Origin of the sequence: Bacillus sp. EB600 (assembly GCF_024494385.1) — a bacterium.
In the GTDB taxonomy this organism is placed as follows: domain Bacteria; phylum Bacillota; class Bacilli; order Bacillales; family Cytobacillaceae; genus JAEVLT01.
The window spans coordinates 230,686-346,028 of record NZ_JAEVLT010000001.1; the positions used below are offsets into that span (position 1 = coordinate 230,686).

Below are 115,343 nucleotides of genomic sequence, written 5' to 3' on the forward strand. Positions count from 1 at the left end.
ACTTAACGATGAAGCGCTGAAGCAAGAATTATTTTATTAAAATGAAGGAGATGTTCAGTTTGGAAGCAAAAATTATTGAATTAGATGTTCGTGAAGACTTAAAAAATAAAATTGAGCCTTTTCAAAAAATAATGGAGGCAATTGGCAGTTTAAAAGCAGCGGATACCTTTATCCTCCATGCACCATTCAAGCCGGTTCCCTTATTTGCAGTCATGAAAGCAAAAGGGTTCACACATGAAGTTGAAGAAATTGAAAAAAAGCATTGGCAAGTTACTTTTGTTAAGAAAGGCTAACCATATTTGTAAACAGGATTCCTTCCATTCAAATAAGCACAAGCAGGAGGAGAGTAAAAATGATTTTAGATAATCGCGGTTTAGAACCTCCACAGCCAATGATGCGAACATTGGCTGCATTAGAAACAGTCGGTGAAAATGAAACATTAACGATTATTAACGATCGAAGACCCATGTTTCTTTACGAACAATTGGAGGAATTAGGGTATAAGCAGCGTACAGAACAACAAAAAGACGGAAGTTTTAAGATTGAAATCTTCCGATAAGAGGGTGAAATAGTTGTTTCAACAAAATTTAGGAAGTGAAACAAATATTAAGCTTCCCTTTTCATTTATCTTTTTTAGCCTGCTTGCCCTTGTCATGTCCCAAATTTTACTCATTACAAATGGGCAGCTGATGGCAGTTGGCAGTTTTAGAATACCAGCCATTTGGTCGGCAGCACATCTATTAATTTTAGGATGGGCGCTTATGACCGCGATGGGTGCGATGTATCAACTTGTACCAGTTACCTTTTTAACAAAAATATGGAGTGATAAGTTTGGTTTCATCCAATTTGTGGTTACTGCAATCGGAATTGTTTCCTTTGCAGGTATGCTTTATTGGTCTCCACAAAATGCGATCCTTCCAGGAATCCTGACCTTTTTAGGAATTCTCATGTTCATATTTCAAATGGTGATGACATTGAAGAACCAATCAAAGCCAACAATCCTTACCGCTTTCGTTGGTACTTCCTTAGTTTGCTTGTTTCTTACAATTGCATTGGGAATAACATTGATTTATTGCTTGAAAACAGGTTTCGGTGCTGCTTCTTATCAAGCGCTGTTTAGAACACATCTTTTAATGGGAGTAACTGGATGGTTTACGTGTTTAATTTTCGGCTTTTCTTATAAAATGGTGCCAATGTTCTCATTATCGCATGGCTTTCCAATGATTCAGGCCAGATATGTATTCGGGTTTTATTTATCGGGACTTATTGTATCGTCCCTTTCTTTCTTTATGGAAAGCTCCTGGTTGATAAAACTCGGATTTTTCCTATTGCTGATTGGTTTTTCTATCTTTAGTTATCATATCAGCATTATTATCAAAAAAAGATTGAAAAAAAAGCTGGATAAACCCTTTTTCTTTGCCTTACTCGCTATTTTGTTTGCAAATATCATCCACCTGGCTGCCTTTGTCCTATTATGGACCCGCAGTTTTAATGATCTAATCGGGCCGATGGTTTATAGCTATCTTTTACTATGGATTGTCCTTAGCATTCTTGGCTACTTATATAAAATTGTTCCATTCCTGTGGTGGACCCACAAATATAGTAAGGAAATGGGGAAGCACTCTGTCCCAACACTGAAAGAGATGATGAATGAAAAAATAGCTGTTCCCTTATTCATTCTTTTTATCGTTTCAGCAATTATGGTTTTCTTTGCACTTGCATTGAAAGTCTCCATACTCTTTACGATCGGGCAGTTTGTTCTATCCATCGTTTTTATCATGATGGCAATAAGTATTTTAAGTGTAATTAAAAAATAATGAGGTGTTATAAATGAATTTAGTAGAAAAAGTCCGTAATGAATTAAAAAGTGTTTACGATCCAGAATTAAATATTAATGTTGTCGATCTTGGGTTAATTTATAATATTGAGGTAACAGATGAGGGTGATGTTAAAGTAACGATGACATTAACAACTCCCGGATGCCCATTGCATAGCAGCATTGAAAGAGGAGTACGTTACTCTCTCGAGGGATTAGAAGAAGTAAGAAATGTTGAGGTTGACCTTGTCTGGGAGCCTGCTTGGACTCCAGACAAGATGACTCCAGAAGGAATGAAAATATTACATGGATAAAACTGGACCTGGCTGTTAGCCAGGTCCTTTTTATATTATTAGGATTTATCTAAAGTAGATTCTTTTGGTATTACCGGAAGAACTTGTTTAATACTGGTTAGTAATTTTTGATCAATGTCATCAGCTAATAAAATATGAACGCTGCCTTTATCCGCTTCACTTCTGATCAATCGGCCAATTCCTTGGCGCAATCTTAGGATCATATAAGGCAGGTCTACCTCCGCAAATGGGTCTAAGGAACCCTCCCGTTTCGCTGTAAATACCGGATCATTTGGCGGAAACGGCAGTGAAAAGATGATGACATTTTCTAACGAACGTCCAGGAATATCTAGTCCTTCCCATAAGCTCATCGAACATAGAACAGCATGCTCATCATTTTGAAATTCTGAGACAAGCGTACTAATTTCTGCATCACCTTCAAAATAAACGGGATATTTCAATTTGCCCGTCAATTTTTGCTTCAATTCGTTTAACTCTTGCTTATTTGCAGCTAAAACAAGCGCTCTTCCTTCCGTTTTATCGATTTGCTCAACGAGATACTGAATCTTCCCTTCAGTGTCAGCTTTAGGAAATGCAGGTAAGTAAACCTCCATCATTGTCTCATAGTCAAAAGGTGATGCAACGGAAAATGATAAATAATCACTAATACCAAGGCTTTTCGTTATATATTCAAATGAACCTTGGTTTGATAATGTTGCCGATGAAAAAATAAATGGTTTCTTTTGCGAAAATACTTCTTCTCTCATTACCTCTTCTACCATTCGCGGCATGATAACAAGTGTACGTTCCCCTTGTTGTTCTTCAAACCAGATAATTCCATTGACTGTCTGGAGAAAAAGCCGTAACGAGTGGGTAATTTGATCTAGGTATTCCTCAACAATTTTTAAATCATAATCACTGATTACGTAAAGTTCACTCTCAAAAACAAGTTCCTCTTCAAGTTTCATCAATTGATCCAATAGCTCTCTTCCTTGCTTTAGTAACAATGAATGCTTTTTAATAAATTGTTTCTCAGAACCCCGAACGGAATAGGCAAACTGGGAAATTAATGAGAAAAATTTTTCATTTTCCAGGAGAACCTCTTCTATCGTGTAAAGTGTTTCAGTCCGGACATTGTTTTCCATTAAACGGACTAACAATGATTCAAGTGTTTGTTCCGTAATCCGATAACTTAACGCCTTTTGGCAGGCATATTCCAATAAATGACCTTCATCAAAAATAACTGCAGAATGCTCAGGCAAAAGCGGCAGTTGTCCTTCCCGTTTTCTTGACTCCTTTGTCCAAACATGTTCCATATAAAAATCATGGGAACAAATAATTAAATCTCGTGAATGGCGGTAATAGTCACGATGCAAGGTCAACCCGCACCGATGTCTTTTGTCGCAAGAAAAACAATCCTGAAGTGCATCCCAGTTTACCTTTGCCCATCTTTCATCTGATAGATCAGGGTATTCACTGCGATCTCCATACTTTTCAAAAGACTGCATTGAGCCATTGGAATGAACAAATTCAGGAAGCTGGTCATAAATTTGATCGATGTCCTCAACATCATCCGAAAACCGTTCTTTGTCCAATTTTTGTAAGCATAAATATTGATTTCTTGATTTTGCTAACCGGACATCAATGTTTAATGCTAAAATCTTTTCGAGTTTAGCAATGTCGCCTTCTTTTTTTACTAATTGTTCAATAAGGGTTTCATCTGCACAAGCTATGACAGCAGGCTGGTTCATATACCGGGCATATGCAATGGTATAAAGGAGGTAGGCAATGGTTTTCCCAGTTCCAACCCCTGCTTCTGCCATCATAATCTTCTTTTCTTTAAAAGCCTTTTCGAGCTGAAAGGCCATATAGATTTGTTCATCTCTTAGCTCAAATCCCGCTTCCGGCAAAATATCGTAAAATAAATCACCAATCCACTCGGATAATTTATCATAAAATGATTCTGTATTTTCTATTGTAAATGGTATGCGGTTATCCATCTAATCCCCCTATTTAAATTCCTTATCTACCGAACGAGGCGGCTTTTTCCCCCAATATTGGTAAAGATCAGTACGGATAAAGCCGTTAAAAAGTTTTCGTCTTTTTGTTGCTGGTTTCCCATATATTTGCTCAAAATTTTCATTTGAAGTTAAAATATAGATCGACCAAGTATCTAAACTAGCAAACGCTTGACCCATTTCCCGGTACATATGCTCAATTTCGTTCTTCTCCCCTAATCTTTCCCCATAAGGAGGATTGCCAACAATTACACCGTATTCTTTCTTTGTTGTCAAATCCTTTACTTGCATTTGTTTAAATTGAATTATATCACCAAAACCAGCTTCAAATGCATTTTCTTGTGCTATTTTTACCATACGGTGATCAATATCAGATCCAGTAATATCAAGTGGTTGATCGTATTTTGCCAGATCTTCTGCCTCATTCCGGGCATCTTTCCAAACACTAGCCGGAATCCACCCCCACCCTTCTGATACAAATTCACGATTAAAGCCTGGAGCAATATTTTGGCCAATTAAAGCAGCTTCAATCGGAATGGTGCCAGATCCACAAAACGGGTCCCAAAATGGACGATTAGGGTGCCAGTTGGTCAACATGACTAGAGCTGCAGCAAGCGTTTCCTTCAGCGGCGCAACCCCTTGGTCAGCCCTGTAGCCCCGTTTGTGCAAACCGATACCGCTGGCATCAATGGTGATAGTTGCAATGTCCTTTAATAAGGCAACTTCAATTCGATGTAAGGCCCCAGTTTCTTCAAACCAGCTTGTCCGCTTATAGTGCGACTTCAATTTTTCCACTACTGCTTTTTTTACAATCGCCTGGCAATCAGAAATACTGAACAACTTTGATTTTACCGACTTGCCGATAACCGGAAATTCGGCATCCTCGGGCAAATACTGTTCCCAAGGCAGTTTTTTTGTTTTTTCAAAAAGCTCATCAAAAGTAAGTGCTTTAAATTCGCCTACGATTACTTTAATTCGATCTGCTGTTCGCAGCCATAAATTACAGCGGGCGATCGCAGATTCGTCTCCTTCAAAAATTACCTTCCCGTTTTCCACTTGACATTCATAGCCGAGAGCTCGAACTTCTTTTGCTACAAGTGCTTCGAGCCCCATCGCTGCTGTCGCGATCAATTGATATTTTCCCATAATTCCACCCTAACCTATTTACTCAATTATGTATGATTATTCGTTTGAACATCTTTATTATAGACTATTGGTAAGAAAGAACAAAAGCGCAAGCGCCTGTTTAGCGACGTATGGACTGAGCACACCGGCTGAGATAAGGCGAACCTTCAATCAGCGAATGCTTTTCTCGCTGATTGTTAGTTGAGCCAACCGGGTTTTTACGGGCAGTTGAGAATCTACTGCCCGTTAATACACGGCAAAGGAAACACGAAGAGCGGAGGCGATTCGACGTTGACTTATCGTAGGGAAGTGGGCGAAGTACACGAGTCGTTAGGCGCTGGCCGACTAAGAGCGCCGCCGTCCTGGCGGCAACGTCGGCACTAGCACTTCCTGTGCGTCGAAGCTGGACGAAGATTAAACTTCATTCAAAGTTATCAACAGAGTAATCTTTTATAATTTCTTTAACAATTAAAAAAGCCCCCCGTTTAGGAGAGCCCTATACTTTACTAAATTAATAGTAACATTAAAAACGTTCTGTAAGCCATGTTCTGTTCCAATGTACTGCAAACGACAAAAGTCTCGTACAAAGGTGGTAATCATCTATCTACAGATTTGAAAAATCTGTCCCTCTCCTCGTTCAATTCCTCAGAGAAGGTGCCCCTACCATTATTTGGGTTTCTCGCTCGTGGGGTTTACCTCGTTCCATCCTTTTCATTTCTAAAAAGGCTGCGTCACTGTGGCACTTTTAGAGGTAGTCATACCATATCCAAAGGACTTAGGTATTTTCCCGGCCGTCAGCCCAATTCAAGGCTGCCCTAGCTTATGGTTTCACTAGGCACGAACACTACGAGCATCTCAGCTCGTGCGAGCATGGACTTTCCTCTGCCGCATAAATGCAACAGCGATTACCCGAACGTAATTAATGAGTACATGTTTTATTATATGTAATATCCAAAGTATACGCAATGTATACTTTTTGGAAATTTTGGCACGAAATGTCAATCGTACAATTTATTGCCAAATACATGCTTTTCAAGGTTTGATAAACGCTTTAAAATATCAAAATTTGTTGTTCCTGCAGGCTGGGCGGCCGGCTGTCTTCTAGAAGACTCCTCTAGTTGCTTTCTTAAACGAAGGTTTTCTTGATTAAGGTCTTCAATTTCTTGGTGGAACGTTTCATAATCCTTAATCACTAAATCTAAAAATTTATCCACATCTTCTTGCTTATACCCGCGTACACCTGTTTTAAATTCTTTTTCTAAAATATCCTTTGCGGTTAATTTCACTTTGTCCGACAGCATTTAAATCACCTCAGTATATCACCAATCATTACCTCTTATTTTTTCAAAAATAAGCGTTTTTGTCAATTTTTCTTTTGGCGTTATTTTGATAGTTAACACTTAGCAGATTTGTTAAAAATCAGTATGACTCTGTTCTTCTTCTTCCACAACCGTTTGTAAGTCATAGAACGTTATTAATTGGATCGGATAGGAATGATTATTTTGGTACTGGATAGCCATTTCATATAAATATTTAGGACTTCCCTCTTTTTCATGATCATACAAAAGAAGAAGGGAATCACTTTTTTCTATGAAAAATTGGTTCTTTAATCGAAATTGCCATGGCTTTTCATATGGTTTCCTTGAAACAGAATCGATAAAATCTGCCCCTGCAAGCACAGACTCGTACCATTCCCGGTTCTGTTCATTCCATTTCTCTTCCTGATTTAAAAAAGGAGTAATAACAGCAAGCTTTAGTTCAGGATATGCCAGTTGCAAATCAAAAATGACTTCAGCAGCCCATAATTCTGCCCCTAATTGCCCGCTGATTAACACCCATTCTAAACCATCCTCAATCATAGGAACTAATTCTTTCATTATCGCTTTTTTTATATAGGTAACCGAAGGATGGTCTTTTTGAAAGATTCCCAATTCGAATGCTTTATAACCCGAAATTGCCAGTATTTTACTCAAAAACCTTCCTCCCATTTAACTATTTTAGTGAAAAGGACAAACCTTTTTTCATAAAGTTCATATTATATTAGTAAAAGAAATAGAAAAACAAGGGCAAAAGCGCCCTTGTAATGTTCATTATCCCCAATATGGACCTGCTCCATAACCAGGTCCTGCCGGTCCTGGCATCATACCCGGTGCACAGCAATTGAAATGCTGACTACATTCTTCACAGCAGCATGATTCAGAGTGCGTACAATAATGTTTATGCTGGTACATATGATGGTTAATTGTTGTGGTATGCGACGGATGAATATGCGGCACCACCGTCGTTGAGAATGTGTGATTTACATTGTATACGGTCGGATGAACGATTGGCGGCGTAACATTAGTTCCAAGATACATTTTGAGCTCCCCTTTCATTTATTCTGTTTACATTAACAGCCTATGTCGAAAGGGGTAATCTTGTACTAAGGAAAATACCTATTTTTAGCAATTCATAAATTTATATTTATAAATTCTGATCGCTCACAATTGCAACACGCAATTTGAAAAGCTGTGTTCTTCAGTGAAAGGAGTCTCTCCCATCGATCTTAAGCTTGCCAATCTGGAAGTGTTCATTAAAGAATCGCATAAAAGCTATCTTTTAAGCTTGTAAACATAACTGCTGTCAGACAAACAACAACAAAAAATAAAAAGAAAATTGCTTTGTACATCTTACCCTCTCCATCATCATTTCATAGTCATTTTTATTAAACACAGTTATAAATTTTACTATCTTCGACTATGATAAACAACATGGATTTTCCTTTTTTTCGGAACTTTTTTATGAATTTTTTGTTACAAATTATCATATTTCGTCGTAAGATGATTATTCCGATGAAAATTATGATTATCTGGAGTAGTTTCTGCTTTCCTTTCCAATCGTTCCAATCTTTTCTCAAGCTGCTGAAAGGTCACTTGCTTTGTTTGAATGATTGCTGACTTATTCACCAATTCGATTGCTTTCATACAATAATCAGTTGCTAGATTAATATTTTTTTGTTTGTGTTCTAATATTTTTGAAGCCTCAATACAAGCTTCACTACTTAATTCATCTATGCCTATATCTGCCACTTTCATAAATAAATCCAAAGCCAGATCCCAAGCTTGGGATTTTTTCCATTGATACGCCAACGCCAATTTAGCACGATAGGATGTTAAGTCGGTTCCGTCAGCCAGTGTATTCAATACCTTTTTCGCTTCATTATGTTCTCCTAAAGAAGCAAACCAGCGACCTACTTCATATGTTTCCTTACGCGTTTGCGATTGGTCCTTGCCACACAATTGAAAGCTAATATGGGTATACAAGGTGATCAAAGATAGAATATCCACTTCATTATGCTTTAGGATTCCAATCATTCCATCAGGTTGTTTAGTTTCAATAAAATCAAAATAAATCATTGGTGCTAAATACCCTGGTATATCATCTACTCTTTCAATTCCTAAAACTTCCTTCTCAACAACTGCCAATTTCAATCTGTCCAGCTTATGCTTCCATAGTCTTCTGGCAGCATGATATAAATCGAAATGACCAAAAGAAGGCAATTTCGGTACATGGTCCCTAACTAGGGTGTGCCTCGTTTTCACTTGCGGCCAATCAAAGGATTTGCCGTTGTAAGTCACCAATGTTTTATAATCTACTTTTTCTAAAAAGCTTTGATATAAAGGTACTTCCGCCCCTGGGTTTGGAAGGATATGCTGTCTTAAGATAAGTTTGTCACCTGAAACACTTGCATAGCCAAGTAAAAAAATCGTGTTCCCTACCCCGCCTCCAAGTCCAGTTGTTTCAGTATCAAAGAAAAATAACTCCTCCGGTTTAAATCCAGCGGCCGACAATGGGTGGCTAACCATATCACAATTCCAAATATTGACAGCATCTACAAAATCTGCAAATCGATAAAGACCATGCTGATTAGAAAGGGGATAGCTGACTTCCCGAATTAAGCAGTAATCTTCATCAAAGTAAAATGGATAAACATTTTCATTTTTCCAGCGTTCCCGATATGGTATCTCAATTGACTTTTGTTCTTGAATGGTACTTATTTTTGAAATGTCCATCGCTAGATGAGGTCTCAGCCGGGATAACTTATCTTTTAATGACATCGCTTCACACCCTTAACCTCTTTCTATTTTTCAAAAAAGACTCAATAACTTTTAATGTATCATTTTTTGCAGCATCACCAATTGTTTCTGCTCCAATACAGGAAGGGCATCCGTGTTCACAATTACATCCCGCCACCATTTTTTTTGCATCTTCCAATACCTCAGCCATTTCCCCGTAAAGCTTTTCGCTTAATCCAATTCCCCCGGGGTAGCGATCATAAAAGAAAATAGTTGGTTTTTCATTGTGATCTGCTTTCACTTGAGGAACCACATGAATATCTTGCGGATCTGACATAACAAATAATGGTGCGATAGATTTTAGGGCATGTGCCGCCCCAACTAGACCTTGCTCCAGCCGTTCATTACCCATTTCCGCCAATGATTTGTTTAAAGAAATCCATGCCGCGTTCGAATGAAGCTCTTCTTCAGGAAGATGAATGGGTCCCGAACCGATATTTTCATGTGTTTCAAATTTTATTTTTTTAAAAATCGTTGCCATTGCTCGGACACTGACATCACCATAGCCTATTTCTATGTCCTCATTTTGCACTAGTTTATCGACTTCCAATACCTTTAATTGTACTGCCAAGTTCGCATCAGTATAGTAATCAACTGCCACTTCGCGGACAAATGCTTTTTTTTCTTCCCAATCCAACTTTTCAACCTGGAATTGTGTTCCTTGATGTAAATAAATTGCTTCTTCATGCAGCAGGGTCATCGCGGAAAAACGATCCATTTCACCGATTACTTTTATTTTAGCGATATCTGTTTGATCAATAATCACAATATTTTCCTGAGAGGCCGACCTTAGGCTGATATTATGAGCGGGAAAGGAATCATTCATCCAATACCATTTGTCACCGTTTTGATAGAGGACTCGTTCCTCTGTTAAATACTCCAGAAGCTCTTCTGTTTCCATCTTTCCAAATGGCTCACCTTTTTTAAACGGAAGTTCATAAGCTGCACACTTCATATGGTCGATTAAGATGATCAGATTATCAGGGTTGATCCGAGCTGTTTCAGGGCTCTTATTAAAAAAATACTCCGGGTTTTGGATCACATATTGATCAAGCGGGCTGGAACTTGCCACCATAATAACAAGCGCTTCACCGTGCCTCCTGCCGGCTCTGCCTGCCTGCTGCCAGGCACTTGAAATGGTTCCTGGGTAACCAGTCATAATACAGACCTGCAGTTGACCGATATCAACACCGAGTTCAAGTGCGTTCGTACTAACAACACCGTAAATTTCTCCGGAGCGGAGTCCCCTTTCAATCTTTCGTCTCTCAGTGGGCAGATAACCACCACGGTAGCCCATAATCGATTTTCTCCCCAATTGGTTTTTCACCAATTCCTGAAGGTAGGTTAAAATAATTTCAACCCTTACCCTGCTTCTAGCAAACACAATCGTCTGGATTTTATTTTTTAAAAGTTCACCCGCCAGTTTCCTAACTTCGAGCGTTGCACTTCTTCTTATATTTAAAGGCTTGTTTACAACCGGTGGATTATAAAATAGAAAATGCTTTCGGCCGCTGGGAGCACCATTATTATCAACCAAATACATCGGTTCTTCCGTTAGAGCTTCAGCATGTTCAAGCGGATTGGCAATGGTAGCAGATGTACAAATAAAAACTGGACTGCTCCCGTAGTAATGACAAATCCGTTTTAACCGTCGAATCACATTGGCAACATGGCTTCCGAATACCCCTCGATACGTATGAAGCTCATCAATAACAACAAATTTGAGATTTTCAAACAGAGAAACCCATTTAGTGTGATGGGGAAGAATCGCAGAGTGAAGCATATCTGGATTGGTTATCACAACATGACCAGCTTTTCTAACCTTTTGCCGGATATTTGCCGGGGTGTCTCCGTCATATGTGTAGCTATTTATGTTCATTCCTGCTGATTGGATCATTTCATTAATTTCACTTTTTTGATCCTGTGCAAGCGCCTTTGTCGGGAATATATACAGTGCTCTTGCTTCCGGATTTATTAGAATCCTTTGCATAACAGGCAAATTATAACAAAGCGTTTTCCCAGAGGCCGTAGGAGTGACTGCGACTATGCTTTTTCCCTCCGTAACCTTTTCAAATGCATTTTTTTGATGGGTATAAAGCTCGCCAATTCCTTTTTGTTTTAAGCTTTTTCGTAAAAGTGGATGTAAATTCTCTGGAAGAGGAACAGTCTGTGCTGCTTTTTCCTCAATTGTTCTCCAGCAAACAATATTTTCATTGAATTCATTATTTATTTTTAAATCAGCTAGTATAGCTTGTAAGCTTTTTTTTCCAATCATCTTTACTCACCTCAATACATTCATTTTATCGAATAAATGTTCGCAATAAAAGAATAAAGTGATATTTTCGGGTAATTTTATACGAAATTTTGGTGATTTACATTTCATACCAACAAATTAATTTTAAAAATAATTTATTTGAGTGTTTTCTCTGATAAAATAGAAAGAGATTCTTTATCGTGATATATGAGGTGATGTAACCATGAAAATAGAAGAAATAAAGAAGGTTTTAAGTGAATTTTCCCTCTTTCGGGTCCTAAATGATAGTGAATTAAGCAAAGTTGCAGATATTGCCATTACCCGAGAATGGAAGAAGCATAGCCATGTTTTTCTGCAAGGCGACCCGCTTGAAAATGTTTATTTTATTTATGCTGGCAAACTTAAGATCTATAAAACCGATATGAACGGAAAAGAACAAATTGTTTCCATTCTGAAAAAGGGGGAAATGTTCCCGCATGTTGGCTTTTTTAGGAAAGGCGACTACCCAGCTTTTGCAGAGGTGTTAGAAGCCTCTACCCTGATAACTGTTCCAATTTCACAGTTTGAAAATGTTCTAATTGAAAACCCGGAACTATGTATAAAGGTCTTTAACGTGCTCGGTGAAAAAATTGTTGACTTACAAAATAGACTAGAGGAACAAATTTTAAATAATACATATGAACAAATCATTAAACTGCTCATCAGGCTTGCCCAAAACCATGGTAAGGAGCTCAAAAATGGTACAATCCTATTAAAAGGGGAATTTACTAACAAGGATTTAGCCAATATGATTGGCACAACAAGAGAAACGATTAGCCGTACCCTGACAAAAATGAAAAAAGATGAATTAATTAGCGAAGATAAAGACGGAAATTTGATTCTAGATCCAACCACACTCTTAAACGAAATCATATAGAAAAGCGGAAGTGCCCGTTTAGCGATGTATGGACTAGAGCACATCGACTGAGATAAAGGAAACACGAAGAGCGTTAGCGCATTCGTGCTTGACTTATCGTAGGAAGATGGGCGAAGTACATTAGTCGTTGGGTGCTGGAGCTAGACAGTTATTAAAGTTCAAAGAATAAATTCTGATGTCAAAGAAAAACCGCAGACCTAAAGTCTGCGGTTTTCTTATAGGATAACGTATATACTTTGAAAACCGTCTAGATCCCGCGCTTTTCTCTATTAGACTGAGAGCATTTCCTTCATGTCCTCTTGTGCTGTGCTAATTAATTTTAGATTAAATGTGTCTTGGAGGACATTTAATACTCCCTCAGAAATAAATTCAGGTGCTTTTGGTCCAATCCTGATATCCTTGATCCCTAAGCTGAAAAGACCTAATAGAATCGCAACTGCTTTTTGCTCAAACCAAGAAAGTACAATACTTACTGGAAGTTCATTGATTTCACATTCAAAAGCTTCAGCAAGAGCTTTTGCAATTTTAACGGTAGACCCTGAGTTATTGCATTGTCCTAAATCGATATACCGTGGGATTTCCGTTCCAGGTACAGTACCATAATCAACGTCGTTAAAACGGAATTTTCCGCAGGATGTTGTCAGTATAACTGTTTCCGGAGGAAGTGATGTTGCCAGTTCCCTGTAGTACTCGCCGCCTTTACCAGGTGCATCACAGCCGGCAATAACAAAAAATCTTTTTATCTGTCCAGCTTTTACGGCTGCAATGACTTCAGGTGCTAAACCAAGAACTGTTTCATGATGGAAACCAGTTAATAATGTTTCTTCGGAGTCAATATTGGCTTCAGGAAGCTCCAAAGCTCTTTCAATTAATGGTCCAAAATCATCATTAACAATTTTTTGGACATTTTCTAAACCAGCTACTTCATAGCTGAACATCCGATCTGCATATGTGCCCTTAATCGGCATGACGCAGTTGGTTGTAGCTAATATAGCACCAGGGAAATTCTCAAACAGACGGCGCTGGTCATACCAAGCTTTTCCAATATTTCCTTTAAGATGTGAATACTTCTTCAATGCTGGATAGCCGTGTGCAGGCAGCATTTCAGAATGTGTATAAATATTGATTCCTTTTCCTTCAGTCTGCTTTAATAGTTCCTCTAAAGCAAAAAGATTGTGACCTGTTACAACAATACATTTGCCTTCGATTTTATTCTGACTTACACGAATAGGCTGAGGAATTCCAAGCCTTGTTGTATGGGCCTCGTCAAGCATTTCCATTACACGAACTGCTGATTGTCCGACTTTCATTGCCATTTCGATGTGTTCTTGGAGGTTAAAGTTTGAATTGGTAAGTGTCATATATAAGGCTTCATGAGTAGTTGAATCCACGAATGGGTCAGTGTAACCTAGTTGGTTAGCGTGAGTACGATAAGCCGCAATTCCTTTTAAACCAAAAATAATCGTATCCTGCAAGCTTGCGATTGTTTCATCTTTTCCACAAACACCAATTACTTGGCATCCGCCGGATGGCGTTTGTTCACATTGATGACAGAACATTTTATTTCCCCGCTTTCCTGTAATTTACTTTTATAGCATACAAATAAGATCACAGGAATAGAGTGATTTAGATCACTATCTTGTCAATCTTCACAATTCGTTCAAAAATTTATTACAATAATTTGAACCTTCTAGAAACTTACTACATATGATACTGTGTGAATTTTTGCTAAGAGAGGGGTATAACTTATGTCAACGATGCTTCCTAGTGATCCAAACCATAACAACAAAAATAAGCCGGAGCCTTTTGGGGAGCTAATAAAATCGATGCACGGCTTCTTTAATGAGAAACCAATTAAAGGATTTTTACAATCAATCGATGATTTTTTTAAAAATCCTTTTCCGGCTGGATTCAGCTTTCCCGTCGAAACAGTTGACAATGGTAAGGAATATATTGTTTCTGCTGAACTACCAGGTATAAAAAGAGAGCAAATTCAGTTAAACATCCAAGGGCATCTTTTAACGATTTCAGTTGATAATCACCAGGTTGAATTAGAAGAAGATGAAATCAACCTGGTTTTTAAGCAAAAAAAAATTCGACAATTATCTTCTAGAACCATTGCCCTTCCTCAAGTTATAAATGAGAAAAAAATTAAAGCATCTTATCGAGATGGACTTCTACAAATTGTAATCCCTCAAGAAAGAGGAAAAATAATTACCATTGAGGATACCAAATAGCTCTCCTCCTCGTCATTTAGGATGGATGTCCCCCACCCACCAAATACATCCTATATGCAGAACAAAAGACGGCGGTTAGCCGTCTTTTTTATTTTCCAGCTGCATACTAAGCTTTAAATACCCCGCCCAGGCCTTTTACGAGCGATGTAACTTGGTTTACGGCGTTCATCATTTGTCCCGCTGTATTCACCATTTTGTTAAAATCAACTGAGCCATCTTGCGATTTAAACGAATTAATTAATGAATGCATTCCACCAGGTTGTTTTGGCATTAAATTTTGTTTAGGATATGGGTTAATATAACCGTTCATTGGTGGTTGTTGATTTTGGTAAGGAAACATTTCTTCCTGCGGCTGTAAGGGATTTTGGAAAAGATATTGCGAATCCTTTTGTATAGAAGCCTGAGTTTGATAGGATGGCTGTTGAATATAGGGTTGATAGGTTTGGGCTTGATAGGGTTGATAAGCTTGGTTTAATGGCTGATATTGGCCAGGATAGTATGGATTCTGTGACTGAAACGATTGCCAATTTGCATTTTGAAATGGTGGTTGATACTGATATGGATTTGAATAACTTCTTATAAATCCTTTGTTCCATTGCTGCTCCAACGGATTCCCGTGCATCATTTGCCCCGAGTTTCCATAATTGAAATGCTGACTCCTGCTTTCAAACATGGGCAAACATCTCCTCCGCTATTCATCATTATACTTTATGTATTTAGCGGTAAAAGGTGATTATTTAAGTAAGGTGAAAGCGGCCAGTATGTTGTTTTCTTACTATAATAGAATATAAAAAAACGTGTCAATTAATGACACAAAGTGTCGGAAGTCTCAATTTTTGAAAAACTAAAAGAAGGAGTCTTTTCATGGTATGATAGAGAAAATGGTGAAGGAGGAGATCCATCATGAACATTAGCGAATTAAAAAGCAGGTTTATTAAATGTAAGGAATATTCTACTGATAATGTTAATCAATTATTGGATTTTGCCAAGAAAGCATATATTCACAACGAGATTAACATTAAAGAGTACAGCCTTCTTATCCGCGACCTGGAAGCAAACGGTGCAATGACTCCAGATAGTGAAAATGACAACTCCCTCATCACGCATATTATTTGAAACAACGAATTAAAGGGGAATGAAATCTAATGGATTGCTGTTATATCAGCAATCCATTTTTTTTACTTCTTTTACTACTTCTGATAGAAAATATTCAATTGACCGCTGAGAATGTAAGAATCTTGACTTGCTTGTTTCCGGGTAAAAGGCTTGAACAGACAACTGTTCAATTAGTCCGCAGGTGGAAGTGACCTGATTAATGTTCATATGCTTTGAATTAGATGTCTTTAACCATTTACATAAGTACATACTCCAATCATCCATCACCTTTTTTACTTCATCAGCAAAAGGTTTTACCACTTGGTAAAAGTCCTTCCTTTCTGTTTGAAGCCTAGCCTCTTCAAAATAGTGTAGAAATAAACGGTTATAGTTTAAAAGCACTTCTGTTAAGTGGATGATCTCCTCATTCATATCTAAAATTCCCCCAAAAAAATAAAAAGTAGCTATGGATTTCAAAGCTACTTGCTATCACCATTAATCATATTGTAACGTTTTTTTAAAACCTAATTCAAACTTCAATCCTACAGATTGGTTTTTTCCTATAGGATAATTGGTCAATTCCTCATTATTTTCTATTTCGCTTTTTATATATCTCTGTTCAAGAATAGCAATTCTTTTATCGGGTACAGCTAATCTCGTTACCTCTTCACGTACTATTTCTTTACGAAGGTCTGAAAACGAAGTCCTTAAGACAGATTCCAAATCGGCTAATTGTTCATTCATTTCAGAAAACATGATGAATAGTTGTTCTTTTTCGGTTGTTGGCTCATTCATTCGATAGACCTCCTTAGGGTATCTGTATAGGTAAAATTCTCTCTCTTTTTCTGTCTTCCTTCTCCCTTGACAAAACTAGAAGTGATTCGCCAAAGAAAGTGTCAAACTTGCATAAGGACATGATTATTTCGACACAATTCAAAATTCGCATGAAACTATTTAAATCAGTGCAAGCTATCCATGGAGGTGTTTACGATGCCAAAAAAGAATCCGCAAAACAAAAGGCCAGTACAAACCGAACAAGAAAAAAAGACAGGCTATGGCGATAAAAAACTTGAAGGTGAAAATCGCCCAGCGGAATAAGAAAAGCGGAAGTGCCCGTTTAGCGATGTATGGACTGGAGCGCTCCGATTGAGATAAAGGAAATACCGAGAGCGCTAGCGCATTCGTGCTTGACTTATCGTAATGAGGAGAACGAAGTACACTAGTCGCTGGGCGCTGGAGTTAGACAATAGAAAGCGGAAGCGCCCGTTTAGCGAGCGTTCATATCGAATTGAAAAGCAAGGGATTCTCTCCTTGCTTTTTTTATATTCTTTTTAGATGTAAGATTTTTTTTAGCTGGAGCATTAAATGAAGCTGTTCTTTTTTTGATATATACCAATCTGTGAGGTGGATTGTATGACGATGCCTAACTGGAGAATATATCCATGCTGGAGAAACAAACCTTGATAAACTCCAATCATTATATTCGTGAATATGGTGTTCCATCACAGGAAATGTCGTTCTTAAAAAAGGGGTATCCCTATTCGTTGACCTTAGAGTTATAAAATACTGTTCATAATCGTATCTTGAACCTGTATGAGGAGTCGTTTCTGCAAACTCGTAAAAATAAGGAAACAACCTTTGGTCAAAAAGAATCTTAGCAAGCCGTTTTCCTAAGTTAATCCTTTTTGAAAGAGACCGGAAGCCATTGGCACTTGCACCATAAAGCTCACCCCCACAAGTTGGAAACAGTACACAGCTAAAATGGAGCCAATCCTGAAAAGAAAAGATCATGGAATGAAATACCTTGCTTTTATATACAGGATGTTCAATAATGGGTGTTTGAATCACATTTTGCTCATTAATAATTAGAGCTGTCATTAGTCTGTATTGATCATTATCTTTCCAATACCTGATCCACTCCTTTTGGATAAAAGCAGATACCTTAAAATAAGGAAGTAAATGAAACATCGGACGTTTCATTTCCAACGAATATTGATAAACCAATAGCTGAGGAAATACATCATGAAATATGAGCCAGTTGGCTCGCTCATAGGTTAAGAAAAGCTGTTTCCTTGTTTTTGATTCTAACAGTTGGGGAAAGATAGACCCTTCTAGATCACACATATTCCATCCCCCATTCCTAGATACCATGCTTGCTAGAAATGACCAGATGATATCCGGGTTTTTTTTAAAATAAGCAAAATAGGCAGCTGTCCTTGAAATATTATCGATATTATTCCTATTGGTTTCAATCTGAATTTGACTAATAATTTTTTGATCCCCGATTGGAAGATGACTCATTTTTATCATCCCTAAATAGATAATTCGCCGTCAATCTTGCTATCCTAAAATTCACCTATTTATTAAAATGTATCAATTCCTTATTTTTATTCCTGCTAAGTTTACGCAAATTTGATATGATAGGTAGTAGTTTGTGAGGTGGTTTACATGAATTTCCACTACCCGAATGGAAAACAATACATTCCCTTGGAAAGTAATTCAAGGTCCAGTGTTATGAAAAAAACGAACGAATCCTTTAGCAACAGGGGAATGACTCTTGAGGAGGATTTAAACGAAACAAATGCTTTTTATCTTGAAAGGGAAATTGCTGTTATCCATAAAAAGCCAACACCCGTTCAAATCGTTCAAGTGGACTATCCACGGCGAAGTGCGGCAGTTATTAAAGAAGCCTATTTTAAACAAGCATCAACCACGGATTATAATGGGATTTATAAAGGAAAATACATCGACTTCGAGGCAAAAGAAACGCAGAACCCAACCTCATTTCCTTTAAAAAATTTCCATGAGCATCAAATCCGCCATATGGAGGCTGTCTTGAAACAAGGTGGAATCTGTTTCGTTATTCTTCGGTTTACGATTTATGAACAAGTTTACTTGCTGGAGGCTGAGCATTTGTTAACCTTTTGGAACAGGATGAACAATGGTGGAAGAAAGTCAATTACAAAGGCAGAAATAGACCAAAAGGCTCATTACATACCGCTTGGTTTTCAGCCGAGAATTGACTATATTAGAATAATAGAAAAACTTTATGATTTAGCGGAATGTAATATTTGCGAAGGTTTAGAAAGGAATGAACTTGATAATGGCGGAACAATATAAATCACGAGAGGAGCGCCGCAAACAACTCAATGCCAATAGCAGTAAAAATAACAAAGGTAAGAAAAAATCAGGCAGCTTAGTTAAAAAGATTTTTCTAACCATCATTGCACTTGGAATCGTTGGGATGTTGGGCGGTGTAGCAACTTTTGCATATTTAGTAAAAGATGCACCAAAACTCGACCCAAAATTATTAAAAGACCCAATCGCCTCAAAGATTTTAGATAAAGACGGCAAATTGATTACTGAAGTTGGCGCTGCTAACAGGGAATATGTTGAATACAAAGATATACCAAAGGTTGTCGAAGACGCCTTCTTAGCAACAGAGGATTATCGTTTTTACCAGCATCATGGTATTGACCCTATTCGTTTAGGCGGAGCACTCTTAGCAAATTTTCAGCACGGCTTTGGCAGTGAGGGTGCAAGTACGATTACACAGCAGGTTGTTAAAAATTCCTTTTTATCACCGCAAAAGACATTAAGAAGAAAAGTCGAAGAAGCTTGGTTAGCCTATCAGCTTGAACAAAAATATACAAAACATCAAATTTTTGAAATGTACGTGAACAAAATTTTCTTCTCAGAAAATAGTAATGGAGTTGCAACTGCGGCAAAATCCTATTATAACAAAAGTTTAAAAGACGTGACATTGTCTGAAGCTGCAATGCTTGCTGGACTGCCGCAAAGCCCTAATAATTATAATCCCTTTAACCATCCTGATTTGGCGGAAAAAAGGCGGAATATTGTCCTTAGCTTAATGAATCAACATGGCTACATTACCAAGACGGAAATGGAAAATGCTATGAAGGTTCCTGTTCAGTCGACGCTAGTGAAAGATGATCAGCGTAAATTGGATGAAAAACCTTATGATTCATTTGTTGACGCTGTTATTGATGAAGTTAAACAATCTGGAGACTTTGATATATTTTCCGATGGTTTAACCATTTATACAACTCTAGACAAAAATGCTCAATTATATGTAGATAAAATTATGAATACGAATGACGTCATTAAATATCCTGATGATCAATTTCAGGCTGGAATTACCGTATTGGATACGAAAACAGGCGAAATTCGGGCGATTGGCGGAGCGAGGAATCAACAGGTTAAACGCGGCTTTAACTACGCAATCGATACCAAGCGTCAACCAGGGTCTACGATTAAGCCTATTCTTGATTACGGACCGGCCATTGAATACCTCAATTGGGGAACCTATCAAATGATTGAGGACAAACCGGTTAAGTATTCAACAGGTGCAGAGTTCGGCAACTGGGATAACCGGTATATGGGCCCGATGACGATCCGCACAGCCCTCCAGTTGTCCCGTAATACGCCTGCTGTACAAACTTTACAACAGGTAGGATTAGAAAAAGCGAAAGACTTTGCAATCAATCTTGGGATTCCATTAAAAGAAATTTATGAATCATATGCAATTGGTGGTTTAGGCGGAAAGACCATTGGGGTTTCCCCGCTTGAAATGGCTGGTGCCTATAGTGCATTTGGTAACAAGGGGCTTTACACAAAACCCCACTCCATCAAAAAAATTAAACTGCGGGATGGAACAGAAATTGATACAACACCAGAAACAAAGGTTGTCATGAAAGATTCCACGGCCTTCATGATTACCGATATGCTCAAAAGTGTGCTTAAATCACCGGGCACCGGTGTAGCTGCCAATATCCCTGGCCTTCCTATTGCAGGTAAAACAGGTACGACAAACTATTCGGATGAAGACTTGCGCAAGTTTCATATCAGCTCTAGTAAATCGGTCCCAGATGCTTGGTTTACAGGCTACTCAACCAATTTTACTATATCCGTTTGGACCGGCTACAAGGATCAAAGAACGCCGATTCCACCTGGGGATAATCAAAAGATTGCTCAATATATTTTTAAAAATTTAATGTCCTATGTATCGAAGGGTGTGAGCACTCCCGATTTCACTGTCCCATCAAGCGTTCAAAAGGTTAGAATTGAAAAAGGCACTATGCCGCCTGTTTTGGCCAGTTCCTATACACCTGACAGTCAAGTAACCTATGAGTATGCGGTAAAAGGCCATGCACCAAAAAATGTTTCTACTAAATACATTAAGCTTTCGGCACCAACAAATGCAGCTGCAAAATACGATCAAGAAGCAAAGCAAATTGTGCTTTCTTGGAATTACAATAATACATCTGGTAAGAATGTGCAGTATGATGTAAGTGCTTCAGTAAACGGCGGCACGTCCCAGAAGCTTTCAACAACTTCCGAGATGGGGTTGAAGATTGCTAATCCAACTGCCGGAGGAAAATACACTTTTACGATCATTGCGGTCGGCAGCGGGCAAAGCAGTGATCCTGTAACAGTTTCCGTCGATATCCCTAATCCTGAGGTGCAAAACAACCAAGGGAATACTAGTGGAAACCAGGATAACCAGCAAGGAAATACTAGTGGAAACCAGGATAACCAGCAAGGGAATAACAACGGGACTCCTCCACCTCCTACAAATCCCACTGAAGGGAATGGCACTGGTGGAACCACCGGAACCGGTCAGACAGGTTCCACCGGCACAGGCGGTAGCAGCACTACTACTACAGGTCCTGCAGGGGGGAATGGTCCAGGAGGCAATGTTAATAGTGGCAATGGAACGGGAACAACCACTACTCCGGGTAAGACCCAATAATTGCTAAAAAAAAGCGTCTAGCTTCGGCTGGACGCTTTTTTTATCGTAATTTTTTTTGCAAACAGCTTTTCTTGTTCAATCATTAATTCACAGAGCTGAACATAGGCATGATGTATGCCAGGTCTAGCAATAATAAATGCTGCCCTCTCCTCCAAGTTAACTGGCTTCATACTCAAGTCAGGAAAAGCTGGGAGCTCCTTCAAACAAACTGGTTTCTCATTACTCCAAAATAAATATTGCAGAAATAGTCCTGTTCCGTTCTTCATCTTTTCGATGACCCCATTCTTTTTCCGTTGATGATGAAGTTCTTCAATCCCTATTTTTAGCCTGTTCCATTCATCAAGTATTTGAGGCAGAAATTCAACAGGATTTGTCCATGGCTTATTAGCAACTATCCCATTATAAAATAAAATTTCATAGCGGAAATTATCCCCTGTCCATAAAGATTTATCAGCTAAATCTAGACTCATTTCTTTTTCAGAAAAAAAGAATGGGTGGTAAAGTTCTAATGGAATGGGCAGCTTTTTCATGTTTTCAGCCATTTGAACTCACCTTTCCTTTCAGTCTCTTCTTCCCTTCCCGACATAGATCAAGCAACGGGCAACTAGTACACTGTGGGTTTTGCGCTTTACAATGATATCGCCCGAAAAAAATCATCCGATGGTGGGTAATTGACCATTCAGCTCTTGGAACCTTCTTCATAAGTGTTTTTTCAACCTCTAGGACAGAGTCTTTCCAGCGGCATATTGCAAGGCGTTTACTCACTCTTTCAACATGGGTATCGACAGCAATGGCCGGCTCGCCAAAAGCGACTGAAACAACGACATTTGCTGTCTTACGGCCGACTCCAGGAAGATTGATTAGCTCATCCCTGTCACGAGGAATTTGACCCTTATATTTTTCTAAAACCAGCCTGCACAGGCTTTGAATATTTTTGGCTTTATTCCGGTAAAGACCGATCGAGCGAATATCATTTTGCAGCTCTTCAAGCGGCACTTCAAGATAATCCGCCGGTGTTTTATATTTTGTAAATAAATCTTTTGTCACCTTGTTAACCAGTGCATCCGTGCATTGAGCAGAAAGCGAAACAGCAATCACTAATTCAAACGGATTTGAATGATTTAATTCACAGTGTGCCTCGGGAAACATTTCCCCCATTTTATCAAGACAAAAACGAATTTGTGTGTTATTTAACATGAACATCACCCGCAATTAGATAAGTAGAAACACCCGTTAGAGAAATTCACTCGGCTGGCAGACTAAAAGCGCCACTGCCTTCTTGCAGTAACCAGCACGTTCTCTGCGATGGTGCTAGACAATTATTGTAGTTCAAAGGAATGCTTTTCTAACAGGTTAGAAAAACGAGAGAAAAGTTCTCTCGTTTTGACCGACTATTGTTCCAACCAATTATAGAAAGGAATAGCTGCCGGCTTTTGTACTTCATTATGAGTTTTTCGATTCTGCAATTGTTTTTGTCGAAATTTTCGTCCTTGATTTTTTGCTTGTTCAATTGTTTTAATACCATTTTTCTTCCATTCAAATAATATCCTATCAATATAACGAAAATTCAACTTTCCTGACATAACCGCTTCTTTGAGAGCCGCTTTTATGATCACCGGGTCGTGATGGTCATCATCCATCCACATTGCAAGGGATTCACATTCAAACGGTGATAATGGTCTTCCAAATTCTTTTTCAAAGCATGTATATAAGTCAGTTTCTTCTACCTGCTTACTTAACTGTTGACTGCTCTTTTGACTTGCCAAAAATTGATCAACTAATCTTTCCCATAGTGGCTCTAATGAATATTTTTCATATCTGATTCCTTCAGTTGAATACCCTTCAATAATTTCGATAAATCCACGCTGTATAAGTTTTCTCAGCATTTCTGCACATTCAGAATTTGTGGTCGTCATCCGTTCTGAAAGCTCTTCAGGAGTAGGAAATTCTTTACCTTTTTGGATAAACGTGAGTAAGTGTATGATTAGAATAAGTTCATATTCATTTATATTTAAATTTCGATACTCAGAAAATAAAACTGCAGGAATGGTAATATTTCCTTCCTGTAGCCAAGATAACAAGCTTGCTTTCATCATTACAACACCTCCTTTTAAGTATATCATGAACCATACATTTCAGTTAAGGTGAAATAATACCAGTAAAGATGCCAACTAAAAAAGCCTGCTAAAGCAGACTTTTTCTAGGTAATAAAATTTATTTTTTTGAAGTAACGAATTGGCGCATTCTTTCTACTGCTGCTTCTAAAAGCTCTAAAGACGTTGCATAAGAAAGGCGGATATTATCAGGAGTACCAAATCCCGATCCCGGAACAACTGCAACTCCTGCTTCAACCAGCAATGCCTCAACAAACTCGTCTACATTTCTGTACCCTGTCATTGTTGCGGCCTCTTTGACATTCGGGAACAAGTAAAAGGCACCTTGTGGCTTTACGCAGGTAAAACCAGGAATCGAGACAAGCTTATCAAAGATAGCCACTAATCGTTTTTCAAAGGCCTGACGCATCTCTTCAACAGGCTCTTGTGATCCCGTGTAAGCAGCAATCGCACCGTATTGAGCAGATGTTGTCGGGTTTGAAGTACTGTGGCTAGCAAGATTCGACATCGCTTTAATGATTTTTTCATTTCCCGCAGCATAGCCAATTCTCCATCCAGTCATGGAGTGAGACTTTGAAACGCCATTGATAATGATTGTTAGTTCCTTTAATTCAGTTGATAATTGGGCAATGGAAATATGCACGCTATCCCCATAAATTAATTTTTCATATATTTCGTCAGAGACAATAAGTATGTTCTTTTCAAGACAAACTTTCCCTAATTCTTCTAACTCTTCTTTGGTATATAGTACACCTGTTGGGTTGCTAGGCGAGTTAAGAATGAGTGCTCTTGTTTTTTCTGTAATGGCTTCTCTTAATTGCTGGGCAGTGATTTTAAATTGGTTGCTTTCTAAACCTTCCACATAAACGGGCTTTCCACCGGCCAGTTTAACCTGTTCAGGATAACTTACCCAATATGGTGAAGGAATAATAACCTCGTCCCCATCATTTAGGATAACTTGAAATAACGAATATAGCACATGCTTCGCACCGTTTCCTACTATTATTTCACCCGGCTTGTATTCAATACCCTGATCTGCTTGGAATTTTTGAATAATTGCCTTTTTAAGTGCGGGTAGTCCTGAAGATGGTGTATATTTTGTATGGCCTTCGTTCATTGATTTATATGCTGCATCAATAATAAATTGAGGAGTATTAAAATCCGGTTCTCCTGCTCCTAAACCGATTACGTCTACCCCTTGCTCTTTTAATTCTTTAGCTTTTGCTGTAATTGCCAAAGTTGTAGATGGGGTCAATGACAACACCCTGTTAGCTAATTTTACTTCCATTTTATTTCCTCCATTCTCCTGAAAAGCTATAAATTTTCAATCTTTTTAAGCCACTCACCAGTTTGAAAATGTATATAATAATAATTCATTAAATTATTATCAGAGAGGTAGTAGATTTCCCAAAACGGGATCTTCTTTTCCATTCCTAAGCGAACAGAAACAATCTTTTTCGGATTTTTCGATTCTTCTAGTTTTTGGATAGCCTGCTGCTTGGATAAGCCGCTGTTTGCTTTTTTTACAATCACTTGCTTGTTTTTTTCAGGGATCCAAACAATTATTTTTTCACCCTTTTTATTCTTTCCTTCAATAACATAAACAGTTTCAATTCCGTTGTATATGTGGAAATCCTCTACATGACTAAAATGAACCTTTTTGTCAGCTAACGCAACTGCTTTTTTCTCAGCTGCCTTGACAGGTTCAAATGCCTGTATATAAACCTTCACTAGAATACCTGACATAATTAATATGAGCACAACTAATGACACAATCCATTTTTTCACTTTTTTCACTTCACTATGTACGATAAATCGTAAAAATTGCTTTATTCTGGTCCTCGTTATCTAGGGCTAGCCCAAACATTAAATCCTTTTCTTTTAATGTTCGGTTTAGTGTGTCAACAGTTTTATATAAATCCGCGTTGTTCTGGATTTTAACTGTTGAAAGAACTTCAATTTTGGTCTCCATTAAAAATTTCCTCCTTTATCCTTATTTCTTATTCATGTTGGCTCCATTTCACCAAGTAAATAGGATATGATTGCAAAAATAAAGGAATCCACTAACTCATTATAACAGCTTAAACCAATTTAGCTACCTAAAGAAATATATTTAGCAAACTTTTTGTTCGGTTATTCACAGATCATGGTTGATTGTCAAGATCATCCATTTATTGCAAAATAAATGGTGAATCGGGCTATATATTTTTTCATAACCATTGGTGAATAAAGTCAATGAGTTCATCAATTGATCCGTTTCTTACACGAATCTCAGGGACCGACTTTAAGAAGGCCTTTCCATATGTTGTTGAAATAATCCTTTTATCAAAAACAACGATGATGCCTCGATCCTGTTCTGTTCTGATTAATCTTCCAAATCCTTGTTTAAACCGTAAAACAGCTTCTGGTAATGAATAATCCGAAAAAGCGTTTCCCCCCTGTTCTTTCACATAATCGCATTTCGCTGCTGTAAAGGGATCATCCGGGGGGCTAAACGGAAGCCGTACGATAACAAGACAGGTTAAATCCTCTCCCGGGATGTCTACACCCTCCCAGAAGCTGCTTGTACCAAGTAGGATTGCCTTTTCATAGCGCTGGAAATTTCTTGTCAGTCTTGTTTGGCTTCCGCTCGTAATTCCTTGGGCAATAATGGCAAAGTCACTAAGAAATCCGCTTTCTTTAATCAATTCATAAGTCTTTTTCAGCATCTCATGGGATGTAAACAGGAGTAGCATTCTTCCCTTAGTGGCTTCGGCAATTGTAATAATATGCTCCGTTATTGCCACCACGTAATCATCAACTGAAACTGATTTTATTTCTGGAAGGTCCTCTGGAATCAGAAGCTCAACCTGATTTTTATAGTTGAATGGTGAAGGAATTACTATTTCATTAACAGGTAAATCTGTTAATCCTAATTCCTTCCTAATAAATTGATACGAGTGATTGATTGTTAATGTTGCTGAAGTAATGATAACACTCTTTTTCTTTAGAAAAAAATCGCTCGTAAGATAATCGGCAACCGAAGCAGGCTGTTGCGTAATGTTTGTCACGTTTTGTGGTGCGCGAAGATCTGTTTCAACCCATTTTACGTACTGAGAGTCTGCTAAGATAAGTGCTTTAACACTTTCTCTTACCTCGTCGATTTCAGTTAGGACTGAATGGATCTCCTCAATCATACTCATTTGTTCGTTCGTTAGCCGGTCTGATACACCTTTGAGGATATTCAATCTGGTGGTAAGTGCATCGTGTACATCCCGCAGTAAAAAAACAAACCTTTCTGCACTAGTAAGTAGTGCAGCTAATTCTCTGCTTTTATATTGATGTGTCAATCTCACCTTTAAACGATAATTATTTTTCTTTTGATTTGAATTTCTCTGAGTGTAAAAAACTGAAAGCTTAAAAAATTGATCCATTTCATAGGATAGATCGCCAATTAATTGATTCAATTCAAATGTATGCAGGATCTCTGCCTTTTTACCTTGGACTGCTTCTACGAGTTTTTCCAGCTGATAAAAAAGCTGTTTTTGTTCATAATTACCAAGTTGACCTAGTAGTAAGCGGACGGTCAAATAATCGAGAGACCGTCCCAAGAATTGTGCAGCCGCCTTTTCAAAGTGATGCCCTTCGTCAAGGATTACATAATCAGAATCCGGTAATAGCGAATGTTTAGACTTTAAATCACATAATAACATTGAATGGTTCGTTATAACTATATCGGCTATTTCAGCCTTGCTTTTTGCCCGAATATAAAAATCCTTTTCTTTCCAAGAATCCTTCTGCCCAAAAGCTGTTTGTTCATTTTTGATTTTATTCCAAAAAATCTGACCGCCGCTCGATAGATTTAATTCATCTTTATCACCGGTTTCTGTTTCCAAAAGCCAGATAAGAATCTGCATTTTCGTTAAGGTTGTATCGTAATTATCATTTTCGTCCAACAATGTTTGACTAAACTTTTCCAAACTCAAATAATGATCCTTTCCTTTCAAAAGGACAATTTTCACGGAAAAGGGCACTAGCTTTGTGAGCAGGGGGACTTCCTTTCGAATTAGCTGCTCCTGAAGCTGTATCGTGTAGGTACTAACGATAATTTTCTGACCAGTTTGCTTTGAGAAATAGGCAGCGGGAAGTAAGTAGCCGATTGATTTACCAACACCTGTTCCTGCTTCAATTAGATAATGGTGTGCTGTTTGAAATGCATTATATACTCCATCCATCATTGCAAACTGTCCTGTTCGTTTTTCATAGGAAGGAAGCACATTTTTTAGTATTTGTGTTTTTTCTTGATCATTTGCAGGAAACATGTGTTCTTTTGTTGATATAACTTCATGTGCTTCAGGGTGACACGTTCTGATTGCAATCCCATTAAAAATTTCGATGGACTCCGGTAATTTCTCGGTTGTTTTATCTTTTTCTATTAACAGTTCTTCGAACAATTGGTGTAAATCGCTTTTTAACCCTCCCGAAAGTTGGATAAGCTGCTTAAGAGTTTTATGGGGAAGCTTTGCAGCTTTTTCTAAAAAAAGCAAGAGCAACTCTGCTGTTACCTGTGCATCACTGTCAGCTTGATGTGGTCGATCATGCTTTAGTTTCGCTTGTTCCGCCAAATCAGTTAGTTTGTAACCATCCGCAGTTGGGTAAAGAATCCGTGCAAGTTCAACTGTATCAACAATCGATCCATAAAAGCCCTCATAGCCAGCTTCAATTAATTCTTCTTGAAGGAAGGATAAATCAAACAAAACATTATGGGCGACAAAATAGGCATCCTCTAATAATGACATTACTCTAGGAGCTATTTCAGAGAAGTCGGGGGCATCTTTTACCATCACATCATGTAAGCCCGTTAATTCTTCTATAAAAATTGGTATAGGCTGATTTGGATTAAGGAGTGACGAAAACGTGTCAGTGATTTTTCCGTTTTCAATCACTACCGCAGCAAATTGAATGATTTTATCGCCTTTTTTCGGAGAATTCCCTGTTGTTTCCAAATCAACCACAACAAATTTATTTAACATTCGATAAACACCTAACCTTTATATAAACCAACTTTCGTTTCACACAACCATCTACGATGGAATTAGATTCTAAGATCCATCCTTGCCAATAAAGACGGTGTGAACCCTGAGCTAGGCTTCACTACTTTCAAGTTGAAAAATGTGTATTGTCCCATTGCCATGGATATACTTATTCACTTTTGAAGCGCTCCGCCCCTTTTCCATATGAAAAAGGTATCATAAATAGGGTAAAAGCGAAAGATTACAGCAAAATTTGTTCTATCCTACTTTTACCTATTTAAAAATAAAAATCCCCATTAAAGGGGATTAAAGGATCGTATGAGCAGGTTCTGCATGTATCAATTCTTTTATACCATTGTTTTCATCCATAATCGCAACCCTTGGTTTATGGTCTGCGATTTTTTCCTCGGGAACCATTGCATAAGAAATAATAATGACAATATCACCTTCTTGAACAAGACGGGCGGCCGCTCCATTTAAACAAATCACACCACTGCCTCTTTCACCAGGAATGATATACGTTTCAAGTCGGGCCCCATTATTATTATTCACAATTGCTACTTTTTCATTAGCAACCATACCAACAGCATCAAGGATATTCTCATCAATTGTAATGCTGCCAACATAGTTTAGATTAGCTTCAGTGACGGTAGCCCGGTGTATTTTTCCATTCATCATTGTACGAAACATTGCTTTTTCTCTCCCCTTAACCTTCAGCTATTTTTAAAATCAAATTATCGATTAATCGTACAGCAGAAAATTTGACTGCCAGTGCAATTATGACCGTGCCAGTTAATTTATCCAATGGTTTTAACTGTGGATAACTGTATACTTCAACATAATCAATCTGACTATCTGTTTCCGTTTGAATTTGTTGAGAAATTAGCCCGATTATTTTTTCCGGATCTCTTTCACCGTTTTCAACTGCTGCCTTTGCTGTTTGCAAACTTTTGTATAAAACAGGGGCCTGGATCCGTTCGTTTGGCAGAAGATTTACATTTCGTGAGCTTTTAGCTAAGCCATCCTGCTCACGAATAATATCCACCGGGATAAGCTTTATCGAAAAATTAAAATCCTTGATAAGTCCATCTACGACCGCAACCTGCTGAGCATCTTTTTTCCCAAAATAAGCCCGTTCCGGCATGACAATGTTAAACAGCTTAGTTAAAACCGTGGCAACACCGTCGAAATGTCCTGGACGGGATTTCCCGCATAATACATCCGTACGGTCCACAACTTTAACCTGGATTGACCGGGAAGAAGGGTACATTTCGTCGACAGAAGGATAAAACAGATAATCAACTTGTTCTCCTGCTGTCAGCGCCCGGTCTCTTTCAAAGTCGCGCGGATAAGAATCATAATCCTCGTCCGGACCAAATTGTAATGGATTGACAAAAATGCTTACCACCACGATATCATTTTCTTGTCTTGCCTTTTTTATCAGGGTTAAATGTCCTTCATGTAAAAAACCCATTGTTGGAACAAAACCGATAGATTTTGATTGTGCTTTTTGCCTGATCATTTCAAGCTGCATCTCTTGAATCGTTGTCATTACCTTCATTTATTTTAAACCTCCGTACAGTCCCTTTAATTCTTCTTCCTTCATTGTGAATGAGTGCTGATCATCCGGAAATTGCTTATTTTTAACCTCGGCCGCATAGGACTGAATCGATTCCAAAATGAATGGATTTAAAGAATGGTACTGTTTCACGAATTTGGGCACCCTGTCTACTCCATAACCGAGAATGTCATGATATACGAGAACTTGTCCATCAACTTCAACTCCGGCACCAATGCCAATGACTGGAATGGATAATGACTTAGCCACTTCTTCAGCGAGCTGTTTAGGAACGCATTCAAGCACAATCATAAATGCGCCTGCTTCCTCACATTTTTTGGCATCATCAATGAGTTTTTTGGCAGCTCTTGCATCCTTGCCTTGTACTTTATATCCTCCTAGCACACCGACCGATTGCGGAGTTAAGCCTAAATGAGAGCAGACCGGAATGCCTGCTTTGGTAATCGCAGCTATTTTTTCAACTACCTCATCTGCACCTTCAAGTTTGACGGCGTGCGCACCTGCGTCCTGCATGATCCTTCCAGCATTTTTAAGAGTTTCGGATATCGACAAATGGTATGTTAAAAATGGCATATCAGTGACAATAAATGTATCCTTTGCTCCGCGTTTTACCGCTTTTGTATGGTGAATCATTTCCTCCAGTGTTACAGACACAGTTGAATCATAGCCCAGAACCACCATTCCCAATGAGTCGCCTACTAAAATAACATCTACCTTTCCTTCTTCTGCAAGTTTAGCTGCTGGATAATCATAGGCCGTCAGCATGACAATCTTTTCATTATTTTGTTTCATCTTAATAAAATCAGTTGTTTGCTTCATTCTTTTCCCTCCTTATTTAGAAAGAGGAAATAAAAAGATTCAAGGAGAATTTGCTTTAAATGCAAACAAAAAGATCCTACTGCAGGCAGAGGATCCCATTACTCCATTACATCTTTCATCCCTCTGTCCCGGTCCGCATCCACGGATCTAGGCAGAAACCTGTTTAAATTTCGATTAAAACTAGGTGCAGCTCGGATAGGATACTGCCCAAAAGAATTATAACAAAGAATGTAGAGGTTTGGCTATCAGAAAATTCTAAAAGGCACTAAATTTCTATATCTGCGGAATAGACATGATGAATCTTTCCAAATTTATCTTCAATTTGTAATACTCCCTCTTCTGTTATACCAAGCGCTTTCCCTTCAATGACAGTTGTTAATGTTCGTGCCTTTATATGCTTACCAATGCTGACCGCATAGCTTTCCCAAAGAAGCTTGATCGGGAGAAAGCCTTCATCCAAGTAAGACATATACAAGTTTTCGAATTTAGTAAAAATACTCCTGATTAAACTAGCACGCGAAATTTTCCCTCCCGTTTCAATCGATAAGGATGTTGCAATTGGATGAAGTTCACTTGGAAAATCTTGAAGCTGCTGATTCACATTTATACCAATCCCGATAATAACCGAATGGATTTGATCCGCTTCCGCTTGCAGCTCAGTCAAAATACCAGTCAGCTTTTTACCATTTATCAAAATGTCATTTGGCCATTTAATTTCAGCTGCCAATCCAGTCAGATCCTCGATTGCTTGAACGACTGCAACAGCAGTTAATAAAGTTAATTGTGGTGCTTTCGGAAGCGGAATGTTCGGCCGAAGAATTAGACTCATCCAAATTCCCGTATATTTAGGTGAATGCCATTGCCGGCCCAATCTGCCTTTTCCAGAAAGCTGTTCTTCTGCAATCACCACGGTTCCTTCTGGAACATTTTCATTAGCCAAGCGCTGCGCAACTTTTTGAGTGGATTCAACGGCTTCCTCATATTGAATGTTTTGTCCGATAAATTTTGTATGTAGACCAAGCCGAATTTCATCAGCAGTAATTGCTTCGGGGGTGCTTACTATTCGATATCCTTTTCTTCTGACGGCTTCTAATTGAAAGCCATCCTTACGTAATTCTTCCATGTGTTTCCATACGGCTGTCCGTGAGCAACCAATTAAATCGGCCAAAAATTGACCCGATAAGTATGTATCATCGGCATTTGTAAAGGCATCAAGCAATTGCTTTCTTATTTCTGTTTGCACTTTAACAGCCACTCCTTTATTTTTAGTTTTTCATTTTCAACCAGACCTTCTAAAACAGCATGCTCAATTTGTAAAAGGATCTCATGGATCCATGGACCGCCTTTTCTGTTATTCCAAGCAAGTATATCACTTCCGGTTATATTCAGATCAGTCCGTTCTTTAATTGGCATACCATTATACATTTCAACTAAGGCTTGGACAGACCTTTCGCTTCTACTCCCGTTAATAACATGATATAGTTTTTCGACTGAAATTGAAGCAATTAACTGTGCTGAATAGAGTTGATAAGTCGTCCATTCCTGTTCAAGCCTAGTTGCCAGAAAACTCAAAACTAGTTGAATTTCCTTTATTTGTTTAACCGGAAGACGCCACTCACGTAAAAACTGCTCGGCATCTTTCCCTGATAGCCTAAAGCAGTAGCAAAGCAACGACCACATTTCATTGGTATTTAGTCCCTCGCAGTGATAAGAAAGCAATTTTGTTAGTTCTGCTTTTCGATTTTCAAAGCATGGCAGATAAGCATAAAGTTTTGTTTCGAGCGTAATTTCAAACGCTTTTCTGCGGTTTTCACCCGCGATTAACTTTTCAAATTCTGACCTCTTCCTCTCTATTGCAATTTTATCTAGTAGATATCCAAGCTCTGCTAATGCCTTCAATGTTTTAGATTCGATTTCAAAGCTTAGTTGACTCACAAACCGTACAGCTCTCATTATCCGTAGTGCATCTTCCTGGAAACGTTCTTCTGCTTTCCCAACCGTTTTTATTTCTCTCGCTTTAATGCTTGCTTGACCAGCAAACGGATCGTGTATACTTCCATTTATATCCATTGCTATCGCATTTATTGTAAAATCTCTGCGCTCTAAGTCTTTTCTTAGGGAACGAATAAAGGCCACTTCCTTTGGCCTGCGAAAATCGAGGTATTCTGATTCAGCTCTAAATGTAGTAATTTCATAGGAATTACTTCGATAAAGGACCAATATTGTTCCATGTTCAATGCCAATGTCAACTGTTTTTGGAAAAATTCGCTTGATTTCCATAGGGGTTGCAGATGTAGCAATATCAACATCATGAATCGGCTTTTGCAATAAAAAGTCCCGTACTGCCCCACCGACGAAATAGGCCTCAAAACCAGCATTCTCGATTTGCTTAAGGACTTCTCGAGCAGTTAAAAAGGGCTCAATCATAAACCTCACCTTTATCAATCAGCTTAAAATATAGCTGTTCGTATTGTTTGACGATTTCCTCGGCACAAAATTTGCTTTTTACTGTTTCCAACGCCTTATCCGAGAATTTTTTGTGCAGATTCTTTTCCTTTAACAGAAAAATTGATTTAGCCGCCATCTCATCGATATCCCCTAATTCACATAGAAAACCTGATTGACCATCTACAATGACCTCCGGAATTCCGCCGACATTTGTCCCAATACAGGGGACACCACATGCCATTGCCTCAAGGAGGACAAGTCCAAAGCTTTCCTTTTCAGATAAGAGCAGCATTAAATCACTTATTGAATATAATTCCTCGAGATTTTCCTGTTTTCCTAGAAAAAGGACCAGATTGTTTAACCCAAGCTTATTGACTAATTTACTTACTCTGCTTACTTCAGGACCATCCCCGACCAATAATAATTTTGCAGGCATTGCTTCAGCAATTTTTGCGAAGGTTTTCACGACATCCTCGACTCGTTTGACAGGGCGAAAATTCGATACATGGATAATTACCTTTTCCTCTGGCTTGATCTCGTATTCTTCTTTTAAGTGTGAAGCATCACTTTTTTGGTAGATCCGTTCATCAATGAAATTATAGACAGTTTCGATTGATTTATCCGGATTGATTAAATCATAGGTTTCTTCAACTAATGAGTCAGATACTGCTGTAACTATATCTGATTTTTCAATACCAAATTTAATAGCATCTGTTAAAGTGGAATCATAACCCAGTACCGTTATATCTGTTCCATGAAGAGTTGTAACAATTTTTAAATCCCGATTACACATTTGCTTTGCTAGAATTGCACAAACAGCATGCGGAATTGCATAATGGACATGAAGGATATCTAAATTTTCCCGATTTACAACCTCTGCCATTTTACTAGCTAAAGCAATATCATATGGAGGAAATTGGAAAACAGAATATTGATTTACTTCCACCTGATGATAATAAATATTATGGTACATTCTTTTCAGTCGAAAAGGGAGACTCGATGATATAAAGTGAATCTCGTGTCCTCTTTCCGCAAGCATCTTGCCTAGCTCTGTTGCAACAACACCTGACCCCCCGACTGTAGGGTAACAAGTAATCCCAATCTTTAACTTTCTCATTCTAATTCTCCTAACAAATCTCTGTTCAAAAGGATAGGAAATTTGGTTTTGAAGCCTTCTGCATAATTGACCCCCACCTGCTTACCAAACATCCTCTCCCGAGCTTCAATTGTTTCAATATATCCATTTACAAGGGGCGTATCAACACTTTGGACAGTTTTCTCAAATTGACTCCTATAGGTATTTAATGCCTCCATTTTTACGGTAAACTGCGTTGATATATCAACGACAAAATCAGGCTTATGAAAGCCGTTAATCATATAAAAGTAAACATTTTTCACTCGATGTGGTGCTTCTTGTTGGCCTGTCTGATACTTTTTAATTCCTGCAGAAAAAACCGCCTCCTCGACAAGGCGGGCACAATTTCCATGATCAGGGTGACGATCGTTAAAATAAGGAGCAAACACAACCTGAGGACGGTATCTTCTAATCACAGCAGCAATTTCTTTTATGTATTCTTCCTTTAAAAATAAGCCCCTATCAGGTAAACCAAGCGAGCAGCGCACAACCGCTCCAAGAATCTCTGCTGCCTTTTTTGCCTCAACATCACGTCGTTCAACTGTTCCGTTAGAAGATAACTCAGCGGCAGTTAAATCACAAATACCTGTTTCTTTTCCTTCAGCTGCATATTTTGCAATTGTTCCTCCCATCCCAATTTCAACATCATCAGGATGGGCACCAAAGGCGAGAATATGCAATTTCTTAGTTTCCATTCGTTTCACCGCTGCTCTCTTTAACAATGTTTCTCCATTCAAGCATGCCTTCTTCCAGTCCCCTTATCAATAATTCAGCAGTTCCCATATTAGTGGCTAATGGGATGGAATAAACATCACATAAGCGTACCAGGGCGGTGACATCTGGTTCGTGTGGCTGAGCGGTAAGCGGATCTCGGAAAAAAAATACTGTATCCATTTTATTTTGGGCGATCATCGCACCTATTTGCTGATCTCCTCCAAGCGGTCCTGACTGAAAGCGATGAATATCTAAGCCAGTAGCCTCACTAATCCTTAAGCCGGTTGTACCTGTTGCAAATAATGTATGTTTGGCAAAAATTGTTTTATAAGCTGTAGCAAATTGTACTAGATTATCTTTTTTCTTATCATGGGCAATCAAGGCAATGTTCATAGTAAAAAAACTCCTATTCTAAAATATTTTCAAGTCCATATACGAACGAGTTTATTTTCATAACCGTGTCTACTGCAACCTTTACGCCTGACATAAACGAACTGCGGTTGTATGAATCATGGCGAATCGTTAATGTTTGTCCATCTGAACCTAACAATACTTGCTGGTGGGCGATTAAGCCTGGCAGGCGGACCGAGTGAATATGCATACCATCATAATCTGCTCCTCGTGCGCCAGTAATCGTTTCCCTTTCATTTGGGTGCCCTTGCTTTTTCGCGGCCCGAACGGCAGAAATCATTTCAGCCGTTTTTACAGCTGTTCCTGATGGGGCATCAAGCTTTTGATCATGATGCATTTCAATAATTTCGATATCCTCAAAGTATTTTGCGGCCATTTGCGAAAATTTCATCATTAATACTGCCCCAATTGCAAAGTTAGGAGCAATAATGCACCCTAGTTGTTTTTCATGACAAATGGTCTCTAACTCTTCTAAATCATTTTTTGAAAACCCAGTCGTTCCGACAACCGGACGAACGTTATATTCCAACGCAGTTTTCGTATGCTTCATCCCAACCTCGGGGGTAGTTAAATCAATTAATACGTCTACACTAGTATGTTGCAGGCATTTTTCAAGATCTGTATAAATTGGTACATCTAAAGGAGGAAATCCATCTAACTCACTTAATTTCATCCCTTCATTCTTATGGTCAACAACAGCAATAAGTTCGAAATGCTCAGTTGAGTTTACGAGATTAACGGCCTCCCTGCCCATCCTCCCGCGTGGACCAGCAATGATAATAGTAACTTTTTCCATTTCATTCACCCTTGCTATTAGGATTAATTCTTGTCCAACGATCTTTATCCCTCGTTGCAAATTTGTTCATAACGATGTCATGAGCTTTTTCTAAATCAATATTTAAAGAGTTTGCAAAGCAAATAATAACAAATAAAAGATCACCAAGCTCCTCTTCAATTGTTTTTTCAACTTCATCCGTTTTTTTTGGCTTTTCGCCGTAGTAATGGTTAACCTCTCTTGCCAATTCGCCTAATTCTTCAGTCATTCTGGCCACCATTGCTAATGGACTAAAATAACCTTCCTTAAATTGGCTAATGTATGTATTTACTTCTGCTTGGAGGTCTTGAATTGTTTTGCCATCTGCCAAAGATCTCACCTCAATTTCATTCTGCTAAAAAAAATACCACCTCTTTCATGTTAGCTAAATTATCAGCGTTTTACAAATGTTTTCCCTAAGTTAATTTCAATGATTGCTCCACCAAAAGTTTTCTTATATAATAAAACAGCTTATCGGAAGGAAAATATAGTAAAGGAGGAAGAATATGATTTTACATATGAAACTAAAGAATATTGTATTTATCATTATCGGGGCCGCTATCATGTCATTTGGATTGGTCAATTTTAATATGCAAAACAAATTAGCAGAAGGCGGTTTTACAGGAATTACCTTACTTTTTTATTTTTTGTTCAAATGGGATCCTTCTTACTCCAATTTAATACTAAATATCCCTCTCTTCTTTATTGGCTGGAAGTTACTTGGTCGGAATACCTTTTTCTATACCATTATTGGAACTGTCAGCGTTTCGATTTTTTTATGGATCTTTCAAAGAATCGTAATCGATATGCCATTAAGAAACGATTTAACCTTAGCTGCCTTATTTGCAGGAGTATTCACAGGAATTGGTCTAGGTATTATTTTCCGCTATGGTGGTACAACAGGCGGTGTAGACATTATCGCTCGGCTTGTTAACAAATATGCAGGCTGGACCATGGGCAAAACAATGTTTATGTTCGATGCTTGTGTCATTGCCTTGTCATTGATCACATATCTTAACTATAAACAAGCGATGTATACTCTTGTTGCGGTCTTTGTCGGTGCAAGGGTAATTGATTTTATGCAGGAAGGCGCCTATTCTGCTAGAGGGGCAATGATTATCTCGGAAAAAAACGAGGAAATAGGCACACAAATTATGGAAGAATTAGACAGAGGTGTAACAATTTTAAAAGGATACGGTTTTTATACCAGAAGTGAACGGGAAGTCATTTATTGTGTAGTTGCCAAAAATGAACTAGTCCGTTTGAAAAGTTTGATCAGCAATATTGATCCCCATGCTTTTGTCTCCATATCGGTGGTTCATGACGTTCATGGCGAAGGCTTTACCCTTGACGAAAACAAAAAGCCAATTGAGCCGTGAAATGGAAAAATTAAGACAGCAAAAGGACCTGCCACCATGTTACGGTTATCAGGCCCCTGTTATTAGTTATCAATTTTTTTAATCATCATTTCGATTCATTCCTGTGAAAATCAAAACAAGTCTTACCAATTCCAAAACGGCTACTGCAGCAGCTGCAACATAAGTAAGGGCTGCAGCATTTAAGACCTTCCTTGTTTCCCTTTCTTCATTATTTCGAATGAGTCCAAGCGAAACAACCTGATTTATAGCCCGATTAGAGGCATTAAATTCAACTGGAAGTGTAACGATCTGAAAAACCACCGCTGCTGCCATGAAAACAATCCCAAGTAACAGCATCCCACTTAGATGTGCAAAAATTCCAATCATAATAAGGACCCAAGAAAAATTCGAGCCAATATTAGCAACAGGGACTAGCGCGTGGCGAAAACGTAAAAAAGCATATCCTTCAGCATCTTGGATGGCATGTCCGCATTCATGCGAAGCTACCGCCGCCGCCGCAATAGACTGACCATGATATATTTCAGGTGATAACCGAACTGTTTTCGTTCTAGGATCATAATGGTCGCTTAAAAACCCGTTCCCTAATTCGATCCCAACATGATATAAACCATTTGCATTTAATACTTCTCTGGCAACTTCTGCCCCTGTCCTATATGTGGATGAAGCCACTCGTGAATACTTAGCAAATGTACCTTTAACCTTAAGCTGAGCCCATATTGGAATTAGGATAATGATGGCAAAATAAACTAAATAAAGCATGTTTGAACCTCCCATTCAGCTCCTAATGCCTTTATTGTATTCAAGCTGAATGTATGTGTCAATCTTTATACTCCCTTGAGTGGTCCTGGTGAATATCCTTGTCACCTTTATATTTTCTCCAACCAACATAGGATAATGTCATAATAATAATACTGCCAGTTGAGATGATTACCCACCACAACGAAGGGTCGGCTTGATCTTCATCCATATCGGTAAAAAGCTTCTTCAAATCTGTTTCCAAGCTATCGAGTTCCTTTAAACTCTTTGGATTCGAAACAATCTGGGAACGATAGACATCGATAAAGTTAATCCTTGCATCTAATTTTTGAATATTTTCGACGGGAACATCTATTTTCAAACTGGGATAGATCACGTTGTAAAGTGAAAGAAAGGAATTGAAGCTTGTGTTAAACTTACTTGTATTGCCATTGTAAGCGGCTTCTTTTACCTGGAGAAAGGTGGTCATAATCTGGTCTTCCATTTCCGTCCATAATGGTCTGTGGCTCGAGGAAATGGCGTCAATGACAAGACGAAACTTAGTTAATCTGCTTATTCTTTCTTGATAATTCATATTCGAACTGACAGCAGCCTCCATCGCTTCATCCCGGGCAACTGTAACGATTCTTACTTCATCCATTGTTAAGGGCTGTTTTGTTTGAGTTACAGATGTAAACTGATCAGAAAAATAGTCGAGCAGCTTTTTTGCTTCATCGTATTTTTGGAATTTGACCATTTGGAGAGCTTCGTCAGATATCTCATCCAGTTTATCAATCGGAGATACTTGGCCCGCAAATGCACTAATGGGAGCTAGTAAAAACACAATCATACAAAATAGCAGCCATTTACCTTTCAATCTTGTCCCCCCCTTCATACTACTAAAATGTATGAAGGGGGGGACAAGGTTAGACCATTTTTATACTAAGTAGAAAGTTATTTTATCTGAAGCTGGAAACGGCTGGAACGGATACAAAAACAATAAGCGATTCCAATTGCTAAAATAGACAGCCAAAAAGTAAAATAGCCGATTTGTGGTGTAAATTTATCCAATACACTGTAACGGGGCATCATTAAAAAGACATAATCTATGATAACATCATGCAAAACCCAAATTGCCGCAATCATTAAATGTTTCCTCTTAAATCGGTAAAACGGGGCATAAAGCAAACCTTGCACTGCCATAGCAAAATGTGATGCCATCAGCATATAACCAATAAAATCTAGTTTTCCCTGAACAAAATAGACGAGCAGGTTCATAACAACTGCCCAAATTCCATATTTAAATAAGGTCACAACCGCTAATGCCTCCGCATACGGCCAATTCCTTCGAAGTAGAAAAGCAATTAGCACAAACACGAAAAACAAACTAGCCGTAGGACTATCAGGAACAAATGGAAGGAATATAGTTGGTGTATCAGCCAGCTGCCACCCATACCAATCATACCCATAAATTGTTCCTGCAATATTAACGAGTAGCAGCAGCCATAAAAATGACCGGCTCGCTAACAAAGGATAAACCCATTTCACACTTACTCCTCTTTTCTCTTATTCCATTGTCGAAAAAAAAGCTGACGAAAAATACCGCCAGCTTTTCTTCTTTAAAGATTATTTCGTTCCAAGCCCTGCAATAAAATCCGTAAGTGCTTTCAGTTGCTTGTCATCGCCTTTAAAAATTCCTGCAGGCATTTTGCCTTGACCATTTTTGGCAATTTTCGCAATTTGGTCTGCTTTTAAACCGGTGCCAATAAGTGTCGGTGCTCCGGCGCCGCCTTGAAGGGAATCGCCATGGCAGTTAATACAGCCTTGCTCTTTAAAAACTTTATAGCCTTCACTAGCTTTATCGATATTAACCTTTGCGACAATCTTACCTTGTTCTTCAGCCTTTTTCCAATCATGTGTAGCAACGGATTGCCAAGTTAAGAAGACCGTTGCAGCTAATGCTAATAACATTATCGAAGTAGCAATAGGACGTTTTAGGGGCCGGCGTTCAGGACCAAGATCAATAAATGGTGCTAAAAGCAAACCGCCGAAGGTCAGCCCTGGAATAATGAGTGCTCCAATTACTGTATATGGACCAGAAGCATAAGAATATTTTAGCAATTGATACAAGAATAAGAAATACCAGTCTGGTAATGGAATATAACCAGTGTCAGTTGGATCAGCAATCCTTTCGAGTGGAGCCGGGTGTGCAACTGTTAAACATAAAAAGCCAACAAGAAAAACTGCACCTACCATCCATTCTTTCAAAAGGAAGTTAGGCCAGAAAGCTTCTGTTTTACCGGGGTATTCCGAGTAATCCTTCGGAATATTCGGTTTTCGCTGCGAAGGTGCCACCACGCGCGAATCACCGACAAACTTCATACCTTTACCGCGATGCATTGAGCAATCCCCTCCTTTTTTCAGTTAATACTAACTATTTCACAAAACAAAGTTCATATTATAGCGGTCCGGAAATTCCCTGCTTACGTATCATTAAAAAGTGTGCTGCCATTAATCCAAACAATGCACCAGGCAAGAAGAATACATGGATTGCAAAGAACCGGGTTAATGTTTGCGCGCCGACAATATGTTCATTTCCGGCAAGTAAAATTTTAATGTAGGAGCCTATGAAAGGAACTGACTCGGCAATTTGCAAGCCTACTTTTGTAGCAAATAGCGCTTTCATATCCCATGGTAATAAATAACCCGTAAATCCTAAGCCGAGCATGACGAAGAAAATTAGTACGCCTACAATCCAGTTAAGTTCACGAGGCTTTTTATATGCGCCTTGGAAAAAGACGCGCAGTGTATGTAAAAACATCATAACAAGTACTAGACTTGCGCCCCAGTGATGCATTCCACGGACAATTTGTCCAAATGCGACTTCATTTTGCAGGTAATAAACAGATTCCCATGCATTTTTGATATCCGGTACATAATACATCGTTAAAAACATACCAGAAAGAATTTGAATAACTGTTACAAAGAATGTCAGGCCGCCAAAACAGTATACAAATGCTGAAAAATGGTGTGCAGGATTGACATGCTCTGGAACTTCATGGTCTGCGATATCTCGCCACAAAGGCGTAATATCTAAACGTTCATCTACCCAATCGTAAATTTTGTTTAACAATGATTACGCCCCCTTCCGTGGTTCTGCTTTTCCTAAGTACAAAAATCCGTCTTTTTCTTTGTATGGATATACATCAAGTGGTGCTGTTGGCGGTGTTCCAGGAATGTTTGTACCGTCTTTCGTGTATCTGCCATAATGACACGGACAGAAGAATTGATTTGGATGTGCTTTGTCTGTATTCCAGTTAACAGTGCAGCCTAAATGCTTACAAGTAGGTGAAAGCGCCATTATCTTATTCGTCGCTTTATCCCTGTATACCCAAGCAGTATTTGTTACATCCGACTCATACCAAGCATCCTTCTGCTTAAATGTGAAGTCAACACGTACCGGTTGGTCAGTTAATTCTGACACCTTTTGTTTGGTGGCGATAAATTCTCCTGCAGCATCAGCCTTTAAAACTGGATCGACCGCAAAACGAACCATTGGCATTAGCATTCCTGCTGCCATAAATCCCCCTACACCGGTTAAGGTATAGCTTAAGAATTGGCGTCTTGAAACTCGTTCCTTACTCACTGATTTCCCCCCTCTTTATTAAATTTTTTTAAGTCCAGCGGACATTGAATAAACACAGATAAAACTAGGACATAACCATGATATATCAATCTTTGTTAGAGGTCAATATCATAACCAGATCACACGCCTTGTTGTTCACCCATTTTCATGCCATTTTCCCATGAAAATAGCTAAAAGCTGCTTAACCTGACTATCAATGATTGAAATTTTCTGTGAACCTTCTAAATCTTCAAGTGGCAACGCTGGAATCCATATGAGGGATTCAGTTAATTTTTCTTCATGCATTTTCCATTCACTATCGCAGGTTAACAAAAAAATATGTTTCAATTGATTCTTTTTCAAGCAAGAGATCCATGACTCAAGTTCACTTAATCGATTGTCATAATCGTCTTCTGTTAAATAGGTAAATGGCGGCAACAGAAGGATTCTGCCTGTAAATTGTCTTTCAAGGAGAGTGGATAATAATGTAGTAAATTCAGACATTGATGCAGCTTGTTTCATTTTCTCACCGAAAGCTACCGGGATTAAAGGAATAACAGCGGTGTCAATATATTCCTGTGCTTTTAAATACTGATCAATATCTTGAGGGATCCATTTCAATTTTCTTCACTCCAAGCATACAGATTCCCTTTTATCATATCATTTTTTCAAAAAAGAGCAAAAAAAGAACAAAATGGGAGCTTGCTTACAGCAAGCTTCCATTTTGTTCAGAAACTTTTAATTGATTTAACCTTTTCGTTAAAACTTGAAACGCCATTCGGTCTTGTTGATCAAGGGCCTGATCAATTAAATCAAGCAACTTTTCATGTTGAAAACGTTCGATGCTGTAATTTAGGAATTGTTCAGCAATCATTCCATCTTTTTCATTTACTTGTAAATGTTTTGGCATGAACGGATTCTCTTCGAGAACAGCCGCATATTGATGTTTTTGATTAGAAGCAAGAAAGTTTAACTGAATGTATATATCTTCATCGCGGTTAAGCCGGATATCATGAAAAGATTTTTCCGCATCGGTTGTCATTACATTCTCTTTGTAAAAGCGAAACGGTACTTTATCTACACAATGTGTAGACATAATTAATCCTCTTGGGCAATATTGTGCTTGCTCAACAAAATGAACCTTTTCCATCAATTGATCATGGCTCATTAAATAATTCAAAATCCATACACATTCTCTGCGCTTTAATTGATAATGATTTAAAAACCAGCGAATAAAGTCCTTTTTCTCGTTGACAGAAACAGGGGTTGCCATAGTAGATTCCCTCCTCTGTATTTCACTTTCCTAGATTTCTATATCAGTTAGTCTTTCAAGTAAATCCAGATATTCTTCATTTGTAGGATCACTTTTTAGTAGTTGTTTAAAAATTTCGGCAGCTCTATCATTTTTTCCTTCTTCTATTAAAAAATATCCGAAATTCGTCAAAAATGCTTCATCATTCTTGAAAAAATTATATGCACTCTCATATTTAGTTAATGCCTTTGAATACTCTTCAAGCTTTTGATAAGCAAGGGCTGCATCCCAAAGAAATTGTGGCTCACTTTCCTCTTGGATTTCGATTGTACTTAAGAGATCAATAACTTGATCATATTTTTCCTGTTTGAAGAATAAACTATTTAAGGCTATTGCAGCTTCAGTGAAGCCTGGATCCAAGGCAAGTGCCTCACGGAACAACTTTTCAGCCTCCTCCTCTTCGCCACGTTTCAAAGCTATTTTCCCGCCGTAACAAAATAATTCTTTATTAAATTCATCCTGTCTTATACCCTGTTGAACAATCTCAAGGCACTTTTCCAATTCTTCTTCTCTTTCATAAGCTTTTGCTAAAGGCAGGTAAAGGGAATGATATTCTGGATCGAGTTCTTTTAATTCAAGGAATTTTTCAATTGCTTTCCGATTAAATCCACCTTGAAGGGCTGTAAATGCATAGCCAAATAGGGTGTTTATTTCTAATTTCTCATTAAGTGCCTTCTCGTAATATGGAAGGGCTTCTTCAAAGGCACCAGACGTGCTTAAAAGGTCTGCAATACGTTGGTTAATGTTAACCCCCGCTAATTCATTTTTCTCCTGCAAAACGGCTTTATAGGCTTGTAGGGACTTGGTAACTTCACCCTCTTCACTGTACAATTCACCTAATGCAAAATCAATGACAATTTCCTCTGGCATTATTGCCTTGGCTTTTAGTAGTTTTCGTTCACAAACTTCGTACAGACCTTGAACCTGATATAAATCAGCCAAAAGTAACAATGACTGGGCAAAGCTCGGGTCTGCTTCAGAAATCTGTTCAAGAACTAGTGTTGCTTGTTCCTCATTACCTGCTTCGATTAAAACCTCTGCGAGTAATACAAGGAGTTCACCTTCATCTGGATAAATTTCCAGCAGACTTTCAAATAACGCCTTTGCTTCCTCTAAGAATCCAAGCTGAAACATTTCCTCTCCGAGAAGGTACTTTTCATCTGATGTGCCGTTAGTTAATACTTCATTATATTCACTTTTTGCCTGCTTATGTTGACCATTTTCGAGCATAGCTAATATTTTTTTTACTCTATCCATTTTGTCCTCTTCCTCAAAATCGACTTGTTCTTTACATTGCATTCCTACGTCTGCATTTTATCATTAGTTGAAAAGTATGATGGGATTTTCATCTTTACATACTCCCGATTCCTAGTTTAAATTGTACTTCATTTCCTATTTCCTACTCTAATTACTTTTCCTTTATGAACAGTAACTTCAAGTATATATCCCTATGATAAAGAAATAATTGCTTTACATCAAGATTCTTGATTCCTCTACTATTAACATATAGATTATAACTTAATTCAGCCTTGTGAATTAAACAAAGACTCTTCAGGCAAAACGCCGATTTTATTTAAAAAATTTGCTGAAAGGGGATTTCTTTGATATTTTCTTGCCTTTTAAATTATGGGCATTTTCTATAATATAGGCCATTCAACCACCTCTTTTCCTGTCTATAGACAAGCTATGAGGAAAACTAGAAATTATGCTAAAAAGAACCAAAAGCGCAAGCGCCTGTTTAGCGACGTATGGACTGGAGCACACCGACTAGTTAAAGGAAACACGAAGAGCGTAAGCGATTCGATGTTGACTTATCGTAGGAAGGTGGGCGAAGTACACTAGTCGCTAGGCGCTGGAGCTGGACGTAGATTAACTATATTCAAAATTATCAACTGGTAATTCTTTTATAATTTCCTTAAAAAGAAAAAAGCCGCTTAAATGAATGCGGCTTTTATCTTTTTAGATTATTTAAATGGGTAAAAAAGTCGGGGTAGGAGACAGAAATTGCTCCTGGGTTCTCGAGGCAAACCTCTTCTTGGCAAATTGCAGCAGCAATTGAAAGCATCATCCCGATCCGGTGGTCTCCATGACTGGAGACTATCCCGCCTGAAAGCCGGGATTTTCCATAAATGATCATCCCATCTTCTGTCGGCTCAATATTTGCACCCAGCTTTTTCAATTCGTTAACAACCGTATCAATCCGATTTGTTTCTTTTACCTTTAGTTCCTGTGCATCCTTAATGATCGTTTTCCCATCAGCTTGAGTAGCTAGTAAGGCAATCACAGGGATTTCGTCGATTAATCTTGGAATTAACTCGCCTTCAATAATCGTTCCTTTAAGATTGGAAGTTTTGATCAAAAGATCTCCATAAGGCTCAAAAGCATTATCCTCACTAGTTAAGATCTGTAAGTCTGCTCCCATTTTTTTCATGACATCAATAATTCCCGTTCTTGTCGGATTTAAGCCGACATTCCTTAAGATAATTTCACTTTCAGGAACAATTGCACCTGCTACAAGGAAGAAGGCTGCTGATGAAATATCACCAGGAACATGGACATGTGATCCAGTAAATTTCTGTCCGCCTTTTACTGTAATAACTCCTTTTTCCTTGGTTATTTCTCCGCCAAAATGACGGATCATTCTTTCCGTATGATCTCTTGATTCTGTTTTTTCAATTATGCATGACTCTCCATCAGCTTGAAGACCGGCAAATAAAAGAGAGGATTTTACCTGAGCGCTTGCAACTGGCATTTGATAGTGAATCGGCTTTAAATTTCCCCCGCGAATGGCTAAAGGAGTATACTCGCCATTTTTCCTTCCTTCAATCTGGGCTCCCATTTCCCTTAATGGAACTGTTACTCTTGTCATTGGTCGTTTGCCAATTGATTGATCACCTTGTAAGGCCGCGAAAAATGGCCTTCCCGACAAGATACCTAACATTAGGCGGATTGTTGTCCCAGAGTTGCCGACATCAAGAACTTCATTTGGCTCCATCAAACCATCAAAACCATTTCCGATAATCTTTAGTTCCTTTTCTTGCTCTTCAATTTGAACACCAAGCTTACGGAAGCAGGCAATCGTACTTAAGCAATCATCGCCTGGTAAAAAATTTGATACGGTTGTCAAACCGTTAGCAATGGCACCAAACATGACGGACCGATGAGAAATCGATTTATCTCCCGGTACCGCTACACTGCCTGATAAACCTTTTATGTTTATATTCAACTTTATTGACTCCATGTAATCACCTATTCCCCAGATGTCAGATTAAGATATAATAAATGTCGCGTAATCTGTATAGGAGAGGATACACTTCTCCGCTCTTTGACGATCCTCTTCCGTTTGAAAGCTAATTGCGAGGACTCCATAAACATCTTCTCGTGTTTCATGTATACGAATGTTCGTAATACTGATTCTTTCCTTTGCTAAGTATCCCGTTATTTCTGAAATGACACCAGGAACATCGGGAATATCCACAAAGAGATCGTAAAAGGCAGGTATTGCTCCTTTTTCCTTAATAGGAAGGTTGTCACGGTATTCTTTTGCCTCTTTAAAATAATTTAAAATTGCTGGGCTGTTTTCTTTTTCCAATAATGCTTTGATCCATTCCATTTCCTCTTGCCATTTTTCAAAAAGCTCTAACAAAATCTCTTTATTTTGCAGCAAAATATCCCGCCACATTTCAGGACTACTTGAGGCAATTCGGGTAATATCCCTAAAGCCACCAGCTGCCAGCCTTGGTATTAAATTTCTTGAATCGGCTAATTTCTCTGTTTGACGAACAATCGATGCAGCAATAATGTGAGGAAAATGACTGACAATTCCTGTTAGATAATCATGCTCATCTGGAGCAATTGTTAAAAATTTAGCTTTCGTTCCGTTAAGCCATGATTTTAATTGAGCTACTTTTGAATCCGAAATTCGATCATTTGGCGTCAACAGATAAAAAGCATTTTCAAATAGAATATCTTTAGCGGCTGTTACCCCACTTTTATGTGATCCTGCCATTGGATGACCGCCGATAAAGGCAAATCCTTTGGTTAAAAGTGGATCCGCAGCATGAACCACCTTTTGTTTCGTACTCCCAGTGTCTGTAATAATTACATCTTGTTTTAAAGGAAGTCCTGCAAGTAGGCTTATAATCTCCTCCGATTGATTAACCGGTGTCGATAGGATAATTAAATCAGCATCCACAGCGCCATCTGGTATTGTTTCTGTATTTTCATCAATAACACCAAGTGCTTTTGCAAGCCCTGCTTGCTCGGCATTTACATCAAAGCCAATAATAGTAGCATCCTTATGCTCTTTTTTTATACACAAAGCTAAAGAGCCGCCAATTAAGCCTAATCCAATAACAAAAACACGGCCTTTCAACTATTTGTCCTCCTAACAAGAAAAGCGCAAGCGCCCGTTAAGCACACTACAGGACTAGAGCACACCTACTAAAGATAAAGGAAACACGAATTAGCGCATTCGTGCTTGACTTACCATAGGGAGGTGGGCGAAGTACACTAGTCGCCGGGCGCTGGAGCTAACAATTATCTAAGTTCAAAAATTCTATACTTTCTTATTCTTTAAGAAAAGCGCAAGCGTCCAGCGGAAAACCACCAGTTGCTGGACGCTGGGTCTAGATTGTGTTATGTTCCAAACGTTTACTATTTACTGTTCAGCAAGAAATTGACTTATTGCATTTAGGACGCCTTCATTTTCTTCAAATGATCCAACTGTAATCCGAACCGATGTTGGAAAACCAAGCGCCTTCCCTGAGCGGACAATAAATCCTTTTTGCAGCAAATTTTGAAATACTCGATCTCCATCTACTTTAAAATCTATTAAAAGGAAATTCCCCTGTGATGGAAAATAGCTTAAATTGTGCGCCTCGCAAAATTGATAATATTGTTCAAGGCCTTGACGGTTCGTTTGTCTACATTGCTGGACAAACTCCTGATCTTTTATAGCTGCAGCTGCTGCAATTTGACCATATGTGTTAACATCAAAAGGCTCTCTTGCAGGTTCAAGTGCTTTAATAATCTTTTCATTCGCAATCCCATAGCCAATTCTTAATGCAGCAAGACCGTATATTTTTGAAAAAGTACGCAAAACAATTAAATTTTCAAAGCGTCTTGTCAGACTGATTGAATTATAATAATCTTCTGCCACAACATATTCATAATAAGCCTCATCCAGCACAACTAATGTTTCAGCCGGAACTTTCTCAAGAAATGCAACCAACTTCTGCTCTGGTATATATGTACCTGTCGGATTGTTAGGACTGCAAAGCCAGACGATATTGGTGTTTTCATCAATAGCAGCTAGCATCCCGTCCAAATCATGATTTCCGTCTATTACTGGCACTTCAATAATTTTTGCACCTTCAATCACAGCATTGTGGCCGTATTGGGAAAAGGTGGGTACTGCCATGACCGTGTTCGAATTTGGGTCAAGTAGTGCACTTGAAATGATCTGAATCAAATTATCCGATCCATTTCCAAAGATAAGCTCTTCGGGTTTTACTTGATAGTAAGCAGCAACTGCTTCTCTTAAATTCGTTGCATGACCGTCTGGATAAATTGCGGTACTTTGCTGGTTTTCCCGAATTGCTGCTAAAGCCTTGGGAGAACATCCAAAAGGGTTTTCATTTGATGCTAATTTAACAATCTTATCAAGATTAAATTCTCTTTTGACTGAATCTATCGATTTACCGGGTTGATAAGGAGTTAAGGTTAACAGCTGTTTTTTCCATCTCATTATTTATTCACCTCATCAGAAAACTTTACTATACTAACAAATTAAAGCAATAAAGAAACATTTTTATTTTATCACATAATAAATAAACCCATTAAGTTTTTCTCCGGTTATTTCTCTAAATCCGGTCTAAGAATCTTCGCTTCCTTTAAATAAACATGTATAATTTCATTTTGCTCTTTCTCCGTATTTAGGTGCAGCATTACTCTTATACACATTTTCAATGAATTTGGAACAGGCATTTCACTCATGCACATGACAGGGACATATTTCCACCCCTCCATTTGGCGGAGTCCTTTTGCAGGAAAGCCGGCGTTAATATCTTCAGTAGTTGAAATAAAAGCGGAAGCGACATCATTGGGATAAATATCATTTTGTTCGATCATTGTCTTAAATAGCTCTACTGCCGCATTCAAAATATCCGCTTCTGTATTATTCTTTACAGTGGTGGCTCCTCTCACCCCTCTGATCATCTCTAATCGCCCCCTTATTGCCTAAAATCGTTTAGCTTTTCTATCATAATTTCACTTGAAATCTGTTTAAGTACTGGAACCCCAACCTGTTCCAGCAGTACAAAGTAAATCGCTTCTCCAATTGACTTTTTATCCTGCTTCATTTTTTCAAGAAGTCTGTCACTTGAAGCTTGTAACGGGATATTTGTCTGATATCCAAGCTTGTGGACCCAGTCGATGAATTCATCTAAATTGAACGTCAATCCTAATAAATCGTTGCTAAGTTTTAGTGCAAAGACCATGCCAATCATAACCGCTTCTCCATGGGTGAAATTTCCATAACCCATTTCTGATTCGATCGCATGCGCAAGTGTGTGACCAAAATTTAGATAAGCTCTGATTCCAGTTTCCTTTTCATCCCGGGAAACGAATTCTCGTTTCACCTTTACACCCTTTGTCAGTGCATATTGTAATTTCTCGATCGGTAATGACTGAAGATCATTCACGTTTTTGACCAGCCATGCATAAAACTCTGGATCATAAATCAGAGCATGCTTAATTACTTCGGCAAAACCCGAGCGGACTTCAGCAGGGGGTAACGTGGTTAGTAAATTTAAATCATAAAACACAGCTTCTGGCTGATAAAAAGCTCCAATCATATTTTTCCCTAAAGGATGATTGATCGCAACCTTTCCACCAACCGCACTATCATGTGCAAGAATTGTCGTGGGAATTTGAATGAATGGAATCCCGCGCATAAAAGAAGCAGCCACAAACCCGCCTAAATCACCGACCGCTCCGCCTCCAAAAGAAAGAATGACCGATTTGCGATCAAGATGATTTTCTAGTGCAGCTGATAAGGCTTGATAATATACCTCAAACGTCTTTGCTTTTTCACCGCCAGGAGCAGTAAAAACAATCGGATTTAAGTCTGCCAAAGCATTCACTAATTTTGAAAGGTGGAAATCGGCAACAATCTCATCTGTGATAATCATAATTTTCGTTAATTGCTGAAAATGACTGGATAAAAACGGCTTAATTTCAGCAAGTGCGCCTTCGCCAATTACGACATTGTAACTCTTTGTTTCTGTTTGAATAAGAACTTTCTCCATTAAAAATCCCTCGCTGCTTGTCTTTGCCGGTCGATTTCTTCACTGAACTCAGTAAATTGGTCACTATGAAATTGTTCAACAAGTGCAGAGGCCAATTCCCATGCGACAACAGCTTCGGCGACAACTGCAGCAGCGGGAACCGCACAGCTATCAGACCGCTCGACACTGGCCGAGAACGGCTCTTTCGTTTCAATATCAACACTCTGGAGCGGCTTATAAAGGGTTGGGATTGGTTTCATAACACCTCTGACTACTATTGGCATTCCTGAAGTCATTCCGCCTTCAAACCCTCCAAGCCGATTCGTTTTCCGGTAATACCCTGTCTGTTTATCCCAAAGAATTTCATCATGGACTTCACTGCCGGGCTTTCTGGCCGCTTCAAACCCAATGCCGAATTCTACCCCTTTAAATGCATTGATACTAACGATTGCTGCGGCAATTTTAGAGTCTAACTTACGGTCATAATGGACATAGCTGCCAATCCCGGCAGGCATCCCAGTTGCGATAACTTCTACAATACCACCGATTGAATCTCCATTTTCCTTGGCCTGATCAATTGCAGCCTCCATTTTTGATTCTGCATTTTCATCAACGCACCGAACTGAAGAGTTTTCAGCCAGCTCTCTTATTTGATCTAAAGTTAAAGAAGGATCCACCTCCGCTTTAACCCCGCCTATTTCTAATACGTGCGCTGTGACTTCTACTCCTACTAATGACAGCAGCTTTTTCGCTACAGCCCCTGCAGCAACCCTTACCGTCGTTTCACGTGCGGAGGAACGTTCAAGCACATTTCTCATATCACGGTGTCCATATTTAATCGCCCCGTTTAAGTCTGCGTGACCTGGACGCGGCCGGGTAATTTTTCGTTTTACTTCATCTTCTGAAATATCTGTAAGAGGATCTGCCCCCATAATGTTTGTCCAGTGCTTCCAATCATTATTTTCAACAACTAAACAAATTGGGGAGCCCATAGTTTGACCATGCCTGACTCCTGATAAAATTTGAACGGTGTCTTTTTCAATTTGCATTCTTCTTCCACGGCCATACCCTTTTTGCCGTCTGGCTAAATTTGTATTAATATCGTCAGCCACAAGCGGCATGCCAGCAGGTAAACCTTCTAAAATTGTTGTTAATTGCGGTCCATGTGATTCTCCCGCTGTTAAATATCTCATATTCTTTCCCCCTTCAACTCATTAAAGGATATTTTGTATCAATATATCATATGAACATCAATAAACATAGTAAAAAAGTTCAAAATATTATAATTTTATAACATCTTTCGACCTTTTTTATTTCCTTAATGGAGATAGAAAACGCTTTTTTCAATGTTACTTCAAACAAAAGGGGCCAAATCGGCCCCCTTTGTTTATATTTTCCGATAAAAAAATGTATCTTCTGTTTTAAGTTGATAAAGGCCAGGATTAAAAATTTGCTCCGTACTTCCGACAAATAAGATTCCATCCCTTTTTAACGCAGAACTAAATTTCTGATATAATAAATTCTTGGCATTCTCAGTAAAATAGATAAGAACATTTCTGCAAATGATTAAGTCATATGGACCACCAAAAGAGTCTGCCAACAAGTTATGTTTTTTAAATGAAACCATTTTCTTGATCTCATCGCTTACATAATAATAAGCACCATTTCGATTGAAAAACCTTTGTTTGACTCTATCCGGAACCTCATTTATCGATTTTTCTAGATAAGCACCTATTTTCGCTCGAATTAAAGCGTTTTGATCTATATCAGTTGCCAAAATCTGAATATCTGACCGGGGGACCAAACCCGCGACAAGCATTGCAATAGTGTAGGCCTCTTCACCGGTGGAACAAGCTGCACTCCAAATTTTTGGACGCTTATTTATTTTAAGTATTTCCGGCATGATTTTCGATTCGAGTACTTTCCATCGTTTATAATTTCGAAAGAATTCAGAAACGTTGATTGTCAACCGGTCGAGAAATTCATTTAAAAGATTTTGATTCCTATTTATTTCCTTAAAAAAGTCCTGGAACGATGAAAACCCTCTTTTCTCATACAAAGATATAAGTCGCCGTTTCATTTGCGCTTCCTTGTAAAGGGAAAGATCGATACCAGTTTTCCTTTTTATTTGAATGATAAATCGTTCATAATCATCCGCCATCTATACCGATCTCCTATTTTGACCATCTCTATAAGACGTATATGGGATATGCTCACAAACAGCGTGTGCAAAAACAGCACTCGTATAAATACAAGTGCTGTTTCATTACTGCTTAATAAACCCAATCATTGATTGACTTCGAATAATCAACCAAGCCTGCATCCTTGAAAAAGAGCCCTATTTCACGTTCAGCACTTGCTGGAGAATCGGATCCGTGGATCACGTTTTTACCAACAGTTAATCCAAAATCGCCACGAATAGTACCTTGGGCTGCATCTTTTGGGTTAGTTGCTCCCATCATTTGCCTAGCAGTTGTAATGACGTTTTCCCCCTGCCAAACCATTGCAAACACAGGCCCTGAAGTAATAAAATCGACTAACTCACCAAAAAAAGGACGTTCCTTATGTTCCCCATAATGCTCTTCAGCAAGTTCATTTGGAATGACCATTAATTTCGCTCCAACTAACTGAAAGCCTTTTCTTTCAAATCTAGAAACAATCTCGCCAATCAAATTCCGTTGCACGCCGTCTGGCTTTACCATTAAAAATGTTTTTTCCATGAAAATTCACCCCTGCACCTTTATGTATATGGATTACTGAATAATCCACGAAAATAGTACCATTGTTTTGAAAATTTCGCAACTTTTAACAGGAGTGAGATGTAAAATATAGGTTCAAAATTTCCGTTTTCCGATAAATTTTGCAGTATCTTGAAGTGCTTTTTTTGCTCGGTTTCCCGGAAGTTCACTTAATACGCATAAGGCCTTATTAAGGTAAAGGTCACTTAGCGCCATTGACTTTTCAATCGCTCCCGACTGTTTAATTAGAGTGATAATCTTTTCAATGTGTTTGGGATTCATATTTCCGTTAACTGTTTCGATTGCTGCCCGAATTTCCTGATTATCCATTGCATAAAGTGCTGGCGCAGTAATATTCCCTTGTAATAGATCTCCGCCGGCCGGTTTCCCAAGCATTTTTTCTGTCGAGGTGAAATCGAGAATATCATCAATAATCTGGTAGGACATTCCTACATAATAGCCAAAGCGAAAAAGCTTTTTATGAATGTCCTCTGTTGCACCAGCAGCTATTGCCCCTAATTGGCAGCTCGTCGCAATCAGCAGTGCCGTTTTTCGCTTAATTCTGCGGAAATAATCACGAAAGTTTTGATCAAAACGGTATTTATCTTTTATTTGTTCGATTTCACCAATACAAACCTCAACAATCGTATTAGCTAGGATTTTGTGAACTGCCGGCTGCTTAATATTTGTAATAGTTTCTAATGAAAGGGCAAGAATATAGTCACCTGTGTACATGGCAACTTTATTGCCCCATTTTGTTTTAATTGCAGGTTTTCCTCTACGGAGTTCAGCGTCATCGATAACATCATCATGGACTAATGAAGCCATATGAATTAATTCTAGGGAAACCGCAACATTTTTTAAGACCTCAATATCATAGTTACCAAATTTCCCTGCAAGCAACACAAAAACAGGACGAATTCTTTTTCCGCCGGCTTGCAATGTATGCATAGAAGCATGTCTCAATAGCAGAGAATCTGCCTGCATCGTATCTTCAAGCATTTTTTCAATTATATCAATATCCGAATTCAAAAATGAATACATCATTTTTAATTTCATTTGTATTCACCCAGCTTTTTCATCCTGTCAACACTCATTCGTCTAATTTTTTCTGCCGATATGGACAGCAGCCACCCCGCCATTGTATGGTTTATAATAAATATCCTTAAATCCTGCATCTCCAAACATTTGGGCAAGTTCTTTCATTCCAGGAAATTGCCGAGCTGATTCCTGAAGCCATGAATATTCTTGGTAACTTCTTGCAAATAGCTTTCCGAAGACTGGCATAATAAAACGAAAATAAAAATAGTACAGCTGTTTGTACCCTGGCATGGTCGGCTGTGATGTTTCAAGACAAACTGCCATACCTCCCGGCTTTAATACCCTGTGCATTTCTTTTAAGACCTGTAAATAATCAGGTACATTTCGTAAGCCGAAACCAATGGTGACATAATCAAAGCTTTTGTCAGGAAATGGGAGCTCCATTGCATTGCCATGAATTAATTTAACGTGCTTTAGTTTAAGCGCTTTAACCTTTTCCTGTCCAACTTTAAGCATATTTTCGCTAAAATCTAAACCTACTACTTCCCCGGAAGTTCCAACGGCTTCAGCTAATGCAATTGTCCAATCCGCTGTTCCACAGCAAACATCAAGTGCCTTTGACCCTGGTTGTACATTCATTCTTTTCATCGTGTCATTTCGCCATTTAATGTGCTGCTGGAAACTGATCACGGAGTTCATCTTATCGTAATTCTCGGAGATATTTTCAAATACGTGATGAACCCGTTCCTCTTTTGACTCTTGCATGGATCTTAACCTTCTTCCACAAATGTTTTAGCAATGGGCTGATGTTGGTTTAATATCGAAAAAATCCTTGATTCTAGCTGCTCATTTAGATGGGGCAGCTGCTGTATCCTATTTTCAATAGTCGATTTTGAAAACTCAATGTAACGGTCACAAATAACCAATAAATATTTCCGCTGTTCATTTGACAAGTCTTTAAATTTCAAATCAGCTTTGGGAAAAATTATATTTTTCATTGCTTCAAAGAATTGCGATCCTCCAGTTTGGATATATCGCTTTTTCTCATCAAGAAGCCTTTTTACCAATAACAAATTAGATACCACTTCGGACCAAACAGTAACTTGAAAATAATCGATTATTTTAGCTAGCAGTGAACTTTCAATAATTTTAATACTTGTCATTAGTTTTTCAATTCCGTCAAACTCCTGTTGAAAAACGGTAATTTTGTGTTCGTTAACTTCCTTTATTCCTTTTGCCAAAACCTTGATCATCGTAATATCATCGGTATCAGCAAGAAGTTTATAATATAAGCCGCTATAATAGTCCCCTGCAAGTACCGTTAATTGCCTGCTTGTTAGTTCAGGAGTTTCGCTGATCTTTTCGTTAGAGACATGCTCATGGGTATCAAGGGCAATTTGGATCAACATTGTTGTCAAAGCATAGTTTTTCCTTTGCCGATCAGTCAAATCGAGTTGGTCCATAATTGATATAAGTAGTAGGAGTTTGTCATCATCAATAAATGGAGTTTCAATAAATTTGATTAAGTATGGATGCAGAACTTTTTGTTCTACCTGCCTCTTAACTTCTGATAATTTTTGGCGAATGTCCTGCACTCTAATCACCCTTGCTTCCCCCGAAGTAATAAATCAATATAAGTATTTAATTCCTCAGTTTTTACTGTTCCCTTTAATAAAACAAGGCAGTCACAATTATATCATAAAAGAAATCGTATGAGGATAGTTTCACAAAATATCAACAATTATTCAAACAATAACAAAACAATTTGGATAGTAATCTTTCTAGACCGGAAATATCCGCACTCGTCTTATTATTTGTTTAATTCACTTTCAACTTCCCCTATACTAGTTAAAATCTTTGCATTACCCCTAATTTTAATTGCTGATGTATGTTCAGTAAATTGAGCAATCAAAACTTCACCTTTATCAAGCTTTTCAGAATGATGAAATCTTGTATCAGTTCCTCTTGTTAACCCAATTACACTGACACCATCGTCATTTGCCTTGATTACAACATAGTCGTTATTTTGCATATTGTTTATATCCATGTTATCACCCCAAATTAAGTTAGGTAAATAGTTTAATTTTATGAATAACGATTTTACAATTTAATCAGTGTTAATACTTCTGATCGTGCTTGGGCATCATCTTGATAAACCCCGCGGGCAGCAGTCGTTACTGTTTTGGAACCTGGCTTTTTTACACCCCGCATTGTCATACACATATGCTCTGCTTCGACGACAACCATAACTCCCTGTGGTTCTAACTTTTCCATGATCGCTTCTGCAATTGTCGTAGTAATTCTTTCTTGTAGTTGAGGCCTTTTTGCCACGGCCTCTACTGCCCTTGCTAATTTACTTAAACCGGTTACCCGTCCATTACGAGGCAGATAGGCGACATGTGCTTTCCCGAAGAAAGGGACTAAATGATGTTCGCACATCGAATAGAATGGAATATCTTTTACCAGTACTACTTCTTCATGGTCTTCACTAAAAATTGTATCAAAATATTGTTTTGGGTCATCGTTTAAGCCGCTGAATACTTCTTCATACATTTTTGCTACCCGCTTTGGAGTATCTATCAGCCCTTCCCGGTTGGGATTCTCTCCAATAGCCTCTAATATTAAACGCACCGCTTCTTCAATTTGGGTACGATTTACCTCTGTCATGGTTTTTCCTCCTAGTGTATAACTGTGTAAAACAACTTTTAAGTATAAATGACAAATATATCTTAGCATATCCGTTTAAAGGCAAGCAAAACCAACGACTTTTAGCTCTGTAAAGTCAGTTATTTGTACCTCACCAAGGAAAAAAAGTATAATGTTATTTTTCTAAAAATAATAAAAAAAGCCATGGATTTTGTCCATGACTTTTCCCTAAAAATTGGCTTCAAACTATGTAATTATTTAACTGCGTCTTTTAATTGTTTTCCTGGTTTGAAAGCAGGAACTTTACTTGCGCCAATTTCGATTTCCTCACCTGTTTGAGGGTTGCGTCCTTTACGGGCAGCACGCTCACGTACTTCAAAGTTACCAAAGCCGATTAATTGGACTTTATCACCATTTTTCAAAGCATCTAAAATTGAATCAAAAACAGCATCAACTGCTTTTGTAGCATCTTTTTTAGAAAGTTCGCTTGCTTCTGCTACTGCATTAATTAGTTCTGTCTTGTTCATGCCATTCACCTCCTCCCAAAGATATCATAATACTTAGTAGAAAGATTCTTATCTACATTTCTAAACAATTTTACTCATTTCTATACGTCATAGTCCGGTTTTGTTTCCATTACATTCCTTCAAATGGAAAAGTGGAAATATAAATCTTATTCTTTGCGCCAAAACGCAGTAAAAATAAGGCTTTGGGCTCCATAACGGTAATTCTGTTAAAAGATTATCATAATCATTTCAGCATAGCAAGAAGAATTCATGAAATAATGGTAATCTTTTCTTTTATGGCTACATATTTGTAAAATCTTAGCCTTAATTGGAATAGAAAGTAAAAAAAGACCCCTAATTGGAGTCTTAGCCATTATAAAATGATAGCAATTAATCCACCCGATCCTTCATTAATAATTCGCTCGAGGGTCTCTTTTAACTTATATCTAGCATTTTCCGGCATTAAGGATAGCTTCGCTTGAATTCCTTCACGGACAATGGAGCTTAAACTGCGCCCGAATATATCAGAATTCCAGATTGACAGCGGATCTTCCTCAAAATCCTGCATTAAATAACGAACAAGCTCTTCACTTTGTTTCTCTGTCCCAATAATCGGAGCAAATTCTGATTCAACATCCACTTTTATCATATGAATGGATGGAGCAACAGCTCGCAGACGTACACCAAAGCGCGCACCCTGACGGATAATTTCCGGTTCCTCAAGGCTCATATCCGCAAGAGACGGTGAAGCAATTCCATAACCAGTTTGTTTCACCATTTTTAGTGCATCCGAAATTTGATCATATTCAGTTTTTGCATGGGCAAAATCTTGCATGAGCTCAAGGAGATGATCTTTCCCTCTAATTTCAACTCCAACGATTTCCTTTAATATTTCATCATATAATTCATCAGGTGCATATAAGTCGATTTCAGCAACACCCTGCCCCATTTCAATACCAGCAAGACCCGCATTTTCAATAAATTCAAAATCACTAAACTGTTGAACAACTCTGTCAACGTCTCTTAATCTTTTAATATCTTTTACTGTTTCTTTAACTGCATCTTGATAGCTTTCACGAAGCCAATGATTTTCTCTTAACACCATTACCCAGCTAGGAAGATTTACGTTTACTTCAAGAACTGGAAATTCAAATAATGCTTCACGCATGACGTTTAGAACGTCACTCTCACGCATACTTTCCACACTCATTGAAATAACAGGTATATCATATTTCTCCACCAAACTTGCTCTTAGCGACTCGGTATTGGGGTGATGCGGCTGAGCACTGTTAACAACCATAATAAATGGTTTACCAACCTCTTTTAGTTCTGCAATCACTCTTTCTTCTGCTTCAAGATAGTTACTACGGGGGATCTCTCCAATTGTTCCATCTGTGGTGATCACGACACCAATCGTTGAGTGCTCTTGAATTACTTTTCTTGTTCCAATCTCTGCTGCCTCGTGGAATGGGATCGGTTCTTCATACCATGGAGTGTTAATCATCCTTGGTCCATTTTCATCTTCGTATCCCTTCGCGCCGGGAACAGTGTACCCTACACAATCAACCAAACGGATATTTACGTCTAACCCATCATCAACATGTATCGTTGTTGCCTGGTTTGGCACGAATTTCGGTTCAGTAGTCATAATTGTTTTACCTGCAGCACTTTGTGGAAGTTCATCCTGTGTACGTGCACGATCTGCCTCATTCATGATATTAGGTAGGACAACCAATTCCATGAATTTTTTTATAAAGGTTGATTTGCCTGTTCTTACAGCACCTACAACTCCTAAATAAATATCACCGCCGGTTCTTTCGGCAATATCTTTAAAAATATCTACCTTTTCCAAATGATCCCCTCCCGATCATAGAGTTAGTGGGATAATCTTATCCATTTAGGTATTTTTGGACACTATATATTTATGACGTTGTCCTAAGTCATTATGACAATTTTCCAAAATATTTACCCCCTTGTTAAAAAGAACACTTTCTTCGAAATTTCGAAATTTTTATTCAAAAAACCATTTCAAGTTTGAGCGGTGAAAAAAACCCCTTCTCTACAATATATTTCTTAGAGAAAGGGTTTATTACAAATTCCATATTTACTAATTAGGAGTGGTAGGTATTTTTATGTCAGAGAAAACTGGCTCTTTTGTTTCAGGATCAAGAGTATATGGTAACGAATAAGCTGGGACAAACATCGAATCCTTCACCAGAATTGGCCGGATATCTTCTCCCACCTTTGGTGGTACCCCTTGTTTTTTTATTGCTTGATATAAGTCAGAACGATAATCGACATATACTTCAGCATCCCCGGTAACGACAAACGGGAGGTTTTGATTCGTAAATGGGCTTACAGCATATGGTGGTTTCTCATAGCCAAGCTTTTTAAAATCAATTGAATAAACATTATTCGCCAGTCTTTTTTTATAAGGCGGGTAACCGTTTGCTTTTATTCTTAATTTAATATCCTGGATGGTTTCGGATATCCGCAAATCAAATAATTTTACAGTTGGCTTCGTTTCTGCATCTACAAGAACATATTGAAACACACCCCCATTTTCATATGCATTCCCCGGCGGCTCAGCGAGGTATTTGGGTGTGAGTTTTTTAAAGTCAATTGGATATTTCTGAAAAATGGGTGTGGTAGCATCCCTTGTTTTAATGGGAAGAATTCCTCCATTGTCTTTTTTAAAGGAATCCACGGCCGCTTGTACAGATTGAATTTGATCTATGTATGGCAATTCATTTTGGGAACGTTCCTTATCTGGATACATACAGCCTGATAGTAAAATAGCCGTAAAGATAAGCAAACTGAGTGTAGTTTTTATCCTCATAAGATCATCCTTTTTTTTTAAGAAATAGGCGCTGATTAAGAAAAAAGAACAATAAAAATAACGATTCCAGACACAATCATTAATACATAAGCAATAAATGCTGTTAAGATCTTAAACATCCCTTTTAATTTAAAACGACTAAAATAAATCATTATAATCGAAAGAAACATGAGTCCCATTCCAACAATCGAGATCCACATTTTTAACATTGCTGGTGACATTGAAAAATCCTCCCCTTTTCCCAGAGGTAATTATAACACAAGAAAAGCGGAAGCGCCCGGTTAGCGACGTTTGGACTGGAGCACACCGACTGAGGATAAGGCAAAACTTCAATCAGCGAGTGCTTTTCTCGCTGATTGTTAGTTGAGCCAACCGGGTTTTTACGGGCAGCTGAGAATCTACTGCCCGTTAATACGCGGCAAAGGAAACACAAAGCGCGTTAGCGCATTCGTGCTTGACTTATCGTAGGGAGATGAGTGAAGTACACTAGTCGCTGGGCGCTGGAGCTAGACAAATCTTTAAGTTCAGAGATATTAATTCTGGTATTAAAAAAGACTGAAGGAAAGAGGGGGCGAGACTCTTTCTTCAGTCAAATGACTAGACAACCCATACTCCCGTTTCATTTTACGAGGCTGTTTCGTTGCATTGTATGCAGTTTCATAGAGATTTGTATCCTCTAAAACGCCGTTTTAAGATAATTTGTTTCTTTCTATTCTTCGTCGTTATATCTTTCACCTAAAATATTGATCAAATCATCCATTTCGTTTTTCTTGCCGCGCGCCATTAATGAATCAACAGCAGCCTTTGGATTATAGCCATTAAACAGGACATTATAAAGTGCTTTTGTAATCGGCATCGAAACTTGATATTTTTCAGCCAGCTGATAGGCAGCCTTAGTAGTTCGAACTCCTTCAACAACCATTCCCATATTTGCAAGTACTTCATCAAGCGTATGGCCTTTGCCAAGCAAGTTCCCTGCCCTCCAGTTTCTAGAGTGCACACTAGTGCAGGTTACAATTAAATCACCAATCCCCGTTAGTCCAGAGAAAGTTAACGGATTTGCTCCCATTTTTGTCCCCAACCTAGCGATTTCTGCTAATCCTCGTGTAATAAGAGCAGCTTTTGCATTATCACCATTACCAAGCCCATCTGCTATTCCAGCTGCTAAGGCAATAATATTTTTTAAGGCACCACCTATTTCCACTCCTACTACATCAGGATTGGTATAAACCCGGAAATTTTGGTTAATAAACAAGTCTTGAATTTTTCCAGCTGCCTCCATATTTTCTGAAGTAACAGTTACAGTCGTTGGGTGACGCAGGCTTACTTCCTCAGCATGACTTGGTCCAGAAAGAACAACGATATCTTTTAGAAGCTTTTTTGGCATTTCCTGTTTAATCACTTCAGAAATTCTCAACAGTGTATCAGGCTCTATTCCCTTACTAACATTAACTATTGTAAGAGGAGTTTTTTGAATTGTACGAATTTTTCCGATTACCTCTCGAATCGCCTTCGTTGGAACCGCTAAAATGACCTTTTCAACACCTGTTAACGCTTCGACAAGCGAAGCGTAACCAGTAATGGTTTCAGGGAGTTTAATTTCTGGTAAATACTTCTTATTCCTGTGCGATTCGTTAATCTCTTTTACTTGGCCTTCGTTATGGCTCCATAATAGAACCTCATGCCCATTATCTGCTAAAACCATTGCAAGTGCTGTTCCCCAGCTGCCCGCACCTATCACAGCTACTTTTTCGCTGTTCCCCTGCATCATCATCACGACCTTCTATTTATTTTCTTTCCCTTGCGAAGATTTTAATTGGCGTTCCTTCAAAACCAAATGCATCTCGGATCCGATTTTCAAGAAAACGTTCATATGAGAAATGTAATAAATCCGGCTCATTCACGAAAATAACGAAGGTAGGTGGTTTCACTGCAACTTGTGTTGCATAATAAATTTTCAAACGTTTTCCTTTATCTGTAGGGGTTGGATTCATTGCGACAGCATCCATAATAATATCATTTAGTACGCTAGTCTCAACCCGCATCGAGTGGTTATCACTGGCTAAGTTAATCATCGGAAGCAAGGTATGAATCCTCTTCTTCGTCAATGCTGATAGAAATACAATCGGTGCATAATCAAGAAATAAGAAATGATCCCGGATCTTTTGTTCAAATTCCTTCATTGTTTTTTCATCTTTTTCGACTGCGTCCCATTTGTTGACAACGATCACAACTGCCCGGCCGGCCTCATGGGCATAACCAGCAATTTTTTTATCTTGTTCAATAATACCTTCTTCCGCATCCAATACAACAAGGACGACATCAGAACGTTCAATTGCTCGCAGTGCCCTTAACACACTGTACTTTTCAGTGCTTTCATACACCTTGCCTTTTTTGCGCATCCCAGCAGTATCAATTATCACATAACTACTGCCATTATACGTATAGACAGAATCAATCGCATCCCTTGTTGTCCCTGCAATGTTGCTGACAATAACCCTATCCTCCCCTAGAATTGCGTTAACCAAAGAAGATTTCCCTACATTTGGGCGGCCGATTAAACTAAATTTGATCATGTCTTCTGAGTATTCCTGCTGGTTATTCTTTGGAAAGTGCTTTGCAGCCTCGTCCAATAAATCACCAATCCCTAACCCATGAGAACCAGAAATAGGAATAGGCTCTCCAAATCCAAGCGAATAAAAGTCATAAATTTGAGCGCGCATTTCTGGATTATCAATTTTATTGACGGCTAAAACGACTGGTTTTTTAGATTTATATAAGATTTTAGCAACTTCTTCATCGGCTGCTGTAACCCCTTCTCTGCCATTTGTTAAGAAAATAATAACATCAGCCTCATCAATTGCAACTTCCGCCTGCTGACGGATTTGCTCTAAAAACGGTTCATCGCCAATATCAATGCCGCCTGTATCAATAATGTTAAAATCATGTGTCAACCATTCACCTGAGCTGTAAATACGATCACGTGTAACCCCTGGAACGTCCTCCACGATGGAAATTCTTTCACCTACTACCCGGTTAAATATGGTTGATTTCCCTACATTAGGCCGTCCAACAATCGCTATAACGGGTTTCACCATTTTCGTCATCCTTTCCATAATTCCTAAAATATCTTGCTCTATTTATAAAGGCTAATCGTCATATAGCAGTTTAACAATAACAATATAATCTTCATAAGAAAGAAACCCTTTCTATTCGATAAGGGTCTAACTATATTATCTTAACAAATGTTAATCCTTTACTGCAATGGTAACCAAATAAACATTATGAAGATTTTTGCTTTCCTTTTTGGTTTAAATTAACGTAATTTTCAAAATAAAAACCGGCATTTTCCAGACAACTCCAGCAAACCACTAAAACAGAAGTCAACGCGCAGACGTCCAAATAAGAAAGAGTACCAATTGGATAGGAAAAGTCAAACTTTTTTAGAATATAGGCATATAAGATCTCGCCTTGCATTGTTCCACTGGCTATTACTAACAATCTGCCTCGTAAACCTTTTTGCAATAATATCGCAATGTAGCAAATACACCCCCCCATCATCCAATCTTTGTTAAAGATGATCCATACAGGGTCAAATATCTCAAACAAATGAAAAGTCACATAGGCAAGAGTCACAATAAAGGAACATATTAAATAATACACAAGCGTTTTTGTTTTTTCTTTATAAACAACTGCATATGACAAAAATAATAAGAAAAAACCTCCTGCATAAAGATCAAACTCTGCAAATGTAATATGTAAATCCGCTAAAATAATCATACTTAACATAAATACAGATAATTTTAAGCGATAAGGATTTTGTCTTTTTAAAATAAAAGTACAGAAAATCCAAAACCACCAATAAACCAAATAGAACATCGAACCTTCCAAGGCTGCCTGCACCTCCTCTTACTTCCATTATTGGTAACAGGCTGTTAGTTTCATACTTGATCGTATAATCTTTTGGTTATGTATTATCTTAAAACAGAGGAGGTGTTTAAGAATGGGAAGAGATCGCCAAGAAAAAAAACTAAAAGCAAGCAGAAGAGTTGAATCTGATCGGGATCAGGCTCTGCATTATCCTGGTTCAACAAAGCTTCAAAGTCCTGAAGAAGCAAGATCATTAAATGATTCTAAATACGATTAAAAAAATTATTCCTTCTGTTAAAAAATAAAGAGCCAAACTCCTCAACTTCAATGTAGCGCAAGCATACTTTGCAGCTGTACATGTTGTTTCTTTGAGGAGTCTGACCCTTTATTGCAGTTCTTTATTATTTAATTGACCGTTGGCTAAATTTAGTTGTATCAATACCCCTTTGCTTTAACCAATGGTCGCATTCCCCTGAAATAATTAATGGTGCTTTTTTTAAATCAGCTATCGTTTTAGCACCTAACGCTGTCATTATTAAAGCAATTTCTTCATGGATCGTTTCAATTTCTTTTATTAGCGCATCTAAGCCCTGCTCCATGAGTATTTTTAAAAAGGTCCCTGCCATCCCCATTGCATCTGCTCCAATTGCCAACCCTTTAACAATGTCCAAGCTATTTTGGATTCCGCCGGAACCAATTACTCTAACATCAGGAAAGTACGCACTGGCCTCGATAATTGAAATGGCTGTAGGTATCCCCCATTGATTAAAAAAGGGAATCGACCTTTCTCTTCGTTTATTTTCAATTCTTGCAAAGTTAGTACCGCCAAAGCCCCCGACATCTACAAGCGAAACTCCGACAGAAGCAAGAGTTGAGACAGTTTCACTGCTCATCCCAAAGCCAACCTCTTTCACAATCACAGGAACGCTTACCTTATTAACAATGGCTTCAATACTTTTTAGTACGCCGGAAAATTCACGATCCCCCTCGGGCATTGTTAATTCTTGAACAACATTTAAGTGAATTTGCAGAGCGTTAGCATCAATCATTTCGATTGCTGTCAAAGCTTGGTCAGGAGTTGCTTCACTTCCCAAGTTTGCAATAACAATTCCCTTGGGATTTTCTTTTCGGACCACCGAATAGGTATATCTTTCACCCGGATCCTTAATTGCTGACATCTGTGATCCCACAGCCATCGCGACACCTGTTAGTTTGGCTGCTGTAGCAAGATCCTTATTAATACGAAAGGTTTTTTCACCGCCGCCTCCGGTCATTGCATTGATAAAAATAGGCGAACTTAAAGAAAGTCCGCCAATTGAATGTTCTAATCGAACGTCATTTAAATCGATATCCGGTAAGCTTTGGTGTATGAAATGAATATCTTCTAGGGCAGTTGAACGTAACTGCCCTGTTTCAAGTGCAAAACGAATATGGTCCCATTTCCGTTCAGATCTAGACACAAAGTATCACCATTATTTTTTCAGATTCTTTAACTTATCTCCAATGACCTCACCAAGCTGGAATCCTTTAGATTCCTCCGGCAGCTCATAATCAAAGTTTTCCTCAAAGTCTTTTTCAAGAAGATCTTTTATACTTAATGAAAGCCGTTGTTCTGCTTCATTAACATCAAGTACCTTTACCTGTACTTCTTGTCCCTCTTTTAATACTTCATGCGGTGTTGCAATGTGTTTATGGGCGATTTGTGAAATATGAACAAGTCCTTCAACTCCAGGAAATACCTCAACAAAAGCACCATAGGAAACCAAGCGTTTTACAACTCCTGTAAAAACGCTTCCCTTTGTTGCTTTTTCTGACAAATCTGTCCATGGACCAGGAAGAGTGTCTTTTATTGATAACGAAATGCGTTCATTATCACGATCAACATTCAAAACCTTAACATTTACTTTTTGTCCCTCCTGCACTACATCAGAAGGCTTAGCAACATGTTGATGAGACATCTGTGAAATATGAACTAAACCGTCAATTCCACCAAGATCAACGAATGCTCCAAAGTCTGTAATTCTTTGAACAGTACCTTCGATTACCTGCCCAATTGCTAGCGAGTCAAGCAGGTTTTTCTTTTGTTTGCCTTTTTCTGCTTCCACTACCGCACGATGCGATAAAATGAGACGATTTTTTTCTTTATCTAATTCAACAATTTTAAAAGCTATTGTTTTCCCTTTATAATCAGAAAAATCTTCAACAAAATGAGTTTCTACAAGTGATGCCGGTACAAATCCCCGAACGCCGAGATCGACGACCAGACCACCTTTTACTATATCCTTTACCTCTGCTTCGAAAATTTCACCGTTTTTGAACGTTTCTTCAAGTTTCTCCCATGCTTTTTCTGCATCCACTTTTCTTTTTGAGAGAATTAAAGCTTCTTCTTCCACTTTTATTACTTCTAGCTCAAGTTCATCCCCTTCAGCAACTGCATCAGATGCTTTTTCGATATGAAGACTAGAGAGCTCACTGATCGGGATAATCCCATCAAGCTTACTCTCTTTGATAGAAACGATCACCTGTTTCTCTTCCACTTTTGTAACTTGTCCAGATACTTTGTCACCTATTTCGAAATTTCTTACATCTACTTGATTCATATCTTCTGACATATGTACTCCTCCTTAATCCATTAACTAAAGAAATATAGCGTCAATCATTCACACTATAGGAAAAACAAGGTTAAAAGCTATTGATGGGTAAAGAAAAAATTGTAATTTATGCACTTATAATCAATCAGAATTTATGTCTATAAATTCTGATTTGCAAAAAAAAATCTCTTTTAAATAACTTCTTATAAATACGCTATTTTGTCAAGCGGAAAACTCTTTATGCTCGTTAATAAGTTTATGGATTTCTGACATTATTAATTCAGTAACTTGCTCTGCAGATGCCTTTGTTTTTCTCAGCTCAACCATATCCATTGGCTTGCCATAAACCATTTTTAATTTGTGGAAGCTTTTATACGGTCCAATAACTGCACAAGGTACGACTGCAGCATCAGATCTAAGCGCAAAGAAACCTGCACCTGCTAATCCTTTCCCAAGTTCGCCTGTTTTGCTTCTAGTTCCTTCTGGAAATAGACCAAGCACATGTCCTTCCTTTAAAACCTTCAAAGCTTTTCGAAGTGCTTCTCGATCGTTCAGCCCTCTTTTAACCGGAAAAGCATTGCACATTTCAACTATTTTTCCTAAAACAGGAATCTTAAACAATTCCTCTTTTGCCATATAATAGACATCTCTTTGGATCATAATTCCCACAACAATCGGGTCTAAGTTGTGAATATGATTTGAACAAAGCAATACGCCCCCTTCTTTAGGGAGATTCTCTAATCCGATTGCTTCAATTCTGTAAAGTGGTTTAAAAATAGATTTTACAACCGACTTTGCAAACGTATAAAACGTCACTCTCTTTCCTTCCTTTCTTGCACTAAAGCCATAATTTCATCAACTACATCCGCAATTCCTAATGATGTGGTATCAATTTCAACAGCATCAACAGCTTTTTGTAATGGGGCAATTTCTCTTTCGGAGTCAATTTTATCTCTTCTAGTTATTTCTTCTGTTAATAAAGCCAGATCAGACGCGAATCCTTTTTCAAGATTTTCAGCATGTCGTCTTAAAGCTCTTTCCTCAACACTGGCACGTAAAAACACTTTAACCTCTGCTTTCGGCAGAACATGGGTACCAATATCACGCCCATCCATCACAACTCCGCCGCCATTCGCGAACTCTTGCTGCCTTTTAACCATTTCTCCCCTAACCTTTTGATGTTTTGATACTATGGATACTGAATTTGTTACGATGCTCGTCCGAATATCACTTGTCACATCTTGTTGATCTAGAAAAACTAATTGTCCATTAGCTGATGGAAGAAGTTTAATATTCGTCTTTAATAAAGTCTGATAGAGTGCTTCCTCGTTTTCAAGATCAATTCCTTCAGATATCGCTTTATAGGTAAATGCCCGATACATTGCACCTGTATCAATGTATATATATGATAATTTTCCAGCAACTATTTTCGCCACTGTACTTTTTCCGGCAGCTGCTGGTCCATCAATTGCGATTGATAATTTTTTGTTCATATTTCCTCCTAAAAGCCTCGTTCTGGTTAGTAAGTATGTACTCTATCTATATATTACCATAAATCCTTTGCTATCTTTTTACTTAAAACATAGCATTAGTTCACTGTCTCATTTATCACTAAAGGTTTCAACGATCTCAATCAATGTGTTTTTGGTAACACCCTCGTATATCGTTATTTGTTTTAGTTGCGGAAATGGATTCAGTTGATGAAAAATAAATTGTGACAAAAGAAGAAATAATAATTGAATGACTGCCATTTTAATTAAAACTCTTTCAATTGTTTTCATTTGATCACTCCACAAACAGGTTAGCCCTATTATTTGAGCGAACAAACCATTTTATTCTAGGTGGGCAGTCCCTTCTTCTTTGCTTCTAATTGCCTTTCAAAGCTAAAGCGTAAAAGCAGTTGTCTTTCTTGATTGGAAACATCTAAAAATTGAATAGATACCTTATTTCGTGTGTCACTAAAGGAGATGATTCGGACAATTCTGCTTTGAAGTTTCATATAATGATAGTCTCCATTTTGCATGATCAAAACCAGCCATGCTACAATCCTCATGCCCGTTTTTATAGTAACTTCTTTTGGGATTAACACTGCTGCTCCCCCTGCACTTAGATCATCGGTAATTGTTGTAATCGGTGCAAATTCAAATTCCAAAGGTTGAATCGCTATGTCAACCGCTGTCTCCACTCGAACATATTGACGTCGCTGAATTTTAATTAAATGGTTATTTCCTGGATATGTAAGAATCAGCATGGGGATATTTTTTTTGATTCTGCCGTTAATTTCCGATTCAAATAAATAAATAGATGAGCCATCATTTCCAACGAAAGTTACCTTGAGCTGTGTCCCATCTAACAAAAAAGCTGCCCTGTTTGTAGTTAAGCTTATCGGATAATCGATATAAAACTCATTATCCCTAATGTCGACAAGCCTGCATCTAAACTTTTCTTCATCTTCTGAAGACTTCAGTTCAAGTGTTAAAACATCACCGATCTGTACCAAGTCAAACACTCCCTTTAACTTCCAACTTGAACTACTATCATTATTACATTTTATAAAAAAAAGGAAAAGCACTTCTTGCTTTTCCTACATTACATCTTGATAAACCTGTTCTGGATTTTTAATTTTTTGGACTTGCTCTTCGCGGCCATTTTCTGCATTAATAAAGATTCGATACGTATCTTCGCCAATTACCCCAAGGAACTCATAACAGGAGACTTCTTCTTTTAAATCGTTTAAAATAACCGCTCTCCGTTCATCCATTACCTTTAAATTTGGACTTAATTTTGTCCTTGCCTGTTCAATTGATATAACTGGGGATGGAATTTTTCTGGTTTGATGTGATTTTAAGTAATCCTCAGCAGAAAAACCAACGATATCTCCATTATCTAATGCTACTTTTATTTTTATTGATTCCGGGTAGATTCTTACATTATTTTGATTTGAAACAAAACTAAAAACACCGATCGTATCGTATTGGGTACTTTCAAACATCTCTAGTCCTTTAAAGCCTGCTCCCTTTAGAAAAGCTGCTGCCTTATTACTAGCATCGTGTAAACTAATTGTTTGTTTGCTTACATCGCGGGAATTGATAAACCAAATTGGATATCCGCCTTTTTTGGTAATATCCATATTGCCTTCCGCATTTGTTTCTGAATTTTTTAGGGAAACACTATAAAATCCAAAATCTGACCCTTTTCCATTTTCCGTAATCTTCGCCTTTATATTTCCACTAAACGCCATGTACCTTTTAGCAATCGCCTCAGCATCTTTCTTTGTAATCGTTTTTCCCTGAAGTTTTTTATAATTTTCATCTTGTTTTTGCATATTTGTAAATGTAGGACCCATAACAGTTTCGTCATAACCTGAAACGGTCTTTTCTACCGTTTTAAAACCATCGATGATCGTGTTATCAGCATTTTCTTTCCCACTGGCAAGAGCCATTTCCACATCCATCCAACGCAGATTGTTTTTTAATACCATGTGTTGAACGTTGCGCAGCTCATTTTGAATATCTCCAGATTGTTTATACAATACCTTGAGTGTATTGTATTCTTGATCGCTTAGCGGGGTCTTATCTAAATCTCGTACTGCTGTTTTATAACTGAAGTTCCCAATTTTCGATAAAAATTCTTCTGTTTTATTAAACGGAAGTAATGTTAATGGTAATTGGCCAACATCACTGTGGGCTTGCGACGTTACTCTCCATACCTCTGTTAATGCTGGGGATAATGACTGCCGCGAATTCATGGCTAATGTTGTTCCGATTTTATCATGCAATAAATCCATTTGGTAGGATAGATCATGAAATGCTCGCTGATAGTTGTTTTCAGCATTTAATAGTACAGCATTCTTATCCCGATGCTCCTGGTAGCCCCAAAATGCCGTCCCCGCTACACCTAGGGTTAGAACAGTAATGACAATTCCTCTAATCATTTCCTTTCACCTCTCACTTGCAGAAAATATGTTTCCCAATTTTTTTAATTTGCGGCCTATTCCAGATCCATCCGCTGGTTGCAGTGGCAGGATTAAAATAATAGATTGCTTCACTAGTTGGATCCCAGCCATTTATTGCATCAAGAACGGCTTTTTTTGATGTTTCATTAGGGGTCAGCCAAATCTGACCGTCTGAAACAGCAGTGAATGCACCAGGTTGAAAAATAACTCCCGAAACTGTGTTAGGAAAGGAAGCACTTTGGACCCTGTTAAGGATGACAGCTGCAACCGCAACCTGCCCAATAAAAGGTTCTCCTCTTGATTCACCATGGACAGCATTTGCCATTAATTGAATATCATTTTGCGAGAATCCATTTGGTGTATTCGCTGCTAATGGTTTATTATTAGCAGCTGATTTTGGACTATCAGTTGAATTATTGGGTGCTGAACCCTGTTTATTTAAAGGGACACCGCCATAATATGTAAAATTTTTACCACTGTTAATTTGACTTTTTACATATTGTTCGTTGTATTGACTTGCTTTTACTAACTTGTCTTTTGTGTCGCCACCTGCTAGACCATCAATAGGCAATCCGTATTCCTGCTGAAAATTTCGTAATGCCCAATAAGTTCCCCAGCCAAAAACCCCATCAATATTCCCGTGAAAATAACCGATATATTGAAGTCTTGCTTGCAATTCAATCACATCGTCACCTACAGCACCACGCTGGACTACTTGACCTGAAAATGCTTGCACACTACCGGAACCCTCTATAAGTGATATCGGCAGGAAACATAGGGAGATTAGGATGAAAGATTTTAATAGCACTTTTTTCTTAATCATGTAAAGATAACCCCCAAATGAAATATACGTTAAGCCTATTTTTTGTTATATTGGAAGTTTTATTCATAAAAAAAGAGAAAGTACCCGTTTTGCGACGTACACTAACATCAAAAATAAAAACCCTTCATTAGGAATGAAGGGTTTTTTGAACAGGATATGGTTTATTAAAATGTTTGGCACTTAAAATTTTAGCCATCTTGACCTTTCTTAAGCCGAGCCACCAGAGAAATACCATGAATGGCAGGATAATGTATACCCAATACTCCTGTGAAATTAAAATATAATCATAAAATCCATGCAAAACAACAGGCAGAATCAGAGCAATGATCACATACTTTGCTTTTAATCCCTCTGTAAATTTTGCTTTTCCTAAATAAAAGCCCATGATTACTCCAAACAAGGCATGGCTTGAAACAGGGAGCAGTGCTCTGGAAATAGCGTGTTCGATTCCATTGCTTACTAAGTAAAAAATGTTTTCTGTGGTTGCAAAACCTAGTGAAACGGAGGCTCCATAGACAATCCCATCAAACGGTTCGTCAAACTCCACATTTTTGTAAATAATATAATAAAGAATGAACCATTTAAAAAATTCTTCAAACATCCCTGAAGATAAAAACGCATCAACAAATTCAGATTTAATCAAGTTTTCCACATTAAGTACATGCTGAACAAACATGATCGGGAATACCAACAGAGCCCCATAGATAAACGTTCTCAATACGTAGGGAATAGGCTCGGCCTCATACTCATCCTTCAAATAAAAAAAACTTAGTAATGCCAAGCCGGGGGCAATTCCAGCGGATAGGATTCCCAACATGAATGATCCTCTTTTCCATCCATTTTCTTAATCGTAACATGGAATCATGTTAATTAAAATTAAAATATTTTTTCCAGACAGCAGCTTTTAAAGAATTTGCATTCTCTTTTTTTCTAAAATAGCGTTAGCGATTAGCTCACCATGAAATCTTCCATTTTCTATAAAAATTTCATTTGCATTATTTCCAGCAGCAATAACCCCGGCAATAAAAATACCTTCTACATTCGTTTCCATCGTTTCCTCGTTATAAAAAGGCCGACCTGTTTCATCATCAATTTGGATTCCCATCGTCTTTAAGAATTGATGTTCAGGATGATAACCTGTCATGGCAAAAACAAAATCATTTTTAATCCTTTTTTGCACTCCATCTTTAATATATTCAACAGCGTCCTCCGTAAATTCCTTAACATTTGCTTCAAATTCCATGAAAATAATTCCTTTTCTTACTAAAGAATCAAATTCGGGTAGAATCCATGGCTTAATACTCTCGGAATAGTTGCTGCCACGATATAATACTGTTACCCTTGCCCCAGCTTTAACTAATTCAATTGCTGCATCCACACTGGAATTTTTTCCGCCGATGACACAAACATCTTTATCAAAATAAGGATGGGCTTCCTTAAAATAATGGTAAACCTTCGGTAAGTTCTCACCAGGAACATCCATGTAATTAGGATTATCATAATAGCCAGTCGCAATAATCACATTTGATGCAGTATACTGACCCTTATCAGTTACAACTTTAAACTCGCTGTCAAGCTTCTGTACCTGCTGAACCTTTTCATAAGCATTTATTCGAAGATCTTCCCGCTTTGCTACTTCGCGATAATAAACCAGGGCCTGATTTCTTTTTGGTTTATAGTTTTCAGTTACAAATGGAATATCCCCAATTTCTAATTTTTCACTTGTACTAAAGAAGGTTTGATGGGTTGGATATTTATAAATGGCATTAACAACATTTCCCTTCTCAATAATAAGCGGGTTTTTCCCAATTCTTTTTATCGCAATGGCAGCAGCGAGCCCACATGGCCCGGCACCTACAATAATTACATCTTCCTTTTGCATTCTTAACACTCCTTAACAAGACAATATATGTACATATCAAATAATAAGTATTAGGCTAAATAAAAAAACCTCCTACCATTTTTTAATGATAGGAGATTTTTGATTCAGTTTCAACGTTAAGGCTTAAATCCAACCTCTAAAGCGGCTTGCCTCAGCCATTTTTCTTACCCCGACCATATATGCAGCAAGGCGCATATCAACCTTGCGTGATTGTGCAGTATTATAAATACTATTAAAAGATTTTACCATAACCTTTTCTAACTTTTCTTCCACTTCTTCTTCTGACCAATAATACCCTTGATTGTTTTGTACCCACTCGAAATAGGATACTGTTACGCCTCCTGCTGAAGCTAACACATCAGGAACAAGCAGAACTCCCCGATTAGTTAGGATTTCAGTTGCCTCAAGTGTTGTTGGACCATTTGCTGCCTCAACAACAATGCCGGCTCGGATTTTGTGGGCGTTTTCTTCTGTTATTTGGTTTTCAATTGCGGCTGGAACTAAAATATCACAATCAAGTTCAAGCAGCTCTTTGTTCGTAATTGTATTAGTAAACAATTTTGTTACCGTACCAAAGCTATCTCGACGATCGAGAAGGTAGTCAATATCCAACCCTTTTTCATCATACAGTGCACCATAGGCATCAGATATTCCAACCACTTTCGCTCCGCCATCATGCATAAATTTTGATAAATAGCTGCCTGCATTACCAAAGCCCTGAACGATAACTCTTGCCCCTTCTAGCTGGATTCCTCTTTTTTTGGCGGCTTCCCGGATACAAATGGTTACGCCTTTCGCAGTTGCCGATTCACGGCCGTGCGAGCCTCCAAGGACAAGCGGTTTGCCTGTAATAAATCCTGGTGAATTAAATTCATCAATTCGGCTATATTCATCCATCATCCAAGCCATTATTTGCGAATTGGTAAATACATCTGGTGCTGGGATATCTTTAGTTGGGCCAACAATTTGACTAATTGCACGGACATAGCCGCGGCTTAGCCTTTCCAGCTCTCGAAAAGACATATCACGTGGGTCACATACAATTCCACCTTTACCTCCTCCATATGGAAGGTCAACAATACCGCATTTCAAGCTCATCCAGATGGAAAGTGCCTTTACCTCTGTTTCAGTGACATCCGGATGAAACCGAATTCCACCCTTTGTAGGTCCGACAGCATCATTGTGCTGGGCACGGTAGCCTGTAAAAATCTTAATCGAACCATCATCCATTCTGACAGGAATTTTGACAGTCAATAAGCGTAAGGGCTCTTTTAAAAGCTCGTAGACTTCTTCCGGATAACCAAGTTTCTGTAAGGCTCTATGAACAACAGTCTGTGTGGATGCCAACACATCGTGTTTGCTTTCATGTATCATCTTTTCATTACTATTCTCGGCTGACATATGTAATCCTCCCTAAAGAAATCACTCGCGAATGTTGTCCGCTTTCAGACACAAGTATACACGTTTGAATGATATATGCAAGATGAAACTGAGAGATTTCACTTAAATCAATTCAGTAAATGTAAACGTTGCCATTGTTATCACAAGAGGAATTACTAATTATTCATAAAACGTTTGAAACATCATAGAAAAGGTAGAGCGGTGGACACCAAATCTTATTTAAAAAAATGAGATATCGTATCCACCGCTTTATTTTCGATAATTTTATTACCGTATTCCTCCAAGTAATGCGGGCTAATAATAGAAATATTTCCATATTCCGACAATATAGAAATGATTTTATTTAACTCAACAGGAGCAAAATTTTCCATTAACAAGTAGTAGCGGTTATTTAGTGCATATAAACTTCCACCAAAAATCCCCATTTGTGAAAATCGTTTTGAAAGCTCAATTACTTCTTCAATACTTTCAAATTCGTACAGAATGAATGCAGAACCTTCCACCTTGACCTTCATTTCAAGAAATCCGTCGTGTAATCTCTCTTCTCCGTCTCCAACCTCTTCGACCGTAATAATCATAATCATCCCTTGGGATTGAATTGCAAAAATTTCAATTGCAATAGCCCCCTGAAAATCAAAGTCAAATTCCTCACTAGCCTCTTTTAACATATCGTGAAAAAGCTGATCCCATTTTATTGAATCTTTCCAGATATCTTCTTTAGATAGCCCTCTGTCAAACAAGTCATCAGAGGTTAGAAAGATTTTAATTTTATTAGCTGTTAAGCGTTCAAAACGCATTCTGTTTGCCCCCTGCCATGACATCACTGTTAAATTTAGTTTATGTCACAACAGTTTGTTGGTGAATTGTCTATATCAGGCATTTCTTTTTTTCATGACATCTTCATTACTCAACCGTTCCTAAAAAGTGAAGAAAAGCAGTTTAGACAGGCGTTTCAGCTTTTCTTATTGTAAGTAAATGGCATTCTGCAGGCGCTCCCAGCCGCAGTGGAATGGTAGTTGTTCCATACCCATTACTAATTAACAGGGTTGTTTTATTATACTTTTTTATTTTTCCACGTTCATATAGACCAAAACCAAAAACACGGATCTGTCCCCCATGGGTATGGCCACTTAATACTAAACTAATTCCATATTCTGGAATAATGTTTTCCATAATTTTCGGATAGTGGCATGCTAAAATTTTAAAGCTGTTCTTTTCTGCATCCATCAGGGCGAGATCAATGCGGTCCCTGTTCTGACTTAAATCATCAACCCCCAGCAAACTTAATTTATCACCATCTTCAGACTCAAATACGACTGCCGTGTTGTCCAGAATCTTTATGCCATTTTCAAACAAAATCACATCCAACTCATGAAAATCAACTTCATAATCATTGTTACCCCATACAAAATACGCTGGTCCAAGGCTTCTTAACCTTCCTATGTTTTCCTTAACTCTATCCATTGGAACACCTTTTTCCGTTAAGTCACCGCCAATTACGACCATATCCACCTGGTCTTTCACTTCGGAAATGATCTTTTCAGAAACGATTCTTCGGTGAATATCGGATATAAAGAATATCGATACTTTTCCAAACGAAGCTGGAAAATCTGTAAACCGCAATTCCTGTTTTACTACTTTATTCAAAAAAGCTTGCCTAACCATCCAAAATAATAAAATAAAGCATGCGCAAAGTATGATAGCCAAAATAAAACCCATTTCAGTAAACTCCTTTTCAATTGTAGAAAGATATTATCATATAATCATTATTTACAAAAAGAAAATAACCTTCCCATATTAGTGTATGAGAAGGTTTTTCTCTTTTTACCCTATTGAAAACAATTAATCTTCCCGAACGCTTAAGATTCGAAAACCATGTTCCTCAAGCTTCTTCGTGAAACGATCTATATTGTTTTTCTTTTCAATCTTCATGACAATCCTTCTAACAAGTTTATCAGTCTCATCAAAAGTAACAAGAGAGATGATATGTTCTTGAAACTGGTGAGCAATTTCCGAGAGACGAGCAAGACGGCCTTCTGTTTCTACTGAGGTTAATGCAATTCGTATTCCTGGCCGATTTACACCAAATGCACTTTGAAATTGCTCTAAAACATCAGAACGCGTCATAATTCCAAGGATTCTACGATTATTGTCACAAACAGCTAATACAGGAGCATCTCTTAATTCAAGCAGTGTTTTCTCAAAGGCCGCTACCCCAACTAAAAAAACTTCTTGGTGTGTCGCAATATCTTGTACGTATGTAGAATCTAAAAATTCATCTTTTTGTTTACTCGAAAGTAAATAGCTTTCATAGATATGATATTTTGTTACGATCCCTTCATAGCGATCACCATCTATAATAGGCATTCCATGTATTTGATGGTTTTCCAATTTTTGTAATGCCGATCTTAATGTTTCATTATGCTGAGCCGTAATACAACGATGTTTTGGGATCATGATACTTTTAACAAACATTTTTATCACCTCAATGTACAAAATATGTCACATTTGCCTACACTTTATACTTCCACAAATTAGAGGAAATCCCCTTCATTGATTCTATATTTCTGTCATGTTCAGAAATATATTTCATAATATTAAATGATGTTAAATAAGGAGGGCTTCTATGAATACTCATCATAAATCGTATCATCCTTTTGCCAGTTCTTTCGACCCTTGTGTTCCTATAAAGGTTAAAACCTATTCGACACCTCCCCATCTTTATATGGGATACCAGCCGCAAAATCTCCCGCAATTTACACCTGCAGAGGCTCTTAGAGCCGGAACGATTTGGAAGCCATTTTATGACCCATATTATAATCCTTTCGAACGGTCAAAGGGGGATAGTCAACCATGAGCCAAATCCCTGCTGAATATTATCAAATGATGGAACAGTTGCAAGCAGTTGATTTTGTGTTAGTGGAACTTACTTTATATTTAGATACACACCCAACGGATATGGAAGCTATTAGCCAATTTAACCAATTTGCAAAAGAAAGAAAACAAGTAAAGAAAGCATTTGAAAAGCAATTCGGTCCCCTATTGCAGTATGGGAACAGCTACTCAGGGTACCCATGGAATTGGGCAGACTCTCCATGGCCTTGGCAGGTATAGAAAAAGGAGGGAGACACGATCATGTGGATATATGAAAAAAAGCTCCAACATCCCGTTCGAGTTAGTACCTGTAATCCTACTTTGGCAAAATACTTAATAGAACAATACGGAGGCGCTGATGGAGAACTTGCTGCAGCACTGCGATATTTAAATCAAAGATACACGATTCCCGATAAGGTGATTGGATTACTAACCGACATCGGGACGGAAGAATTCGCCCATCTTGAAATGATCGCGACAATGGTTTACAAATTAACGAAAGATGCCACCCCAGAGCAGCTAAAAGCGGCCGGACTCGGAGATCATTATGCTGTTCATGACAATGCCATATTTTATCACAATGCCTCTGGTGTACCATGGACAGCAGCATATATTCAGGCTAAGGGAGATCCGATTGCGGATTTATATGAAGATATTGCTGCAGAAGAAAAAGCAAGGGCTACTTATCAATGGCTCATTAATCTAAGTGATGACCCTGACCTAAATGATGGACTGCGGTTTTTACGTGAGCGTGAGATTATTCATGCCCAGCGGTTCCGTGAGGCAGTTGAAATCTTAAAAGAAGAGCAAGATCAAAAAAAAGTTTTTTAAGAAAAGAAGCAGTTTTATTGACTGCTTCTTACTTTTTTTCATGATACAGATTAATATCATAATTACTTTTCATCATTTCAAAGATTAGATGACGGTTTTTCCATGCTTCTTCCTTTTTCCAGAGATCTTTACTGCGATCAACAATTTCACATCTTAGTTCATGAAATTCCTTTTCTGATTTTTCTTTTTTTTCTTTAAGTAAATTCATATACCCATACATTCCTACTGCTGCGATAAGAAAAGTTAAATTATTGGAATCCTTAACGAAGGCTGAAAACATTGCCGAGAAAGAGTAAGAATAGTTCCTAGCTATCGTGAAATAAAGATAAAGAAAGAAAAGTGAAACAAGAAATAGTGTGATCCAAATTGCTATTGTATGGCGCCGTTTATAAAGATCAAATTTCTTTTTTCGCTTCACTACGTTTTCAAGAATTTGCTTTGTTGCCGGATCGGTATTCTCATCAAGTAAAAGTATTGACGATTCCATACTTAGTCCCTCCATTTCCTTTCTATTTCTATGACCTTGTCCAGAAAAATATGATGAGAAAAGCGAAAGTGCCCGTTTAGCGACGTATGGACTGGAGCACACTGACTGAGATAAAGGAAACACGAAGAGCGTTAGCGATTCGATGTTGACTTATTGTAGGGAGGTGGGCGAAGTACACTAGTCGCTGGGCGCTGTAGCTAGACATAGATTAACTTCATTCAATGTTATCAACAGGTTATTATTTTATAGTTTCCTAGACGAAAAAACCGATCATTGTTTGATCGGTTACTTGTTCAAAGGTATTTTTAAAACTTGTCCAGTTGAAATGCTGTTCGTTTGCAAATGATTTGCTGCCTTTATTGTTTCGACCCCTGTTTTTGAATGATAATAGTTCATTGCGATATGATAAAGCGTCTCATGCGGTTGAACTGTATGATAAACTATTTTTTTAGTCTCTACTTGGCTAGGCACAGTGTTTGACTGATCTTGTACCGTATTTGATTGATTTATTGAAGGATCAGCTTGAATGTTTGTACTTGTATCTGATTCCTTCCCAATTGCTGCTTGACTATTACTTTGTGGAGATGATGGTGGGACACTGACTTGTCCATTATTATTTTCACTATCTATAGTCTGTTGGCTAGTAGTAGAATTATTTGAACTATTCTCTGTACTTTTTTCCTTTTGCAGTTTAGGGTTACTTACTTCCTTATTACTATTTTCAGTAGAGTAATTTGTTTGTTCACTTTTGGACTTTTCAAAGTTAATCGTTTCATATCCTTTAGAAGATACTGATGCTTTTTCTGTTCCAATGTGTTTACTCCCTATATAGGAGTAGATACTAAAAATGGTAATCGGTAAAAGAATGAAAAACAATACCAATAAGCGAAGAAGCGGAAATTTCAGCCTCCATTTCGTTTTCTTTTTCTTATTTCGGTGTAATTGACCCCGTGGCGGTAGATTATTTTTAGTTTCTTCAAGACTCGATTCATTATATTTTTCAATTTTTTTCCTTAATTTCTCTGCTTGATCTCGATATGGTTCTTCTTTACTCATGGAATGACCCTTCCTGTTCATTAACTTTGTTTATATTCTTCCATCTAATCTGGATCCCTGATAAAAAATCAATGACAAAATGCATTACAATCGTAACCGCTAGGTTATTCGTCCAAGCGAATATAAAACCAATTAGAAAACTTAGTAAAATGATGTTTAAAAATAGAAACCAATTAAAAAGGTAGCGATAATGGACAGCAGCAAATAGTAAACAGGCCCAAATCAGCCCTATTTTTGTTTGAATAATGCCCCGAAAAAGCATTTCTTCACTAAATGCCACAAAAATCGTAATCCAAAATATCTGAACAAAGTTTTGATTACGAAATATCCTTTCATTTAAGCCGCCATCATCATAATAAGTGCTTGGAAGCCATTTGGTAAACAGAAAATCAATTAGGACAACTAGTAATCCTGCTGTCAGACCAATTGTAAGAATATCCAAGTCAAACAAATTTATTTGCTGCCAAAACGAGTGCTCATCAAATAAAAAAATGCTTAAAACTAGCGAAAGGGCTATTAAAATAATTTGGGTTGTATAAAGGTGCCGGATTAATTCTTTATCTGTTAACTCGTTGATAATTTCACTATATTTATTCTTCAAATTTTCCCTCACACTAAAAGTATTTTCGCTAGATACTCGGTCCAATGCTCTTGATTCACTTCATACAGTTTCTCCATATCATTTTTTTGATAATTAGTTTTATCAATACTGCAATAATCACAGCAATTATGCACGTTCCGATTGGCTGCTTCTTCAAAGTAATTGAGAATAAAATCTCTTCTGCAGTTATTGGAATCAATCCATTTTATTATTTGAAAAAGATTTTCTCTCTTAACTTCAATCCGCTTGACAACATATTCCTTTAGGTTTTTCATCGCTGTTTCAAGACCATTGGCATTTTCCTGGCGATGACCTGCAAACTCTTCGACAATTCTCCATTGAGTTTCAGAAAATCCACCTAATTGTATGAACTTCTCATCCAGAATAAAAGAATTTTCATCTTTATTTAACCGATTAAATAACCAATCGATTTGTTGCTCCGTGGGCAGTTCCCTTTGGATTAGCTGTAATGGCAGCTGCTCATCCCCAGGACAGTTCAATAGAATAGCAATGCTGGATTTTCCATCCCGTCCGGCTCTGCCAATTTCTTGCAGGTACGATTCGATCTGCATGGGCATATGGTAGTGGATAATAAACCGGATATTATCTTTATTTACCCCCATACCAAAGGCACTGGTTGCACAAATTATATCTAATTGTCCTTGAATAAATTGCTGCTGAATTAAAACCCTTTGCTCTTGATCCATTCCGCCATGGTAGGCCATAACGTTTCTAATTCCATTTTCTTTCAATAGTAAAGCCATTTGTTCCGCTACTTTTTTACTAGAGAAGTAAATAATACCCGGAGATTGAAGATTGTGAACTAATTCAATAAGGCGGCTTTGCTTTTCCTGAAAATCTCCAAGTTTCTCAATAGATAATGCAATATTTGGACGGTCAACCGTTGACACCACTTTATTTACTTCCTTTAAACCAAGCGAATTGATAATATCTTCTCGCACGTTTTTAGTCGCTGTAGCCGTTAAAGCTAAGGTTAACGGGTTCCCAAGTTTTGTGCGGATCTCCCCTAACTTCAAGTAATCAGGGCGAAAATCATATCCCCACTGTGAAATACAATGGGCTTCATCAACGACGAATAAAGAAATTGTTAATCCTTTTAGAATTCTGATAATAAAGTCAACATGAAGCATTTCTGGTGATAAGAAAATATACTTATATTTTTTAATATTGCTAAGTGCATTTTTTTTCTCTTCATTTGTTAAAAAGGAATTTATAGCAATAACCCTTTTCTCCCCTATTCTCATCATTTGTTCCACCTGATCCTGCATGAGCGATAATAAAGGAGAAACAATAATAATTGTCCCATCTAAAATATAACCTGGAAATTGATAGCAAAGTGATTTTCCTGTTCCAGTTGGCAGCATGGCCAAGGTATGATTTCCAGTTAAAATCGATGTGATTACTTCTTTTTGACCGGGTTTAAAGGAATGATACCCAAAATATTTTTTTAAAATTTTTTCTAAGTCCATTATTTTCCCCCATATTTAGCAAGGACTAAGCGAATTTCAAAATAATTCACCGACGAGATCTCACTTCTAATAAGCTTTAGTTGCTTTGAAGCAGTTTGTTTTGCTGCTAATAGTATTCTGTCTTGGTTTTGTTTATCTATATAGGCATCAATTGAAAAATCGTCAATATTTAAAGCAATTTCGACAATATGGTCTTCAATTGTGCTTTTTTGTAACCGTCGATACTTGGCAATTTCTTCTATCGAATATCCCTTTCCAAGTAGCTCGTAGGTTCTATACGATGAATTGGTCATTACTATATGCTGCCCCTTGTGCTCAAGGATTGAGTTCAATAAGGGGAAACGATTTTTATTGGTTGTTACTTGTTCTATTAAAAAATGAAGGATATTCAAAAATTCAAGATGATACCGTGCAAAATCCATTTTCAGCATTTCGGCTGTTTGTTGAGAAGTCTGCCCAATCCTGTTGTAACCCGTAAGCCGAAAAATAAGGATGGAAGGATCAAGATGATCTGCTGTTTTGAAACAATCCACTAACTCTGAATAAAGGGTACTTGCTAATAAATTTCTTTGCAGTTTGGTTCTTCTTAAAAATGATTTAAGCCAACTATGGGTCTCTTTATTTTTTTGGATGGGGATATAATGTGTCTCCTTATTAACAAGGTTTGAAATAACCTGGACAAGTAATGATAGCCTCTTCCATAATTTACTATCCATCTGATGATACTTGAACCCATTTAGATAAATCGGGACAGGGTATTGATCACTTACTTGTAAAAGGATATCCTCTCCCGTTTTTGTTAAACGAAAACGTTGTTCTGCACAGGATGTAATCCATTCGTTACCTATTAGATTTTTAATCACTGCTTCTAGATCTGCACGCGTAAACCATTGATATACACCGAAATAGTGAGTTAATTTAAAAAGGTGCGCATCTTGAATCGTTTGTGACGTTTTTTTTCCTTTTAAAAGATGATAAATGGAATAAATGGTTCTTTCGCCATTTAGCTGTTTTAAGCAATTCAGAATAATCCTCTCTATATAGGACATTCCACACACCACCTTACCACACTCAATTACCGTTTCTTTCTTATTTTAGCATGAATCTACCCTCAAGTTTGTTAAAAATGTTGAATTATGGAGAAACAAATCGACAACCTAAAAGTATGAGGCAATTTCCTATTGAAAAGTTGTCGAATCAGTTTTACAATAGGAATGTGAAATGGTTTCCATTCTTGAATGGTGGAAAGCAAGAGAGCACTATATTTGTTTATTATACTGGGAGGTTTTTTTTCATGGCAAAGTACACAATTGTTGACCAAGAAACTTGCATTGCTTGCGGAGCATGCGGCGCAGCAGCACCGGATATTTATGATTACAATGATGAAGGCATTGCTTTTGTAACACTTGACGAAAATGAAGGTATTGTTGAAATCCCTGATGTTTTAGTGGATGATATGATGGATGCTTTTGAAGGTTGCCCAACTGATTCGATCAAAGTTGCTGACGAGCCATTCGAAGGCAATGCAAATAAATTCGAATAAACTTATGTAAAAAATATAGTTGGTTTGAATACCCTCTCTTTATGAGAGGGTGTTTCTTTTTAAATAAGTGGATATAGCAAAAAAACCGCGGATACTCAAATCTGCGGTTTTCGTTGGTTTATTTTTTGGGTATAATTAATATTTGCTCTGTTTTGATTAAATCAGTAGTTAAATGATTTGTTTTTTTCAAGACGCCGACAGGGATATTACGGTTACGCGCTATCGACGACAGCGTATCGCCCTGTTGGACAACATATGTATCGTCAGGATTATTTTTCACGGTCAATTGTTTGTTACCTCTATGTTCTTCTTGTGTCCGAAAGCGTGAGCTAGCCTCTAATGCATTATCCCCTTCATTAATAGCTCCAGCTTGTACAACTTCACCCAATTTTTTGTCTCCCAATAGACCTTCAGGATCTAAGACATACTTTTTGTCAAATGTCCATTCAGATTGATGCGTTTCAAAATGAAGGTGAACGCCAGTCGCTTGACCAGATCTCCCCATTTTTCCGATTGTCTCACCCTTTTTAACCTGCTGACCTTTTGTTACAAGTCTTTCACTTAAGTGGGCATAAACGGTAACATAGTTACTTTGATGATTAATAAAAATGACGTTACCGTAACTATTCGAATAATAGGATTTTTCTACCACACCATTATCGACGGAAAAAATAGGAGAATTTAATTTCCCTGCAATATCAATCCCTTTATGTTTTCCTTGTCTAGTGCCGAAGGTATCCGAAATAATACCATCAGCAGGCCAAATCCACTCTTTCTTTGGCATACTTGAGTTAAGCATACTAGCTTGTGAGTGTTCCCCCCCTAAAAAGAACAAACCGACACAAAGTGCCAGAATTCCAGCAATTAAAAACTGCCTTATGTAGTCTCGCATTCTAATCCTCCTCAATCTGGTCCCTCCTATTTCACCAAGGCTTTATCATGTTTAGACCATTGGTATATTGAAAGGGCCGTTAAGCATACTTGTTATAATTTGGAGTTTTTTGCGATATTATACATTTTTTGATCAATAAAAAACTCATCCAAACTTTTGGATGAGTTCTTTATTTTGAAAAGCGGGCACTTCCCCTTTTCTTTATTGTCTAGCTCCCGCTTTTCTTGTTTCCCGTGAATCAAGATCAATCGGCAAAATTGCTGTGTTTCTGGCTATATTCGCGGCAGAGAAAAGGAAAATGTCGTACCTTGGCCTAGTTTACTTTGAACGGATATGTGGCCATGGTGAGCATCAATAATATTTTTGGCAATTGCCAGTCCTAATCCTGTTCCAGACCGACCTCTTGTCCTTGCTTTATCAGCTTTATAAAAACGTTCGAACACGAAAGGTAAATCTTCTTCAGGGATTCCTGATCCGGAGTCTTTAACCTCCATATGAATGCCTTTTTCATCCCGAATAACTGTTAACTCAACATATCCACCCTTTGGAGTATGTCTAATTGCATTATCGATTAAATTTGTTAGTACTTGCTCAATACGGTCTGGGTCGAATGAAAAATGAGTTACTTCCTCACTAATGTTTGCACTTATATTAATTTCGTTTTCCTTTGCAATTCCTTGAAACTTACGGATGATTCGACTGATAAAGGAATCAAGATTTACCTCATCTATCGTTAGTTGAATATGACCAGATTCCATTCTGGCTAGATCAAGCAATTCATTTACTAATCGGCCCATTCGCAATGATTCATCATAGATGACCTTAGCCATTTCCTTTTTCTCTTCCTCTGTTTCGGCCACGTCATCCACAATTGCTTCACTATAACCTTGAAGCATAGAAATAGGCGTCCTAAGCTCATGTGAAACATTGGCAATAAAATCTTTTCTAAGCTTGTCCAATTTCCGTTCTTCCGTCATGTTTCGAACAACAGCAACAGCACCGCGGATAAATTGATTGCTGTAAAGAGGGCTCACCAGAATCACCCAATGCTGCCCTTGCAGGGATATTTCTCCTATTTGATCCTTCTCGGTATCTACAGCTTGTTGAAACAAATCCATTACCTTTGATGGAATTGCCTCGGTATTACTGGTAATATCACTTTTTTCATAATAACAATATTGAAGAAAACGGTCCGCAGGCGGATTAGAAATTAAGATCGTACCATCCCGATTAAAGGTGATTACCCCATCTGCCATACTGCTTAAAATGCTGGCAAGCTGCTCTTTTTCCTGACTAAGTGCATTCATATTAAATTTTAGCTGTCTACCCATTTGGTTAAAGGCTGTTGCCAGTTCACCGATTTCATCATGTGTAAGAATAGGAACCTTTGTATCAAACTTTCCCCTAGCTACCTCAAAAGCAGCTTCCCGCATTTTTCTGAGCGGGGCAGCAATTCGGGTTGACAGGAAGAAGGCAAAAATAGTTGTTAAAATGATCGCCACTCCTGCTACAAGGAGAATAAATTTTGTCGTATTTCGGGACGTTTCTTTTACCACAGTTAATGATTGATAAATAAATACAGCCCCATTTTTTCCGTCCGAAAGGTGGAGCGGTACACCTACAATCGAATAGCTGCCATCCGTTCGCTTTCCATTCGTTGATGGAAGCGTTGAAACCTTTTCAACTTTTGTACGCCCATCAAAAACCTTCGATAATTCCTTATCCTTCTGGATATCCGAAATCGTTAATCTCCTTTTTGCAGATGTGTTGGGAGAATAGTAGACTTCATTTTTATCTTTAACAATCACTACATTCGTAACATCGTCCACAATTTCCCAAGAAATTTCTAAACCAAGGGGAAGATTATTCTTGCCTTGATCTTCTAAAACATTTGCAATCTTCACTGCTGTTTTTGTTATGTCATTTTTCATTACACTAATGTTATAGTTATTAAAATATTCGAGCAACATAATTGTCAATATAAATAGGACAAATGAAACTAATAAAAGTATGGTTCCCCAGAGTTTACCTACTACACTCCGTATTAAGATCATTCATTAACTACCTCAAACTTGTAGCCCACTCCCCAAACTGTTACGATCATTCTTGCTGCTTGTTCAGAAACTTTGTTTAGTTTTTCGCGAAGGCGTTTTACATGTGTATCAACAGTACGTAAATCTCCAAAAAATTCATAATGCCAAACCTCTTTTAGGAGCTGTTCGCGATCAAATACTTTATCCGGAGCCTTTGCCAAAAAATAAAGTAATTCATATTCTTTTGGAGTTAAACTCACTTCTTTGGCATCAGCCGTTACTCTATGCGCATCGTTATCAATTGTTAAATGTGGAAAAACAATAACGTCCTTTGTTGTTGTATCTGTTTGCAAATAACTTGTTTGAGAAGACCTTCGGAGCAATGCTTTCACACGCAAAACAACTTCCCTTGGGCTGAAGGGTTTAACAATATAATCATCGGTTCCCACTTCAAAGCCTTGAACGCGGTTTACTTCCTCCCCTTTAGCAGTAAGCATGATAACAGGTGTAGCTTTCTTTTCCCGCAGCTCCCTGCATACTTCAACTCCATCTTTTCCTGGCATCATTAGATCAAGTAGAATTACATCGTAGTCATTAGCCAATGCCATTGCTAAAGCCTCATTTCCATCCTCTGCTTCATCTATTGAATATTCCTCACGTTCAAGATACATTTTTAATAAACGACGGATTCTTTCTTCATCATCTACTACTAAAATTTTCACGTCTTTTTCCATTACTAAATCACCCCATGGTGTTATTTTACAAAATGGTGTCCAATTTTACTATGCTTTCAGCGATTGCATATGAAATTAGTGCTAAAAAGTTCACAAATATGAAAAAAAATTACCTATTTTTACTATAAATACAGGAAAAATAAGTAGCTAAACTTGCATTTTTTATAAAATATATTTTCTGCGATAAAAAGATCACGAAGTGGCTTCCATTGTTTTGTCAAATTCCCATGTATGAAAGTGATGAATAGCATTACTATTTGTAAAAAACTTATAAAATATAACATTTTAAACTTTGAGTATTTACTAACTCAAAGTTTAAAATGTTATAGGCATATTTCCGTGTTTTCTTTTACAATATAAAGTTTTGAACTTTGAAAACTGTCTAGCTTGGACGCACAGAACGTGCTAGTGCCGACGTTGCCGCCAGGACGGCGGCGCTTTTAGTCGACGTTCCTCTTTTCGAGCGCTTCCGCTTTTCTTATGATCCTGCGTAGGAATGGAGACCAGCAAGTACCAAATTAACAGCGATTAAATTAAACATGATAATAACAAAACCAATAACAGCAAGCCATGCTGATTTTTCACCATGCCAGCCTTTGGAAAGACGGAGATGTAAAAATGCTGCATAAAACAAAAACGTAATTAAAGCCCAGACTTCCTTTGGATCCCACCCCCAAAATCTGGTCCAAGCAACTTGTGCCCAAATCATTGCAAAGATTAAAGCACCTAAAGTAAAGACTGGAAAACCAATTAACACGGAGCGATAACTAATTTCATCAACCAAATCAAGTTTTATATTTTTCACAAATGGCTGCAACGCAGCAGCAATTCGTTTTCTTAACACTAGACGAAGGAGTGAGTATACCAGAATTCCTCCGATAAATGACCAAATAACGGTATTCATCTTCTTTGCATTAATGATAGCCGGTACTGCGATTAATGGCTTGAATTTATCTTTCGTTGTTAATTCCCATTCGTGTGGCCCCACAAGAGCTGGCATAGTATATTCAACTTCTGCTTGGGCTTTCGTTTTATCAATCCAATTAAATTTCTCATGATAACCCATTCCAGTAAATACAGAGGATACGATGACGAAACCTAGTGTCATCACTAAACCGAACATTACAATTTCAAGCCAAAGTGTTCGTGCACTCGCTTTTGTTTGGTCGATTACCTTGACGAGATAAATTAATCCTGCCGCAAAACTAACTGAAAGAATCGCTTCGCCAATTGCAGCTGTTGTGACATGGATTTTAAGCCAATCACTTTGTAAGGCCGGGATCAATGGTGTAATATCTCTTGGAAACATACTTGCATAGGCAATCACCAAAACTGCTACAGGCATTGTAAACAATCCTAGGAGCGGTGTACGATATATGAAATAAATAATAATAAAGGCCCCCACAAGTGCCATGCCAAAAAAAGTGGTAAATTCAAATAGATTGCTGACCGGGGCATGTCCCGCTGCAATCCATCTTGTAACAAAATACCCCAGTTGTGATATAAATCCGACGATTGTCAAAACTACCGCGATTTTCCCCCATCGGTTGGTGCCCTTTTTCTCATTTACTTCTTTATTTGATTTAATTGCTCCCCCAAAAAACAATGTAGCAATTAAATAAAGAATAAAGGCTATATAAAGTAGATTACTGCTTAAACTTACCAATATGACTACCCCCTCATTCCATTTTTTTCTTTTGAAGTTGATCCTCTGGCATCGTTAGATTTGTATCTTCTAAGATTGCTTCCATCTCTCTTGTTAGACCGTACCAATTCTTATTGGTATGGGCAGCAACCCAAATTTCCCCGTTTTTGCGTTGAATCCAAATCCTGCGGTGATTCCAATATGCTCCTTGAATAACACCTATCATAAAAATAATACCGCCTAAAATAATCGCCCAAATAGTTGAATCCTTTCTTACTGTAAGTCCCGAGACATTCTTTGTACCAATCCCTCTAAATTTCATTTTATACTCATTATTTCCAAATGGTTCAATGGTTTGTTTGATTGCAACAAAGCTTGTTTCGCCCTTCGGTTTATCGGGAGCAGTCATTCGAAAAACGAAGGCAGGATTATTAGGTATTCGTGATTTTGTTGATGGCTCGCCGCTTTTTGAAAATTCAAAATCAGGAAAATAGCTTAAAACTTCTACTGAATAACCATTACCTAGATCATATTTTTCTTTAGGATCAAATAAATTTATGGTTAAATCGCCATATGGCTGATTTGTTTGTTTATTGATGAACGTAAACGTCATGGTATTAAGCTCGTCCAATTTATAATCTACCTGATATAAAGAATAGCCATTGAAAGTCAAAGGATGATTGACACGGATTTGATAGTCTTTTACCTTTTTTAAATCTGGCTTTTCCCCTGTAATTGTCCTCTTTGCTGTTTGATATAGAGTTACATTAGATTGATAATTTTTTGGAATCATTCCAACACGGTCAATCGTGGCCTCAAAAGCTTTATTATCCTTGTTTTTATTATAATCCTGTTTAATGAATTGATTATTTGTAACAAAGTATTCCCCGTTGGTTTCTGGGATTACTTTTGTCTCTCCCTCACGTATCCACATGACTTTATCCACATACATTCCAGGAATAAACCTGAGCATTCCGCCAATGAGAAAAATAATTAAACCAATATGATTTATATAAGGACCCCAGCGGGAAAACCGATTTTTTTCCGCTAATAAATCGCCATTTTCTTCTCTAATGTGATAGCGCTTTGCCTTTAAACGCTCTTTAACCTTTATAAGGGAATCAGCTTCAATTACATTCTTTGAAATAGCAAACAAGCGCTGACGGTTTAAAAATCCTTCATGTCTGGTGACTCTTTGAGCCTTTAAAGCTTTATATAAGGGTATAACACGGTCAAGACTGCAGATAACAAGAGAGACTCCTATTAATGCCATTAACAACAAATACCACCATGAACTATATAAATTATTAAAGCCTAATTCAAAATAGAGTTTTCCAACCCAACCATACTGATCCTGATAATATTGTTCTGCAGGCATAGTTTGTGGAATATACATCTCCTGCGGCAAAATAGTTCCAACAGCAGAAGCTACTAAAGTAATTAGGATTAGCCAAACGCCCACTTTTACCGAAGAAAAAAAGTTCCATATTTTATCGATTAATGTTTTATTATACGTTTGTGAGCGGCGCGCACTGCCCTCATAACGCATGTCGATCATTTGCTTTTGCTTATCCTGCTCATCCTCTTCCAGCAGTACCTTCCCGCATGCCTCACAGAAAAACGTCCCATGTGGATTGACATGCCCGCATTCACATTTAACATCATTCATTATTAAAACTCCCCACACCTTATGGTTTAATTTGGTTCATTAAATCCCTGACCGTATCCTCCGTTAATTGGCCGGTGAAGTATTTAACCACTTTTCCGTTTTTGTCAATTAAAAAGGTTGCAGGAAGCGGGTCTATTCCGTAGGCAGCTTGAACTTGGCCATCCTTATCAATTACAATTGGAAAATCGAGATTATGACCTTCAGCAAATTTCGTAACAGCAAGGTTTGATTCACTTACATTAACAGCTAAAACTTGTACCCCTTTATTCTTAAACTGATGATACTGATTGTTAATGTAGGGCATTTCGGTCTCACATGGTTTACACCATGTGCCCCAGAAATTGAGAAACACACCCTGACCTTTGTATTCAGAAAGTTTATGTTTATTGCCCTGCATATCTGTCAATACAAAATCAGGGGCCTTTTCACCGACTGCTACTTTCATTTGCTGATCTTTAGTGAAGTTTTGATATAATGTATAGACAACCGCAACACCTAGTATAAGTAAAATGAGCGTTCTTATCAGTAAGCGTTGTTTTTTTTTCATAAGTTCCTCCCCCAATGAACCTTAAAAATCATTTAATCTAACTATACCATTTATCAACATAAACGCAGTGAAAACGGATTAAATTTCATTTGAAATTTTTTATTTAATGTTTTTTAAGCGTCTCCATTGCAAGTGCTCTCAACTGCTTAACCTCATGTGGAGTAAGCTCTCTTGCATCCCCTGAATTTAATCCCCCCAAAGTTAAAAATCCATAGCGTTCGCGCTTTAGCTTTACTACATCGCTTCCAATTGCCTCGAACATTCTGCGAACCTGTCGATTTCGTCCTTCGTGAATCGCGATTTCAATAATCGCGGTTTGTTTTTTATTGTCTGCCGATAACAATTTTACCCTTGCTGGAGCTGTTTTCCCATCGTCAAGCAAGATTCCTCTTTCAAGCTTTTTTAAATTTTCCTTAGATGGAATACCTTTTGTTTTGGCAACATATACTTTTTCAACTTCCCCACGAGGATGCATCAGTAGATTAGCAAACTCCCCATCGTTGGTCATAATAAGTAATCCGGAGGTGTCATAATCGAGACGGCCGACTGGATAAATCCTCTCTTTTAAGTGAGGGAAGAAATCGGTAACAACTTTTCTTCCTTTATCATCCTGAACACTTGATATAACGCCGCGAGGTTTATATAAAAGAAAATAAACAGGTTCTTCCCTTTCAATTTGGACCTCATTAACTTCCACTTTATCAGATGAAGTAACCTTTGTTCCAAGCTCAGTTACAATTTTACCATTTACCTTTACTTTCCCATCTTTAATAAGCTCTTCAGATTTTCTTCTTGATGCAATACCCGCACGGGCTATGACTTTCTGCAATCTTTCCATTTACTACCACCTCAATGTATACTTTCACAAAAAATTCATTTTCTTTCCTTAAGAATTATGACATAATTTCTTCTATTTTCAAAGTAACGTATAGTAACAAAACTCAAAAAAACAAGTCTTTATGGTTTTTATACCAAAAATGACTTGCTTCTTTACATTTTTATTATTTTCATCGAAAATCACTTTCTCCCAAACATAAAAGCAACAACTACAATGGATACAACGATGCCGAAAATATCTGCTAACAGACCAACTTTTAAAGCATCACCCATTTTTTTGATTCCTACAGCACCAAAATAAACAGTTAAGACATAAAAAGTCGTATCTGTGCTGCCTTGCAATACAGATACAAGTCTGCCAATAAATGAGTCTGGGCCATGAACTGCGATTAAATCGCTTGTCATCCCAAGAGCAGCCGTTCCGGAAATCGGTCGGATAAGGGCAAGCGGAATGATTTCTGCTGGGATCCCCAAATAGGCCATTGCGGGACGAATCCACTTTGTCACAGCTTCTAGTGCACCTGAAGCACGAAAAACGGAAATGGCGACAAGCATGCCAACTAGATAGGGAATGATCGAAAAAGCAATTTTAATTCCTTCCTTGCCACCCTCAACAAAGCTTTCATAGGTTGGAACCTGTTTATAAGTTCCATAAATAAGAATAAAACCAATCAATGCTGGAATAAAGCCAAGTGATAACATTGATAATATTTCCATTCGCCCTCATCCTTTACGGCTTCTTCGGTAATGATAGAAACGGTCAATTAAAATAGCTCCAATTGCAGAAATAAATGTTGCAATTAATGTTGGAACGACAATTTCAGTTGGCGAGGCAGAATGATAGGTCATTCTAATTGCGATCACAGTCGATGGGATGATGGTAATGCTCGCCGTATTAATAGCTAAGAAGGTGACCATTGACCTGCTGGCTGTTGTTTTCCCCCCGTTTAACTCCTGTAGCTCTTCCATTGCCTTTATGCCTAGCGGTGTCGCTGCGTTCCCTAACCCAAACATGTTTGCAATCATGTTTGATAAGATATAACCCATTGCTGGGTGGTTCGGAGGTACTTCAGGAAAAAGACGTTTCACAACCGGCCGAAATAATTTAGATAGTCCTTCAAGAAGCCCAGACTCTTGAGCAATCCGCATCATCCCAAGCCAGAAGACAAGGACGCTAATAAGACCGATACAAAGGGTAACCGCTTCCTTTGCCCCCATAAAGACCGCTTTATTTATTTCCTCCATCGTTCCATTTACAATCCCAAAAACAATTCCAATTAACGTCATAATTACCCAGATATAGTTAACCATTTGTTTTCACACCAAGAATAGATAGAAAAACATTTGAGAAAAATTCCAATAAACCATGCTTGTTTTCTTTCTCGGTTTTACTTTGATAATAAATAGGTACTTCCTTTATTAATTTTCCATCTAGATAGACTTCAGCGCTTCCAACAGGTCCTGTTTTTTGCTTTGGAGAATATTTTTTTACCTTATAAGTGATCCGAAACAGCTTCATTTCGTCAGGAGTAGCCGGATAAACTAGAGAATTTCTTATAAATAGGCTGCCATTAAATCCGTTATTCTTCCCTACATCGATTTTCCCCTTCGAGAGGACCTCAGCCATGTCAAACCCGTTAAATCCATTTTCATACATTGAAATATGGTCATCCCAATCATTCGAATCATTAATAGTGACAGCAATTAGTTCCATGTCCCCTTTTTCAGCAGTTGTAACAAGTGTTCTTTTAGCCAGTTTCGTATAACCCGTTTTCCCACCTGTAGAATATTTGTACTTTGTCAACAATCTATTTTTATTTTTCCAAATCCTATCCCAGCTTTCGGTAGGGTTCGGTGCACGATATACCTTCGTTCCAGCAATCTTTCGATAAAGATCGTTATTCATTGCATACCGCGTTAGCAAGGCCATGTCATATGCTGTTGAATAATGATCATTGTGATCATCAAGCCCATGTGGATTCGCAAAGTGTGTATTAAGCATCCCGATTTCTTTCGCTTTTTGATTCATTAGAAATACAAAGCCATCAACGCTGCCGCCCACATATTCTGCAATCGCAACAGCAGCATCATTTCCTGAGCGCAGCATTAAACCGTACACTAAATCCTTTAATTTAATTTTTTCACCTGCCTTTAAATAGACCGATGAACCTTCAGTATGCACAGCACGTTCACTTACCGTTACGTATTTATCCATTTTTCCAGATTCAATTGCTATGATCGCTGTCATGATTTTCGTTATGCTTGCAATTCTTCTTTTTGTAAATGCGTCTTTCTCAAAAAGGATTCGACCTGATTTTTGTTCCATTAAGATAGCGCTTTTTGCACTTACGGAAACGGAAGCATTCACCTTTTGAGGAATGTTTGTAAAAACGATTGAAAATACAAGGGCAAAAATGAATAACACCGAAACCATTCTCATCAGATAACCTCGTCTCCTTGTTTTATTTGTACAAGTTTATGCAGGTTACGTTTTGTTATGACTAAAATCAAAAGCGGTACTAGACAGTCAGCAAAGTTCAAAGATAGAAATTCTGATAATACTAAAAAAAACAAAAGAGAAAACTGTACCCGACAGTTATCTCTTTATAACCAGACCCTATTAAAATGGCTGCCATTTTATTTCTCTAGCTCTTTCAAACCGCATTTCAACTTCATTCCAATTGACTACTTCCCACCAGTTCTTAATATATTCCGCCCGATTATTTTTATATTGGAGATAGTAAGCGTGCTCCCACACATCTAGAACTAGGATAGGAATGGTGTCCCATTGTGTTACTTGCATATGCCTTTCCGATTGTAATACTTCTAAATGCCTTGCTCGCGGCGACCAAACCAAAAGCGCCCAGCCGTTCCCTTCTACTTGTTTTGCTGCCTCAGAAAAGTGATTCTTAAAATGAATGAAGCTCCCAAAATAACGATCCATTTCATTTAAGAGCTGTCCTGTTGGGTTTCCACCCCCATATGGGCTCATATTTTGCCAAAAAATTGTATGAAGATAATGCCCAGAACCATGGAATGCCAACTCCCGTGACCAATGCTTAATGAGAGAAAAGTCATTAGTTTCCCTTGACAATTTTAGCTCAAGCTCGGCTTTATTTAGCCCCTCAACGTAGGATTGGTGGTGTTTATCATGGTGGAGCCTCATAATTTCTTGAGAAATAAATGGTTCAAGCGCATCATAAGAATAGGGGAGGTCTGGCAAGGTATGATTTCCAGGAGAAACAACAAATTCTGAAACCCAAATATCACCAATATCTTGTTTTCTTTTAAAATAAGTTTCCATTTCCGCGTGAATCGTTTCAGCCTTCGATTGCAAGTCAACCAGAGCCTGATCAGATAATGGCGAAGAGACACTTTCAATCAAACCTGTAAATTGATCCAATTTATCCCACAGTTCTGAGTTTTCATCTACCTTCTCAGATGCTAGAAAGTTTTTCATTTCCTCATTCCAATCAAACAACTCATGCACATACCTTTTAAAGCGGTCCATTCTTCCCCTCCTAATCTGCTTTTGCTGATTGTTTCCTTCACTTCATCACAATTAAAGGTATGAATGAACGGTTTAATTATTCTTATCGAAATAAAAAGGGTTATTCGATCAGGCTTTTAAAACCCGTTCGAATAACCCTTTTTATATTTATTATTTTGACTGAATAATTTTTGTCCGATAATCTGTTTCGTAAAATTCAAGGTCTTCTCTAATTCTTTGGAATCCACCTTCAAGTCCTTTAACTAATTGACGAAGGCTTTCCGGAACTTCTTTATAGAATTTAATTGAATTTCTTCCTGTATAGGCTGAACGGCTATCTTCGTACCATGCATCAATCTTTGGTGAAAAGAATTCAACAATACATTGATGATAAATTCTGTATAAGGTTTTTTCTGCTGCTGCTTTTTGGAAAGGCTCACTTTGAATTAAAATTTTACAAGCATCAAGGCTTTCTTCACTATATACAAGCAGCTTACGAAGTGTAGAAAAAACTACTTTATAATAAGCGCGCTCTTCTTCGCTTCCAGGATTAAACTGTGACAGAGTCGTTTCATTTGCATAATCTTCAAGTGTTTTTATGGTATTCGTTAAAAATTCTTCAACTTCTTTTAACTGCGATTTCACAAGAGTATTTCCCACGATTATCTCCCCCAAATGGTTAACTTAAAATTATTTTGGCTGCATAATGAACTCAAGCGGTGACCGAAGCTCATACCCTTTCTTTTGTTGAAGAGATCCAAAAATTTCAGGCAGCTTATTATAATTGATTTCTTTAAAGTATGCAGCAAATTCTTGTTTGGAATTTAAATAAAGTCGTTTTCGGTGGCGCAATTCAGGATCTTTTAATAGGCAAACAAGTGCCACTATATCCTTAAAATACACACTATTATCACCTTCACCAAACAATGGATCTTGTTTAAAAGGAGTAAATTCATCAAAGATTTCATCAAAATACCTTATATACAGCACATGTAGTTTCTTTTCTTTCCCATCATCAATAAAAGTAAGTTCACTTTTATTAAAAAAATCTTCGGGAGTATTTGATTTTGTCTTTTCTAACTCAAAGCCTTTGCAAGCAATAATCTTCAATTTGGTTGCTCTCCTTTTTCAAAACAGTATCCAAATTTAAATTCTTTCTTTATTTTAACACAAATAAAGAACGTTTTTAAACTTTCGAATCAATTGTCTCCTGAAATCTTTCAAAAAATAAATCTGCTTCCGCTTGGACATATTCCTCATTTACTTTTTCCGGAAGAGGCGGCAATTCCTCAAGGCTTCTTAAACCAAAATAATCGAGAAATTCTTTTGTTGTTCCATACAAATAAGCCCTGCCGGTTCCCTCTGCTCTGCCAATCTCTTTAATTAACGCCTTAGCAGTTAGCGTTTGCAGTGGCCGCTCTGTTTTTACTCCGCGGATTTCCTCAATTTCTGCTCTTGTGATTGGCTGTTTATAAGCAATTATCGCTAAGGTTTCCAATGCAGCTTGTGATAGAGCTGTTGTACTTGGAGAGTCAACAAGCCTTTTTAAATAGGCAGCATTTTCTTTTTTTGTTACTATTTGATATGTTCCTGCTAGCTGCACAATTGTTAATCCTCTGTTTTGATCTTGTTCATAATCTTGTCGTAAGTTTTCAATCATCTCTTTGACTAAATGATTTTCGACTTCAATAACCTCAGATATTTGTTTTAGAGAGAGCCCTTCATCCCCAGCTGTAAAGAGCAGGGCTTCTATAATACTGCTCCAATTAATTATTTCCAACAACCATTTCTCCTTCCTCGATTGCTTCTACAAAAATTTCGCTGAAATTTTTATCCTGCTCAACATCTATTTCTTTTCTTTTAATTAGTTCTAAAATGGCCAGAAACGTTACAACAATATGTTCTTTACTAGAATGTGGAAATAAATCATTGAAGCTTTTCCGTCCTTTTATACGCCGCAACTCGTCCAATATTTCCGTCATTCTTTTATCAATTGATATTTCCTGGCGCGCGATTTTCGTCGACAGCGGCCGCTGCAATTTTTTTCTTCTTACTAGCTTTTGGAACGCTGCCAGCATGTCATAAAGGGAAACGTTAAGGTCCGTTTTTTCAGGCTTAATTTCCTTTGCATAATCTGATAAATCACTTGGCGGTTTTGTATACATCAAACTTCTTTCTTCTCCCATTATTTTTAAATCCTTGGCCGCTTCCTTGTACTTTCGATATTCAATAAGACGTCCGACCAATTCTTCCCGTGGGTCTTCCTCAATTTCGTAGCTTGAATCTTCATCCAAGCTTTCTTCCTCGTGTTTCGGTAAAAGCATTTTACTTTTAATCGCAAGCAAGGTTGCTGCCATCACTAAGAACTCGCTGGCAACATCAAGCTCCAATTCGTTCATCGTGTGTATATAAAGTAAATATTGTTCGGTAATCTGCGCTACTGGAATATCGTAAATGTCAATTTCCAAACTATTTATTAGATGAAGAAGTAAATCAAGAGGGCCTTCAAACGCATCTATTTTTATGTTGTAATGCTCGTTTTGTTGCATGATCTTCACCAAAATTCCTAAAAAAATTCGTCAAAAATATCATAGTGTGGCTATTTAATAGTATAGAGGAATCACCCCAGTTATCCAATAGAAAAATCAACCTGTTTGCCCCTGCACTTGAAAACGGTCATTTCGCCTATAACAAATTCAATATATCTACATATGATGAAGTGAAAAGAATTCAAAAACATTATGGGAGGTATTTCATATGGCTGATGGAGTAGGATTTGGTTTTGGAGGCGGATTCGCGTTAATCGTCGTATTATTCATCTTGTTGATTATCGTAGGTGCTTCTTGGGTCTATTAATGAAACATTGCGGAAGCTTTCATGTTTGCCGCTGCAGCTAGACAATCAGCATGGAAGCCCGCACTTAGCGGGCTTTTAAACTTTCTTAGAAATTTTAACATATTAAGTTGTTGATTACTTTGAATCAAGTTAATTTACTTCTAGCTCCAGCGACTAGTGTACTTCGCCCACTTCTACGATAAGTCAAGCACGAATGCGCTAACGCTCTTCGTGTTTCCTTTATCTCAGTCAGTGAGCTCCATCCCTGTCGTGCGCTAAACGGGCGCTTGCGCTTTTGTTCCTTTCTATTATTCCTCGGCACTCATCATATGCTAAACTAACTATACATATTCATTCCCTATGAGGTGATCAATTGTATCCAAAGGAATACATTCAGTACTTAGTACATTTCCATGGTGATCGGGATTATTTTGAGTGTCATGAAATTCTTGAAGAATATTGGAAAAAACAAGATAGCAGTAACAAACAATCTGTCTGGGTCGGGTTCATACAACTAGCTGTCTCATGTTACCATCACCGACGTGGAAACTATACCGGAGCAAAAAAAACGCTTGAAATAGCAATGAAAATTTTCACTAAAAAAGAAAAACTTATAAGAAATCTCGGGTTAAATGAGATATCCTTGTTTGCAATAGTAGAGGATTGTTTCATTAAACTCGGACAAAAGCACCCATATAAAAGCTTTAACTTACCAATTTACGACCCACTCTTACTCCAACAATGTCAGTCACTCTGTTCAGAGTTGGGATTTACTTGGTGCATTGACAGCGATCTAAATAATAACTTCTTGGTGCACCGCCATAAATTACGAGATCGAACAAATGTGATCAAAGCACGTGAAAATGCCATGAAAGCAAGAAAAGGCAGCGAATAAGCTTATTCGCTGCCTTTTTGATCCTGTGGGCAAATCTCGCATTTATTGATAAAAGCTGATGTGTATTCATTTGCAGTGACAATTCTTTCTGGATACATTTCATCTAAAGCCTTCACCATTTTTTTGCCTGTTCCTTGTAAACGGTGAGAGGGATTTACCGAGATGTGTTGAATTAACAATTCTTGCTCCCCATTAAACATGATTCCGATTAGCCCAATTATATCTTCTTCTTTCCAAAGGAAAAGCTGCCAAGCTTCTTCTGTTTCATATTGCTTCATGGTTTGTTGAAGCTTTTTTAAATCCTTTTCGTTTGGCATAAAAGATAATAGGCCCATCGCAATTTTTTCAAATGTTTTTTTATATCGAATTAACATATAGACCCCTCATTAAATGAAATAAAGCAATAATTTATTTTTATCATTGTATGAAAAAGGAACGTGTTTTGTTTCAGCACCAACCTAATCATACATAATTTGTCTGTATTCAGCAATCATTCAGCCGTCCTTGCTTTACCACTAAGAACTTTATCGCTTCCTTTCATATAATTTTCATTAACAATAGATTCTAACTAGGAAGCTAATAAAATTCATTCTACACTAAATAATCGAATTTATCCATTTCTCTTGCAAGTAAAGCTCTCTTCTATTACAGTTTCAATTGTAAGCATTAATCCTTCATGCGGATTAATGAGTTAATTTGACAACAAAGATTTTTCTTTAAGGAGGAAATTTATTATTATGAAAAAAATCTTAATCCTTGCATTATTTGCTATCATGCTTATAAGTCCAGTGCGAAGTTTTGCGGACATGACAGAGGGAGACATGATTGTTACGCTTGGAGAAAATCTAACCGAACAGCAAAAAAGTGGTCTTTTAACCGAAATGAATGCACCAAATGATGTACAGATCATTACAGTTTCCAACCAAGAAGAACATAAGTATTTAGGAAAATATGTCGCTAGCTCATTAATAGGAACAAAAGCAATCTCTTCCTCTGCGATCACAATAGCAGCACCTGGATCTGGAATTTCAGTCAAAACAAAAAATATCACGTGGGTAACGAATGCAATGTATGTGAACGCATTAATTACTGCAGGGGTAAAGGATGCAAAGATTTATATTACAGCCCCCATACCTGTGTCAGGGACAGCAGCATTAACGGGGATCATTAAGGCCTATGAGATTTCCGCCGATAAAACGATCCCTGAAGATGTCAAACAAGCTGCAAACCAAGAAATGGTTGAAACAGCCAAGCTAGGAGATTCTATCGGTGACAAAAATGCGGCTGCTTTAATCGCCAAAATTAAAGAAGAAATTGCAAAAAACAAACCGACAACCGATCAAGAACTACGTGCAATAATTGAAAAAGCGGCAAAAGATATGGGTATTACTTTAACTGAAGATCAAATGCAGAGACTGATGGATCTGTTTACTAAACTAAAAGATTTAAACATTAACTGGAGTCAGGTAAGCGATCAAATCCATAAGGCTCAGAATCAGGTAACAAAATTTCTTGAATCGGATCAGGGTCAAAGCTTTCTAGAGAAGCTAAAACAGTTTTTTATTAGTTTAATTGATGCAATTAAGTCCCTTTTTGCAAAATAAAAGAAGCTTCCTTGGAAGCTTCTTTTATTTTAATGATAGATCCAATCGGACTAAGTCCTCATAAGTTTCTCTTTTTACTACAAGCCTTGCCTCTCCGTTTTCAACAAAAACCACAGCTGGACGTGGTAAGCGATTGTAGTTGTTTGCCATCGAATAGCCATATGCCCCTGTACAAAAAACAGCCAGAATATCTTCTTGACCTGCCTCTGGCAGCGGTAAATCCCAAATTAGCATATCGCCAGATTCACAACACTTACCAGCAACTGAAACCGTTTCTTTTACGGCTGCAAGTGGCTTATTCGCTAAAACTGCTTCATATTTTGCTTGGTATAATGCTGGTCTAATATTATCGCTCATACCACCATCAACAGCTAAATATTTTCTTACACCCGGCACATCTTTTTGCGATCCTATCCGGTAAAGGGTTATACCCGCATCTCCAACCAGAGAACGGCCTGGCTCAATCCAAATTTCCGGCATATTCATGGAATAGTGGTTGACCCATTTTTTTACTTCCGCAATTATTTCCTCAACATATTGCGAAGGCTGAATCGGCTCGTCTTCTTTTGTATAGCGGATTCCGAATCCTCCGCCTAAATTTAGCACCTTGGCTTCAAAGTTAAACGCCTGTTTCCATGCGGCCATTTTCACAAATATTTTTTCCGTAGCCAAAAGAAAGCCTGCCGGATCAAAAATTTGTGACCCAATATGACAATGAAGTCCAAGCACCTCCAAGTAGTTATCCTGGAGCGCATCCTTTAAAGCTGTTTCAGCCTGACCGTTTTGTAAATCAAAGCCAAATTTGGAATCTTCCTGACCTGTTAAAATATAGTCATGTGTATGTGCTTCAATACCAGGAGTTACCCTTAACAGTATTTTTATATTTGCGTTTTTTTCAGCACATATGGTTTTTAATAGATCCAATTCATAAAAATTATCGACAACAATGCAGCCAATACCATGTTCCAAGGCCATTTCTAATTCTTCTCTGCTTTTATTGTTCCCATGAAAATGAATTCGTTCAACAGGAAACCCAGCTGCCATAGCTGTGTACAATTCCCCTCCTGAAACGACATCAAGTGATAAGCCTTCTTCCTCTGCGAGCTGAACCATTGCAATTGTCGAGAATGCTTTACTTGCATATGCAACCTGAGCTTTCACATTTTCTTTATCAAAGGTTTGTTTAAATCCTCTAGCTCTCTCTCTAATTAATGCTACATCATATACATACAAGGGGGTACCATATTTAGAAGCCAAATCCACCGCATCGATTCCGCCTAATTCTAAATGCCCCTTTTTATTTACACTAGTTGTTCCATGTAAATACATTGCCATCCCTCTCTTTACTCTAAACTTTCTTTGGAAAAGGAAATACGAATAGGCAGAATCTAAAGATGCTGCCTATTCTTGATCCTTTGTCCCTTTATTTAATTAAAATTACTTTAGCATAACATTCGGAAATCTGCAATTACTTTTACTATTGCTGGTCAGGCGGCTGCCGGTATCGATTTCTTGGGTGGACAATACTGGGCCTGAGCGCCGATCCCGGAATTGCCCTTCGAAAAATAATTTGTAAAAATCCTTTTGGTTCGAATGGAAGAAATGGCCAAAAGTATGGAGTATTGAGGGCGCGGGTCTGAACCATAAATATAAAAAATAATGTAGAACCGATGACAAAACCAGGAGTGTGGAAAAATGCAACAAGGAGTAACAAAAGTAATCGTCCCATTTTATTTGCAACACTTAACTCATAACTGGGTGTCGTAAAAGTCCCAATACCCGATACTGCCACATACAGGATAACTTCAGGAACAAACAAGCCAACACTAATGGCAATTTGACCAATCAATACAGCCGCAATTAAGCCCATTGCCGTTGAAAGCGGCGTTGGTGTGTGGATGGCAGCGATTCTTAGAAATTCAATTCCAAAGTCAGCTAGAAAAATTTGAAGAATAATCGGGATATTTGTTTGTTCACTCGGACCAATAAATGATAGCTTTTCAGGCAGTAATGAGGGTTCTAACACAAATAATAGCCACAATGGAAGAAGAAAAATAGAGACTAAGACACCCAAGAACCGCGTCCAACGTACAAATGTCCCCATTGCTGGCGCCTCCCGAAACTCTTCGGCATGTTGGACATGATGAAAATATGTAGTTGGTGTGATAATGACACTTGGCGATGTATCCACAATGATAACGACATGTCCCTCTAGGATATGCGCTGCTGCCACATCTGCCCGCTCTGTATACCTTACAAGCGGAAATGGATTTAATCCCTGCTTAAGAACAAACTCCTCAATCGTTTTATCGGCCATTGGAATTCCATCGATTTCGATAGCCTTGAGCTCTTTACGAATAATATTTAATAAATCCGGATCTGCGACATCTTCAAGATAGGCAATGGCAACATCTGTTTTTGACCGTTCTCCTATTCTAACCATTTCATAGCGAAGTCGTTCATCCCGAATTCTTCTCCTGATTAACGCTGTATTCATAATGATATTTTCTACAAAGCCATCACGAGCACCCCTGACGACTTTCTCTGTATCGGGTTCTTGAGGGGAGCGACCCGGATAACTTCTAACATCGACAACATATGCGACCGTTTCGCCTTCGATCACAACGCCAATTAATCCCGACAGTACTTTATCTACCAATTCATCCAGGTTTTCAACCGGTTGAACAGATTGATTAACTAATCTATTTTCAATAAGTTTGCCTATATTCGTTGATAATTTTTCATTATTGTTAAGGTCAACTAATTCCTTAATAAGTTGAATAGCATAAATCGTATCAACTAATCCGCTGACAGAATAAATATGCACATCTTTTTTTAAGATCTTTAATTTACGAATATTTAAATCAAAGCTTACTCCTAAGCCCACACGCTGTTTCATGAAATTCTCGATCTCATTTACTGATTCAGGAATCGGCCATTTTTGTTCAGTTTTTTTTGTCATAGAATCCACTCCTTTCGAGAATAAGTTCTACTGCTTTTTTCGTTATCGGCGCCCCCTGTTCGTAATGATCATGTCGTGCCATCTTTCCAACATCTCCAACTCCTACAATAATAGGTACATCTAGTTCATCAAGGCAATAAACGGTATCCCCATTTAGTCTACCCATTTCAAATTCAGGAATTCCATTTTTGTCCACTCCGTATGGAGTCAATTCACCATCACGATCAATACAAACATCGAACCTTGTCCATTCAGCCTGCCTTGTTTTTGAAGCAACAGCGATAACTCCAAGGACTTCCACATCTTTATCCCGCGCAACATATTTTAAAGCTATTTCACCAGTGCCTTCGCCTACTAGTCCGCTATCGTCAAACATAACTAACACTGGATCATAGGGGGTTTTTTTTATCAAAGAAACAATCTCCGGTCCTGTTAAAACAGTCGGATTCCCGTGGGACAAAGAAATACATCTTCCGCCAATCTCCCGAGCAACATGTTCAACTGCACGCCTCGCATAATCATCACCATCTGTGATTAAGATAACGCGTCTTCGAATACTCATGGCTGTGATGTCCTTTCATACACGATCTTCAATGGTGAATAAAATAGACCCATTGAAAGATTGATCCAAATATTTTTCCTAACACAATGGCCATCAATAATGAAATAATTTTACCGTCCAAGCCAATTCTTTTGCTCAGGATGGGAATAACATTTAATACTTCTGTTAATGCCGCTGCCGCCATTCCAACAAATGTACCACCTGTAAGCCCGAGTGGTATGAGAAAATAAGCAGATAACCCAAGCACCGGATCTCTTAGACTTGCTAATACCCCCGTGACGGCTCCAATGATAACACCCCATTCATAAAAATGAATCTTTTTCATTGTTTTTGATAGTTGTGTAAGCCGTGGAATAATCCCTAGAACTGTAAGAAAAGCAACAAATCCAGAACCTACTACAAGTCCACTAGCAAGGCCTATAAAGATAACTGCTAACGCTTTAATCGTCATCAAGACGCCTCATACTTTCTTTATTTTCATGGATGACAACATAGCTATCAAGATCCTGTTGGTAATTAAACATCTCCACTTCTAATGGACTTGGCTCTTCATTAATACGTTTCCGAAAAACATGATTGAAAAATAAAATCATTCCTAGTCCTAACCCAAGCGAGTATGGAATTTGAAAAAGTAATGGTTTAGATGTATTTTTTCCTGTAATGATGGTGTAAAGCTTTTCCTGAACACTTTGCATACTTACGTCATCATGGAAATTCATAATCCCCATTGCCGATCCAAAAAATAGCAGGAACCATATTAAAACAAAAAAAGGGAAGGATAAACTTTTTTTCTTAATTAAAACCTCAACAATTGTTTGGGCAGGACCAATTGTTTGTATATCTGACTCTTTCACTATGGGTGTCATTAGGCTGATCACTTTCATTACATCGATTACGACGATACTTTTATCATTTTCTGTCACATGATGCACTACTAGACTTTTTAAGGTTGGAAGTGCTGGTTCCGGTGCAATAATTTGGGCAATATCCTCTAATCGTACTTTTTCATGTATAGGGACCTGAACACGATTTCTCATACGAATATAAATGGTATTTTCCAAAAAAACTCACTTCCCAAACATAGATATCCTCATGGTATATAGTATGAGCAATTAAGGAAATTTTCATGAAAAAAAGACCGTATGAATCATAGATCCATACGGTCTTTCATTTGCTGTAAAATCTTTTTTTCTAATCTTGAAACCTGGACTTGGGAAATTCCAAGCCTTATTGCTACTTCGGATTGGGTCTGATCCTTATAATAACGTAAATAGACAATCAACCTTTCACGTTCCTCTAATTCAAGAATGGCTTCCTTTAGTGCAAGCTTATCAAACCATTTTCCGTCATTGCCATCATCAATCTGATCTAATAACGTGATCGGGTCCCCATCATTTTCATAAACCGTTTCATGAATGGAAGAGGGCGCCCGGCTCGCTTCCTGGGCCAGAATGATTTCCTCAGGTGATAATCCGAGATAAGCAGCTATTTCGTTTATGGTTGGAATCCTTCCAAACGTTTTCGAGAGCTCATCCTTTGCTTTTCGAATTCGATTGCCCATTTCTTTCAATGATCGGCTAACCTTTACAGTACCGTCATCTCGAATAAACCGCTGGATTTCACCGATAATCATTGGAACAGCATAGGTAGAAAACTTTACGTCATATGTTAGATCAAACTTATCAACAGATTTTAATAAACCTATACAACCAATTTGAAAAAGATCATCAGGATCATAGCCACGATTAAGAAACCGTTGGACAACAGACCAGACAAGACGCATATTCTTTTCTACGATTAACTCCCTGGATGCCTGGTCACCATCCTGGCTTTTTTTGATGAGCTCTTTCACCTCATGATCTTTCAAATACGTTTGACCTTTATCGTTTTTAACCTCCACATCCATCGGCAAGTCTCCTTAATTGTACAGCAATTTGCTACTTGATAACTGCTTTTTTAATCTAATCTCGGTTCCTTTACCTGGCTGCGTGAGAACCTCAACCTCATCCATAAAATTTTCCATGATGGTAAAACCCATACCGGAACGTTCTAAATCCGGCTTAGTTGTAAATAATGGCTGCCGAGCTTCTTCCACATCTGTAATGCCAATTCCAACATCTTTTATAGACATTTCAACTATATTATCTTCTATAGAAACAGTGATATAAACAATTCCATTCGGATCATTTTCATAACCGTGAATAATTGCATTTGTCACTGCTTCAGAAATAACCGTTTTAATTTCGGTTAATTCATCCATTGTCGGATCAAGCTGAGCAATAAATGCAGCAACTGTAACTCGAGCAAAAGATTCATTTTGGCTTAGAGCACTAAATTCCAGGTTCATCCTATTTTTCATCGTTACGCAACCCCCAATCTTTGCAATGCAAATTCTTCCGTCGGTTCTAAGCGAATAATCTTAAATAATCCCGACATGTCAAATAATCTTTCGATTGCTGGGGAAATTGCGCAAACGACCATTTCGCCTTTCACCTGTTTAATCTGTTTATATCTTCCCAAAATAACTCCCAACCCGGAGCTATCCATAAAAGATAAGTGTTCCAGATTCAAGACAATATGATGAATCTCGTTCCTTTCAATGGCATTTGATGCTTTTTCTCGTAGCACATCTGCAAAATGGTGATCTAATTCGCCGCTTAAACGTATACATAAGACGTCTGCTTTTATTTCCATTTCAATATCAAGACTCACTATCCCGGCCTCCTTCATCTGGTATAGTGAGTCAATTCGGTAATGAAGCTAAAATATCCTTCCACCGAGACAAAACTAGTAGTAATTCGCTAAAATTAGTGAATGGCGGTTACCTTTCGACAATAGCAACCTAGGCCTTACTCTTCCGCTCTTGTAAACATACCAAAAGCGCGTTTATAAAGAGTCCACCATCCAGCCTCTTCAACATTTTTACTTGCAACGAGCGGGCTTTCTTGGACTACCTTTCCATCTTTAATTAGTTTAAGCGTCCCTACTTTATCCCCTTTGTGGATTGGAGCATTCAAATGTTTTTGAAGAATCACCTTTTGTTTTATACCATCGGTTTTTTCGCCTTTCTTTGTTAGCAAGGAAAGCGGCTCACTAGTTAAAGCCTGAACAGTTTTGTCCTTTCCTTTACTAATATAGGCTTTTCCAACATCTTGATTACGCTTAAAGATTGGATGGGTTTCATACTGACTGTAGGCATAGTCAAGCATTTTTGTCACTTGGGCATTTCGATCCTTTGACGTCGGTGCCCCGAATACAACGGCAATGACGCGCATTCCGTTTTTTTGTGCCGTTGCCGTTAAACAATATTTTGCTTCAGATGTAAACCCTGTTTTCAAACCGTCTACACCCGGATAAAAGCGAACAAGTTTGTTGGTATTTACTAACCAAAACTTTTTATCCGTGTTTTCTCTTAAGTAAGATTCATACATGCCAGTAAACTTTGTTATATCTTCATACTTCAACAGTTCCTTCGCCATAAGCGCCATATCGTTGGCAGTACTGTAGTGGCCTTTGACAGGTAAACCTGTTGTATTTTCAAAATGAGTGTGCTTAAGACCTAATTCCTTTGCTTTTTCATTCATCTTTTGTACAAATGCTGGCTCAGACCCCGCAATTCTTTCAGCCATCGCCACTGCAGCGTCATTACCGGAACCAATGGCGATCCCACGCAGCATTTCTTTCGTTGTCATTTCCTCCCCTGGTTCAAGAAAAATTTGTGAACCACCCATTGATGCTGCATACTCACTCGTACGAATTTTTTCATTCCATGATAGTTTACCTTGGTCGATGGCCTCCATAATTAGCAGCATTGTCATAACCTTGGTCATACTAGCTGGAGGAAGCTCTTCATTGCTATTTTTCTCATACAAGATTTTGCCTGTATCGCGTTCCATTAAAATGGCAGACTTAACATCGTTGACAAGGTCAGTGCTCTTTTTTTCTTCCGCAAAGACAGAAGTACCGAGCGATGAAAGTATCATAGTAAGCAATAATAATGTTGCCAATCGTTTCATTCACATAACCCTCCATTCTTTATCATCTCCATTTTTTCCAAATGAAACAACTTTATACAATTATTTCCTAAAATCAAATAAAAAAAGTTCGAGATTATCATCTCGAACTAGGAACAGTTATTTAGATGTTATTGCTTCGTAAATCAAAATAGGCGGTTCTACTTTTTCAGAAGAGATTTTAATATTTTCAAGCAGCTTTTCCTTTACTTCGGTAACGTCCTCAAAATTGCTGTAAATTGATACTAATGGTTCACCCTTTTGTACCCTATCACCAATTTTTTTCCTTAACACAAGTCCAACTGCTAAATCAATTGTTGATTCTTTCGTAGCTCTTCCTGCTCCTAAGAGCATGGCTGCCGTGCCAATCTCATCTGCGACTATTTCCGCTACAAATCCAGCTTCTTTTGCTTCTAGGTCTAATATGTATTTTGCTTGCGGTAATTTAGCGGGATCATTAACAATAGATGCATCTCCGCCTTGTGAGCTTAGGAAAACTTTAAACTTTTCTAGCGCTGAACCATCTTTAACTGCCTTTTCCAACATTTCTCTTGCTTCCTGCAGAGAGCTTGCCCTATCAGCAAGATAGACCATATGGCTGCCAAGCGTTAAGCAAAGTTCGGTTAAATCAGCAGGCCCCTTCCCGTTTAAGGTATCAATGGCTTCTTTCACTTCAAGTGCATTTCCAATTGCAAATCCAAGCGGCTGACTCATATCGGAAATGACGGCCATTGTTCTTCTTCCCACATGATTGCCTATCTGAACCATAGCACTAGCTAAATCCCTTGAATCTTCAAGTGTTTTCATAAAGGCGCCAGCGCCTGTTTTCACATCAAGAACAATCGCATCAGCACCAGCAGCAATTTTTTTACTCATAATTGAGCTGGCTATAAGCGGAATGCTGTCAACGGTAGCTGTAACATCTCTTAGTGCATATAGCTTCTTATCTGCCGGGGTTAAATTTCCGCTTTGCCCAATGACTGCAATTTTATTTTTATTGACAAGCTCGATAAATTTTTCATTTTCAATTTCAACATGGAATCCTGCAATGGATTCTAATTTATCAATTGTCCCACCCGTGTGTCCTAATCCCCGTCCAGACATTTTCGCGATTGGAACGCCAACAGCAGCAACAAGCGGGCCAAGAACAAGTGTTGTTGTATCGCCAACACCACCTGTTGAATGTTTATCAACTTTAATGCCTTCAATTTGCGATAAATCAATTTGATCACCGGACTTTACCATTGCCATGGTCAGATCTGCTCTTTCTTGATCGGTCATTCCTTTAAAAAAGATCGCCATTGTCAAAGCACTCATCTGGTAATCGGGAATGGTGCCAGCAGTATATCCTTGAATGATAAAATTAATTTCATCTGTAGAAAACACATTCCCGTTTCTTTTTTTTTCGATTAAATCGACCATTCTCATGAAAAATCACCACTTTGTTATTTTGTAATAGTCTTGACCAATTCTTTTACATACGAAAGGAAGTTTGCTTTTACCCGCTCAGTCGTTTCAATCACTTCTGCATGGGATAATGGTTGGTCAAGAATCCCGGCAGCCATATTGGTAATGCAGGAGATTCCAAGTACCCTTAAGCCGCTATGACGCGCGACAATAACTTCAGGTACCGTTGACATTCCAACTGCATCTGCACCCAAGATTCGAAACGCCCGTATTTCAGCAGGTGTTTCATAGGTCGGTCCTGTAAAGGCTACATAAACCCCTTCTTTTACCTCCAAATTTAACTTTGCGGCTGTTTGTTTTGCTAATTTACGCAGGTCTTTTGAATAAGCTTCCGACATATCGGGAAAACGTACGCCAAGCTGGGAATCATTGGGGCCGATTAGCGGATTGGAACCCATATTATTGATATGATCAGAAATAAGCATTAAATCACCTGGAGAAAAACTTTCGTTTATTCCCCCTGCTGCGTTCGTGACCATTAGCGTTTCCACCCCAAGTCCTTTCATAACCCGGACAGGAAAGGTGACCTTCTCGAAGCTGTAACCCTCATAATAATGAAAACGCCCTTGCATTGCCACAACTTCAATCCCTTCAAGCAGACCAAATACTAACTGGCCGGCGTGACCTTCTACCGTTGAAACTGGAAAATCCGGGATATCCCGATATTGTATTTTCACTGGTCTTTCAATCTCATCTGCTAAAATGCCAAGGCCAGATCCGAGAATAAGTCCTAATTTTGGTGTTTTGTCATATTTCGTTTTTAAAAAAGCGACTGCGTTTGTAATTTTATTGAACTCCATTTACATCCCCCTCGTAAATTTTAGAAAATTATAGTTTTAGTTACTATGGATAACTTTTTACCGGGTTAGACTAGTCCAGTTTCGGCGCCCAGCGGCTAGTGCCCTTCGCTCTTCTCCCTATGATAAGTCGACATCGGATCGCTTTCGCTCTCCGTGTTTCATTTATCTCAGTCGAAGCGCTCCAGGCCATACGCCGCTAAACGGGCGCTTGCGCTTTTGTTCTTACTTTAATTCTGTCAAGAAGCTTGATCCATATACCGGCATCTTCACTTTGAAGTTTTCGGCTACAGTTGCCCCAAGGTCGGCAAACGTTTTCCTGATTGGGATTTCTTTGCCCTCAGTTATCTGTTTTGAATAAACAAGTAATGGTACATATTCCCTAGTATGATCTGTTCCTGGATGAACGGGATCATTTCCATGATCGGCCGTAATCATTAACAAATCATTTTCCTTCATTTTCGCAAATACTTCTGGTAGCCGTGCATCAAACTCTTCTAATGCTTTTCCATAGCCGATCGGGTCACGACGGTGACCAAAGAGGGCATCAAAATCAACTAAATTCACAAAACTAAGTCCGGTAAATTCCATATCGAAGGTTTCTATCAATTTGTCCATCCCATCCATATTCGAAATTGTCCGCAGTGACTTTGTCACTCCTTCACCATCATAAATGTCTGAAATTTTTCCAATCGCAATTACCTCATAACCAGAATCCTTTAACTCATTCATTACCGTACGATCAAATGGCTTTAAAGCATAATCATGGCGGTTGGCGGTTCGTTTAAAGCTTCCTGGCTTGCCAATGAAAGGCCTCGCAATTACCCGACCTACCATATATTTTTCATCAAGGGTCAGCTCACGAGCTATTTTACAAATTTTATACAATTCCTCAAGAGGGACGATTTCTTCATGTGCCGCAATCTGAAGGACTGAATCAGCAGATGTATAGACAATCAATGCACCTGACTTCATATGTTCTTCTCCTAATTCATCTAGAATAGCAGTTCCACTCGCTGGTTTATTAGCGATAACCTTTCTTCCAGAGCGCTTTTCTAATTCTGCAACCAGCTCTTCGGGAAAACCATTAGGAAAGACACGAAATGGGGTCTTAATATTCAAGCCCATGATTTCCCAATGTCCAGTCATCGTATCTTTCCCATTTGATGCTTCCTGCATTTTAGTATAAACTGCTAGCGGCTTATCAGCTTTTTGAATCCCCTTTAATTCACGTAGATTACTTAAACCCAATTTAGCCATATTAGGCATGTTAAGTCCATCCATTTGTTCAGCAATATGTCCGAATGTATCAGCCCCTTGATCACCAAATTTCTCTGCATCAGGTGCCTCACCTATCCCCACTGAATCCATCACAATTAAGAAAATGCGTTTAAACATTGTTGATTCCATATTTTTTCCTCCTTGGTTCAAAAAAACAGAATACTTGTAAAATAAATGGTATTTTCATTTTCATTATTAAGTTTCCCAGAATAAACTTGAATAATCTTAGAATCAAATCTAGTTTGTCAGAAGTCTGACATCATTATATTACAGAATTGGACGAAGAAAAAGCCACCAAATTAATTTAGCAGCTTTTTGAACAATACGAAATCCTTAATTCTTGCAAACTATTAAGCTCGTGGATGAAATTTACTATAAACATCCTTTAACCTTGTTTTAGATACGTGGGTGTAAATTTGCGTTGTCGATATATCAGCATGTCCAAGCATTTCCTGAACGGCGCGAAGATCCGCACCGTTTTCCAACAAATGCGTAGCAAAGGAATGTCTTAATGTGTGTGGTGTCAAATCCTTTTGAATTCCCGCTTCCTTCGCCAGCTTTTTTAGTATTTTCCAAAAGCCTTGACGTGTTAAACGATGGCCATGGTGATTAAGAAATAAGGCATCTTCTCGCAGTTTTTTATTTACAAAAAATGGTCGGCCTTGTTCTAAGTATTGCTGCAAAGCATTTAATGCAGTCTTGCCAACCGGGATAATTCTTTCTTTATTTCCTTTACCGATACAGCGAACAAAGCCCATCGTTAAATGGATATCACCTACATCAAGCCCAATCAACTCACTGACGCGAATTCCGGTAGCATAAAGAATCTCGAGCATTGCTTTATCTCTTATACCAAAATGATTATTTAATTTTGGTGAATCCAGAAGAATCTCTACTTCCTGTAAATTTAATACTTTAGGAAGTGCTCTTTCCATTTTCGGTGTTTCAATATGAACGGAAGGATCATGGTCTGTGACTTTATCTCTTAATAAAAACTGATGAAAAGCTCTTAGTGAGGCAATGTGTCTTGCCAACGTTTTGGAGGATTTCCCCTGCTCCTTTAAGAATCCTAAAAAATGAACAATATGAACACGTTGTACATCATTTAAAAGTAAAACATTTTCAACCTTATTTAAATAATGAATATAGCTTTTCAAGTCCCGTTCATATGAAATAATAGTATTTTTTGCAAGTCCTTTTTCAACAATTAAAAAATGCATAAAGTCTTTAAGTTGATCTTCCATAATTACATTACTCCCCGTTTAAATAAAACAATACGAGCCGATCAAATATTGATGTGCCTGCTGCTTGTGATGAACTTGAAACCTTTAAAGCAGTGCCTTTTGGCTCATCGTAACGATGATAACTTTGATATTCTTCATTTACCCACATCATACCATAATAAAAAAGAATCGTGCATCCTGTAAAAAGCAGAAAGACCTTTAGGGTATGCACGGTAATTTTCATAAAATTAAGCATTTCCTCTTCCCCCAAACCATTTTTAGTAAAAGGTATGCCAAATTGGACAAGATTTATACCTAGTTAGGGAAAAAGACGGGTAAAAAAAAGCCTTTTAGAGATAAAAGGGCTTTTTCAGTCGTTTTTTATTGTAAGTCATCATTTTTTTCTTGGCATCGGCTGCAAATACCATGGAATGTCAAGCGATGATCTTTTATCTTAAAATTCCATTTTGCTTCGACGGTTGCTTCAACATCCTCAAGAAGATCTTCCTGGATTTCATCGACTGCTCCACATTCTATGCATACAAGGTGATGGTGAAAATGTTCTGCGCCTTCTTGTCTAAGGTCATACCGAGAAACACCATCCCCAAAGTTAATTTTATCGACAATTTTTAATTCAGTTAATAATTCCAATGTTCGATAAACGGTGGCTAATCCAATTTCAGGCGATTTTTCTTTCACCAGGAGGTACACATCTTCTGCGCTTAAATGATCCTCTTCATTTTCCAGTAAAACGCGCACTGTTGCTTCCCGTTGGGGCGTCAGCTTATAGCTCGATGAATGAAGCTGCTTCTTAATTCTCTCAATTCTAGTCTCCAACTGTAGTCCCTCCCTCGCCATAATCCATTCTCATTATAGCAGATGAAAAAGGAGATTCAAAATAAAATTATTATAAATAAGTGACAAAAGTTACTATTATATTATACTCATTATTATTTAAATGAGTGTACGATTGTTTTCATTAATCCTGGGGATAGAAATGCCTCTATGCCAGATGCAACAGAAATAAACAGGACCGCGATGATAAAGGCAAAAATATAGCGTTTAAATATCGGCATGATCGGCTGCCCGTATTTTTTCATAAACTGTTTTTTTATCATCAATAACGAAAATGACATTGACATTACTGCCATAATAATAAAGACAGGAATAATAATTAAATTTTGTGGTAAAATTGATACAAATGCCAGCATAAAGCCTTTCCAGCTCATTTGGTTGACTAAAAACCCTACTGTAAAACCCACGACCATTCCTTTTATAAATAGAAGAATAAGGATTATTGGCAAACCAATAATCGAAATTCCGAGCACCCACATTAACCCGATAAATTTACTATTATGAAAAAAACTCTGTAAAAATAAATCATTCGATTCAGCCACTTTCCCATTTGATACTTCACCAAAAAATTGGGATAAATAATAAAATAAATCCTGTTTCTGTGAAAAACTCATGCTATTCACGACGATCGCACCAAAAATAACACCCATTAAAAACAACATAACAACAAAGACAAAGATCGAGGAATGCTCACGGAAATAACTTGCTGCGACGTTCTGGTACATTCGTTTTTTCATTGCTTTTCCTCCTAAAACTCGGGTTATTACATTGTATGCCTGTCCTAACAAATAATGATTAAA

General features: G+C 38.0%; 128 protein-coding genes and 1 other RNA gene (1 of these 129 running past the window's edge). 19 read left to right on the top strand and 110 right to left on the bottom strand.

The window, feature by feature from the left end; translation table 11 throughout:
- The 5 genes in view from JN080_RS01220 to JN080_RS01240 are tightly spaced (at most 59 nt apart) and all read left to right on the top strand, a layout consistent with a single transcriptional unit that may run on beyond the window.
- Nucleotides 1–40, top strand: partial view of a Crp/Fnr family transcriptional regulator gene (locus JN080_RS01220; RefSeq protein ID WP_256234051.1) — the final stretch only. It extends 653 nt beyond the left edge of the window; the window shows 40 of its 693 coding nt (coding positions 654–693); its start codon lies beyond the left edge, outside the window; the stop codon is at nucleotides 38–40.
- A gap of 10 nt (nucleotides 41–50) precedes the next feature.
- Nucleotides 51–293, top strand: coding sequence for a DUF2249 domain-containing protein (locus JN080_RS01225; RefSeq protein WP_256234348.1), 243 nt, complete (start codon nucleotides 51–53; stop codon nucleotides 291–293).
- A gap of 59 nt (nucleotides 294–352) precedes the next feature.
- Nucleotides 353–559 carry a DUF2249 domain-containing protein gene (locus JN080_RS01230; RefSeq protein WP_256234052.1) on the top strand — a complete coding sequence of 69 codons (207 nt, stop codon included), beginning with the start codon at nucleotides 353–355 and terminating at the stop codon, nucleotides 557–559.
- Nucleotides 560–572: 13 nt separating this feature from the next.
- Complete coding sequence (locus JN080_RS01235) at nucleotides 573–1,817, top strand: hypothetical protein (protein WP_256234053.1); 1,245 nt, start codon at nucleotides 573–575, stop codon at nucleotides 1,815–1,817.
- A 13-nt stretch (nucleotides 1,818–1,830) separates the two neighbouring features.
- The gene (locus JN080_RS01240) at nucleotides 1,831–2,130 is read left to right on the top strand and encodes a metal-sulfur cluster assembly factor (protein ID WP_256234055.1); all 300 of its coding nucleotides are present in this window, start codon (nucleotides 1,831–1,833) and stop codon (nucleotides 2,128–2,130) included.
- 38 nt (nucleotides 2,131–2,168) lie between these two features.
- Here the strand turns inward: JN080_RS01240 and JN080_RS01245 are convergent, their stop codons facing one another.
- From JN080_RS01245 to JN080_RS01285, 8 genes are all read right to left on the bottom strand, one after another.
- Nucleotides 2,169–4,109 (bottom strand): ATP-dependent DNA helicase, encoded by a 1,941-nt coding sequence (locus tag JN080_RS01245; protein WP_256234056.1) that lies wholly within the window; start codon nucleotides 4,107–4,109, stop codon nucleotides 2,169–2,171.
- Nucleotides 4,110–4,118: 9 nt separating this feature from the next.
- Complete coding sequence (locus JN080_RS01250) at nucleotides 4,119–5,273, bottom strand: THUMP domain-containing class I SAM-dependent RNA methyltransferase (RefSeq protein ID WP_256234057.1); 1,155 nt, start codon at nucleotides 5,271–5,273, stop codon at nucleotides 4,119–4,121.
- Nucleotides 5,274–5,784: 511 nt separating this feature from the next.
- An RNA gene (gene rnpB, locus JN080_RS01255) (RNase P RNA component class B) lies at nucleotides 5,785–6,169 on the bottom strand.
- A gap of 81 nt (nucleotides 6,170–6,250) precedes the next feature.
- On the bottom strand, nucleotides 6,251–6,553 hold the full coding sequence (gene gpsB / locus JN080_RS01260; protein ID WP_256234058.1) for a cell division regulator GpsB: 303 nt from the start codon (nucleotides 6,551–6,553) through the stop codon (nucleotides 6,251–6,253).
- 111 nt (nucleotides 6,554–6,664) lie between these two features.
- A complete protein-coding gene (locus JN080_RS01265; protein ID WP_256234059.1) occupies nucleotides 6,665–7,225 on the bottom strand; it encodes an SLOG family protein in 561 nt (186 codons plus the stop codon).
- 117 nt (nucleotides 7,226–7,342) lie between these two features.
- Complete coding sequence (locus JN080_RS01270; protein WP_256234060.1) at nucleotides 7,343–7,609, bottom strand: CotD family spore coat protein; 267 nt, start codon at nucleotides 7,607–7,609, stop codon at nucleotides 7,343–7,345.
- Between the two features lie 435 nt (nucleotides 7,610–8,044).
- Nucleotides 8,045–9,349, bottom strand: a complete 1,305-nt coding sequence (locus tag JN080_RS01280; protein ID WP_256234062.1) for a ribonuclease H-like domain-containing protein — start codon at nucleotides 9,347–9,349, stop codon at nucleotides 8,045–8,047.
- Nucleotides 9,350–9,353: 4 nt separating this feature from the next.
- On the bottom strand, nucleotides 9,354–11,642 hold the full coding sequence (locus JN080_RS01285) for a DEAD/DEAH box helicase (RefSeq protein ID WP_305473562.1): 2,289 nt from the start codon (nucleotides 11,640–11,642) through the stop codon (nucleotides 9,354–9,356).
- Nucleotides 11,643–11,844: 202 nt separating this feature from the next.
- On the opposite strand from JN080_RS01285, the gene JN080_RS01290 reads away from it, so the two are divergent.
- Nucleotides 11,845–12,537, top strand: coding sequence for a Crp/Fnr family transcriptional regulator (locus tag JN080_RS01290; protein WP_256234063.1), 693 nt, complete (start codon nucleotides 11,845–11,847; stop codon nucleotides 12,535–12,537).
- Nucleotides 12,538–12,806: 269 nt separating this feature from the next.
- Here JN080_RS01290 and hcp read toward each other — a convergent pair whose 3' ends face one another.
- Nucleotides 12,807–14,096 carry a hydroxylamine reductase gene (gene hcp, locus JN080_RS01295; RefSeq protein WP_256234064.1) on the bottom strand — a complete coding sequence of 430 codons (1,290 nt, stop codon included), beginning with the start codon at nucleotides 14,094–14,096 and terminating at the stop codon, nucleotides 12,807–12,809.
- Between the two features lie 189 nt (nucleotides 14,097–14,285).
- Between hcp and JN080_RS01300 the strand changes: the two genes are divergently transcribed.
- The gene (locus JN080_RS01300; protein WP_256234065.1) at nucleotides 14,286–14,774 is read left to right on the top strand and encodes an Hsp20/alpha crystallin family protein; all 489 of its coding nucleotides are present in this window, start codon (nucleotides 14,286–14,288) and stop codon (nucleotides 14,772–14,774) included.
- A gap of 106 nt (nucleotides 14,775–14,880) precedes the next feature.
- On the opposite strand, the gene JN080_RS01305 is transcribed toward JN080_RS01300, so the two are convergent.
- Nucleotides 14,881–15,447 (bottom strand): YppG family protein, encoded by a 567-nt coding sequence (locus tag JN080_RS01305; RefSeq protein ID WP_256234066.1) that lies wholly within the window; start codon nucleotides 15,445–15,447, stop codon nucleotides 14,881–14,883.
- 230 nt (nucleotides 15,448–15,677) lie between these two features.
- Between JN080_RS01305 and yppF the strand changes: the two genes are divergently transcribed.
- Nucleotides 15,678–15,890, top strand: a complete 213-nt coding sequence (gene yppF / locus JN080_RS01310; RefSeq protein WP_256234067.1) for a YppF family protein — start codon at nucleotides 15,678–15,680, stop codon at nucleotides 15,888–15,890.
- 45 nt (nucleotides 15,891–15,935) lie between these two features.
- Here the strand turns inward: yppF and JN080_RS01315 are convergent, their stop codons facing one another.
- From JN080_RS01315 to JN080_RS01325, 3 genes are all read right to left on the bottom strand, one after another.
- The gene (locus JN080_RS01315; RefSeq protein WP_256234068.1) at nucleotides 15,936–16,301 is read right to left on the bottom strand and encodes a DUF1798 family protein; all 366 of its coding nucleotides are present in this window, start codon (nucleotides 16,299–16,301) and stop codon (nucleotides 15,936–15,938) included.
- A 63-nt stretch (nucleotides 16,302–16,364) separates the two neighbouring features.
- Nucleotides 16,365–16,664: a hypothetical protein gene (locus JN080_RS01320; RefSeq protein WP_256234069.1), complete on the bottom strand. Its 300-nt coding sequence runs from the start codon at nucleotides 16,662–16,664 to the stop codon at nucleotides 16,365–16,367.
- Nucleotides 16,665–17,189: 525 nt separating this feature from the next.
- Entirely contained in the window at nucleotides 17,190–18,170 is a 981-nt protein-coding gene (locus tag JN080_RS01325; protein WP_256234070.1) for a DUF2515 family protein, read from the bottom strand.
- Nucleotides 18,171–18,317: 147 nt separating this feature from the next.
- Between JN080_RS01325 and recU the strand changes: the two genes are divergently transcribed.
- Together recU and JN080_RS01335 are read left to right on the top strand one after the other, a co-directional pair.
- Nucleotides 18,318–18,989, top strand: a complete 672-nt coding sequence (gene recU, locus JN080_RS01330; protein WP_256234071.1) for a Holliday junction resolvase RecU — start codon at nucleotides 18,318–18,320, stop codon at nucleotides 18,987–18,989.
- Nucleotides 18,961–21,642, top strand: a complete 2,682-nt coding sequence (locus JN080_RS01335) for a transglycosylase domain-containing protein (protein ID WP_256234072.1) — start codon at nucleotides 18,961–18,963, stop codon at nucleotides 21,640–21,642. The genes recU and JN080_RS01335 overlap by 29 nt, the downstream gene beginning before the upstream one ends.
- A 17-nt stretch (nucleotides 21,643–21,659) precedes the next feature.
- Here the strand turns inward: JN080_RS01335 and JN080_RS01340 are convergent, their stop codons facing one another.
- The 17 genes from JN080_RS01340 to JN080_RS01420 form a co-directional block, all read right to left on the bottom strand.
- Nucleotides 21,660–22,184, bottom strand: coding sequence for a YpoC family protein (locus tag JN080_RS01340; RefSeq protein WP_256234073.1), 525 nt, complete (start codon nucleotides 22,182–22,184; stop codon nucleotides 21,660–21,662).
- Nucleotides 22,177–22,839: an endonuclease III gene (nth, locus tag JN080_RS01345; RefSeq protein WP_256234074.1), complete on the bottom strand. Its 663-nt coding sequence runs from the start codon at nucleotides 22,837–22,839 to the stop codon at nucleotides 22,177–22,179. The genes JN080_RS01340 and nth overlap by 8 nt, the downstream gene beginning before the upstream one ends.
- A 194-nt stretch (nucleotides 22,840–23,033) precedes the next feature.
- Nucleotides 23,034–23,738, bottom strand: coding sequence for a DnaD domain-containing protein (locus JN080_RS01350; RefSeq protein WP_256234075.1), 705 nt, complete (start codon nucleotides 23,736–23,738; stop codon nucleotides 23,034–23,036).
- 118 nt (nucleotides 23,739–23,856) lie between these two features.
- Nucleotides 23,857–25,044, bottom strand: coding sequence for a pyridoxal phosphate-dependent aminotransferase (locus JN080_RS01355; RefSeq protein WP_256234076.1), 1,188 nt, complete (start codon nucleotides 25,042–25,044; stop codon nucleotides 23,857–23,859).
- A gap of 26 nt (nucleotides 25,045–25,070) precedes the next feature.
- Nucleotides 25,071–25,544 (bottom strand): cell wall elongation regulator TseB-like domain-containing protein, encoded by a 474-nt coding sequence (locus JN080_RS01360; protein WP_256234077.1) that lies wholly within the window; start codon nucleotides 25,542–25,544, stop codon nucleotides 25,071–25,073.
- Nucleotides 25,545–25,557: 13 nt separating this feature from the next.
- A complete protein-coding gene (locus JN080_RS01365; RefSeq protein ID WP_256234078.1) occupies nucleotides 25,558–25,728 on the bottom strand; it encodes a YpmA family protein in 171 nt (56 codons plus the stop codon).
- 238 nt (nucleotides 25,729–25,966) lie between these two features.
- Nucleotides 25,967–28,768 carry an ATP-dependent DNA helicase DinG gene (dinG, locus tag JN080_RS01370; RefSeq protein WP_256234079.1) on the bottom strand — a complete coding sequence of 934 codons (2,802 nt, stop codon included), beginning with the start codon at nucleotides 28,766–28,768 and terminating at the stop codon, nucleotides 25,967–25,969.
- Nucleotides 28,769–29,074: 306 nt separating this feature from the next.
- Nucleotides 29,075–29,458, bottom strand: a complete 384-nt coding sequence (panD, locus tag JN080_RS01375; RefSeq protein WP_256234080.1) for an aspartate 1-decarboxylase — start codon at nucleotides 29,456–29,458, stop codon at nucleotides 29,075–29,077.
- A 16-nt stretch (nucleotides 29,459–29,474) separates the two neighbouring features.
- Nucleotides 29,475–30,329 carry a pantoate--beta-alanine ligase gene (gene panC, locus JN080_RS01380; RefSeq protein WP_256234081.1) on the bottom strand — a complete coding sequence of 285 codons (855 nt, stop codon included), beginning with the start codon at nucleotides 30,327–30,329 and terminating at the stop codon, nucleotides 29,475–29,477.
- Nucleotides 30,330–31,166, bottom strand: a complete 837-nt coding sequence (gene panB / locus JN080_RS01385; RefSeq protein WP_256234082.1) for a 3-methyl-2-oxobutanoate hydroxymethyltransferase — start codon at nucleotides 31,164–31,166, stop codon at nucleotides 30,330–30,332.
- 265 nt (nucleotides 31,167–31,431) lie between these two features.
- On the bottom strand, nucleotides 31,432–32,409 hold the full coding sequence (locus JN080_RS01390; RefSeq protein ID WP_256234083.1) for a biotin--[acetyl-CoA-carboxylase] ligase: 978 nt from the start codon (nucleotides 32,407–32,409) through the stop codon (nucleotides 31,432–31,434).
- On the bottom strand, nucleotides 32,394–33,593 hold the full coding sequence (locus tag JN080_RS01395) for a CCA tRNA nucleotidyltransferase (protein WP_256234084.1): 1,200 nt from the start codon (nucleotides 33,591–33,593) through the stop codon (nucleotides 32,394–32,396). Before JN080_RS01395 ends, JN080_RS01390 begins: the two co-directional genes overlap by 16 nt.
- On the bottom strand, nucleotides 33,586–34,731 hold the full coding sequence (gene bshA / locus JN080_RS01400) for an N-acetyl-alpha-D-glucosaminyl L-malate synthase BshA (protein ID WP_256234085.1): 1,146 nt from the start codon (nucleotides 34,729–34,731) through the stop codon (nucleotides 33,586–33,588). The genes JN080_RS01395 and bshA overlap by 8 nt, the downstream gene beginning before the upstream one ends.
- On the bottom strand, nucleotides 34,728–35,444 hold the full coding sequence (gene bshB1, locus JN080_RS01405) for a bacillithiol biosynthesis deacetylase BshB1 (protein WP_256234086.1): 717 nt from the start codon (nucleotides 35,442–35,444) through the stop codon (nucleotides 34,728–34,730). Before bshB1 ends, bshA begins: the two co-directional genes overlap by 4 nt.
- Entirely contained in the window at nucleotides 35,434–35,856 is a 423-nt protein-coding gene (gene mgsA, locus JN080_RS01410) for a methylglyoxal synthase (RefSeq protein WP_256234087.1), read from the bottom strand. Before mgsA ends, bshB1 begins: the two co-directional genes overlap by 11 nt.
- Before the next feature lie 13 nt (nucleotides 35,857–35,869).
- Entirely contained in the window at nucleotides 35,870–36,670 is an 801-nt protein-coding gene (gene dapB, locus JN080_RS01415; protein ID WP_256234088.1) for a 4-hydroxy-tetrahydrodipicolinate reductase, read from the bottom strand.
- Nucleotide 36,671: 1 nt separating this feature from the next.
- Nucleotides 36,672–37,019 (bottom strand): nucleotide pyrophosphohydrolase, encoded by a 348-nt coding sequence (locus JN080_RS01420; RefSeq protein WP_256234089.1) that lies wholly within the window; start codon nucleotides 37,017–37,019, stop codon nucleotides 36,672–36,674.
- A gap of 175 nt (nucleotides 37,020–37,194) precedes the next feature.
- Between JN080_RS01420 and JN080_RS01425 the strand changes: the two genes are divergently transcribed.
- Nucleotides 37,195–38,067: a YitT family protein gene (locus JN080_RS01425; protein WP_256234090.1), complete on the top strand. Its 873-nt coding sequence runs from the start codon at nucleotides 37,195–37,197 to the stop codon at nucleotides 38,065–38,067.
- Nucleotides 38,068–38,145: 78 nt separating this feature from the next.
- On the opposite strand, the gene JN080_RS01430 is transcribed toward JN080_RS01425, so the two are convergent.
- The 29 genes from JN080_RS01430 to JN080_RS01570 form a co-directional block, all read right to left on the bottom strand.
- Complete coding sequence (locus tag JN080_RS01430) at nucleotides 38,146–38,826, bottom strand: zinc metallopeptidase (RefSeq protein ID WP_256234091.1); 681 nt, start codon at nucleotides 38,824–38,826, stop codon at nucleotides 38,146–38,148.
- Between the two features lie 58 nt (nucleotides 38,827–38,884).
- Complete coding sequence (gene ypjB, locus JN080_RS01435) at nucleotides 38,885–39,679, bottom strand: sporulation protein YpjB (protein WP_256234092.1); 795 nt, start codon at nucleotides 39,677–39,679, stop codon at nucleotides 38,885–38,887.
- 77 nt (nucleotides 39,680–39,756) lie between these two features.
- On the bottom strand, nucleotides 39,757–40,350 hold the full coding sequence (gene lhaT / locus JN080_RS01440; RefSeq protein WP_256234093.1) for a lipoprotein heptaprenylglyceryl N-acetyltransferase LhaT: 594 nt from the start codon (nucleotides 40,348–40,350) through the stop codon (nucleotides 39,757–39,759).
- A 78-nt stretch (nucleotides 40,351–40,428) separates the two neighbouring features.
- The gene (locus JN080_RS01445; protein ID WP_256234094.1) at nucleotides 40,429–41,202 is read right to left on the bottom strand and encodes a menaquinol-cytochrome c reductase cytochrome b/c subunit; all 774 of its coding nucleotides are present in this window, start codon (nucleotides 41,200–41,202) and stop codon (nucleotides 40,429–40,431) included.
- Nucleotides 41,203–41,260: 58 nt separating this feature from the next.
- Nucleotides 41,261–41,935 carry a menaquinol-cytochrome c reductase cytochrome b subunit gene (qcrB, locus tag JN080_RS01450; RefSeq protein ID WP_256234095.1) on the bottom strand — a complete coding sequence of 225 codons (675 nt, stop codon included), beginning with the start codon at nucleotides 41,933–41,935 and terminating at the stop codon, nucleotides 41,261–41,263.
- A 3-nt stretch (nucleotides 41,936–41,938) separates the two neighbouring features.
- On the bottom strand, nucleotides 41,939–42,448 hold the full coding sequence (locus JN080_RS01455; protein ID WP_309144643.1) for a QcrA and Rieske domain-containing protein: 510 nt from the start codon (nucleotides 42,446–42,448) through the stop codon (nucleotides 41,939–41,941).
- Between the two features lie 135 nt (nucleotides 42,449–42,583).
- Nucleotides 42,584–43,048, bottom strand: a complete 465-nt coding sequence (locus JN080_RS01460) for a YpiF family protein (RefSeq protein WP_256234096.1) — start codon at nucleotides 43,046–43,048, stop codon at nucleotides 42,584–42,586.
- Nucleotides 43,049–43,133: 85 nt separating this feature from the next.
- Entirely contained in the window at nucleotides 43,134–43,700 is a 567-nt protein-coding gene (locus JN080_RS01465) for a ReoY family proteolytic degradation factor (protein WP_256234097.1), read from the bottom strand.
- Between the two features lie 30 nt (nucleotides 43,701–43,730).
- Nucleotides 43,731–44,996, bottom strand: a complete 1,266-nt coding sequence (locus JN080_RS01470) for a tetratricopeptide repeat protein (protein WP_256234098.1) — start codon at nucleotides 44,994–44,996, stop codon at nucleotides 43,731–43,733.
- Nucleotides 44,997–45,690: 694 nt separating this feature from the next.
- Complete coding sequence (aroA, locus tag JN080_RS01475; protein ID WP_256234099.1) at nucleotides 45,691–46,980, bottom strand: 3-phosphoshikimate 1-carboxyvinyltransferase; 1,290 nt, start codon at nucleotides 46,978–46,980, stop codon at nucleotides 45,691–45,693.
- Between the two features lie 27 nt (nucleotides 46,981–47,007).
- On the bottom strand, nucleotides 47,008–48,114 hold the full coding sequence (locus JN080_RS01480) for a prephenate dehydrogenase (protein WP_256234100.1): 1,107 nt from the start codon (nucleotides 48,112–48,114) through the stop codon (nucleotides 47,008–47,010).
- Between the two features lie 285 nt (nucleotides 48,115–48,399).
- Nucleotides 48,400–49,488, bottom strand: coding sequence for a histidinol-phosphate transaminase (hisC, locus tag JN080_RS01485; protein ID WP_256234101.1), 1,089 nt, complete (start codon nucleotides 49,486–49,488; stop codon nucleotides 48,400–48,402).
- Between the two features lie 107 nt (nucleotides 49,489–49,595).
- Nucleotides 49,596–49,958, bottom strand: a complete 363-nt coding sequence (gene aroH / locus JN080_RS01490) for a chorismate mutase (RefSeq protein ID WP_256234102.1) — start codon at nucleotides 49,956–49,958, stop codon at nucleotides 49,596–49,598.
- A gap of 14 nt (nucleotides 49,959–49,972) precedes the next feature.
- Nucleotides 49,973–51,049, bottom strand: coding sequence for a 3-dehydroquinate synthase (aroB, locus tag JN080_RS01495; protein WP_256234103.1), 1,077 nt, complete (start codon nucleotides 51,047–51,049; stop codon nucleotides 49,973–49,975).
- Complete coding sequence (gene aroC / locus JN080_RS01500) at nucleotides 51,049–52,221, bottom strand: chorismate synthase (protein WP_256234104.1); 1,173 nt, start codon at nucleotides 52,219–52,221, stop codon at nucleotides 51,049–51,051. Before aroC ends, aroB begins: the two co-directional genes overlap by 1 nt.
- A 194-nt stretch (nucleotides 52,222–52,415) precedes the next feature.
- Nucleotides 52,416–53,189 carry a CheR family methyltransferase gene (locus JN080_RS01505; RefSeq protein WP_256234105.1) on the bottom strand — a complete coding sequence of 258 codons (774 nt, stop codon included), beginning with the start codon at nucleotides 53,187–53,189 and terminating at the stop codon, nucleotides 52,416–52,418.
- 112 nt (nucleotides 53,190–53,301) lie between these two features.
- A complete protein-coding gene (gene ndk, locus JN080_RS01510) occupies nucleotides 53,302–53,748 on the bottom strand; it encodes a nucleoside-diphosphate kinase (protein WP_256234106.1) in 447 nt (148 codons plus the stop codon).
- Between the two features lie 114 nt (nucleotides 53,749–53,862).
- Nucleotides 53,863–54,825, bottom strand: coding sequence for a heptaprenyl diphosphate synthase component II (gene hepT / locus JN080_RS01515; RefSeq protein WP_256234108.1), 963 nt, complete (start codon nucleotides 54,823–54,825; stop codon nucleotides 53,863–53,865).
- Nucleotides 54,826–54,867: 42 nt separating this feature from the next.
- On the bottom strand, nucleotides 54,868–55,572 hold the full coding sequence (locus JN080_RS01520) for a demethylmenaquinone methyltransferase (RefSeq protein WP_256234109.1): 705 nt from the start codon (nucleotides 55,570–55,572) through the stop codon (nucleotides 54,868–54,870).
- Between the two features lie 5 nt (nucleotides 55,573–55,577).
- Complete coding sequence (locus JN080_RS01525; RefSeq protein WP_256234110.1) at nucleotides 55,578–56,411, bottom strand: heptaprenyl diphosphate synthase component 1; 834 nt, start codon at nucleotides 56,409–56,411, stop codon at nucleotides 55,578–55,580.
- A gap of 206 nt (nucleotides 56,412–56,617) precedes the next feature.
- On the bottom strand, nucleotides 56,618–56,839 hold the full coding sequence (gene mtrB, locus JN080_RS01530; protein WP_375141572.1) for a trp RNA-binding attenuation protein MtrB: 222 nt from the start codon (nucleotides 56,837–56,839) through the stop codon (nucleotides 56,618–56,620).
- A gap of 68 nt (nucleotides 56,840–56,907) precedes the next feature.
- Nucleotides 56,908–57,474: a GTP cyclohydrolase I FolE gene (gene folE, locus JN080_RS01535; protein WP_256234112.1), complete on the bottom strand. Its 567-nt coding sequence runs from the start codon at nucleotides 57,472–57,474 to the stop codon at nucleotides 56,908–56,910.
- Between the two features lie 233 nt (nucleotides 57,475–57,707).
- Nucleotides 57,708–57,980 carry an HU family DNA-binding protein gene (locus JN080_RS01540; protein WP_256234114.1) on the bottom strand — a complete coding sequence of 91 codons (273 nt, stop codon included), beginning with the start codon at nucleotides 57,978–57,980 and terminating at the stop codon, nucleotides 57,708–57,710.
- Between the two features lie 352 nt (nucleotides 57,981–58,332).
- The gene (spoIVA, locus tag JN080_RS01545) at nucleotides 58,333–59,811 is read right to left on the bottom strand and encodes a stage IV sporulation protein A (RefSeq protein ID WP_256234115.1); all 1,479 of its coding nucleotides are present in this window, start codon (nucleotides 59,809–59,811) and stop codon (nucleotides 58,333–58,335) included.
- A gap of 255 nt (nucleotides 59,812–60,066) precedes the next feature.
- Nucleotides 60,067–60,798, bottom strand: a complete 732-nt coding sequence (locus JN080_RS01550) for a hypothetical protein (protein WP_256234116.1) — start codon at nucleotides 60,796–60,798, stop codon at nucleotides 60,067–60,069.
- 35 nt (nucleotides 60,799–60,833) lie between these two features.
- Entirely contained in the window at nucleotides 60,834–61,019 is a 186-nt protein-coding gene (locus JN080_RS01555) for a DUF2768 domain-containing protein (RefSeq protein ID WP_256234117.1), read from the bottom strand.
- 488 nt (nucleotides 61,020–61,507) lie between these two features.
- Complete coding sequence (locus JN080_RS01560) at nucleotides 61,508–62,566, bottom strand: NAD(P)H-dependent glycerol-3-phosphate dehydrogenase (protein ID WP_256234351.1); 1,059 nt, start codon at nucleotides 62,564–62,566, stop codon at nucleotides 61,508–61,510.
- 19 nt (nucleotides 62,567–62,585) lie between these two features.
- Nucleotides 62,586–63,896, bottom strand: coding sequence for a ribosome biogenesis GTPase Der (der, locus tag JN080_RS01565; protein WP_256234118.1), 1,311 nt, complete (start codon nucleotides 63,894–63,896; stop codon nucleotides 62,586–62,588).
- Between the two features lie 184 nt (nucleotides 63,897–64,080).
- Nucleotides 64,081–64,689, bottom strand: a complete 609-nt coding sequence (locus tag JN080_RS01570; RefSeq protein WP_256234119.1) for a YphA family membrane protein — start codon at nucleotides 64,687–64,689, stop codon at nucleotides 64,081–64,083.
- 112 nt (nucleotides 64,690–64,801) lie between these two features.
- On the opposite strand from JN080_RS01570, the gene JN080_RS01575 reads away from it, so the two are divergent.
- A complete protein-coding gene (locus JN080_RS01575) occupies nucleotides 64,802–64,945 on the top strand; it encodes a YpzI family protein (protein WP_256234120.1) in 144 nt (47 codons plus the stop codon).
- Nucleotides 64,946–65,069: 124 nt separating this feature from the next.
- On the opposite strand, the gene fni is transcribed toward JN080_RS01575, so the two are convergent.
- The 14 genes from fni to JN080_RS01645 form a co-directional block, all read right to left on the bottom strand.
- Complete coding sequence (gene fni / locus JN080_RS01580; RefSeq protein ID WP_256234121.1) at nucleotides 65,070–66,128, bottom strand: type 2 isopentenyl-diphosphate Delta-isomerase; 1,059 nt, start codon at nucleotides 66,126–66,128, stop codon at nucleotides 65,070–65,072.
- 12 nt (nucleotides 66,129–66,140) lie between these two features.
- Nucleotides 66,141–67,280 (bottom strand): 30S ribosomal protein S1, encoded by a 1,140-nt coding sequence (gene rpsA, locus JN080_RS01585; protein WP_256234122.1) that lies wholly within the window; start codon nucleotides 67,278–67,280, stop codon nucleotides 66,141–66,143.
- A 201-nt stretch (nucleotides 67,281–67,481) separates the two neighbouring features.
- Nucleotides 67,482–68,075 carry a lysophospholipid acyltransferase family protein gene (locus tag JN080_RS01590; RefSeq protein ID WP_256234123.1) on the bottom strand — a complete coding sequence of 198 codons (594 nt, stop codon included), beginning with the start codon at nucleotides 68,073–68,075 and terminating at the stop codon, nucleotides 67,482–67,484.
- Nucleotides 68,072–68,752, bottom strand: coding sequence for a (d)CMP kinase (gene cmk, locus JN080_RS01595; protein WP_256234124.1), 681 nt, complete (start codon nucleotides 68,750–68,752; stop codon nucleotides 68,072–68,074). Before cmk ends, JN080_RS01590 begins: the two co-directional genes overlap by 4 nt.
- Nucleotides 68,753–68,860: 108 nt before the next feature.
- Nucleotides 68,861–69,040: a DUF5359 family protein gene (locus JN080_RS01600; RefSeq protein ID WP_256234125.1), complete on the bottom strand. Its 180-nt coding sequence runs from the start codon at nucleotides 69,038–69,040 to the stop codon at nucleotides 68,861–68,863.
- A 56-nt stretch (nucleotides 69,041–69,096) separates the two neighbouring features.
- Nucleotides 69,097–69,768, bottom strand: a complete 672-nt coding sequence (locus JN080_RS01605) for a flagellar brake protein (protein ID WP_309144644.1) — start codon at nucleotides 69,766–69,768, stop codon at nucleotides 69,097–69,099.
- A 75-nt stretch (nucleotides 69,769–69,843) separates the two neighbouring features.
- Nucleotides 69,844–71,193, bottom strand: coding sequence for a germination protein YpeB (ypeB, locus tag JN080_RS01610; protein WP_256234127.1), 1,350 nt, complete (start codon nucleotides 71,191–71,193; stop codon nucleotides 69,844–69,846).
- A gap of 13 nt (nucleotides 71,194–71,206) precedes the next feature.
- Nucleotides 71,207–72,037, bottom strand: a complete 831-nt coding sequence (gene sleB / locus JN080_RS01615) for a spore cortex-lytic enzyme (RefSeq protein ID WP_256234128.1) — start codon at nucleotides 72,035–72,037, stop codon at nucleotides 71,207–71,209.
- A 127-nt stretch (nucleotides 72,038–72,164) separates the two neighbouring features.
- A complete protein-coding gene (prsW, locus tag JN080_RS01620; RefSeq protein WP_256234129.1) occupies nucleotides 72,165–72,854 on the bottom strand; it encodes a glutamic-type intramembrane protease PrsW in 690 nt (229 codons plus the stop codon).
- Nucleotides 72,855–72,941: 87 nt separating this feature from the next.
- Nucleotides 72,942–73,919, bottom strand: coding sequence for a YpdA family putative bacillithiol disulfide reductase (locus JN080_RS01625; RefSeq protein WP_256234130.1), 978 nt, complete (start codon nucleotides 73,917–73,919; stop codon nucleotides 72,942–72,944).
- A 123-nt stretch (nucleotides 73,920–74,042) separates the two neighbouring features.
- Nucleotides 74,043–75,293 (bottom strand): Glu/Leu/Phe/Val family dehydrogenase, encoded by a 1,251-nt coding sequence (locus tag JN080_RS01630; RefSeq protein WP_375141573.1) that lies wholly within the window; start codon nucleotides 75,291–75,293, stop codon nucleotides 74,043–74,045.
- Nucleotides 75,294–75,535: 242 nt separating this feature from the next.
- Nucleotides 75,536–76,117: a genetic competence negative regulator gene (locus JN080_RS01635; RefSeq protein WP_256234132.1), complete on the bottom strand. Its 582-nt coding sequence runs from the start codon at nucleotides 76,115–76,117 to the stop codon at nucleotides 75,536–75,538.
- A gap of 142 nt (nucleotides 76,118–76,259) precedes the next feature.
- Nucleotides 76,260–77,039, bottom strand: a complete 780-nt coding sequence (locus JN080_RS01640; RefSeq protein ID WP_256234133.1) for a metallophosphoesterase — start codon at nucleotides 77,037–77,039, stop codon at nucleotides 76,260–76,262.
- A gap of 123 nt (nucleotides 77,040–77,162) precedes the next feature.
- Entirely contained in the window at nucleotides 77,163–77,795 is a 633-nt protein-coding gene (locus JN080_RS01645) for a CBS domain-containing protein (RefSeq protein WP_256234134.1), read from the bottom strand.
- 151 nt (nucleotides 77,796–77,946) lie between these two features.
- Here JN080_RS01645 and JN080_RS01650 point away from each other — a divergent pair, with 151 nt between their 5' ends.
- Genes JN080_RS01650 through JN080_RS01660 form a run of 3 tightly spaced genes read left to right on the top strand, consistent with a single transcriptional unit; the run spans nucleotide 77,947 to nucleotide 79,025 of the window.
- On the top strand, nucleotides 77,947–78,177 hold the full coding sequence (locus JN080_RS01650) for a spore coat associated protein CotJA (RefSeq protein WP_256234135.1): 231 nt from the start codon (nucleotides 77,947–77,949) through the stop codon (nucleotides 78,175–78,177).
- Entirely contained in the window at nucleotides 78,174–78,434 is a 261-nt protein-coding gene (locus JN080_RS01655; protein ID WP_256234136.1) for a spore coat protein CotJB, read from the top strand. Before JN080_RS01650 ends, JN080_RS01655 begins: the two co-directional genes overlap by 4 nt.
- A gap of 21 nt (nucleotides 78,435–78,455) precedes the next feature.
- Nucleotides 78,456–79,025: a manganese catalase family protein gene (locus JN080_RS01660; protein ID WP_256234137.1), complete on the top strand. Its 570-nt coding sequence runs from the start codon at nucleotides 78,456–78,458 to the stop codon at nucleotides 79,023–79,025.
- A gap of 28 nt (nucleotides 79,026–79,053) precedes the next feature.
- Here the strand turns inward: JN080_RS01660 and JN080_RS01665 are convergent, their stop codons facing one another.
- The 5 genes from JN080_RS01665 to JN080_RS01685 all read right to left on the bottom strand — a co-directional run bounded on the left by JN080_RS01665 (nucleotide 79,054) and on the right by JN080_RS01685 (nucleotide 83,708).
- The gene (locus tag JN080_RS01665; RefSeq protein WP_256234138.1) at nucleotides 79,054–79,512 is read right to left on the bottom strand and encodes a YpbF family protein; all 459 of its coding nucleotides are present in this window, start codon (nucleotides 79,510–79,512) and stop codon (nucleotides 79,054–79,056) included.
- A gap of 285 nt (nucleotides 79,513–79,797) precedes the next feature.
- Nucleotides 79,798–80,568, bottom strand: coding sequence for a LysM peptidoglycan-binding domain-containing protein (locus tag JN080_RS01670; RefSeq protein ID WP_256234139.1), 771 nt, complete (start codon nucleotides 80,566–80,568; stop codon nucleotides 79,798–79,800).
- Nucleotides 80,561–81,169 carry a CPBP family intramembrane glutamic endopeptidase gene (locus tag JN080_RS01675; protein ID WP_256234140.1) on the bottom strand — a complete coding sequence of 203 codons (609 nt, stop codon included), beginning with the start codon at nucleotides 81,167–81,169 and terminating at the stop codon, nucleotides 80,561–80,563. The genes JN080_RS01670 and JN080_RS01675 overlap by 8 nt, the downstream gene beginning before the upstream one ends.
- Nucleotides 81,170–81,177: 8 nt before the next feature.
- Nucleotides 81,178–82,659: a RecQ family ATP-dependent DNA helicase gene (locus JN080_RS01680; protein WP_256234141.1), complete on the bottom strand. Its 1,482-nt coding sequence runs from the start codon at nucleotides 82,657–82,659 to the stop codon at nucleotides 81,178–81,180.
- Nucleotides 82,659–83,708, bottom strand: coding sequence for a YpbB family protein (locus tag JN080_RS01685; protein WP_256234142.1), 1,050 nt, complete (start codon nucleotides 83,706–83,708; stop codon nucleotides 82,659–82,661). Before JN080_RS01685 ends, JN080_RS01680 begins: the two co-directional genes overlap by 1 nt.
- A 245-nt stretch (nucleotides 83,709–83,953) precedes the next feature.
- Here JN080_RS01685 and JN080_RS01690 point away from each other — a divergent pair, with 245 nt between their 5' ends.
- Complete coding sequence (locus tag JN080_RS01690) at nucleotides 83,954–84,202, top strand: ferredoxin (protein WP_256234143.1); 249 nt, start codon at nucleotides 83,954–83,956, stop codon at nucleotides 84,200–84,202.
- Between the two features lie 118 nt (nucleotides 84,203–84,320).
- On the opposite strand, the gene JN080_RS01695 is transcribed toward JN080_RS01690, so the two are convergent.
- The 15 genes from JN080_RS01695 to JN080_RS01765 all read right to left on the bottom strand — a co-directional run bounded on the left by JN080_RS01695 (nucleotide 84,321) and on the right by JN080_RS01765 (nucleotide 98,598).
- On the bottom strand, nucleotides 84,321–85,094 hold the full coding sequence (locus JN080_RS01695) for a peptidoglycan DD-metalloendopeptidase family protein (protein WP_256234144.1): 774 nt from the start codon (nucleotides 85,092–85,094) through the stop codon (nucleotides 84,321–84,323).
- Between the two features lie 272 nt (nucleotides 85,095–85,366).
- Nucleotides 85,367–87,148 carry an ATP-binding protein gene (locus tag JN080_RS01700; RefSeq protein ID WP_256234145.1) on the bottom strand — a complete coding sequence of 594 codons (1,782 nt, stop codon included), beginning with the start codon at nucleotides 87,146–87,148 and terminating at the stop codon, nucleotides 85,367–85,369.
- Nucleotides 87,145–87,861, bottom strand: coding sequence for a response regulator transcription factor (locus JN080_RS01705; protein ID WP_256234146.1), 717 nt, complete (start codon nucleotides 87,859–87,861; stop codon nucleotides 87,145–87,147). The genes JN080_RS01700 and JN080_RS01705 overlap by 4 nt, the downstream gene beginning before the upstream one ends.
- Nucleotides 87,862–88,339: 478 nt before the next feature.
- Nucleotides 88,340–89,527: a c-type cytochrome biogenesis protein CcsB gene (gene ccsB, locus JN080_RS01710; protein ID WP_256234147.1), complete on the bottom strand. Its 1,188-nt coding sequence runs from the start codon at nucleotides 89,525–89,527 to the stop codon at nucleotides 88,340–88,342.
- Nucleotides 89,528–89,540: 13 nt separating this feature from the next.
- The gene (gene resB / locus JN080_RS01715; RefSeq protein WP_256234149.1) at nucleotides 89,541–91,175 is read right to left on the bottom strand and encodes a cytochrome c biogenesis protein ResB; all 1,635 of its coding nucleotides are present in this window, start codon (nucleotides 91,173–91,175) and stop codon (nucleotides 89,541–89,543) included.
- Between the two features lie 19 nt (nucleotides 91,176–91,194).
- Complete coding sequence (gene resA / locus JN080_RS01720; RefSeq protein WP_256234150.1) at nucleotides 91,195–91,722, bottom strand: thiol-disulfide oxidoreductase ResA; 528 nt, start codon at nucleotides 91,720–91,722, stop codon at nucleotides 91,195–91,197.
- A 103-nt stretch (nucleotides 91,723–91,825) separates the two neighbouring features.
- Nucleotides 91,826–92,560: a 23S rRNA pseudouridine(2605) synthase RluB gene (rluB, locus tag JN080_RS01725; protein ID WP_256234151.1), complete on the bottom strand. Its 735-nt coding sequence runs from the start codon at nucleotides 92,558–92,560 to the stop codon at nucleotides 91,826–91,828.
- A gap of 179 nt (nucleotides 92,561–92,739) precedes the next feature.
- The gene (locus tag JN080_RS01730; protein ID WP_256234152.1) at nucleotides 92,740–93,276 is read right to left on the bottom strand and encodes a spore maturation protein; all 537 of its coding nucleotides are present in this window, start codon (nucleotides 93,274–93,276) and stop codon (nucleotides 92,740–92,742) included.
- A 6-nt stretch (nucleotides 93,277–93,282) separates the two neighbouring features.
- The gene (locus tag JN080_RS01735; protein ID WP_256234153.1) at nucleotides 93,283–93,870 is read right to left on the bottom strand and encodes a nucleoside recognition domain-containing protein; all 588 of its coding nucleotides are present in this window, start codon (nucleotides 93,868–93,870) and stop codon (nucleotides 93,283–93,285) included.
- Nucleotides 93,863–94,999, bottom strand: a complete 1,137-nt coding sequence (locus JN080_RS01740; RefSeq protein ID WP_256234154.1) for a D-alanyl-D-alanine carboxypeptidase family protein — start codon at nucleotides 94,997–94,999, stop codon at nucleotides 93,863–93,865. Before JN080_RS01740 ends, JN080_RS01735 begins: the two co-directional genes overlap by 8 nt.
- Before the next feature lie 180 nt (nucleotides 95,000–95,179).
- Nucleotides 95,180–96,070, bottom strand: a complete 891-nt coding sequence (locus JN080_RS01745) for a superoxide dismutase (RefSeq protein ID WP_256234155.1) — start codon at nucleotides 96,068–96,070, stop codon at nucleotides 95,180–95,182.
- A 150-nt stretch (nucleotides 96,071–96,220) separates the two neighbouring features.
- Nucleotides 96,221–96,709: a YpuI family protein gene (locus tag JN080_RS01750; protein WP_256234156.1), complete on the bottom strand. Its 489-nt coding sequence runs from the start codon at nucleotides 96,707–96,709 to the stop codon at nucleotides 96,221–96,223.
- 30 nt (nucleotides 96,710–96,739) lie between these two features.
- Nucleotides 96,740–97,159: a hypothetical protein gene (locus JN080_RS01755; protein ID WP_256234157.1), complete on the bottom strand. Its 420-nt coding sequence runs from the start codon at nucleotides 97,157–97,159 to the stop codon at nucleotides 96,740–96,742.
- Between the two features lie 76 nt (nucleotides 97,160–97,235).
- A complete protein-coding gene (gene scpB / locus JN080_RS01760; RefSeq protein ID WP_256234158.1) occupies nucleotides 97,236–97,829 on the bottom strand; it encodes an SMC-Scp complex subunit ScpB in 594 nt (197 codons plus the stop codon).
- Nucleotides 97,816–98,598 carry a segregation/condensation protein A gene (locus JN080_RS01765; RefSeq protein ID WP_256234159.1) on the bottom strand — a complete coding sequence of 261 codons (783 nt, stop codon included), beginning with the start codon at nucleotides 98,596–98,598 and terminating at the stop codon, nucleotides 97,816–97,818. Before JN080_RS01765 ends, scpB begins: the two co-directional genes overlap by 14 nt.
- Nucleotides 98,599–98,806: 208 nt before the next feature.
- Between JN080_RS01765 and JN080_RS01770 the strand changes: the two genes are divergently transcribed.
- The gene (locus JN080_RS01770; protein ID WP_256234160.1) at nucleotides 98,807–98,905 is read left to right on the top strand and encodes a YjcZ family sporulation protein; all 99 of its coding nucleotides are present in this window, start codon (nucleotides 98,807–98,809) and stop codon (nucleotides 98,903–98,905) included.
- 352 nt (nucleotides 98,906–99,257) lie between these two features.
- Nucleotides 99,258–99,779 carry a DUF309 domain-containing protein gene (locus JN080_RS01775; protein ID WP_256234161.1) on the top strand — a complete coding sequence of 174 codons (522 nt, stop codon included), beginning with the start codon at nucleotides 99,258–99,260 and terminating at the stop codon, nucleotides 99,777–99,779.
- A 2-nt stretch (nucleotides 99,780–99,781) separates the two neighbouring features.
- On the opposite strand, the gene JN080_RS01780 is transcribed toward JN080_RS01775, so the two are convergent.
- Entirely contained in the window at nucleotides 99,782–100,153 is a 372-nt protein-coding gene (locus tag JN080_RS01780) for a GNAT family N-acetyltransferase (RefSeq protein ID WP_256234162.1), read from the bottom strand.
- Nucleotides 100,154–100,516: 363 nt separating this feature from the next.
- On the opposite strand from JN080_RS01780, the gene JN080_RS01785 reads away from it, so the two are divergent.
- Complete coding sequence (locus JN080_RS01785) at nucleotides 100,517–101,383, top strand: DUF1002 domain-containing protein (protein ID WP_256234163.1); 867 nt, start codon at nucleotides 100,517–100,519, stop codon at nucleotides 101,381–101,383.
- Nucleotides 101,384–101,407: 24 nt separating this feature from the next.
- Here JN080_RS01785 and lysA read toward each other — a convergent pair whose 3' ends face one another.
- The 16 genes from lysA to spoIIM all read right to left on the bottom strand — a co-directional run bounded on the left by lysA (nucleotide 101,408) and on the right by spoIIM (nucleotide 115,280).
- Nucleotides 101,408–102,712, bottom strand: coding sequence for a diaminopimelate decarboxylase (gene lysA / locus JN080_RS01790; protein WP_256234164.1), 1,305 nt, complete (start codon nucleotides 102,710–102,712; stop codon nucleotides 101,408–101,410).
- A 148-nt stretch (nucleotides 102,713–102,860) separates the two neighbouring features.
- Nucleotides 102,861–104,345 (bottom strand): spore germination protein, encoded by a 1,485-nt coding sequence (locus JN080_RS01795; RefSeq protein WP_256234165.1) that lies wholly within the window; start codon nucleotides 104,343–104,345, stop codon nucleotides 102,861–102,863.
- Nucleotides 104,329–104,907, bottom strand: coding sequence for a stage V sporulation protein SpoVABEA (spoVAEA, locus tag JN080_RS01800; RefSeq protein WP_256234166.1), 579 nt, complete (start codon nucleotides 104,905–104,907; stop codon nucleotides 104,329–104,331). The genes JN080_RS01795 and spoVAEA overlap by 17 nt, the downstream gene beginning before the upstream one ends.
- Nucleotides 104,908–104,935: 28 nt before the next feature.
- Nucleotides 104,936–105,358 (bottom strand): stage V sporulation protein AB, encoded by a 423-nt coding sequence (locus tag JN080_RS01805; RefSeq protein ID WP_256234167.1) that lies wholly within the window; start codon nucleotides 105,356–105,358, stop codon nucleotides 104,936–104,938.
- The gene (locus tag JN080_RS01810; RefSeq protein WP_305473585.1) at nucleotides 105,348–105,968 is read right to left on the bottom strand and encodes a stage V sporulation protein AA; all 621 of its coding nucleotides are present in this window, start codon (nucleotides 105,966–105,968) and stop codon (nucleotides 105,348–105,350) included. Before JN080_RS01810 ends, JN080_RS01805 begins: the two co-directional genes overlap by 11 nt.
- An 86-nt stretch (nucleotides 105,969–106,054) precedes the next feature.
- Nucleotides 106,055–106,813 (bottom strand): RNA polymerase sporulation sigma factor SigF, encoded by a 759-nt coding sequence (gene sigF, locus JN080_RS01815; RefSeq protein WP_256234168.1) that lies wholly within the window; start codon nucleotides 106,811–106,813, stop codon nucleotides 106,055–106,057.
- A gap of 12 nt (nucleotides 106,814–106,825) precedes the next feature.
- Nucleotides 106,826–107,266, bottom strand: coding sequence for an anti-sigma F factor (gene spoIIAB, locus JN080_RS01820; protein WP_256234169.1), 441 nt, complete (start codon nucleotides 107,264–107,266; stop codon nucleotides 106,826–106,828).
- A gap of 2 nt (nucleotides 107,267–107,268) precedes the next feature.
- Nucleotides 107,269–107,619, bottom strand: a complete 351-nt coding sequence (gene spoIIAA / locus JN080_RS01825; RefSeq protein WP_256234170.1) for an anti-sigma F factor antagonist — start codon at nucleotides 107,617–107,619, stop codon at nucleotides 107,269–107,271.
- Between the two features lie 137 nt (nucleotides 107,620–107,756).
- A complete protein-coding gene (locus JN080_RS01830) occupies nucleotides 107,757–108,923 on the bottom strand; it encodes a D-alanyl-D-alanine carboxypeptidase family protein (RefSeq protein WP_256234171.1) in 1,167 nt (388 codons plus the stop codon).
- A 117-nt stretch (nucleotides 108,924–109,040) separates the two neighbouring features.
- A complete protein-coding gene (locus JN080_RS01835) occupies nucleotides 109,041–110,348 on the bottom strand; it encodes a pyrimidine-nucleoside phosphorylase (protein ID WP_256234172.1) in 1,308 nt (435 codons plus the stop codon).
- 17 nt (nucleotides 110,349–110,365) lie between these two features.
- Nucleotides 110,366–111,187 carry a purine-nucleoside phosphorylase gene (locus JN080_RS01840; RefSeq protein WP_256234173.1) on the bottom strand — a complete coding sequence of 274 codons (822 nt, stop codon included), beginning with the start codon at nucleotides 111,185–111,187 and terminating at the stop codon, nucleotides 110,366–110,368.
- 222 nt (nucleotides 111,188–111,409) lie between these two features.
- Entirely contained in the window at nucleotides 111,410–112,594 is a 1,185-nt protein-coding gene (deoB, locus tag JN080_RS01845; RefSeq protein WP_256234174.1) for a phosphopentomutase, read from the bottom strand.
- Nucleotides 112,595–112,815: 221 nt separating this feature from the next.
- On the bottom strand, nucleotides 112,816–113,709 hold the full coding sequence (gene xerD / locus JN080_RS01850) for a site-specific tyrosine recombinase XerD (protein ID WP_256234175.1): 894 nt from the start codon (nucleotides 113,707–113,709) through the stop codon (nucleotides 112,816–112,818).
- 7 nt (nucleotides 113,710–113,716) lie between these two features.
- Nucleotides 113,717–113,944, bottom strand: a complete 228-nt coding sequence (locus tag JN080_RS01855; RefSeq protein WP_256234176.1) for a YqzK family protein — start codon at nucleotides 113,942–113,944, stop codon at nucleotides 113,717–113,719.
- 125 nt (nucleotides 113,945–114,069) lie between these two features.
- On the bottom strand, nucleotides 114,070–114,525 hold the full coding sequence (gene fur, locus JN080_RS01860) for a ferric iron uptake transcriptional regulator (RefSeq protein ID WP_256234177.1): 456 nt from the start codon (nucleotides 114,523–114,525) through the stop codon (nucleotides 114,070–114,072).
- Between the two features lie 113 nt (nucleotides 114,526–114,638).
- A complete protein-coding gene (spoIIM, locus tag JN080_RS01865) occupies nucleotides 114,639–115,280 on the bottom strand; it encodes a stage II sporulation protein M (protein WP_256234178.1) in 642 nt (213 codons plus the stop codon).
- Nucleotides 115,281–115,343 lie beyond the last annotated feature (63 nt).

Bases quoted from the DNA above. Each gene is read 5' to 3' on its own strand.
- JN080_RS01225 (WP_256234348.1), top strand. From the start codon at position 51: ATGTTCAGTTTGGAAGCAAAAATTATTGAATTAGATGTTCGTGAAGAC.
- JN080_RS01230 (WP_256234052.1), top strand. From the start codon at position 353: ATGATTTTAGATAATCGCGGTTTAGAACCTCCACAGCCAATGATGCGA.
- JN080_RS01240 (WP_256234055.1), top strand. From the start codon at position 1,831: ATGAATTTAGTAGAAAAAGTCCGTAATGAATTAAAAAGTGTTTACGAT.
- JN080_RS01245 (WP_256234056.1), bottom strand. From the start codon at position 4,109: ATGGATAACCGCATACCATTTACAATAGAAAATACAGAATCATTTTAT.
- JN080_RS01250 (WP_256234057.1), bottom strand. From the start codon at position 5,273: ATGGGAAAATATCAATTGATCGCGACAGCAGCGATGGGGCTCGAAGCA.
- gpsB (WP_256234058.1), bottom strand. From the start codon at position 6,553: ATGCTGTCGGACAAAGTGAAATTAACCGCAAAGGATATTTTAGAAAAA.
- JN080_RS01270 (WP_256234060.1), bottom strand. From the start codon at position 7,609: ATGTATCTTGGAACTAATGTTACGCCGCCAATCGTTCATCCGACCGTA.
- JN080_RS01280 (WP_256234062.1), bottom strand. From the start codon at position 9,349: ATGTCATTAAAAGATAAGTTATCCCGGCTGAGACCTCATCTAGCGATG.
- JN080_RS01285 (WP_305473562.1), bottom strand. From the start codon at position 11,642: ATGATTGGAAAAAAAAGCTTACAAGCTATACTAGCTGATTTAAAAATA.
- JN080_RS01290 (WP_256234063.1), top strand. From the start codon at position 11,845: ATGAAAATAGAAGAAATAAAGAAGGTTTTAAGTGAATTTTCCCTCTTT.
- hcp (WP_256234064.1), bottom strand. From the start codon at position 14,096: ATGTTCTGTCATCAATGTGAACAAACGCCATCCGGCGGATGCCAAGTA.
- JN080_RS01300 (WP_256234065.1), top strand. From the start codon at position 14,286: ATGTCAACGATGCTTCCTAGTGATCCAAACCATAACAACAAAAATAAG.
- JN080_RS01305 (WP_256234066.1), bottom strand. From the start codon at position 15,447: ATGTTTGAAAGCAGGAGTCAGCATTTCAATTATGGAAACTCGGGGCAA.
- yppF (WP_256234067.1), top strand. From the start codon at position 15,678: ATGAACATTAGCGAATTAAAAAGCAGGTTTATTAAATGTAAGGAATAT.
- JN080_RS01315 (WP_256234068.1), bottom strand. From the start codon at position 16,301: ATGAATGAGGAGATCATCCACTTAACAGAAGTGCTTTTAAACTATAAC.
- JN080_RS01320 (WP_256234069.1), bottom strand. From the start codon at position 16,664: ATGAATGAGCCAACAACCGAAAAAGAACAACTATTCATCATGTTTTCT.
- JN080_RS01325 (WP_256234070.1), bottom strand. From the start codon at position 18,170: ATGAGTCATCTTCCAATCGGGGATCAAAAAATTATTAGTCAAATTCAG.
- recU (WP_256234071.1), top strand. From the start codon at position 18,318: ATGAATTTCCACTACCCGAATGGAAAACAATACATTCCCTTGGAAAGT.
- JN080_RS01335 (WP_256234072.1), top strand. From the start codon at position 18,961: ATGAACTTGATAATGGCGGAACAATATAAATCACGAGAGGAGCGCCGC.
- JN080_RS01340 (WP_256234073.1), bottom strand. From the start codon at position 22,184: ATGGCTGAAAACATGAAAAAGCTGCCCATTCCATTAGAACTTTACCAC.
- nth (WP_256234074.1), bottom strand. From the start codon at position 22,839: ATGTTAAATAACACACAAATTCGTTTTTGTCTTGATAAAATGGGGGAA.
- JN080_RS01350 (WP_256234075.1), bottom strand. From the start codon at position 23,738: ATGATGAAAGCAAGCTTGTTATCTTGGCTACAGGAAGGAAATATTACC.
- JN080_RS01355 (WP_256234076.1), bottom strand. From the start codon at position 25,044: ATGGAAGTAAAATTAGCTAACAGGGTGTTGTCATTGACCCCATCTACA.
- JN080_RS01365 (WP_256234078.1), bottom strand. From the start codon at position 25,728: ATGGAGACCAAAATTGAAGTTCTTTCAACAGTTAAAATCCAGAACAAC.
- dinG (WP_256234079.1), bottom strand. From the start codon at position 28,768: ATGTTAAATAAATTTGTTGTGGTTGATTTGGAAACAACAGGGAATTCT.
- panD (WP_256234080.1), bottom strand. From the start codon at position 29,458: ATGTTTCGTACAATGATGAATGGAAAAATACACCGGGCTACCGTCACT.
- panC (WP_256234081.1), bottom strand. From the start codon at position 30,329: ATGAAGGTAATGACAACGATTCAAGAGATGCAGCTTGAAATGATCAGG.
- panB (WP_256234082.1), bottom strand. From the start codon at position 31,166: ATGAAGCAAACAACTGATTTTATTAAGATGAAACAAAATAATGAAAAG.
- JN080_RS01395 (WP_256234084.1), bottom strand. From the start codon at position 33,593: ATGATTGAGCCCTTTTTAACTGCTCGAGAAGTCCTTAAGCAAATCGAG.
- bshA (WP_256234085.1), bottom strand. From the start codon at position 34,731: ATGAGAAAGTTAAAGATTGGGATTACTTGTTACCCTACAGTCGGGGGG.
- bshB1 (WP_256234086.1), bottom strand. From the start codon at position 35,444: ATGGAAACTAAGAAATTGCATATTCTCGCCTTTGGTGCCCATCCTGAT.
- mgsA (WP_256234087.1), bottom strand. From the start codon at position 35,856: ATGAACATTGCCTTGATTGCCCATGATAAGAAAAAAGATAATCTAGTA.
- dapB (WP_256234088.1), bottom strand. From the start codon at position 36,670: ATGGAAAAAGTTACTATTATCATTGCTGGTCCACGCGGGAGGATGGGC.
- JN080_RS01425 (WP_256234090.1), top strand. From the start codon at position 37,195: ATGATTTTACATATGAAACTAAAGAATATTGTATTTATCATTATCGGG.
- JN080_RS01430 (WP_256234091.1), bottom strand. From the start codon at position 38,826: ATGCTTTATTTAGTTTATTTTGCCATCATTATCCTAATTCCAATATGG.
- JN080_RS01445 (WP_256234094.1), bottom strand. From the start codon at position 41,202: ATGCATCGCGGTAAAGGTATGAAGTTTGTCGGTGATTCGCGCGTGGTG.
- JN080_RS01465 (WP_256234097.1), bottom strand. From the start codon at position 43,700: ATGGCAACCCCTGTTTCTGTCAACGAGAAAAAGGACTTTATTCGCTGG.
- JN080_RS01470 (WP_256234098.1), bottom strand. From the start codon at position 44,996: ATGGATAGAGTAAAAAAAATATTAGCTATGCTCGAAAATGGTCAACAT.
- aroA (WP_256234099.1), bottom strand. From the start codon at position 46,980: ATGGAGTCAATAAAGTTGAATATAAACATAAAAGGTTTATCAGGCAGT.
- hisC (WP_256234101.1), bottom strand. From the start codon at position 49,488: ATGAGATGGAAAAAACAGCTGTTAACCTTAACTCCTTATCAACCCGGT.
- aroH (WP_256234102.1), bottom strand. From the start codon at position 49,958: ATGATCAGAGGGGTGAGAGGAGCCACCACTGTAAAGAATAATACAGAA.
- aroB (WP_256234103.1), bottom strand. From the start codon at position 51,049: ATGGAGAAAGTTCTTATTCAAACAGAAACAAAGAGTTACAATGTCGTA.
- aroC (WP_256234104.1), bottom strand. From the start codon at position 52,221: ATGAGATATTTAACAGCGGGAGAATCACATGGACCGCAATTAACAACA.
- JN080_RS01505 (WP_256234105.1), bottom strand. From the start codon at position 53,189: ATGGCGGATGATTATGAACGATTTATCATTCAAATAAAAAGGAAAACT.
- ndk (WP_256234106.1), bottom strand. From the start codon at position 53,748: ATGGAAAAAACATTTTTAATGGTAAAGCCAGACGGCGTGCAACGGAAT.
- hepT (WP_256234108.1), bottom strand. From the start codon at position 54,825: ATGAAATTAAAAATGATGTATTCATTTTTGAATTCGGATATTGATATA.
- JN080_RS01520 (WP_256234109.1), bottom strand. From the start codon at position 55,572: ATGCAAGAGTCAAAAGAGGAACGGGTTCATCACGTATTTGAAAATATC.
- mtrB (WP_375141572.1), bottom strand. From the start codon at position 56,839: ATGCAAAATAACGACTATGTTGTAATCAAGGCAAATGACGATGGTGTC.
- folE (WP_256234112.1), bottom strand. From the start codon at position 57,474: ATGACAGAGGTAAATCGTACCCAAATTGAAGAAGCGGTGCGTTTAATA.
- JN080_RS01540 (WP_256234114.1), bottom strand. From the start codon at position 57,980: ATGAACAAGACAGAACTAATTAATGCAGTAGCAGAAGCAAGCGAACTT.
- JN080_RS01550 (WP_256234116.1), bottom strand. From the start codon at position 60,798: ATGAGGATAAAAACTACACTCAGTTTGCTTATCTTTACGGCTATTTTA.
- JN080_RS01555 (WP_256234117.1), bottom strand. From the start codon at position 61,019: ATGTCACCAGCAATGTTAAAAATGTGGATCTCGATTGTTGGAATGGGA.
- JN080_RS01560 (WP_256234351.1), bottom strand. From the start codon at position 62,566: ATGCAGGGGAACAGCGAAAAAGTAGCTGTGATAGGTGCGGGCAGCTGG.
- der (WP_256234118.1), bottom strand. From the start codon at position 63,896: ATGGTGAAACCCGTTATAGCGATTGTTGGACGGCCTAATGTAGGGAAA.
- JN080_RS01575 (WP_256234120.1), top strand. From the start codon at position 64,802: ATGGGAAGAGATCGCCAAGAAAAAAAACTAAAAGCAAGCAGAAGAGTT.
- rpsA (WP_256234122.1), bottom strand. From the start codon at position 67,280: ATGTCAGAAGATATGAATCAAGTAGATGTAAGAAATTTCGAAATAGGT.
- cmk (WP_256234124.1), bottom strand. From the start codon at position 68,752: ATGAACAAAAAATTATCAATCGCAATTGATGGACCAGCAGCTGCCGGA.
- JN080_RS01600 (WP_256234125.1), bottom strand. From the start codon at position 69,040: ATGAAAACAATTGAAAGAGTTTTAATTAAAATGGCAGTCATTCAATTA.
- ypeB (WP_256234127.1), bottom strand. From the start codon at position 71,193: ATGATTAGAGGAATTGTCATTACTGTTCTAACCCTAGGTGTAGCGGGG.
- sleB (WP_256234128.1), bottom strand. From the start codon at position 72,037: ATGATTAAGAAAAAAGTGCTATTAAAATCTTTCATCCTAATCTCCCTA.
- prsW (WP_256234129.1), bottom strand. From the start codon at position 72,854: ATGTTGGGAATCCTATCCGCTGGAATTGCCCCCGGCTTGGCATTACTA.
- JN080_RS01625 (WP_256234130.1), bottom strand. From the start codon at position 73,919: ATGCAAAAGGAAGATGTAATTATTGTAGGTGCCGGGCCATGTGGGCTC.
- JN080_RS01630 (WP_375141573.1), bottom strand. From the start codon at position 75,293: ATGATACATGAAAGCAAACACGATGTGTTGGCATCCACACAGACTGTT.
- JN080_RS01635 (WP_256234132.1), bottom strand. From the start codon at position 76,117: ATGCGTTTTGAACGCTTAACAGCTAATAAAATTAAAATCTTTCTAACC.
- JN080_RS01640 (WP_256234133.1), bottom strand. From the start codon at position 77,039: ATGGGTTTTATTTTGGCTATCATACTTTGCGCATGCTTTATTTTATTA.
- JN080_RS01645 (WP_256234134.1), bottom strand. From the start codon at position 77,795: ATGTTTGTTAAAAGTATCATGATCCCAAAACATCGTTGTATTACGGCT.
- JN080_RS01650 (WP_256234135.1), top strand. From the start codon at position 77,947: ATGAATACTCATCATAAATCGTATCATCCTTTTGCCAGTTCTTTCGAC.
- JN080_RS01655 (WP_256234136.1), top strand. From the start codon at position 78,174: ATGAGCCAAATCCCTGCTGAATATTATCAAATGATGGAACAGTTGCAA.
- JN080_RS01660 (WP_256234137.1), top strand. From the start codon at position 78,456: ATGTGGATATATGAAAAAAAGCTCCAACATCCCGTTCGAGTTAGTACC.
- JN080_RS01665 (WP_256234138.1), bottom strand. From the start codon at position 79,512: ATGGAATCGTCAATACTTTTACTTGATGAGAATACCGATCCGGCAACA.
- JN080_RS01670 (WP_256234139.1), bottom strand. From the start codon at position 80,568: ATGAGTAAAGAAGAACCATATCGAGATCAAGCAGAGAAATTAAGGAAA.
- JN080_RS01680 (WP_256234141.1), bottom strand. From the start codon at position 82,659: ATGGACTTAGAAAAAATTTTAAAAAAATATTTTGGGTATCATTCCTTT.
- JN080_RS01685 (WP_256234142.1), bottom strand. From the start codon at position 83,708: ATGTCCTATATAGAGAGGATTATTCTGAATTGCTTAAAACAGCTAAAT.
- JN080_RS01690 (WP_256234143.1), top strand. From the start codon at position 83,954: ATGGCAAAGTACACAATTGTTGACCAAGAAACTTGCATTGCTTGCGGA.
- JN080_RS01695 (WP_256234144.1), bottom strand. From the start codon at position 85,094: ATGCGAGACTACATAAGGCAGTTTTTAATTGCTGGAATTCTGGCACTT.
- JN080_RS01700 (WP_256234145.1), bottom strand. From the start codon at position 87,148: ATGATCTTAATACGGAGTGTAGTAGGTAAACTCTGGGGAACCATACTT.
- JN080_RS01705 (WP_256234146.1), bottom strand. From the start codon at position 87,861: ATGGAAAAAGACGTGAAAATTTTAGTAGTAGATGATGAAGAAAGAATC.
- resB (WP_256234149.1), bottom strand. From the start codon at position 91,175: ATGAATGATGTTAAATGTGAATGCGGGCATGTCAATCCACATGGGACG.
- resA (WP_256234150.1), bottom strand. From the start codon at position 91,722: ATGAAAAAAAAACAACGCTTACTGATAAGAACGCTCATTTTACTTATA.
- rluB (WP_256234151.1), bottom strand. From the start codon at position 92,560: ATGGAAAGATTGCAGAAAGTCATAGCCCGTGCGGGTATTGCATCAAGA.
- JN080_RS01730 (WP_256234152.1), bottom strand. From the start codon at position 93,276: ATGGAAATATTATCAATGTTATCACTTGGCTTTATTCCAGCATTGATT.
- JN080_RS01735 (WP_256234153.1), bottom strand. From the start codon at position 93,870: ATGGTTAACTATATCTGGGTAATTATGACGTTAATTGGAATTGTTTTT.
- JN080_RS01740 (WP_256234154.1), bottom strand. From the start codon at position 94,999: ATGAGAATGGTTTCGGTGTTATTCATTTTTGCCCTTGTATTTTCAATC.
- JN080_RS01745 (WP_256234155.1), bottom strand. From the start codon at position 96,070: ATGGACCGCTTTAAAAGGTATGTGCATGAGTTGTTTGATTGGAATGAG.
- JN080_RS01765 (WP_256234159.1), bottom strand. From the start codon at position 98,598: ATGCAACAAAACGAGCATTACAACATAAAAATAGATGCGTTTGAAGGC.
- JN080_RS01770 (WP_256234160.1), top strand. From the start codon at position 98,807: ATGGCTGATGGAGTAGGATTTGGTTTTGGAGGCGGATTCGCGTTAATC.
- JN080_RS01780 (WP_256234162.1), bottom strand. From the start codon at position 100,153: ATGTTAATTCGATATAAAAAAACATTTGAAAAAATTGCGATGGGCCTA.
- JN080_RS01785 (WP_256234163.1), top strand. From the start codon at position 100,517: ATGAAAAAAATCTTAATCCTTGCATTATTTGCTATCATGCTTATAAGT.
- lysA (WP_256234164.1), bottom strand. From the start codon at position 102,712: ATGTATTTACATGGAACAACTAGTGTAAATAAAAAGGGGCATTTAGAA.
- JN080_RS01795 (WP_256234165.1), bottom strand. From the start codon at position 104,345: ATGACAAAAAAAACTGAACAAAAATGGCCGATTCCTGAATCAGTAAAT.
- spoVAEA (WP_256234166.1), bottom strand. From the start codon at position 104,907: ATGAGTATTCGAAGACGCGTTATCTTAATCACAGATGGTGATGATTAT.
- JN080_RS01805 (WP_256234167.1), bottom strand. From the start codon at position 105,358: ATGACGATTAAAGCGTTAGCAGTTATCTTTATAGGCCTTGCTAGTGGA.
- sigF (WP_256234168.1), bottom strand. From the start codon at position 106,813: ATGGATGTGGAGGTTAAAAACGATAAAGGTCAAACGTATTTGAAAGAT.
- spoIIAB (WP_256234169.1), bottom strand. From the start codon at position 107,266: ATGAAAAATAGGATGAACCTGGAATTTAGTGCTCTAAGCCAAAATGAA.
- JN080_RS01830 (WP_256234171.1), bottom strand. From the start codon at position 108,923: ATGAAACGATTGGCAACATTATTATTGCTTACTATGATACTTTCATCG.
- JN080_RS01835 (WP_256234172.1), bottom strand. From the start codon at position 110,348: ATGAGAATGGTCGATTTAATCGAAAAAAAAAGAAACGGGAATGTGTTT.
- JN080_RS01840 (WP_256234173.1), bottom strand. From the start codon at position 111,187: ATGGAGTTCAATAAAATTACAAACGCAGTCGCTTTTTTAAAAACGAAA.
- deoB (WP_256234174.1), bottom strand. From the start codon at position 112,594: ATGGAATCAACAATGTTTAAACGCATTTTCTTAATTGTGATGGATTCA.
- xerD (WP_256234175.1), bottom strand. From the start codon at position 113,709: ATGGAAGATCAACTTAAAGACTTTATGCATTTTTTAATTGTTGAAAAA.
- JN080_RS01855 (WP_256234176.1), bottom strand. From the start codon at position 113,944: ATGCTTAATTTTATGAAAATTACCGTGCATACCCTAAAGGTCTTTCTG.
- spoIIM (WP_256234178.1), bottom strand. From the start codon at position 115,280: ATGAAAAAACGAATGTACCAGAACGTCGCAGCAAGTTATTTCCGTGAG.